The sequence below is a fragment of the Hydrogenophaga intermedia genome (assembly GCF_023715105.1).
GTDB classification, from domain to species: domain Bacteria; phylum Pseudomonadota; class Gammaproteobacteria; order Burkholderiales; family Burkholderiaceae_C; genus Hydrogenophaga; species Hydrogenophaga intermedia_A.
In genome coordinates this window covers 56,688-152,603 of the sequence record NZ_JAMBNO010000014.1, presented here as the reverse complement: position 1 = coordinate 152,603, position 95,916 = coordinate 56,688, and the positions used below count along the sequence as shown (strand labels likewise).

At 68.2% G+C, this 95,916-nt stretch carries 101 protein-coding genes and 1 pseudogene (1 of these 102 cut by a window edge); 54 read left to right on the top strand and 48 right to left on the bottom strand.

The window, feature by feature from the left end:
- Positions 1 to 171 precede the first annotated feature (171 nt).
- The 3 genes and pseudogenes from M3149_RS14855 to M3149_RS14845 form a co-directional block, all read right to left on the bottom strand.
- Positions 172 to 1,164, bottom strand: a pseudogene (locus M3149_RS14855) (porin).
- 57 nt (positions 1,165 to 1,221) lie between these two features.
- Positions 1,222 to 2,357 (bottom strand): IS3 family transposase gene (locus M3149_RS14850; RefSeq protein ID WP_435370750.1). Its coding sequence is split into 2 segments (ribosomal slippage): positions 1,222 to 2,102 and positions 2,102 to 2,357, totalling 1,137 coding nucleotides; the frame shifts between segments, so codons are not numbered across the junction.
- A gap of 338 nt (positions 2,358 to 2,695) precedes the next feature.
- Positions 2,696 to 3,712 (bottom strand): porin, encoded by a 1,017-nt coding sequence (locus tag M3149_RS14845; protein WP_251710324.1) that lies wholly within the window; start codon positions 3,710 to 3,712, stop codon positions 2,696 to 2,698.
- A gap of 302 nt (positions 3,713 to 4,014) precedes the next feature.
- Here M3149_RS14845 and coq7 point away from each other — a divergent pair, with 302 nt between their 5' ends.
- The gene (gene coq7, locus M3149_RS14840; RefSeq protein ID WP_251710323.1) at positions 4,015 to 4,683 is read left to right on the top strand and encodes a 2-polyprenyl-3-methyl-6-methoxy-1,4-benzoquinone monooxygenase; all 669 of its coding nucleotides are present in this window, start codon (positions 4,015 to 4,017) and stop codon (positions 4,681 to 4,683) included.
- Between the two features lie 32 nt (positions 4,684 to 4,715).
- Here coq7 and M3149_RS14835 read toward each other — a convergent pair whose 3' ends face one another.
- Positions 4,716 to 5,165 carry an OsmC family protein gene (locus M3149_RS14835; protein WP_251710322.1) on the bottom strand — a complete coding sequence of 150 codons (450 nt, stop codon included), beginning with the start codon at positions 5,163 to 5,165 and terminating at the stop codon, positions 4,716 to 4,718.
- Between the two features lie 248 nt (positions 5,166 to 5,413).
- Between M3149_RS14835 and ilvA the strand changes: the two genes are divergently transcribed.
- Both ilvA and M3149_RS14825 read left to right on the top strand, forming a co-directional pair.
- Positions 5,414 to 6,979 carry a threonine ammonia-lyase, biosynthetic gene (ilvA, locus tag M3149_RS14830; protein ID WP_251710321.1) on the top strand — a complete coding sequence of 522 codons (1,566 nt, stop codon included), beginning with the start codon at positions 5,414 to 5,416 and terminating at the stop codon, positions 6,977 to 6,979.
- Positions 6,980 to 6,987: 8 nt separating this feature from the next.
- Positions 6,988 to 8,091: a nicotinate-nucleotide--dimethylbenzimidazole phosphoribosyltransferase gene (locus tag M3149_RS14825; RefSeq protein WP_251710320.1), complete on the top strand. Its 1,104-nt coding sequence runs from the start codon at positions 6,988 to 6,990 to the stop codon at positions 8,089 to 8,091.
- Positions 8,092 to 8,154: 63 nt separating this feature from the next.
- On the opposite strand, the gene M3149_RS14820 is transcribed toward M3149_RS14825, so the two are convergent.
- From M3149_RS14820 to M3149_RS14810, 3 genes are read right to left on the bottom strand one after another with little or no spacing between them, the layout of a single operon-like run.
- The gene (locus tag M3149_RS14820) at positions 8,155 to 8,808 is read right to left on the bottom strand and encodes a 3'-5' exonuclease (RefSeq protein WP_251710319.1); all 654 of its coding nucleotides are present in this window, start codon (positions 8,806 to 8,808) and stop codon (positions 8,155 to 8,157) included.
- A complete protein-coding gene (locus M3149_RS14815; protein WP_251710318.1) occupies positions 8,805 to 10,748 on the bottom strand; it encodes a DUF294 nucleotidyltransferase-like domain-containing protein in 1,944 nt (647 codons plus the stop codon). Before M3149_RS14815 ends, M3149_RS14820 begins: the two co-directional genes overlap by 4 nt.
- A gap of 7 nt (positions 10,749 to 10,755) precedes the next feature.
- Complete coding sequence (locus tag M3149_RS14810) at positions 10,756 to 11,265, bottom strand: type II secretion system protein N (protein ID WP_251710317.1); 510 nt, start codon at positions 11,263 to 11,265, stop codon at positions 10,756 to 10,758.
- Positions 11,266 to 11,315: 50 nt separating this feature from the next.
- Here M3149_RS14810 and gspG point away from each other — a divergent pair, with 50 nt between their 5' ends.
- From gspG to M3149_RS14745, 13 genes are all read left to right on the top strand, one after another.
- The gene (gspG, locus tag M3149_RS14805) at positions 11,316 to 11,768 is read left to right on the top strand and encodes a type II secretion system major pseudopilin GspG (RefSeq protein WP_285887139.1); all 453 of its coding nucleotides are present in this window, start codon (positions 11,316 to 11,318) and stop codon (positions 11,766 to 11,768) included.
- Positions 11,769 to 11,819: 51 nt separating this feature from the next.
- Positions 11,820 to 12,284: a prepilin-type N-terminal cleavage/methylation domain-containing protein gene (locus M3149_RS14800; RefSeq protein WP_251710316.1), complete on the top strand. Its 465-nt coding sequence runs from the start codon at positions 11,820 to 11,822 to the stop codon at positions 12,282 to 12,284.
- 8 nt (positions 12,285 to 12,292) lie between these two features.
- Positions 12,293 to 12,661, top strand: a complete 369-nt coding sequence (gene gspI, locus M3149_RS14795) for a type II secretion system minor pseudopilin GspI (RefSeq protein ID WP_251710315.1) — start codon at positions 12,293 to 12,295, stop codon at positions 12,659 to 12,661.
- A gap of 1 nt (position 12,662) precedes the next feature.
- Entirely contained in the window at positions 12,663 to 13,391 is a 729-nt protein-coding gene (locus tag M3149_RS14790; protein WP_251710314.1) for a PulJ/GspJ family protein, read from the top strand.
- A complete protein-coding gene (gene gspK, locus M3149_RS14785) occupies positions 13,388 to 14,404 on the top strand; it encodes a type II secretion system minor pseudopilin GspK (protein ID WP_251710313.1) in 1,017 nt (338 codons plus the stop codon). Before M3149_RS14790 ends, gspK begins: the two co-directional genes overlap by 4 nt.
- A gap of 90 nt (positions 14,405 to 14,494) precedes the next feature.
- Positions 14,495 to 15,778, top strand: a complete 1,284-nt coding sequence (gspL, locus tag M3149_RS14780) for a type II secretion system protein GspL (RefSeq protein ID WP_251710312.1) — start codon at positions 14,495 to 14,497, stop codon at positions 15,776 to 15,778.
- Between the two features lie 2 nt (positions 15,779 to 15,780).
- Positions 15,781 to 16,314, top strand: a complete 534-nt coding sequence (gene gspM, locus M3149_RS14775; protein ID WP_251710311.1) for a type II secretion system protein GspM — start codon at positions 15,781 to 15,783, stop codon at positions 16,312 to 16,314.
- 82 nt (positions 16,315 to 16,396) lie between these two features.
- Positions 16,397 to 17,188, top strand: coding sequence for a type II secretion system protein N (gspN, locus tag M3149_RS14770; RefSeq protein ID WP_251710310.1), 792 nt, complete (start codon positions 16,397 to 16,399; stop codon positions 17,186 to 17,188).
- Between the two features lie 23 nt (positions 17,189 to 17,211).
- On the top strand, positions 17,212 to 19,407 hold the full coding sequence (gene gspD / locus M3149_RS14765) for a type II secretion system secretin GspD (RefSeq protein ID WP_251710309.1): 2,196 nt from the start codon (positions 17,212 to 17,214) through the stop codon (positions 19,405 to 19,407).
- A 13-nt stretch (positions 19,408 to 19,420) separates the two neighbouring features.
- A complete protein-coding gene (gene gspE / locus M3149_RS14760) occupies positions 19,421 to 20,863 on the top strand; it encodes a type II secretion system ATPase GspE (protein WP_251710308.1) in 1,443 nt (480 codons plus the stop codon).
- Between the two features lie 7 nt (positions 20,864 to 20,870).
- Entirely contained in the window at positions 20,871 to 22,100 is a 1,230-nt protein-coding gene (gene gspF / locus M3149_RS14755; protein ID WP_251710307.1) for a type II secretion system inner membrane protein GspF, read from the top strand.
- Between the two features lie 4 nt (positions 22,101 to 22,104).
- Entirely contained in the window at positions 22,105 to 23,016 is a 912-nt protein-coding gene (locus M3149_RS14750) for a 5'-nucleotidase (RefSeq protein ID WP_251710306.1), read from the top strand.
- Positions 23,013 to 24,782: an ABC transporter ATP-binding protein/permease gene (locus M3149_RS14745; RefSeq protein WP_251710305.1), complete on the top strand. Its 1,770-nt coding sequence runs from the start codon at positions 23,013 to 23,015 to the stop codon at positions 24,780 to 24,782. The genes M3149_RS14750 and M3149_RS14745 overlap by 4 nt, the downstream gene beginning before the upstream one ends.
- Before the next feature lie 57 nt (positions 24,783 to 24,839).
- Here M3149_RS14745 and M3149_RS14740 read toward each other — a convergent pair whose 3' ends face one another.
- Positions 24,840 to 25,772 (bottom strand): LysR substrate-binding domain-containing protein, encoded by a 933-nt coding sequence (locus tag M3149_RS14740; RefSeq protein ID WP_251710304.1) that lies wholly within the window; start codon positions 25,770 to 25,772, stop codon positions 24,840 to 24,842.
- 99 nt (positions 25,773 to 25,871) lie between these two features.
- Between M3149_RS14740 and M3149_RS14735 the strand changes: the two genes are divergently transcribed.
- Both M3149_RS14735 and M3149_RS14730 read left to right on the top strand, forming a co-directional pair.
- Positions 25,872 to 26,858, top strand: a complete 987-nt coding sequence (locus tag M3149_RS14735) for a Bug family tripartite tricarboxylate transporter substrate binding protein (protein ID WP_251710303.1) — start codon at positions 25,872 to 25,874, stop codon at positions 26,856 to 26,858.
- Positions 26,855 to 28,327, top strand: coding sequence for an N-acyl-D-amino-acid deacylase family protein (locus M3149_RS14730; protein WP_251710302.1), 1,473 nt, complete (start codon positions 26,855 to 26,857; stop codon positions 28,325 to 28,327). The genes M3149_RS14735 and M3149_RS14730 overlap by 4 nt, the downstream gene beginning before the upstream one ends.
- A gap of 56 nt (positions 28,328 to 28,383) precedes the next feature.
- Here the strand turns inward: M3149_RS14730 and M3149_RS14725 are convergent, their stop codons facing one another.
- From M3149_RS14725 to flgB, 15 genes are all read right to left on the bottom strand, one after another.
- A complete protein-coding gene (locus M3149_RS14725) occupies positions 28,384 to 28,788 on the bottom strand; it encodes a hypothetical protein (protein WP_251710301.1) in 405 nt (134 codons plus the stop codon).
- 8 nt (positions 28,789 to 28,796) lie between these two features.
- Entirely contained in the window at positions 28,797 to 29,537 is a 741-nt protein-coding gene (queC, locus tag M3149_RS14720; protein WP_251710300.1) for a 7-cyano-7-deazaguanine synthase QueC, read from the bottom strand.
- A gap of 43 nt (positions 29,538 to 29,580) precedes the next feature.
- The gene (locus M3149_RS14715) at positions 29,581 to 30,783 is read right to left on the bottom strand and encodes an HDOD domain-containing protein (protein WP_251710299.1); all 1,203 of its coding nucleotides are present in this window, start codon (positions 30,781 to 30,783) and stop codon (positions 29,581 to 29,583) included.
- A 6-nt stretch (positions 30,784 to 30,789) separates the two neighbouring features.
- Positions 30,790 to 32,010, bottom strand: a complete 1,221-nt coding sequence (gene flgL, locus M3149_RS14710) for a flagellar hook-associated protein FlgL (protein WP_251710298.1) — start codon at positions 32,008 to 32,010, stop codon at positions 30,790 to 30,792.
- 2 nt (positions 32,011 to 32,012) lie between these two features.
- Complete coding sequence (flgK, locus tag M3149_RS14705) at positions 32,013 to 33,932, bottom strand: flagellar hook-associated protein FlgK (RefSeq protein ID WP_251710297.1); 1,920 nt, start codon at positions 33,930 to 33,932, stop codon at positions 32,013 to 32,015.
- A gap of 3 nt (positions 33,933 to 33,935) precedes the next feature.
- Positions 33,936 to 34,772, bottom strand: a complete 837-nt coding sequence (flgJ, locus tag M3149_RS14700; RefSeq protein ID WP_251710296.1) for a flagellar assembly peptidoglycan hydrolase FlgJ — start codon at positions 34,770 to 34,772, stop codon at positions 33,936 to 33,938.
- Complete coding sequence (locus M3149_RS14695) at positions 34,772 to 35,911, bottom strand: flagellar basal body P-ring protein FlgI (protein ID WP_435370749.1); 1,140 nt, start codon at positions 35,909 to 35,911, stop codon at positions 34,772 to 34,774. Before M3149_RS14695 ends, flgJ begins: the two co-directional genes overlap by 1 nt.
- A gap of 20 nt (positions 35,912 to 35,931) precedes the next feature.
- Positions 35,932 to 36,615: a flagellar basal body L-ring protein FlgH gene (locus M3149_RS14690; RefSeq protein WP_251710295.1), complete on the bottom strand. Its 684-nt coding sequence runs from the start codon at positions 36,613 to 36,615 to the stop codon at positions 35,932 to 35,934.
- 8 nt (positions 36,616 to 36,623) lie between these two features.
- On the bottom strand, positions 36,624 to 37,406 hold the full coding sequence (gene flgG / locus M3149_RS14685) for a flagellar basal-body rod protein FlgG (protein WP_251710294.1): 783 nt from the start codon (positions 37,404 to 37,406) through the stop codon (positions 36,624 to 36,626).
- 14 nt (positions 37,407 to 37,420) lie between these two features.
- Entirely contained in the window at positions 37,421 to 38,155 is a 735-nt protein-coding gene (gene flgF, locus M3149_RS14680) for a flagellar basal-body rod protein FlgF (protein WP_251710293.1), read from the bottom strand.
- A gap of 158 nt (positions 38,156 to 38,313) precedes the next feature.
- Positions 38,314 to 39,354: a DUF6891 domain-containing protein gene (locus tag M3149_RS14675; protein ID WP_251710292.1), complete on the bottom strand. Its 1,041-nt coding sequence runs from the start codon at positions 39,352 to 39,354 to the stop codon at positions 38,314 to 38,316.
- A 105-nt stretch (positions 39,355 to 39,459) separates the two neighbouring features.
- Positions 39,460 to 40,668 carry a flagellar hook protein FlgE gene (flgE, locus tag M3149_RS14670; RefSeq protein WP_251710291.1) on the bottom strand — a complete coding sequence of 403 codons (1,209 nt, stop codon included), beginning with the start codon at positions 40,666 to 40,668 and terminating at the stop codon, positions 39,460 to 39,462.
- Between the two features lie 30 nt (positions 40,669 to 40,698).
- The gene (locus tag M3149_RS14665) at positions 40,699 to 41,364 is read right to left on the bottom strand and encodes a flagellar hook assembly protein FlgD (RefSeq protein ID WP_251710290.1); all 666 of its coding nucleotides are present in this window, start codon (positions 41,362 to 41,364) and stop codon (positions 40,699 to 40,701) included.
- 35 nt (positions 41,365 to 41,399) lie between these two features.
- Positions 41,400 to 41,804, bottom strand: a complete 405-nt coding sequence (flgC, locus tag M3149_RS14660) for a flagellar basal body rod protein FlgC (RefSeq protein WP_251710289.1) — start codon at positions 41,802 to 41,804, stop codon at positions 41,400 to 41,402.
- A gap of 16 nt (positions 41,805 to 41,820) precedes the next feature.
- A complete protein-coding gene (gene flgB / locus M3149_RS14655; protein WP_251710288.1) occupies positions 41,821 to 42,222 on the bottom strand; it encodes a flagellar basal body rod protein FlgB in 402 nt (133 codons plus the stop codon).
- A gap of 189 nt (positions 42,223 to 42,411) precedes the next feature.
- On the opposite strand from flgB, the gene flgA reads away from it, so the two are divergent.
- The 4 genes from flgA (at position 42,412) to M3149_RS14635 (ending at position 44,829) form a co-directional block, all read left to right on the top strand.
- Positions 42,412 to 43,137, top strand: coding sequence for a flagellar basal body P-ring formation chaperone FlgA (flgA, locus tag M3149_RS14650; RefSeq protein WP_251710287.1), 726 nt, complete (start codon positions 42,412 to 42,414; stop codon positions 43,135 to 43,137).
- Positions 43,138 to 43,248: 111 nt separating this feature from the next.
- Complete coding sequence (gene flgM / locus M3149_RS14645) at positions 43,249 to 43,557, top strand: flagellar biosynthesis anti-sigma factor FlgM (protein ID WP_251710286.1); 309 nt, start codon at positions 43,249 to 43,251, stop codon at positions 43,555 to 43,557.
- Positions 43,558 to 43,568: 11 nt separating this feature from the next.
- Positions 43,569 to 43,916, top strand: a complete 348-nt coding sequence (locus M3149_RS14640; protein WP_251710285.1) for a hypothetical protein — start codon at positions 43,569 to 43,571, stop codon at positions 43,914 to 43,916.
- 220 nt (positions 43,917 to 44,136) lie between these two features.
- Positions 44,137 to 44,829 carry a PEP-CTERM sorting domain-containing protein gene (locus M3149_RS14635; RefSeq protein WP_251710284.1) on the top strand — a complete coding sequence of 231 codons (693 nt, stop codon included), beginning with the start codon at positions 44,137 to 44,139 and terminating at the stop codon, positions 44,827 to 44,829.
- A gap of 67 nt (positions 44,830 to 44,896) precedes the next feature.
- Here M3149_RS14635 and M3149_RS14630 read toward each other — a convergent pair whose 3' ends face one another.
- The 11 genes from M3149_RS14630 to flhD all read right to left on the bottom strand — a co-directional run bounded on the left by M3149_RS14630 (position 44,897) and on the right by flhD (position 55,533).
- Entirely contained in the window at positions 44,897 to 45,613 is a 717-nt protein-coding gene (locus tag M3149_RS14630; RefSeq protein WP_251710283.1) for an RNA polymerase sigma factor FliA, read from the bottom strand.
- 2 nt (positions 45,614 to 45,615) lie between these two features.
- A complete protein-coding gene (locus M3149_RS14625; protein ID WP_251710282.1) occupies positions 45,616 to 46,371 on the bottom strand; it encodes a hypothetical protein in 756 nt (251 codons plus the stop codon).
- Positions 46,364 to 47,824, bottom strand: a complete 1,461-nt coding sequence (gene flhF, locus M3149_RS14620) for a flagellar biosynthesis protein FlhF (protein WP_251710281.1) — start codon at positions 47,822 to 47,824, stop codon at positions 46,364 to 46,366. Before flhF ends, M3149_RS14625 begins: the two co-directional genes overlap by 8 nt.
- A 32-nt stretch (positions 47,825 to 47,856) precedes the next feature.
- Positions 47,857 to 49,932, bottom strand: coding sequence for a flagellar biosynthesis protein FlhA (gene flhA / locus M3149_RS14615; RefSeq protein WP_251710280.1), 2,076 nt, complete (start codon positions 49,930 to 49,932; stop codon positions 47,857 to 47,859).
- Positions 49,929 to 51,086 (bottom strand): EscU/YscU/HrcU family type III secretion system export apparatus switch protein, encoded by a 1,158-nt coding sequence (locus tag M3149_RS14610; RefSeq protein ID WP_251710279.1) that lies wholly within the window; start codon positions 51,084 to 51,086, stop codon positions 49,929 to 49,931. The genes flhA and M3149_RS14610 overlap by 4 nt, the downstream gene beginning before the upstream one ends.
- Before the next feature lie 416 nt (positions 51,087 to 51,502).
- Positions 51,503 to 52,117, bottom strand: coding sequence for a protein phosphatase CheZ (locus M3149_RS14605; protein ID WP_251710278.1), 615 nt, complete (start codon positions 52,115 to 52,117; stop codon positions 51,503 to 51,505).
- A 16-nt stretch (positions 52,118 to 52,133) separates the two neighbouring features.
- Complete coding sequence (cheY, locus tag M3149_RS14600; protein WP_251710277.1) at positions 52,134 to 52,520, bottom strand: chemotaxis response regulator CheY; 387 nt, start codon at positions 52,518 to 52,520, stop codon at positions 52,134 to 52,136.
- A 42-nt stretch (positions 52,521 to 52,562) separates the two neighbouring features.
- Positions 52,563 to 53,591, bottom strand: coding sequence for a flagellar motor protein MotB (motB, locus tag M3149_RS14595; RefSeq protein ID WP_251710276.1), 1,029 nt, complete (start codon positions 53,589 to 53,591; stop codon positions 52,563 to 52,565).
- 17 nt (positions 53,592 to 53,608) lie between these two features.
- Positions 53,609 to 54,472, bottom strand: a complete 864-nt coding sequence (motA, locus tag M3149_RS14590; protein WP_251710275.1) for a flagellar motor stator protein MotA — start codon at positions 54,470 to 54,472, stop codon at positions 53,609 to 53,611.
- Between the two features lie 153 nt (positions 54,473 to 54,625).
- Positions 54,626 to 55,165: a flagellar transcriptional regulator FlhC gene (flhC, locus tag M3149_RS14585; protein ID WP_251710274.1), complete on the bottom strand. Its 540-nt coding sequence runs from the start codon at positions 55,163 to 55,165 to the stop codon at positions 54,626 to 54,628.
- A gap of 26 nt (positions 55,166 to 55,191) precedes the next feature.
- Entirely contained in the window at positions 55,192 to 55,533 is a 342-nt protein-coding gene (flhD, locus tag M3149_RS14580; RefSeq protein WP_251710273.1) for a flagellar transcriptional regulator FlhD, read from the bottom strand.
- A gap of 454 nt (positions 55,534 to 55,987) precedes the next feature.
- On the opposite strand from flhD, the gene M3149_RS14575 reads away from it, so the two are divergent.
- The 3 genes from M3149_RS14575 to M3149_RS14565 all read left to right on the top strand — a co-directional run bounded on the left by M3149_RS14575 (position 55,988) and on the right by M3149_RS14565 (position 59,955).
- Positions 55,988 to 57,151: a flagellin gene (locus M3149_RS14575; RefSeq protein ID WP_251710272.1), complete on the top strand. Its 1,164-nt coding sequence runs from the start codon at positions 55,988 to 55,990 to the stop codon at positions 57,149 to 57,151.
- Between the two features lie 26 nt (positions 57,152 to 57,177).
- A complete protein-coding gene (fliD, locus tag M3149_RS14570) occupies positions 57,178 to 58,590 on the top strand; it encodes a flagellar filament capping protein FliD (protein ID WP_251710271.1) in 1,413 nt (470 codons plus the stop codon).
- A 183-nt stretch (positions 58,591 to 58,773) separates the two neighbouring features.
- Complete coding sequence (locus M3149_RS14565; protein WP_251710270.1) at positions 58,774 to 59,955, top strand: flagellin; 1,182 nt, start codon at positions 58,774 to 58,776, stop codon at positions 59,953 to 59,955.
- 138 nt (positions 59,956 to 60,093) lie between these two features.
- On the opposite strand, the gene M3149_RS14560 is transcribed toward M3149_RS14565, so the two are convergent.
- Positions 60,094 to 60,240 carry a hypothetical protein gene (locus tag M3149_RS14560; protein ID WP_251710269.1) on the bottom strand — a complete coding sequence of 49 codons (147 nt, stop codon included), beginning with the start codon at positions 60,238 to 60,240 and terminating at the stop codon, positions 60,094 to 60,096.
- On the opposite strand from M3149_RS14560, the gene M3149_RS14555 reads away from it, so the two are divergent.
- The 3 genes from M3149_RS14555 to M3149_RS14545 all read left to right on the top strand — a co-directional run bounded on the left by M3149_RS14555 (position 60,224) and on the right by M3149_RS14545 (position 62,289).
- On the top strand, positions 60,224 to 61,372 hold the full coding sequence (locus M3149_RS14555; protein ID WP_251710268.1) for a flagellin: 1,149 nt from the start codon (positions 60,224 to 60,226) through the stop codon (positions 61,370 to 61,372). The two genes, M3149_RS14560 and M3149_RS14555, sit on opposite strands and share 17 nt — an antisense overlap.
- A 204-nt stretch (positions 61,373 to 61,576) precedes the next feature.
- Positions 61,577 to 61,984, top strand: coding sequence for a flagellar export chaperone FliS (fliS, locus tag M3149_RS14550; protein ID WP_251710267.1), 408 nt, complete (start codon positions 61,577 to 61,579; stop codon positions 61,982 to 61,984).
- A gap of 2 nt (positions 61,985 to 61,986) precedes the next feature.
- The gene (locus M3149_RS14545; protein ID WP_251710266.1) at positions 61,987 to 62,289 is read left to right on the top strand and encodes a flagellar protein FliT; all 303 of its coding nucleotides are present in this window, start codon (positions 61,987 to 61,989) and stop codon (positions 62,287 to 62,289) included.
- Positions 62,290 to 62,403: 114 nt separating this feature from the next.
- On the opposite strand, the gene fliE is transcribed toward M3149_RS14545, so the two are convergent.
- Complete coding sequence (gene fliE / locus M3149_RS14540; RefSeq protein WP_251710265.1) at positions 62,404 to 62,724, bottom strand: flagellar hook-basal body complex protein FliE; 321 nt, start codon at positions 62,722 to 62,724, stop codon at positions 62,404 to 62,406.
- A gap of 199 nt (positions 62,725 to 62,923) precedes the next feature.
- On the opposite strand from fliE, the gene fliF reads away from it, so the two are divergent.
- From fliF to fliR, 13 genes are all read left to right on the top strand, one after another.
- Positions 62,924 to 64,606, top strand: coding sequence for a flagellar basal-body MS-ring/collar protein FliF (gene fliF / locus M3149_RS14535; protein ID WP_251710264.1), 1,683 nt, complete (start codon positions 62,924 to 62,926; stop codon positions 64,604 to 64,606).
- 21 nt (positions 64,607 to 64,627) lie between these two features.
- On the top strand, positions 64,628 to 65,626 hold the full coding sequence (fliG, locus tag M3149_RS14530; RefSeq protein WP_251710263.1) for a flagellar motor switch protein FliG: 999 nt from the start codon (positions 64,628 to 64,630) through the stop codon (positions 65,624 to 65,626).
- 7 nt (positions 65,627 to 65,633) lie between these two features.
- Positions 65,634 to 66,338, top strand: a complete 705-nt coding sequence (locus tag M3149_RS14525) for a FliH/SctL family protein (protein ID WP_251710262.1) — start codon at positions 65,634 to 65,636, stop codon at positions 66,336 to 66,338.
- Positions 66,339 to 66,396: 58 nt separating this feature from the next.
- Positions 66,397 to 67,839 (top strand): flagellar protein export ATPase FliI, encoded by a 1,443-nt coding sequence (gene fliI, locus M3149_RS14520; RefSeq protein ID WP_251710328.1) that lies wholly within the window; start codon positions 66,397 to 66,399, stop codon positions 67,837 to 67,839.
- On the top strand, positions 67,836 to 68,309 hold the full coding sequence (gene fliJ / locus M3149_RS14515; protein WP_251710261.1) for a flagellar export protein FliJ: 474 nt from the start codon (positions 67,836 to 67,838) through the stop codon (positions 68,307 to 68,309). The genes fliI and fliJ overlap by 4 nt, the downstream gene beginning before the upstream one ends.
- On the top strand, positions 68,309 to 69,604 hold the full coding sequence (locus M3149_RS14510; protein WP_251710260.1) for a flagellar hook-length control protein FliK: 1,296 nt from the start codon (positions 68,309 to 68,311) through the stop codon (positions 69,602 to 69,604). The genes fliJ and M3149_RS14510 overlap by 1 nt, the downstream gene beginning before the upstream one ends.
- A gap of 144 nt (positions 69,605 to 69,748) precedes the next feature.
- Complete coding sequence (locus tag M3149_RS14505; RefSeq protein ID WP_251710259.1) at positions 69,749 to 70,300, top strand: flagellar basal body-associated FliL family protein; 552 nt, start codon at positions 69,749 to 69,751, stop codon at positions 70,298 to 70,300.
- 27 nt (positions 70,301 to 70,327) lie between these two features.
- Positions 70,328 to 71,332: a flagellar motor switch protein FliM gene (gene fliM / locus M3149_RS14500; RefSeq protein WP_251710258.1), complete on the top strand. Its 1,005-nt coding sequence runs from the start codon at positions 70,328 to 70,330 to the stop codon at positions 71,330 to 71,332.
- A 33-nt stretch (positions 71,333 to 71,365) separates the two neighbouring features.
- Positions 71,366 to 71,785 (top strand): flagellar motor switch protein FliN, encoded by a 420-nt coding sequence (gene fliN / locus M3149_RS14495; protein WP_251710257.1) that lies wholly within the window; start codon positions 71,366 to 71,368, stop codon positions 71,783 to 71,785.
- A gap of 4 nt (positions 71,786 to 71,789) precedes the next feature.
- Positions 71,790 to 72,152, top strand: a complete 363-nt coding sequence (locus M3149_RS14490) for a FliO/MopB family protein (RefSeq protein ID WP_251710256.1) — start codon at positions 71,790 to 71,792, stop codon at positions 72,150 to 72,152.
- Positions 72,139 to 72,933 carry a flagellar type III secretion system pore protein FliP gene (gene fliP / locus M3149_RS14485; RefSeq protein ID WP_251710255.1) on the top strand — a complete coding sequence of 265 codons (795 nt, stop codon included), beginning with the start codon at positions 72,139 to 72,141 and terminating at the stop codon, positions 72,931 to 72,933. The genes M3149_RS14490 and fliP overlap by 14 nt, the downstream gene beginning before the upstream one ends.
- An 8-nt stretch (positions 72,934 to 72,941) precedes the next feature.
- Positions 72,942 to 73,211, top strand: coding sequence for a flagellar biosynthesis protein FliQ (gene fliQ / locus M3149_RS14480; RefSeq protein WP_251710254.1), 270 nt, complete (start codon positions 72,942 to 72,944; stop codon positions 73,209 to 73,211).
- A 22-nt stretch (positions 73,212 to 73,233) separates the two neighbouring features.
- Positions 73,234 to 73,998 (top strand): flagellar biosynthetic protein FliR, encoded by a 765-nt coding sequence (gene fliR / locus M3149_RS14475; RefSeq protein ID WP_251710253.1) that lies wholly within the window; start codon positions 73,234 to 73,236, stop codon positions 73,996 to 73,998.
- A gap of 21 nt (positions 73,999 to 74,019) precedes the next feature.
- On the opposite strand, the gene M3149_RS14470 is transcribed toward fliR, so the two are convergent.
- From M3149_RS14470 to M3149_RS14455, 4 genes are read right to left on the bottom strand one after another with little or no spacing between them, the layout of a single operon-like run.
- Positions 74,020 to 74,463, bottom strand: a complete 444-nt coding sequence (locus M3149_RS14470) for an HIT family protein (protein WP_251710252.1) — start codon at positions 74,461 to 74,463, stop codon at positions 74,020 to 74,022.
- Positions 74,464 to 74,469: 6 nt separating this feature from the next.
- Complete coding sequence (locus M3149_RS14465) at positions 74,470 to 74,907, bottom strand: hypothetical protein (protein ID WP_251710251.1); 438 nt, start codon at positions 74,905 to 74,907, stop codon at positions 74,470 to 74,472.
- Complete coding sequence (locus tag M3149_RS14460; RefSeq protein ID WP_251710250.1) at positions 74,904 to 75,533, bottom strand: response regulator; 630 nt, start codon at positions 75,531 to 75,533, stop codon at positions 74,904 to 74,906. The genes M3149_RS14465 and M3149_RS14460 overlap by 4 nt, the downstream gene beginning before the upstream one ends.
- Entirely contained in the window at positions 75,511 to 76,650 is a 1,140-nt protein-coding gene (locus tag M3149_RS14455; protein WP_251710249.1) for a hybrid sensor histidine kinase/response regulator, read from the bottom strand. The genes M3149_RS14460 and M3149_RS14455 overlap by 23 nt, the downstream gene beginning before the upstream one ends.
- Positions 76,651 to 76,796: 146 nt before the next feature.
- On the opposite strand from M3149_RS14455, the gene M3149_RS14450 reads away from it, so the two are divergent.
- From M3149_RS14450 to M3149_RS14425, 6 genes are read left to right on the top strand one after another with little or no spacing between them, the layout of a single operon-like run.
- A complete protein-coding gene (locus tag M3149_RS14450) occupies positions 76,797 to 77,240 on the top strand; it encodes a hypothetical protein (protein WP_251710248.1) in 444 nt (147 codons plus the stop codon).
- 45 nt (positions 77,241 to 77,285) lie between these two features.
- Complete coding sequence (locus M3149_RS14445) at positions 77,286 to 77,648, top strand: response regulator (protein ID WP_251710247.1); 363 nt, start codon at positions 77,286 to 77,288, stop codon at positions 77,646 to 77,648.
- Positions 77,649 to 77,664: 16 nt separating this feature from the next.
- Positions 77,665 to 79,782 (top strand): chemotaxis protein CheA, encoded by a 2,118-nt coding sequence (locus M3149_RS14440; RefSeq protein WP_251710246.1) that lies wholly within the window; start codon positions 77,665 to 77,667, stop codon positions 79,780 to 79,782.
- Between the two features lie 46 nt (positions 79,783 to 79,828).
- Positions 79,829 to 80,713 carry a CheR family methyltransferase gene (locus tag M3149_RS14435; protein ID WP_251710245.1) on the top strand — a complete coding sequence of 295 codons (885 nt, stop codon included), beginning with the start codon at positions 79,829 to 79,831 and terminating at the stop codon, positions 80,711 to 80,713.
- On the top strand, positions 80,700 to 81,395 hold the full coding sequence (gene cheD, locus M3149_RS14430; protein ID WP_435370748.1) for a chemoreceptor glutamine deamidase CheD: 696 nt from the start codon (positions 80,700 to 80,702) through the stop codon (positions 81,393 to 81,395). The genes M3149_RS14435 and cheD overlap by 14 nt, the downstream gene beginning before the upstream one ends.
- A gap of 21 nt (positions 81,396 to 81,416) precedes the next feature.
- Positions 81,417 to 82,508, top strand: a complete 1,092-nt coding sequence (locus tag M3149_RS14425; RefSeq protein ID WP_251710244.1) for a protein-glutamate methylesterase/protein-glutamine glutaminase — start codon at positions 81,417 to 81,419, stop codon at positions 82,506 to 82,508.
- 21 nt (positions 82,509 to 82,529) lie between these two features.
- Here M3149_RS14425 and M3149_RS14420 read toward each other — a convergent pair whose 3' ends face one another.
- Positions 82,530 to 83,003, bottom strand: a complete 474-nt coding sequence (locus M3149_RS14420) for a hypothetical protein (protein ID WP_251710243.1) — start codon at positions 83,001 to 83,003, stop codon at positions 82,530 to 82,532.
- Positions 83,004 to 83,250: 247 nt separating this feature from the next.
- Between M3149_RS14420 and M3149_RS14415 the strand changes: the two genes are divergently transcribed.
- The 7 genes from M3149_RS14415 (at position 83,251) to M3149_RS14385 (ending at position 89,276) form a co-directional block, all read left to right on the top strand.
- Positions 83,251 to 84,612: a S8 family serine peptidase gene (locus M3149_RS14415; protein WP_251710242.1), complete on the top strand. Its 1,362-nt coding sequence runs from the start codon at positions 83,251 to 83,253 to the stop codon at positions 84,610 to 84,612.
- 39 nt (positions 84,613 to 84,651) lie between these two features.
- A complete protein-coding gene (locus M3149_RS14410; RefSeq protein WP_251710241.1) occupies positions 84,652 to 84,912 on the top strand; it encodes a hypothetical protein in 261 nt (86 codons plus the stop codon).
- Between the two features lie 112 nt (positions 84,913 to 85,024).
- Positions 85,025 to 85,663: a thermostable hemolysin gene (locus M3149_RS14405; RefSeq protein ID WP_251710240.1), complete on the top strand. Its 639-nt coding sequence runs from the start codon at positions 85,025 to 85,027 to the stop codon at positions 85,661 to 85,663.
- Entirely contained in the window at positions 85,660 to 87,102 is a 1,443-nt protein-coding gene (locus M3149_RS14400; protein WP_251710239.1) for an AMP-binding protein, read from the top strand. Before M3149_RS14405 ends, M3149_RS14400 begins: the two co-directional genes overlap by 4 nt.
- Before the next feature lie 25 nt (positions 87,103 to 87,127).
- Positions 87,128 to 87,817 (top strand): TenA family transcriptional regulator, encoded by a 690-nt coding sequence (locus tag M3149_RS14395; RefSeq protein WP_251710238.1) that lies wholly within the window; start codon positions 87,128 to 87,130, stop codon positions 87,815 to 87,817.
- A complete protein-coding gene (locus M3149_RS14390; RefSeq protein ID WP_251710237.1) occupies positions 87,814 to 88,626 on the top strand; it encodes an SDR family oxidoreductase in 813 nt (270 codons plus the stop codon). Before M3149_RS14395 ends, M3149_RS14390 begins: the two co-directional genes overlap by 4 nt.
- Positions 88,623 to 89,276 (top strand): tetratricopeptide repeat protein, encoded by a 654-nt coding sequence (locus M3149_RS14385; protein WP_251710236.1) that lies wholly within the window; start codon positions 88,623 to 88,625, stop codon positions 89,274 to 89,276. The genes M3149_RS14390 and M3149_RS14385 overlap by 4 nt, the downstream gene beginning before the upstream one ends.
- On the opposite strand, the gene M3149_RS14380 is transcribed toward M3149_RS14385, so the two are convergent.
- The 7 genes from M3149_RS14380 to M3149_RS14350 form a co-directional block, all read right to left on the bottom strand.
- Positions 89,263 to 90,606, bottom strand: coding sequence for a sensor histidine kinase N-terminal domain-containing protein (locus M3149_RS14380; RefSeq protein WP_251710235.1), 1,344 nt, complete (start codon positions 90,604 to 90,606; stop codon positions 89,263 to 89,265). The genes M3149_RS14385 and M3149_RS14380 overlap by 14 nt on opposite strands.
- Complete coding sequence (locus M3149_RS14375) at positions 90,603 to 91,283, bottom strand: response regulator transcription factor (protein ID WP_251710234.1); 681 nt, start codon at positions 91,281 to 91,283, stop codon at positions 90,603 to 90,605. Before M3149_RS14375 ends, M3149_RS14380 begins: the two co-directional genes overlap by 4 nt.
- Positions 91,284 to 91,317: 34 nt before the next feature.
- Positions 91,318 to 91,752, bottom strand: coding sequence for a universal stress protein (locus M3149_RS14370; RefSeq protein WP_251710233.1), 435 nt, complete (start codon positions 91,750 to 91,752; stop codon positions 91,318 to 91,320).
- Positions 91,753 to 91,765: 13 nt separating this feature from the next.
- Entirely contained in the window at positions 91,766 to 92,203 is a 438-nt protein-coding gene (locus tag M3149_RS14365) for a response regulator (RefSeq protein WP_251710232.1), read from the bottom strand.
- Complete coding sequence (locus M3149_RS14360) at positions 92,200 to 94,227, bottom strand: sensor histidine kinase (RefSeq protein ID WP_251710231.1); 2,028 nt, start codon at positions 94,225 to 94,227, stop codon at positions 92,200 to 92,202. Before M3149_RS14360 ends, M3149_RS14365 begins: the two co-directional genes overlap by 4 nt.
- Before the next feature lie 81 nt (positions 94,228 to 94,308).
- Entirely contained in the window at positions 94,309 to 95,499 is a 1,191-nt protein-coding gene (locus M3149_RS14355; RefSeq protein WP_251710230.1) for a sensor histidine kinase, read from the bottom strand.
- A protein-coding gene (locus tag M3149_RS14350) for a PAS-domain containing protein (RefSeq protein WP_251710229.1) crosses the window boundary here: on the bottom strand, positions 95,496 to 95,916 show its 3' portion. Its footprint extends 5,909 nt past the window's final position; only the last 421 of its 6,330 coding nucleotides appear in the window; the start codon falls outside the window, past its right edge — the gene reads right to left on this strand; its stop codon occupies positions 95,496 to 95,498. The genes M3149_RS14355 and M3149_RS14350 overlap by 4 nt, the downstream gene beginning before the upstream one ends.

The window sequence follows — 95,916 nt, the reverse complement described above, 5'->3', positions numbered from 1 at the left end:
GTACTTCCAGCCCCGCGCCCAGGTGGTCCCCCAGAAAGAAGAAAGCCCCGCCCTGCAAGAGCAGGACGGGGCTTTGAATCAACCTGGCTGAAGGCCTAGACCGTCAACTCCTTAGTCGAACGGCTAGGGTTTCCCGGGCGGTTTTTTCACGTGGAGCGTTCCGGAGAACGATCAGAAGGCGTGGCGAACGCCAACACCGAACAGACGGGTCTCGGCGGTGCGGGCGCCGGCGGCATCGTCCGTGTTGGCGGTGGTGTAAGCAGCGTACGCGGTGGTGCGCTTGGACAGGGCGTAGGTGGCGCCAACGCCGAAGCCCTTGCGCTCGCCGTCGGGGTTGGTGCTGTAGCCGTTGTTGGGGTTGTGAATCGCGTAGGCGGCCGACACGGTCAGCGCCGGGCTCACCGGGAAGTTCACGCCGATGCTGTACTCGTTGGCCGAGCCGGCAGCCTCTTTCACGCGGCCGTAGGTGAGCAGCAGTTGGGCCACGCCGAAGTCGTACGAACCGTTGATGCGGGTGTACTTGATGTCGGCGGTATCACCTTCGTCCTGGTAGGCCACGCCGGCGTAGATCGGGCCGTTGGCGTACTTGACGTGGAAGGCCGTCACGTTGCTCTTGGTGGCGGTGTTCTCGTCGAGCGAGTACGACACGGCGCCGCTGAAGCCGCCGAAGTCGGGCGAGGTGTACTTGAAGCCGTTGTTCGGGTTGGCAGAGTAGTTGTTGCCAGAATCCATCACGGCGTACTCGACGGCAAAGTCGCTGGCACCGGCCAGTTGGTGCGCCGCGGCTTCGATGTCGTCGTAGGCGGTCCAGACCTTGCCGGCGATGACTTCACCGAAACCACCCGAGAACCCCAGCTAGGACTGGCGATTGAACTGCAGGCCACCGCCGGCGGTGCTTTGACCAACGTCGATGTTCAGCGCGGCTTCCAGGCCGAACACAGCAGACAGGCCACCGCCGAGGTCTTCGGTTCCCTTGAAACCCAGACGGCTGGTCGACAAACCACCGCTTTGCAGCACCGAGTTGGCGCTGGTGCCAGGTGCCACGTTGATCTTTTCACGACCGGCCCAGACGTCGACGATGCCGTAGATCGACACCGACGACTGGGCGCTGGCGACGCCAGCAAACGAGCCAAGAATGGCCAGGGCAATCAGAGACTTCTTCATGGATCTGACCTGCCCCCTGTAGACGTACCAATCAGAAGTGGAAGTCCGGGGCGAAGGTTAATCGATGGTGTTGGGGGTTGATGGGAGTTGAGCTGCATCGCCAGCGCGCTGGCGATGCAGCTCGGCAAAGCGAGCCGGTGGCATGCGCCCCAGGCTGCTGTGTGGCCTGACCTCGTTGTAGTCCGTGCGCCAAGCGGCCGCGGCCAGCCTGGCCTGGTGCAAGGTCTGGAACCAGCACTCGTTCAAGTGCTCGTCGCGGAACTTGCCATTGAAGCTCTCGATGTAGCCGTTCTGCATGGGTCGCCCAGGCTGGATCAGGATGTGGCGGATGCCGTGTGCCTGCGCCCAGGCCATGAACGCCCGGCTGGTGAACTCCGGCCCGTTGTCGGTGCGAACCACCTGCGGATACCCGCGAAACAGGGCAGCGCGGTCCAGCACGCGCGTGACGTACTCACCCGAGATGCCGAAGTCCACCACGATGTCCACGCTCTCGTGGCTGAAGTCATCGGCCACCGTGAGGTACTTCAAGCGCCGCCCGCCCGAGAGGCTGTCGCTCACAAAGTCCATGCTCCACACCTCGTTGACTGTGCGCGCCAGCTGCAGCGGCATGCGCTCGTTGACGGGTCGCTTGCTCTTCTTGCGCCGGCGCACGGCCAGGTTGGCTTGCCGGTACAGGCGGTACACGCGCTTGTGATTGACGCCGGGAAACTGCGGGCGCAGCAGGTCATGGATGCGCCGATAGCCAAAGCGCCGACGCACGTGTGCGATCTCCACGATCTTCTCGTGCAGATCCAGCGTGGCCTGGTCGGCCTGTGGTGGATGGCGGTAGCTGTCGCGGGAGAGCCCCACAAGCCGGCACGCACGGCGTTCGGACAAATGGTGCTCGCTCACCATCCGCGTCACCGCCTCGCGCCGGGCCTGTGGGGCTAGCGCTTTACCCCCAGAACGCTCTTGAGCGCGTGCATGTCCAGGTGCGCTTCTGCCAGCAGCCGCTTGAGCTTGGCGTTCTCGGACTCGAGCTCGCGCAGGCGCTGGGCTTCAGAGACCTGCATGCCGCCGAACTTGGCGCGCCACTTGTAGAAGGTGGCATCGCTGAAGCCACCGTTGCGGCACAGCTCCTTGATCGGCATGCCGGCCTCGGCCTGCCGCAGGAACCCGATGATCTGTTCCTCGCTGAATCTGCTCTTCTTCATGTCCGTCATTCTCCTGGTGGTTGACGGACTTCACTAACTTCAGACTGGTACGGCTGGTGGGGGGCAGGTCAGATCTTCCTTCGAAGTAGTGGGGAAAGCGGAGATTTCAGAAAACTGAAACTGGTGTGATGTTAGGCGAGGCGTAGACGAAGGTCAGGGTTACCCCTTAGTTTTCTGCATCGCCAACCCTCGGAGTGTTGCCCTGCTGCAACGCAACACCCTGGTGACCTCCCAAGCAAGAGTCAGGCCACTATGAATCGAACGCACCCATGAAAAAAGCCACCGCTTTCGCGGTGGCTTTTGGCTTTCAGAGGCCTGCGGGTCAAGCCCGCCGGGCATCAGAAGGCGTGGCGCACGCCCACTTCGATCGAGCGACGCTTGAGTTCAGCGGCGTTGCTGATCAGGCCGGCGTCGGCCTTGAGCGTGGCCAGGTTACCGTACAGAGCGGTGCGCTTGCTCAGGCCGTACTCGTAACCAACGGCGAACTGGCTGCCGTCGGTGCCGACGCCACCAGCTTCAGCTTCGGTGCGGACATACGAAGCCTTGATCAGGCCGGGGCCCATGGGCGCGGTCAGACCGATCAGCAGGTTCGTGGCCTTGGTGTCGCTGACCTTCTCTTTGGAGGTGGTGTACTGGAACATGGGCTTCATGAAGCCGAGGTCGTACGACGCACCGATGTTGCTACGGCTCACATCTTCGGTGGCGGTATTGACGCCTTCAGAGGCCGTGGCGAAAGCCACCGACAGCGGGCCGGCGCCATAGGTCAGGCGCAGACCAGCGTAGTCGCTGGCGCTCGAGTTGGCGGACACTTCCTTGAAGCCGTACATGATCTGGGCTTGGAAGCCGCTCATGTTGGGCGAGAAGTACTGGATCGAGTTGTTCGAGCGAACCAGCGTGGCCATGTCAGCGCCGACGGAGGTAGAACCGTACATCGAGGTCGACGAGCCCACGCCGATGAAGCCGAACGGGTCGTACACGAAGTGGTTAAAGAAGGTCGGGGTGTAGTCACGGCCCAGGCGCACTTCACCGAAGCCACCCATCAGGCTCACGGTGCTGCGGCGCAGGAAGTTCAGGCCACCCGAGGTACCGGTATCAGGGTTCAGGCCACCCTCCAGCCAGAAGCCGGCGCTCATGCCGCCACCCAGATCTTCCACGCCACGGAATCCGAGGCGGCTCGAAGCGGCACCGTCCTGGCTCATCGTGGTGAGCGAGTTGGCCGCATCCTTCACGCCGCCCACCTTCTGGCTCACGTTGCGAACGTTCACGTCCATGATACCGAACAGGGTCACCGACGACTGGGCCAGTGCTGCGCTGGAGGCCGCGACGGCGGCCAGAGCGATCAGGGTCTTTTTCATTGAGGAGTTCTCCAAGGTTGAGTTGACTGGCCGAGGGTCTGGGCCCCCAAGCCGACCTCCGTTGCGGGAAGCTGCAGGCATTGCAACAGAAAGCCACACCCCACGCCACGTTTGCCGAACCCAGGTGGTGCATGGACGCTCGGGTTGTTGCAACAACGCGACGATTTCCGTTAACCCTTGGTACTTAGGTATTCTTTTTGGGGCCGAAATTTGACCATCGAAAGCGCAAGGTGGTGCACAGAAATGGCACCATCGGGGTCCCGGTTGACCCCATCGCCACCCCGTCGCCACCCCGCCCTCATATGCCCGTCACATCCACCGCCGATGCCTTGTTTCATGCCGCCGACGCGGCGCTGCGTACCCTTTTCGTGAAGCCGCACGCCAGCCAGGCCTGCCCGACCGTGCCCGAACATCACGATGACGGTGCATTGAGCGCTGAGGACAAGCACCTTGCCGGTGCATTGATGCGGGTGAACCACGTGGGCGAGGTGTGTGCGCAGGCCCTGTACACCGCGCAGGCGCTGGCTGCCCGCTGGCCCGGGCCGGGCGGGCGCCAGCCCGACGAGGCCCTGGCCCGCCGCCTGGAGCGCGCTGGCCGCGAAGAGACCGATCACCTCGCCTGGACCCGCGCGCGGCTGGACGATCTGGGCGCGCGCCCTTCCCTGCTCAACCCGCTCTGGTACGCGGCCGCCTTTGGCCTGGGCCTGGCGGCAGGGGCACTCGGGCGTGGCCCGAGCCTGGGGTTCGTGGTGGAAACCGAGCACCAGGTCGAGGCGCACCTGGCCTCGCACATGGATCGCCTGCCCCTGCACGACCACGCCTCGCGCGCCATCGTCGCGCAGATGAAGGACGACGAGGCCCGGCATGCGCGTGACGCGGTGCAGGCGGGCGCGGTGGAGTTGCCGGCGCCGGTGCGGGGCGCCATGCGGGCGATGGCCAAGGTCATGACCACGGTGGCGCACCGCATCTGAGCGGGGGCGCGCGGCTGGCGCGCAGCGGTGCCTCAGGCCTCGTGCAACTCGAAGCTGGTGGTGATCTCGGCCGTCTTGGCCAGCATGATGGTCGCCGAGCAGTACTTGTCGTGGCTCATGGCGATGGCCCGCTCCACCGCGGCGGCGGGCACGCCCTTGCCCGTCACGGTGAAATGCATGTGGATCTTCGTGAAGACCTTCGGGTCGGTGGCGGCGCGCTCGCTGGTGAGCTTGACCGAGCAGCCGCGCACGTCGTGTCGGCCGCGCTTCAAGATCAGCACCACGTCGTAGGCGGTGCAGCCACCCGTGCCGGCCAGCACGGTTTCCATGGGGCGTGGTGCCAGGTTGGCGCCACCGTTTTCCGGCTTGGCCTCATCCACGGCGCCGTCCATGGTGAGCACGTGCCCACTGCCGGTTTCGGCTACGAAACCCATGGCCGATCGGGTGCCGCTGGCGCCGGTCCAGGTGACGGTGCATTCCATGGAATCTCCGTGCAGAGACGCGCGACTTGTGGAGGCGGCGCTCTAAAAATGAGGGCAGGATCACCAAGCTTGTTGCGTTGCAGCATGCCGGCGATATACTGCCACCATTGTATTGAAGGTTGTCTCCTCTACCCTCCACGGGTGGATTCCAACCCGGACCGGTTCCGCCGGTCCGGGTTTTTTTTTTTTGCCCTGCCGGCGGGCACCGGGGCACACGGCCGGTTTTTCGCCGTCGATATGATCGGCCGATGACCTCGCCCCAGACGAACCTCACGCCGGCCGACTACCTGAAGAAGATCCTCACGGCGCGGGTGTACGACGTGGCCGTGGAATCCGATCTGGAACCCGCGCGAGCGCTGTCGCGGCGGCTGCACAACACGGTGCTGCTCAAGCGCGAGGACCAGCAGCCCGTCTTCAGCTTCAAGCTGCGCGGCGCGTACAACAAGATCGCGCACCTCAGCCCGGAGCAACTGGCCAAGGGCGTGATCTGCGCGTCGGCAGGCAACCACGCTCAGGGCGTGGCGTTGAGCGCGAAGAAGCTCGGCATCCGCGCCGTCATCGTGATGCCGGTGACCACACCGCAGGTGAAGATCGATGCCGTCAAGGGCTTTGGCGGCGAGGTGGTGTTGCACGGTGACAGCTATTCCGACGCCTACACCCACGCGGTCGCGCTGCAGAAGAAGCAGGGCCTGACCTTCGTGCACCCGTTCGACGACCCGGACGTGATCGCCGGCCAGGGCACCATCGCCATGGAAATCCTGCGCCAGCTGCAGCGCCTGGGCTCGGACCGCCTCGACGCGGTGTTCGTCGCCATCGGCGGCGGCGGGCTCATCTCGGGCGTAGCCAACTACATCAAGGCGGTGCGCCCGGAGGTCAAGGTCATCGGCGTGCAGATGACCGACTCCGACGCCATGATGCGCTCGGTGACCGAGCGCGAGCGCGTGACCCTGCCCGACGTCGGCCTGTTTGCCGACGGCACCGCCGTCAAGCTGGTGGGCGAGGAGACCTTCCGCATCGCGCGCGAGCTGGTCGACGAGTTCATCGCCGTCGACACCGACGCGGTGTGCGCCGCCATCAAGGACATCTTCGTGGACACGCGCAGCATCGTGGAACCCTCGGGCGCGATGGCGGTGGCGGCGATGAAGCAGTACGTGGCCACGCACAAGACCAAGGGACAGACCTACGCCGCCATCCTTTGCGGCGCGAACATGAACTTCGACCGCCTGCGCTTCGTGGCCGAGCGCGCCGAGGTGGGCGAGGAGCGCGAGGCGTTGTTCGCGGTGACCATGCCCGAAGAGCGCGGCAGCTTTCGCCGCTTCTGCGAGGTGATCGGCAACCTGCCGGGCGCGGCGCGCAACGTGACCGAGTTCAACTACCGCATGCACGACAGCGCGCAGGCGCACGTGTTCGTGGGCCTGACGACGTCGGGCAAGGGTGAGTCCGCGAAAATTGCACACCAGCTCATCCGCCACGGCTTCGAGACGCTGGACCTCACCAACGACGAGCTGGCCAAGGAACACCTGCGCCACCTGGTGGGCGGCCAGTCCCCGCTGGTGCACGACGAACGCCTGTTGCGGTTCGTGTTCCCCGAGCGGCCCGGCGCCCTGCTGAAGTTCCTGAGCCTGATGCGCCCGGGCTGGAACATCAGCCTGTTTCACTACCGCAATCAGGGCGCGGACTACGGCCGCATCCTGGTGGGCATGCAGGTACCGGCCAAGGACGACAAGGCGTTTGCGAAGTTTCTCGACGCGCTGGGCTACCCGTTCGTGGAAGAGACCGACAACCCCGCCTACCGGCTGTTCCTGCGCCGCTGAGGCCGAGCATGGCCCGCGACGCCGCGATGACCCCGATGAACGCCCGGCGGCACGCGCCGGTGCCGGGGTTGCGTGTGCCCACCATCGCGCCCACGGCAGACGCCATGCTCGACCACGCACTGGCGCAACGCCTGCAGTCGCCCACGCGCGATGCACTGGCCCTGGGCCGCATGCAGGCGCTGGCGCTGCAGCTTGCGCGCATCCAGAACGGCAGCCCCCTGCCCTTCGACCTGCTGGTGTTCGATGCGCCGCAACTGGTGCTGTTCGCTGGCGACCACGGGCTGGCCGACGAGGGCCTGAGCGACTGGCCTGCCGCCACCACCCACGAACACGTGGAGCAGATGCTGGCCGGTACGGCCCCGGCCAGCCTGCTGGCGCGGCAGCACGGCTTTGACGTCACGGTGGTCGACGCCGGCGTGGCCACGCCGATCACCTTGCCCGCGCGCAGCCGGCCCGCGGCCCAACTGCAGCCGCGCAAGATCGGCTACGGCACGCGCAACTGCCTGCTCGGGCCGGCGATGTCACAGGCCCAGGCGGTGTCGGCCATGCACGCCGGCATGGACGTGGTGCGCCACTTGCCAGGCACGGTGATCGCGCTCGGCGACATCGGCGTCGGCGGCGTGGCCAGTGCGTCGCTGCTGCTGTCGCGCCTGTGCGGCGTGCCGGTGCCCGATGCCTTTCCCCGGGAAGACATGGGCGCGTCCTCGCTGGACGACACCCGGCACTGGCAGCGGCTGGACAAGCTGCAAGCCGCGCTGCAGCGCCACGCGCTGGCCATGTCGCCAGTGCACGCGTTGTGTGCATTCGGCGGCTTCGAGACCGCGATGCTGGTGGGTGCCATGTTGCAGGCGGCCAGCGAACGCCGCGTGGTGTTGATCGACGGCTTCGTGGCCGGCGCGGCCGCGCTGGTGGCGCGCGGCCTGAGCCCCGCGGTCGCCGACTACCTGGTGTTCGCACAACGGTCGGCCGCCGCACCGCACCGCCTGATGCTGATCCACCTGCGCAGCCACCCACTGCTCGATCTCGAGCTCAACCTCAACCAGGGCACCGGCGCGCTGCTCGCCTGGCCGCTCTTGCTGGCCGCGCAGACACTGCTCGACGCCGGCGCCTGAGTTGCCTGAGCCGCTTGAGGCAACTCGGGCGACCGCGCCGTCGGCAACGCCGGCAGCACGCCCTCAGGACTGCGGCAGCCAGCGCCGCTGCGCAGCCAGGCGCTGCACCGCGCGCCAGTCGCGGCATTCGGCCGCCACGCGCGGCCACACCCGTTGCAGCAATTCGCACTCGGCCAGCGTGTCGGCGGCGGCCTGGTGGCGTTGCGGGCAGACAATGCCGAAGTGCGCCATCCATTCGTCCAGCGAACGTGCCCGCACCTGCGGGTGCGTGGCCGCGCACAAGTGCTCGATATCCACCCAGGGGTTGGCCAGGCGCCGGCCCAGGTGCTGCTTGAGGTGACGGCCGATCAGCGCCTCGTCAAAGGCGCTGTGGAACGCCAGCAGCGGCGCCTGCGCCACGTAAGCCTCGAAGGCCTCGAGCGCGGCCACCGGTTCGATGCCATTGCGCTGGCTCTGCACGCCAATGCCATGCAGGAGGATGTTGTCGCGGCTGGAGGCCTCCTGCTGCCGCAGCACCACCTCGAAGCTGTCGCCCAGTCGCACCTGCAGCCGCTGGCGCGGCCAGTCCACCTGCAGGCCGATGGCGGCGATGGCGAGCAGGCGGTCGCGCCGCACATCCAGGCCGCTGGTTTCCACGTCGAGTGCCACCCAGCGCTCGCTGTCCGCGCGCGAGGCCGTGCGCGCACCGCCGAACCAGGCGCGCCAGCCGCCAATCACCGCTCGTAGTCCAGCTTGAGGCGCTGCTGCAGCGCGCGCAACACGCGCAGCGTCTCCTTGAGGATGCGCCGGTCGATGTCGTTGAGGGTGTCCACGGCGATGCGGTTCGGGTTGTCACCCACGGTGGTGCCGTCGAGTTGCGCGTGCAGGCGCAGCAGTTGCAGGTAGTCGAACCCGCCCAGCCAGGCCTCGGCCTCGTGTGCGGGCGCGCCGAGCAACGGGCCCACCGCCTCCAGCCTTTCGCGCGTGTTGGTGCGCGTCACGCCGTGCGCCAGCGCATACAGGCGCGCCACGTCGACAAAGATGGCCGTGCCCTGCAGCTTGATGTCCAGCGTGTCGTGGCCTTCCGCTGCGAGCGTGTCGATGTTGCCCAGCCAGTTGAGCGGCGCGGCGCGCTGCAGGCTGTTGAGCGCGAGCTGGTGCAGGAAGCGCGGCGTGATGCGCGCACGGCGCGTGACGAAGGCACGCAGCTCGTGCGCCAGCGCGTCGTTGCCGGCGAGTGCACGGAAGTCGAAGAAGATGCTGGCATTGAGCAGGTCCTGCGGTGAGCCGTGTTCGATCCACTGGTCGAAGCGCTCGCGCCACTGCTGGGGCGTGAGGTTGCACGCGGGGTTGCCGGCCATCACGTTGCCCTTGCACAGCGGGTAGCCGCAGTCGTCCAGCGCTTCGTTCACCTCGCGCGCGAACGCCAGGTAAGGCGCCGCCTCGCTGCCTTCGGGGCGGATGAGGGCATTGTCCTGGTCGGTCGCGATCGTCTGCTCGCTGCGACCCTCCGAGCCCAGCGCCAGCCAGCAGCACTGGCGCAGGTCGATGCCATGGCGTTGCGCCACCAGCTCCAGCAGGCGCTGCGTCAGCGCATCGTTGAGGTGGCTGATGAGTGCGGTGAGCTGGCGCGCTTTCACCCCCTGCCCGAGCAACGTGCGCGCGAAACGCCGGATGTCGTGTGCCACGACCCGCAGCGCGTCCACGCTGGCGGCGTTGCGGATGCTCGAGCTCACCTGCTTGAGGCTCAGGCGCTGCAGCGCGAACAGGTCGCGCTCGGAAACGATGCCGACCAGACGTCCGTCGCGCGTGACCGGCACGTGCTGGATGCCGTGGGTGGACATGAGCAGCGCCGCGTCCTGCGCCGTTGCGTCGTGCGGCAGGCTGTGCACGGGCGAGACCATCACCTGCGACACCGGCGTCTCCAGCGGAACCTGGGGCAAGGCCACGCGGCCAAGAACGTCCGATCGGGTGAGGATGCCGCGCGGCGAGCCCTGCGCGTCTACCACCAGCATGGAGCCGATGCGCCGCTCCTGCATCGTGCCCAGCACCTCGCGCAAGGGTGCCTCGGGCCCGCAGGTCACGGGCGCCTTGTGGCCCAGCTCACCCAGTGGCGTCTCCAGCGATTGCTCGGCCAGCGCCTGCGACGAATAGGCCACCTGCAGCGCCGAGCGCGAGAGTTCGAGAAAGCGCAGGATGCGCCGGTTGAGAAAATCGCCGAACACCGGGCTTTGCTGCGCCAGCGCGCGCATGTCGTCAGCGGCGATCACCAGCACGAAGGTGTCTTCGGTGGCGTGGTATTCGGTGGTGGGTGCGCGCTGCGCCAGCACCGCGCTGATCGGGAACAGGTCGCCGGCCTCGTACTGGAAGGCGCCACCCGAGACCTCGGACAGGCCGCGCTTGCCCGTGACGGCCCCGCGGCGGATGAAATACAGCTCGCGCACCGGGCCGTGCTCGGGCGCCACCACCACTTCACCCGGCGCGTAGTAGGCCTGGCGCGAGGCCGCCACGAAGGCCGACACATGCGCCGGGTCCATCTCGTTGAACGGCGGATGTCGCTGCAGTTCGGCGCTCAGGTTGGCCAACAGGCTGCCCGAGGGGCGCAGCGCATCCGTTGCGGCGCCTGCCTGGACGGCGGCCGAAGTGCCTGGGGTGGTGGCCTCGCCGCGCTGCGCCATGTGCGGTTCAGGACGCGGGCGCTGGCTCGGGCAGGCTGAGTTCGAAGACCTGCCCGTTGCCCGATGGCGCCAGACGGACCGAGCGCCGCTGCACCGCCTGCAGCACCACCCCGCCTTCGAGCGCGGCACCCACGCGATAGGGCCGGGGAGGCTGGCCGTCGATGGCGATGAGCGCGGCGCCGCCGTCGGCGCGATCGGCCACCACACCGTTGAGCTGGTAGCGCGACGACAGTGGCGGTGCGGCCACGGGGCCGGCAACCACCGCAGCGGCCTGGGGCGTGGCGCCCAGCACCCGGGCCAGGGCAGCCGCCTCGGGCGCCTCCGGCAGGGCGGCGGTGGCGGCCAACGGCGTGAGCGGCGAGCGGCCCAATGCCTGCAACACCCAGTACCCCACGCTCAGCCCCGCAGCGAGCCACAACAACACGGCCAGCACCGCGGGTGCACGCCGCGGCGCGGCGCCACTGGCAGCGCCCTCGCCGAGAAACACCGAGTGACCGAAGCCGCGATCTGTTGCCATGTCGGCGCATTATCATCGACCGACCCCTTTCGGCAGCACCGGAGAAGCGCTTGATCCGACCCTTCCTCACCGCCCGGCGGGCCGCACGGCATGCACCGGGCCGCGGCTTCACCCTGATCGAGCTCATGGTGGTGTTGGTCATCATCGGCGTGCTGGCCGCGCTCATCGTGCCCAATGTGCTCGATCGCACCGACGACGCCCGCATGACCGCCGCGCGCACCGACGTCAACAACCTGATGCAGGCGCTCAAGCTCTACCGGCTCGACAACCAGCGCTATCCGAGCAACGAACAAGGGCTGGCCGCGCTGGTGGCCAGGCCGAGCGCAGCGCCTGCACCGCCGAACTGGCGCCGCTACCTCGACAAGCTGCCCAACGACCCCTGGGGCCGGCCCTACCAGTACCTCAACCCCGGCGTGCACGGCGAGGTCGACGTGCTCTCGCTCGGCGCCGACGGCCAGGCCGGCGGTGAAGGCGCCAACGCCGACATCGGCAGTTGGCAGTGAGCGCGTGTCCACGATCTCGGCCGGCCCGCTGACGGCCCGCCGACACCCCTGATGCAGCGCCATCACCACCGAGGCTTCACCCTGCTGGAGATCATGGTGGTGGTGGCCATCGTGGCCCTGGCCACGGCCAGCGTCACCCTGGCGCTGCGCGACGACAGCGGTACCCGCCTTGAGCGAGAGGCGCTGCGTCTGTCGGCGCTGATCGAATCGGCGCGCGCGCAATCGCGCACCAGCGGCTTGCCCGTGGTGTGGCGCGTGCGGCCCGACGGCTTCGAGTTCATCGGCCTGCCGAGGCCGCGCGAAGGCAGCCGCCCGGCGGGTGTGAGCGACGGCCCCCAGCGCTGGCTGAACCCGGACACCTCGGCGCGGGTGCTGCAGCCGCCCGGCGCCGACAGCCTGATGCTCGGTCCCGAGCCGCTGGTGCCGGCGCAGCGCGTGGTCATTGGCCTGGGCGATCGGCGGCTGGTGCTGGGCACGGACGGCCTGGGCCCGTTCACCGTGGTCACCGAGCCCTGAGCCGCGCCATGCAGCGCCCGCGCGGCTTCACCCTGATCGAAGTGCTCGTCGCGCTGGGCGTGGTGGCGCTCACCCTCACCGCCGGGCTGCAGGCCAGCGGCGCGCTCACGCGCAATGCCGAGCGCCAGACCGAGCAGTGGCTGGCGCAGCTTTGCGCCGAAAACGCGCTGACGGCCCTGCGACTGCAACGCCAGTTGCCCGGCACGGGTGACAGCGAGGTGACCTGCGAGCAGGCCGGGCGCACGCTACGGGTGCGGTTGTCGGTGTCGCCCACGCCGAACCCCAACTTCCGGCGCGTGGATGCCACGGTGCTGCAGGGGGGCGGCGACGATGCCACCCGCCTGCTCACCCTCTCCACCGTGCAGGGTCGCTATTGACATGAGACCGAGCCGAGGCTTCACGCTGGTCGAGCTGCTGGTGGCGCTGGTCATCCTCTCGGCCATCGCCATCCTGAGCTGGCGCGCCATCGACGGGATGGGCCGCACGCAGGACATCACCCGGGCGCGTGCCGATGACCTGCTGCGGCTGCAGTCCGCGCTGGGCCAGTGGAACGCCGACCTTGACGCGCTGATCGACACGCGCGAGGTCACGCCGATCGACTTCAACGGCCAGGTGCTGCGGCTGACCCGGCGCGACCCGATGGAAACCGGGTTGGACAGCCGAGGCATCCGGGTCGTGGCCTGGGCGCTACTGCCGGGCCCCGAGGGCCAGCGTTGGTCGCGCTGGCAGTCCGGGCCGCTGCGACAGCGCGACGAACTGGCCCGCGCCTGGCAGCGCGCCAGCGAGTGGGCGGCCGGCCGGGTCAACCCGCCCACCGCGGACGGTGACGCACTGACCTCGCCCACCGCCGACAGCAGCATCGCGCTGGTGCGCGCCAACGGCTGGCAGCTCTACTACCACCGCGGCGAGACCTGGACCAACCCGCAATCCGCCGCCGATGCGCCCGCTGGCCCACCGGGTACCGGCGCCGCCGGCGGGGAGGGCTTCATCCCCAACGCCAACCTGCCCAACGGCGTGCGCCTGCAACTCACGCTGGGCGAAGGCCTGCCGCTGCAAGGCACGCTGTTTCGCGACTGGGTGCGCCCCACGCTGGAGGCGGCACCATGAACGTGCCCGTGCGCGGCCCGGCGGTCGGTCCGAAGGCCGCGCCACGTCCCCAGCGGGGTGCGGCCCTGCTGCTGGCCATGCTCACCGTCACGCTGGTGGCCGCGCTCGCGGCCAGCGCGGCCTGGCAACAGTGGCGCGCGATCGAGATCGAACGCGCCGAACGCCAACGGGCCCAGGCGGCCTGGATCCTGGCCGGCGCCCTGGACTGGGCACGCCTGATCCTGCGCGAGGACGCGCGCGGCAACCAGACCAGCGGCAACCCCGACCACCTGGGCGAGCCCTGGGCGCTGCCGCTGGAGGAAGCCCGGCTGGCCAGTTTCCTGGCGGCCGACCGCGACAACAGCGCCGAGAGCGTGCTGCAGGCCTTCCTCTCGGGCGAGATGACCGACCTGCAGTCGCGCCTGAACTTCAACAACGTGATCCGCCGCGAAGGCCAGGGCAGCGACCCGCAGGGCATCCAGCTCTCCGAGCCCGATCTGGAGAGCCTGCAACGGCTCTACGAGGGCCTGGGCCTGCCCGTGACGGAACTGCGCGCCGCGGCCAACGAGTTGCTGGCCAGCACGCGGCTTGCGCTCACCGACCCGCAGCCGTCGCGCACCGCCCTGCTGCCGGCCAAGTTCTCGCAGCTGGCCTGGCTCGGCGTCTCGCGCGAGAGCCTGGCGCGGCTGGAGCCCCACCTCACCGTGCTGCCCCAGCGCACCACACTCAACATCAACACCGCCAGCGCCGAGGCCATCGCCGCCACCTCGCCTGCGCTCGATCTGGCACGCGCGCGGCGGCTGATCAGCGCGCGCGAGCGCACCCCGTTCCGCTCCCTGGGCGAGGCCGCGCGCGTGCTCGGCACCAGCGACACACCCCCGCTGAGCGACCAGTTCCACGGCGTGCGCAGCGAGCACTTCGAGGTGCGCGGACGGCTGCGGCTGGACGACACGATCATCGAGGAACGCTCGCTGGTGGTGCGGCGCAACCTGGACGTGCGCATCGTCTGGCGCGAGCGGTTCACGCGCCGTTGAAGCCGCCGCGCAACGCCGCCGGGGCGGTTGAGGGGGTTTTGTCGCCCGGCGTCCCTAGAATGGTCGATTCCATCCTCTGAAAATTCCGCCGTGCTCATTGTCACGCCCGCCGATCGCCTGGCCAGCCCCACCGCCGCCTCCACGCTGCTGCGGTGGGTGCGCAGTGTCGATGGCCAGCGGGTGGACGACCATGGTGAGTGCGCCATCGGCCTGCTGCCGCGCGACGACGAGCTCGTGCTGGCGCTCTCACCGCGCGCGGTGTCCTGGCACCGCATCGCGCTGCCGCGGGTGAGCGGCCCGCGCCTGCGGGCCGCGCTGGACGGTCTGCTGGAAGACCGGGTGCTGTGCGACGTGGGCGAACTGCATCACGCGCTGGAGCCCGGTGGGCGTGCCGGCCAGCCGGTGTGGGTGGCGAGCACCCACAAGGAGCAATTGCGCGCCTGGGTGCGCGCGCTCGAGGTGTCCGGGCGGCCCGTGGCGCGCATCGCCCCGCTGATGTGGCCCATGGTGTCGGCCGCCGCACCGTCGGCTGCGGGCGCCACGCGCAGCTTCACCATGGACGCACCCAGCCTGCTGCACTGGGCCCACATCGACGGCCAGGAGGCCTGGCTGGCCAGTGCCAGCCCGCTGGGCGTGAGCTGCCTGCCGCTCGTGGAGGGCGCGGGCGCGCCGCCGCTGGCAGCGCTGATCCCGGGCGCCAACGAGAGCCCGGAGAACCTGCGCAACCTCGACGTCTGGCTGGCCGACCCGCTCGTGAACGAACTCGCCGAGCGCGTGCTGCAACGCCATTTCGACCCGGTGGCGCCCGAACAGTGGCTGCTGCGCGCGGGCCAGACCGACTGGAACCTTGCGCAGTTCGACCTCAGCCTGTCGTCGAACGCGCGGCGCAGCCAGCGCTTGCGCCGCGCGTGGCGGGAGTTCCGGGGCGCGCCGGCATGGCGGCCCGCCCGCTGGGGCCTGGCGGCCCTGGTCGTGGCTCAGCTGTTCGGTCTGAACGTGGCGGCGTGGCAGGAAAGCAGCGCCCTGCAGGCCAAGCAGGCCGCGGTGCGCGACACGCTCACGCAGACGTTCCCTCAAGTCACGCTGGTGATCGACGCACCGGTGCAGATGCAGCGCGAAGTGGCGCGGCTGCAGCAGGCCAGCGGCCAGCTCTCGTCGGGCGACCTGGAAACCTTGCTCGGGGCGATCGACCGTGCCGCCGGCACGGAGCCCGTCACGCCGACACGCATCGCCTACGACGCCAGCGGCCTGCGCCTGTCGGGCTGGCGTGCCGGTGAAGAGCAGGTGCGCGCACTGCAGCAGTCGCTGCAAGCGGCCGGCTGGCGCGCGCGCTTCGACGGCAACGAACTCATCCTGCAAGCCCCGCAGCCCTGACCATGGCCACCACGTCAACCTCCACTTCCCCGATGCGCGGCGCGGCCGTGGTCTCGGCCTGGCTGGCCGGACTGTCCGCCCGGGAGCGGCGCATGGTGCTGGTGGCGGCCGCGGTGGTCGCCCTGGGCCTGTTGTGGTGGGTGGCCATTGCGCCGGCCTGGCAGACGCTGCGCGCAGCGCCGGCGCGCCATGCCACGCTGGACGCACAACTCGCGCGCATGCAGCAACTGGCGCAGCAAGCCGAGGCCCTGCGTGCGCAGTCGAGCGCCGCCTCCCCGGGCCGCGACGACGCCCTGCGCGCGCTCGAAGCGGCCACCGCCAGCCTGGGCGGCAATGCCCAGGTCAACGTCATCGGTGAGCGCGCAACGCTGGCGCTGCGCCAGACCGATCCAGCTGCGCTGGCCCAATGGCTGCAACAGGTGCGCAGCAACGCGCGGCTGCTGCCCGTGGAATCGCAGCTCACGCGCGACGCCGCGTCCGGCGGCTGGACCGGCACCCTCGTGGTGGCCGGCCCGCCACTGACCGGCGGCAACTGAGGTCAGCCATGGGCCCCCACGCTCATCAGCGCGCGCACTCCCTGCCGGCCTCCCTCGGGTCGGCCCGGCGTGAGGCCACCCCATGAACGCCCCCGCCATCCAGCGCCTTGCCATCGCCGCCGCCGTGCTCGGCGCACTGCTCGCTTTCGCCTTGTTTGCGCCTGCGCGCTGGCTGGCCGACGGCATCGGCAGTGCCAGCGGTGGCCGGGTGCAACTGGTGAACGCGCGCGGCACGGTGTGGAACGGGCAGGCCGACCTGCTGCTCACCGGCGGTGAAGGCAGCCGCAGTGCCAGCGCCCTGCCCGAGGGCCTGGCGTGGCAACTGCGCCCGGCCTGGCAGGGCGGCCCCGCCCTGGCGCTGGCCCTGCGCGCGCCTTGCTGCACGCCACAACCCGTGCAACTGCAGCTGCGCCCGGGACTGAGCGAAACCGCGCTCGACGTGGCGGCCTTCGACAGCCGCTGGCCAGCCAACGTGCTCACCGGCCTGGGCACGCCCTGGAACACGCTGCGGCTGGACGGCAGTCTTGCGCTGCGCAGCCAGGGCCTGGGCATCACCCTGGCCAGCGGCCGCACCCGCCTGCACGGTGGGCTCGACATCGACGCCATCGACCTCGCCTCGCGGCTGGCAAGCATCCGCCCGTTGGGCAGCTATCGCGCCCAATTGCGCGCCGGTGCCGATGGCGACACGGCGCAACTCGAACTCACGACGCTGGGCGGTGCGCTGCTGCTGCAGGGCCGTGGCCAGTGGGTGGGCGGGCAACTGCGCTTCGCGGGCGACGCCCAGGCCGCGCCGGGCAGCGAACTTGCGCTCACCAACCTGCTCAACATCGTGGGCCGTCGCGACGGACCACGTTCGGTGATCACCATCGGTTGACACCCTCGATATAGGATCGCGCCATGTTTGCCCTCACTTCCCTGACCAGCCGCCACAGCGTTCTCGCGCTGGCCTGTGCGCTGGTGCTGAGCCTGCCGGGCACGCCCCCGGCACTGGCGCAAGCGGCCCGCAACGCCGAGCCGGTGACGCTGAACTTCGTCAATGCGGAGATCGAGGCGGTGGCGCGCACCATGGCCACCATCACGGGGCGCAGCGTCGTCGTGGATCCGCGCGTGCGCGGCACCGTCAACCTCTCGACCGACCGGCCGGTGCCCCCCAACGCGGCGCTCAACCAGTTCGCGGCCGCGCTGCGGCTGCAGGGTTTTGCACTGGTGGACACCGGCGGGCTCTACAAGATCGTGCCCGAGGCCGACGCCAAGCTGCAGGGCAACGTGGTCAACGCCGGTTCGCCGCGTGCGCTGCCGGCGTCCAACCAGGTGGTCACGCAGATCTTCAAGCTCAACCACGAGAACGCGAACAACCTGGTGCCGGTGCTGCGCCCGCTGATCCCGCCCAACAACACGATCAACGTCAACCCGGGCAACAACTCGCTCATCATCACCGACTACGCGGAGAACCTGCAGCGTATCGCCCGCATCGTGGCCGCGCTGGACGTGCCCGGCGCGAGCGACATCGAGATCGTGCCGCTGCAGCATGCAGTGGCAGCCGATCTGGTGCCGCTCATCCAGCGCCTGATCGACCCCGGCGCGGCCGGCGGTGCCGCGGGCGGCGCGGGCGACGCGAGTTTTCGCACCACCATCCTGGCCGATGCGCGCAGCAACAGCCTGGTGCTGCGCGCGGCCAACCCGGCACGCCTGGCCCTCGTGAAGTCGCTCGTCGTGCGGCTCGACCAGCCTTCGGCCGCCGCGGTGAGCGGCAACATCCATGTCGTCTACCTGAAGAATGCCGACGCCGTGGCCCTGGCCACGACGCTGCGCGCCGCGCTGGCGGCGGCCGAATCGGGTGGCGGCGGTGGCGGCGCCACGGGTGCGTTCGGCGGCAGCGCCGCAGCCGCACGCAGCCCCGGCATCAATCTGGCAGGCGGTGCCGCCGGCGCCAGCGTGGCCACCACGCCGGTGGCCCCCAGCGCGCAGCCGTCCACCGGCGGGCAGATACAGGCCGATCCGGCCACCAACTCGCTCATCATCACCGCGGCCGAACCGGTGTACCGCCAGCTGCGCGCCGTGATCGACCAGCTCGACTCGCGCCGCGCGCAGGTCTATGTGGAAAGCCTGATCGCCGAGGTCAACGACGACAAGGCGGCCGAATTCGGCATCCAGTGGCAAGGCGCCGCGGGCAACTCGGGCGACCGCGTGATCGGCCTGCTGGGCACCAATTTCGGCACCGGTGGCAGCAACATCTTCAACCTCGCGCAGGGCGAGACCGCGCCCAACCCGGGCCTGAACATCGGGCTGGCCCGGCGCACCAACGGCGTCTACGTGCTCGGCTTTCTCGCGCGCTTCCTGCAGGAGAACGGCGCGGGCAACATCCTGTCCACGCCCAACCTGCTCACGCTCGACAACGAAGAAGCCAAGATCGTCATCGGCCAGAACGTGCCGTTCGTGACCGGCCAGTTCACCAACACCGGCAGCAACAACGGCTCGGTCAATCCGTTCCAGACCATCGAGCGCAAGGACGTGGGCCTCACGCTGCGCGTGAAGCCGCAGATCAGCGAGAACGGCACCATCAAGATGACCATCTACCAGGAGGTCAGCAGCGTGGCGCCGGCGTCGGTGAACTCCAGCACCGGCCTCATCACCAACAAGCGCAGCATCGAAAGCACGGTGCTCGTCGATGACGGCAAGATCGTGGTGCTGGGTGGCTTGCTGCAGGACGAGTTCGCGAGCAACCAGGACAAGGTGCCCGGCCTGGGCGACGTGCCCGTGCTCGGCGGCCTGTTCCGCAGCGAAAGCCGCAGCCGCCGCAAGACCAACCTGATGGTGTTCCTGCGCCCGGTGGTGCTGCGCGACGCGCGCGACACCGCCAACCTCGCGCTGGACCGGTACGAGCAGATGCGCGCCGTGCAACGCGAGATACAACCCACGCAAAGCGGTGTGCTGCAGATCAACCAGAGCCCGGTGCTGGGTGAGCAGCCCCTGCCCTACGACCGCCAGCTGCCGTCGCCGGCACCGCCACTGGGCGCGCCGCAGGGCTCGCCCGGCGCGGTGCCCGCACCGGCGGCGCCCACGCCTGCGCCCACACCCGCCCCCACACGGTGAATCCGGAAACACCGTGAAGTACCCGCTGCCCTACGCCTTCGCACGCGAGCACCAGTGGTTGCTCGAGGAAGACGCTGGTGCGCTCACGCTGATCGGCAGTCGCGCCGCTGCGGCCGATGCCGAAGCCCAGACACGACGCTTGTCCGCACTGTCCGAGATCCTGCGCATCCACCCGGTGGCGGACATGCGCTGGGAAGACGCTGAGGGCCTGCGCCAGCGTATCAGCGCCGCCTATTCGCAGGGCGAATCCAGCGCGGCTGCGGTGGTGAGCGAGGTGCAGAGCGACGCCGACCTCAGCCGCATGATGCAGGAGTTGCCGGCGATCGAGGACCTGCTCGAGACCGCCGACGACGCCCCCATCATCCGCATGCTCAACGCCCTGCTCACGCAGGCCGCACGCGATGGTGCGAGCGACATCCACATCGAGCCCTTCGAGCGGCACTCCAGCGTGCGCTTTCGCGTCGACGGGACGCTGCGCGAGGTGGTGCAGCCCAACCGCGCGCTGCACGCGGCCCTGATCTCGCGCCTGAAGATCATGGCCGAGCTCGACATCTCCGAGAAACGACTGCCGCAGGACGGGCGCATCAGCCTGCGCATTGGCACCCGTGCGGTGGACGTGCGCGTCTCCACGCTGCCCAGCGCACATGGCGAGCGCGCGGTGCTGCGCCTGCTCGACAAGACCGAGAGCAAGCTCAACCTCGAATCGGTGGGCATGCAGGGCGACGTGCTCGCGCGCTTCGAACGCCTGATCACCCAGCCACACGGCATCATCCTGGTCACCGGCCCCACGGGTTCGGGCAAGACGACCACGCTCTACGCCGCGCTGCAGCGGCTGGACGCCGGCACGCAGAACATCATGACGGTCGAGGACCCGATCGAGTACGAGTTGCCCGGCATCGGCCAGACGCAGGTCAATCCGCGCATCGAGCTCACCTTCGCCAAGGCGCTGCGCGCCATCCTGCGCCAGGACCCGGACGTCATCATGATCGGCGAGATCCGCGATCACGAGACCGCGCAGATCGCGATCCAGGCCTCGCTCACCGGACACCTGGTGCTGGCCACGCTGCACACCAACGACGCGCCCAGCGCCATCACGCGCCTGACCGACATGGGCGTGGAGCCCTTCCTGCTGAGCAGCTCGCTGCTGGGTGTGCTCGCGCAGCGCCTGGTGCGCAAGCTCTGCGTGCACTGCCGCAAGCAGGACGCACAAGGCCGCTGGCACCCGGTGGGTTGTGCGCAATGCAACCACAGCGGCTACAAGGGCCGCACCGGTATCTATGAGCTGATGGTGGCCGACGACGCCATCCGAACCCTGGTGCACAACCGCGCGGCCGAAAGCAAGCTGTTCGTGCAAGCCGAGAAGGCGGGCATGCGCACCATGCGTGTCGACGGGCAGCGGCTGATCGACGCGGGCATCACCTCGGTCGAGGAAGTGCTGTCCGTCACGCGCGAATAGTCTCTCCATGCCTGCCTACACCTTCGAAGCGCTGGACGCCGACGGGCAGACGCACAAGGGCCTGATTGACGCCGACACGGCGCGCGCCGCGCGCAGCCAGTTGCGTGCACGCGCGCTGGTGCCATTGGCGGTGGAGCCCGCCAGCGCGGGCGTCAACGACGGCGGTGGCAAGGGACTGAACGTCACGCTCTGGGGTGGCCGGGTGTTCAACACCACCGCTTTGGGCGTGTGGACGCGCCAGCTCGCCGGCCTGGTGGCTGCCGGCATGCCGCTGGAACGTGCGCTCACGGCCCTCACCGACGAGGCCGAGAACGACAAGGTGCGCAACCTGGTGGCCACGCTGCGCGGGGAAGTCAACGCCGGCTCTGCCTTCGCGCGTGCGCTGTCGCAGTTTCCGCGCGAGTTCTCGGCCAGCTACTGCGCCGTGGTGGCCGCGGGCGAACAGAGCGGCCAGCTCGGCACCGTGCTCGAACGCCTGGCCGACGACCTGGAGGCGCGCGAGGCGCTGCGCAACAAGCTCATCGCCGCGGCGCTGTACCCGGCGATCGTGACGCTGGTGGCGATCGCGATCGTGGTGTTTCTCGTGAGCTACGTGGTGCCGCAGGTGGCTGGTGTGTTCGAGGGCAGCAAGCGCGCGCTGCCCACGCTCACATTGGTGATGCTCGCCTTGAGCGGCTTCGTGCGGCAGTGGGGCTGGCTGGTGCTGGTGCTTCTGGTGCTCGGCTTCGTGGGGTTGTGGCTCGCGCGCAAGCGCGAGGGCGTGCGCCTGCGCATGGACGAAGCCGTGCTGCGCCTGCCCGTGATCGGGCGGCTGGCGCGCGGCTTCAACGCGGCGCGCTTCGCCGGTACGCTGGCCATGCTCGCGGGCGCGGGCGTGCCCATACTGCGCGCGCTGCAGACCGCGGCAGAGACCCTCAACAATCGCGCCCTGCGCGAGGACGCGTTGGACACCCTGGTGCGCGTGCGCGAAGGCGCACCGCTGGCTTCAGCCCTGGCGGCCAAGAAACGCTTTCCGCCGCTGCTGAGCATGTTCGCGCGCCTGGGCGAGCAGACCGGCCAATTGCCGCCGATGCTGCAGCGCGCAGCCGACCAGCTCGGCGCCGAAGTGCAGCGCCGCGCCATGTCGCTGGCCACCGTGCTGGAGCCGCTGCTCATCGTCGGCATGGGTCTGGTCGTGATGCTCATCGTGCTGGCGGTGCTGCTGCCGATCATCCAGCTCAACACACTCGTCACCTGAATCCATGGCAGTCACGCTCGACGGCAAACTCGTTGTCGCGATCTCCTCGCGCGCTCTGTTTGATTTCGAGGAAGAGAACCACCTTTTCGAACAAGGCGACGACAAGGCCTACATGCGCCTGCAGCTGGACAGGCTGGACACGCCTGCCGCACCCGGCGTGGCGTTCTCGCTGGTGCACAAGCTGCTCGCCTTCAACGACGCGCACGCCCAGCGCGTGGAGGTGGTGATCCTCTCGCGCAACGACCCGGTCTCGGGCATGCGCGTGTTCCGCTCGGCCCAGCACTATGGCCTGCCAATTCAGCGCGGCAGCTTCACGCGCGGTCAGCCGCCCTGGCGTTACCTGCGCCCGTTGCGCGCCAACCTCTTCCTCTCGGCCCACCTGGCCGACGTGCGCGCCGCGCTGGACGCCGGCGTGCCCGCGGCCCAGGTCTACCCCACCTCGGTGCGCGCGAGCGATGCCCACCCGCACGAGGTGCGCATCGCCTTCGACGGCGATGCGGTGCTTTTCTCCGACGAGGCCGAGCGCGTGTACCAGGCGCAGGGACTCTCGGCGTTCCAGTCGCACGAGGCCAGCAAGGCGTCCACGCCGCTGGAAGGCGGCCCGTTCAAGCCCTTGCTCGAAGCACTGCACCGGCTGCAGAGCGAGGGCACGCCCATGATGCGCGTGCGCACCGCGCTCGTCACCGCCCGCAGCGCGCCGGCGCACGAGCGCGCCATCCGCACGCTCATGAACTGGAACATCGAGGTCGACGAGGCCATGTTCCTCGGTGGCCTGCCCAAGGGCGAGTTCCTGCGTGAGTTCGAGCCCGATTTCTTCTTCGACGACCAGACCGGCCACATCGAATCGGCCGCGCAGCACGTGCCGGCCGGGCACGTGGCCAGCGGCATTGCCAATCAGCCCAAGGGGCATCCATGACCTTCAGCGACAAGTTCAGGGCCTTCCGCGAATTCGCCGGCAAGGCCTGGCGACTCTCGACCCCCTATTTCTCGTCCGACGAGAAATGGAAAGCGCGCGCCCTGCTCGCGGCCATCGTGGCGCTCAACCTGGGCGCGGTCTACATGCTGGTGTTGATCAACGAGTGGAACCGCGTGTTCTACGACGCGCTACAGAACAAGGACGCTGCTGTTTTCTGGCGCGAACTCGGGCGCTTCACCTACCTGGCGTTCGGCTTCATCGTGATTGCGGTCTACCGCTTCTACCTGACGCAGTTGCTCGAGATGCGCTGGCGTTCGTGGATGACGCGACATTACCTGGACCGCTGGCTGAGCAGTCAGCGCTTCTACCAGATGGAACTCGCGCGCTACGCCAAGGGCGAGAGCGCGCCGCCCGACAACCCCGACCAGCGCCTGGCCGAGGACATGAACCTCTTCACCAGCTACACCGTGGGCCTGTCCATGGGCCTGCTCAACGCGGTGGTCACGCTGGTGAGTTTCGTCGGCATCCTGTGGTCGCTCTCGGGCAGCTTCGGTTTCACCTTCCAGGGCACGGCCTACGACATCCCGGGCTTCATGGTGTGGATGGCCGTCATCTACTGCCTGCTGGGCAGCGTGGCCACGCACTACATCGGTCGCCCGCAGATCGCACTGAACTTCCAGCAGCAGCGCTACGAGGCCGACTTTCGCCACCACCTGGTGCGCGTGCGCGAGTACAGCGAGTCGATCGCGCTCGACAAGGGCGAGCCGGTGGAGCGTCACCTGCTTGGCCTTCGTTTTTCCGATGTGCTGGGCAACTACCTCAAGCTCATCAACGCGCAGAAGCGCCTGACCTGGTTCACCGCCGGCTTCGGCCAGGCGGCCGTGGTGTTCCCCTTCATCGTGGCCGCGCCGCGCTTCTTCAGCGGTGCCATTCAGCTCGGTGAGCTGATGCAGATTGCCTCTGCCTTTGGCCGTGTTCAGGACTCGCTCTCCTGGTTCGTCGACAACTACAGCAACCTCGCCGCGTGGCGAGCCACCACCGACCGCATCACCAGCTTCGAAGAGAGCTTCGCCAACCTGGGCACAACCCAGCACGACGGCGAGCAGGCCGGCGGCGACGACGCGCTCGCCATCGACGATCTGCAGCTCGCCCTTCCCGGTGGCGTGCCACTGCTGGCTGCCCACGGCCTGCGGCTGGCACCGGGCGACACCGTGCTTGTCAAAGGTCCATCGGGCAGCGGCAAGTCCACGCTGTTTCGCGGCCTGGCCGGCATCTGGCCCTGGGCGCAGCGTGCGCTGCGGCTGCCTGCCGATTTCGCCACCCGCGCCATGTTCCTGCCGCAGCGGCCCTACTTCCCCAATGGCCGCCTGCGCGATGCACTGGCCTACCCCGAGCCCGCCGACCAACACAGCGATGCCGAGCTGCAACAGGCGCTGCGCGACGCGCTGCTGCCCGACCTGGTGCCGCGACTCGACGAACAAGATGCCTGGGGCCAGAAACTATCGGGCGGCGAGCAGCAACGCCTGGCCATCGCGCGCGCCTTGCTCAAGAAACCGCGCTGGCTGTTCGCCGACGAAGCCACCAGCGCGCTCGATGAAGCCGCGGAAGCCACGTTGTACGAGCGACTGCGCGAGCGCGTGCGCGAGCAGAACGGTGCCCTGGTATCGATCGCGCACCGACCCGCGGTGGCCAATCACCACGCCAGGCAATGGGTGCTGACCCCCGGTGGCGAGGGCGGACCGCGCCACGTGCTGACCCCAAGCTGAGCACCAGACGTCCGGATCATCGCCCGCACCGACGCGAGCGGCATCGGGCGCACCGACTCAATCCGCACAGATGCCACCCTGGGTGCTCACGGCGAGCAGCCAATCGCGGAAACGCCGCAAGGGCACCAGATCGGCCTTCCAGGAGGGATAACGCAGGTGGTAGCCCTTGGACGAGGTCCACGCGCGGTCGGACAGCCGGACCAGTTGACCACGCGCCAGTGCCGTCCCGGTCAGGTAGTCGGGCAACAAGGCCACGCCCAGGCCCGCGATGGCAGCGTTCAGCGCCATCGACATCAGATCGTACCGAGGGCCCTGCTGGGTGCCAGCGTCCATCGTCAGCCCCGCCTGGGCCATCCAGCTCGGCCAGGCCTCCGGTACGGTGGTGTGCTGAATCATCGGCGCGCGGGCCAGCAAGGCCTTGAGCGCGGCGGGGCCGGGCAGTCGTGAACGCGACCACCACTGGCGCGCTGCGTAGGGTTGCAGCGTCAACGCAAGAACGGGCTCGGACGTCACCGCCTGGTGGCCGGCGACGTGCTGCGACGCAGCGCCATATTCGATGGCGGCATCGTGCCCGGCCGTCGTGAGGTCCACCGGGCCGATGTGGGTCGAGAGGTTGAGCGTCACCTCGGGGTGCGCGGCCACGAAGCCGGCAAGCCGCGGCACCAGCCAGTACGTCGCAAAGCTGGACGCCACGCACAGGTTGAGCGTGCCGCCAGCGCCCTGGTGCATCAACAGATTCTGGGTGGCACGCTCGAGCTGGCGCAGCGCCACCGCAACCTCCGACCAATAGGCCCGTCCCGCCTCGGTGAGCCTCAGCCCGCCGCGCGACCGCACGAAGAGCGGCAACCCCAGTTGCGCCTCCAGCCCGAGGATCTGGTGGCTCACCGCGCTCTGCGTGAGATGGACTTCCTGTGCCGCCAACGTGAAGCTGCCGTGGCGTGCACTGGCGTCGAAACAGCGCAGTGCGCTCAAGGATGGAAGCACGCTCATGCATGAGTTCCTTTCATGTCATAACGAGAACGTTTCGTTTGCCCAAGGCATTCTCACCTCATAAATTGCGCCCCGTCATCAACATTCCCGGAGATCAGGATGAGCCACGTGAATGTGAAACCCCTGCTGCGGCGACGCGATCTGCTTGTTTCGGTTCTGTCGCTGCCACTGGCGGCGCGTTCGCAGGGCGCCTGGCCATCCAGACCGATCCGTCTGGTGGTTCCCTCGGCTGCGGGCGGTGCGCCAGACATCATCTGCCGCTTGCTGGCCTCCGAACTGGCACCCCTGCTGGGACAACCGGTGGTCATCGAGAACAAGCCCGGTGCGGGTGGCGGCATCGGCATGAGCGAGGTGTCTCGCGCCGCACCCGACGGGCATACCCTGGGTTACGGCAACGTGGTCACCCTGGCCATCAATCGCTCCCTGCACAGCCGGCTGCCCTACGACCCGGACGCGCTCAGCGGTGTGGCGATGCTGGGCTCGGTGCACAACGCGCTGGTGGTCCGCAACGAGCTGCCCGTGACCTCGGTGAGCGAACTGATCGCCTACGCCCGGGCCCGCCCCGGCCGCCTGACCATGGGTTCGGCCGGCAACGGCACCACCGGGCATCTGGGCGGAGAGCTCTTCAAGTCGCTCTCCGGCACCTTCATGGTCCACGTGCCCTACCGCGGCAGCCCCCAGGCCATCACGGACCTGATGGCCGGGCAGACCGACCTGATGTTCGACAACCTGTCCTCCATCGGCCCGCACATCCAGGCAGGCCGCGTGCGCGCCCTGGGCGTGAGCGGACCGCAGCGCTCGGCGCTCTTTCCCGAATTGCCCACCATCAAGGAGGCGGGCGTGGCCGGGTACGAGACCACGGCGTGGGGCGGCATCGTGGGTCCGGCAGGGCTCGCCGCCAGTGTGGTGAGCCGCTTGAACGCAGCCATCAATGAGGTGCTGGGCATGCCCGCCGTGAGGTCCCGGTACGCCCAGATGGCCTTCGAGACCGTGACATCGCCCCCCGATCGACTCATGGCGATGGCCCGGGATGAAGCGCCACGCTGGGCCGAGGTGATCCGGCGTTCGGGCGCAAAGATCGAATGACCGCGATCGAGCCGCTGACCCTGATCCGCGGAGCCGACGTCATCGATGGCAGCGGGGCGCCGCGCTTCGCGGCCGACGTCACGCTGCGCGGTGAACACATCGCTGGTCTGCATCCGCCCGGGACCATGGAAGCGGATCGCGTGATCGATGCCCACGGCCTGGTGTTGAGCCCGGGCTTCATCGACACCCACAGCCACGACGATCTGCTGGTGCTTCAAGACGTGTGGCCCCATCCCAAGCTGAGCCAGGGCGTGACGACGGTGGTGACGGGCAACTGCGGCATCAGCCTTGCTCCGAGCGACCCGGGTGGCCGCCTGCCGGCACCCCTGGACATCCTGGGCACGGCATCGGATCGCTTTGCCGACTTTGGCCACTACCTGGCGGCGCTCGACGCACGCAGGCCGGTGCTCAATGTGGCGCCACTGATCGGCCATATCAGCCTGCGCGTGCGGCATGTGGCGGCGCTGGATCGCACCGCAACGGCCGAAGAGATCGCGGCGATGCGCGGCGATGTGGAGCGCGCGTTGGCAGCGGGCGCCTTCGGCCTGTCGACGGGCGTCTATTACCCACCCGCGGCCGCCGCCAGCACCGAAGAGCTGGGAGGTGTCTGCGCGGCACTCAGGGGTCAGCAGGCGGTGCTGGCCATGCATCTGCGCGACGAGGGCGACCATGTGGATGTGGCGCTGCGCGAGGCGCTGGCGCTGTCGGGCGCGTGCGGTGCCCGCTTGGTCGTCTCGCACCACAAGGTGGTGGGCGAGCGCAATCATGGTCGTACGCGAGAAACGCTGGCCCTCATTGACGAGGCGAGTGAGCGGCAATCGGTGGGTCTGGACTGCTACCCCTACGAGGCATCGTCCACCATGCTTGAGCCGCAAAAGGCGGCACGCACATCCCGCGTGATGATCACCTGGTCCGGGGCCCACCCAGAGCAGGGCGGACGCTGGCTCTGCGACATCGCGCGCGCGTGGGGCCTCTCGACCCTTGAGGCCGCGCAACGGCTGTCGCCGGGCGGCGCCATCTACTTCGGCATGGACCCATCGGATGTGGACCGCGTGCTGCGCCACCCGCTCGCGATGTTCGGCTCCGACGGGCTACCGCATCAGGCGCATCCGCATCCCCGGTTGTGGGGCACGTTCGCCCGCCTGCTGGGCCATCACGCCCGCGAACGCGGGCTGATGTCGCTCGAAGCCACGGTGCACAAGATGACGGGCTTGCCCGCGCGTCGGTTCGGGCTCGCGGATCGCGGGCTGATCGCGCCGGGCAAGGCGGCCGATCTCGTGCTGTTCGACCCCTTGACGGTGCGCGACAACGCCACGTACGAGCACCCCACGCGAAGCGCCACGGGATTCGAGGCCGTTTTCGTCAATGGGGTACAGGTCCGGCGCGCCAACGGACGAGGGGCAGGCCGCTTCGGCAAACGCCTGCGCCCGAGCCGACTTGCAGCAACGCAGGGTGCGGGCCAGGGCTGAGGGGCAACAGCCCTACCGCGTTCGGTCCCCGCAATGCCCGACGATTGCCGTACCGGTCAGCCCACCGCGCGCGCCACCAGGATCAGCATCCATGGCATCGCCAGCAGCAGCACCAGGGTGAGCACGCGCGCCACGGGTGTGGGTGCTGGCGGCTCCACTGCCTTGCCCGGCGCAAAGCTCAGCCAGGCCAACAGCAGTGGGATCGGCATCACCAGCAGGATGGCCAGGGCGAACACCACCGTGGTGGTGGTGCCTGTCCAACCGAGGTCACGTGCGCGACGCAAGCCGGCCAGCACCACTGCGATCACCATCACGAGCACGGCCAGCAAGGTGACCACCAGCGCGGCGCCCGCCCCGCCGGTGGTGCCGGTGACGATGAAGATGCTGTGGATGAACAGCGCCAGCGCGTTGAGCGCCGGCAGCAGGCCGAAGGCGATGAATTGTGAGCGGGTGTCGCGCATGGGTGTCCTCAGTGGCCGGGTCGAACGGCATTGCTGCCCGGGGCAGCGCGGTAGCCAGCCCAGCCACGCGCGCGCAGCTGGCAGGCGGGGCAATCACCGCAGCCCCATCCCCATGCGTGCCGGTGTTCGCGATCGCCCAGGTAGCAGGTGTGGGTGTGCTCCACGATCAGCGCCTCCAGCCTATCGCCGCCGAGTTCGTGAGCCAGCCGCCAGGTGTCGGCCTTGTCGATCCACATCAGTGGCGTGTCGATCAGGAAGCGCTGATCCATGCCGAGCGATAGCGCGAGCTGCATGGCCTTCATGGTGTCGTCGCGGCAGTCCGGATAGCCGGAAAAATCGGTTTCGCACACGCCGGTGACGAGGACGGTAAGACCACGTCGGTAGGCCAGCGCCGCGGCCAGCGTGAGGAACAGCAGGTTGCGCCCGGGCACGAAGGTGTTGGGCAGGCCGCTGGCCTCCATGCGGAAGGCCATGTCGCGTGTGAGCGAGGTTTCAGAGACGGCGCCCAACACGGCGAGATCGAGCACGTGGTCCTCGCCCAGCTTCGCCGCCCAAGCGGGAAACTGTGCGCGCAGTTCGCGAAGCACCGTCAGCCGGGCTTCGAGTTCAACGCGGTGGCGCTGGCCGTAGTCGAAACCGATGGTCTCGACCTGCTCGAAACGGGCCAACGCGTGTGCGAGGCAGGTGGTGGAGTCCTGCCCGCCCGAGAACAGGACCAGGGCACGGGTGTGGCGGGTAGGGTCAGGCATGGGCACGATGCTAAGGCCTGCCGCGGCCCCCGCGCCCGGCCGCTCAGTGCATCAGCCGCTCTGAGCGCTTGCCGGCGTGGTCGCGGCTGGTGGCCAGCATGCGCAGCAGGGCGCGGTTGGCCTGGTCGAGCGTGATCTCGTGGCGGCGGCACAGGGTTTCCATGCGCTCGATGCGCTCGGGCTCACCCAGGGCCTGCGCCACGTCGAGCAGCGCGAAATACGGGCCGCTGCGCCGCAACATGGCATCCGTCATGCGCGCGGCCAGCGGCAGGTGGTGCAGCAGGTCGGCCAGGGGTTGGTGCAGCAGCAGGTCCAGGCGCGACAGCACGGCGGTGGTGTAGACCTCCGCGCGCAAGGTGTCGTCGGAGCCGCTGGCGAGCAGGTGGTGCGCCAGCCGTGCGCGCATCACCATGCTGTATCGAACGGGTTGCAGGTCGACGTCGGGCTCGAGTTCGGGCAGTTGTTCCACCAACCAGCGACCCAGCTCGCGAAAGCCCAGCATCATGAGCGCGTGTCGCAACGAGCCGATCTCGCGGTGCGCGCCGTAGGCGGCCGAGTTCACCAGCATGAGCACGCGATACACGAGCACCGGATCCTGGCGCACCAGGCGCTCCAGATACTCGATCGAGCATTCTTCATCGTCGATGACGTCGAGCACCTGTCGCACCACGCGCCGGTCGTATTGCAGCGGGGCGTGGCGGTGCGCTTGCAGCACGTCGGCCACCGGCCAGCCGAGGACGGCGGACGCCTCGGCCTTGTCGAGCGCGTGCTGCACACGTGCCTGGGTGTCCAAGCCCTCGATCATCTGGCCGGGCAGGCTGTCGAAGCGGTCGTCGGCCTCAAGGCGCAGCAGGTTGCGGTGGCTCACGCCTGGCGTGGGCAGGCCGCGCAAGGCAGCGAAGTCGCCGCGGCGCACGAGATGGTGGCCGCGCCGTTGCGCCATGGACAGGCGCGAGAGCGTTTCCTGGCCATTGAACAGGGACGCCGGCACTTCCAGCGCCGTGTTGCGGATCGGCGCGCAGGACAGCGCCTGTTGCAGCAAGCGCGGCGTCTGCAATGACAGCAGCAAGGGCGGCGCACCTTCGGGCCAGTCTTCGCCGACGGCCTGCAGCAGGTGGCTGGCGTCCACGCCCTCGGGGTGGATGGCGCGCACGCACAAACGCACGCCCGCCAGTTCGCGGGCGCGGCTCCACAGCGGCACATAGGCCATGGCCACGCTGTCTAGAACGGTGTGGGCGTGCAGCATGCGGCGTCAGATCTGGTTGAAGAGCGAGAGGCGCTGCACCTGGGCGTAGGACTTGATCGCCGCCTCCAGCGCCAGTTGTTGTTTCTGGAAGTCGGAGATGCCCTTGACCATGTCGAGGTCGGTCAGGCGCGATTGCTCGCTCTCGAGATCGACCACGCGATCCTTCATCAGGAATTCCTGGGAGTCGGCCCGGTTGAGCCATTCGCCGGCACGCCCACGTGCCAGCAGCACGCGGTCGTGCGCGGTGTCCATCTCGGCGATCGCACGGCCGAGTTCCTGCGCGCGGTAACCCGCCTCGCCCACACCGTCGTGACGCAACGCGTCGATGGCACCCTGCAGCACGCTGAAAACGTCGGTGGGCGCATTGTTCTGGGTGAGGTTCACCACGTCGCCGTTGGCCGGGTTGCCATTGAGGGTGAAGCTCAGGCCATCGAAGGTCAGCGCGGTGCCGCTCTGGTAGGGCACGTTCGAATGCCCGGGCACGGCTACGCCTGTGGTGGTGTTGGTCACCGTGTACTGCATGGTGCCTGCCACCTGGGCGAAGTCGATGCGGTAGTTGTTGCCGGTGACGGCGCTCGCGTCGATCACCTCGCCGGCGTTGGTGTGCACGCCGCCGGTGTTGGTGGTGGGTACGCTCAGCGTGAAACTGCCGTTGCCAGGCGGCACGCGCATCCAGATGGCGTCGCCATCAAGCGTCTGCGGCAGTGAGCTGTCGCCCGGTGCGGGCTGTCCACGCAGCCCCTGGAAAACCACACCGGTGCCGCTGGGCGTGTAGACGTCCACAAAGGGCACGGATGCGCCGCCCAGACCGCCAAAGAGCGTGCGGCCATTGCTGTCGGTGCGGTTGGCCACGGCGATGAGCTGCTCACGCAGGCCTTCAATCTGGCGCGCGATGTCCGCCCGCTCCGCATCGGAGTAAGCGCCGTTGCCCGCCGAGACCAGCAGCTCCTTGACCTTGGTCATGAGCTCGCCCGATTCGGCGAGGCCGGCTTCGGCCTGCTGCAGGCTGGTGCGCGACGCATCGAGCGCGCGCAGGTCGGCCTCGATGCGGGCCGAGCGGTTGCGCGAGGCTTCGTTGAGCGACGCGGCCACCGGGTCGTCGCTGGCCTTGAGCACGCGCTTGCCGGTGGCCAGGCGCTCCTGCTGGTTGGCCAGGTCGGTCTGACGAACACCGAGCTGCTGGATGGTGCGATCGAACTGGTTGGCGGTGGAGATGCGAAACGTCATGGTCACCTGCCGATGGTCTGGAGAAGGCTGTCGAAGGTGCTCTGCGCGATTTGCAGAAATTTGGCCGACGCCTGATAGGCCTGCTGGAACTGCAGCAGCCGGGCGGCCTCTTCGTCGAGGTTCACACCGGCCACGTTGGCGCGCGCCTGTTCGGCCGACAACGCGACGTTGCGGGTGAACTCGGCCGAGAACTTGGCGTTCTGCACCCGCGCGCCGACGTCGGCAAACAGGCTCACGTAACCGTCGGAGAGCGTCGCGCCCTCGAAGGTGGCCATGGCGCGCAATGCCAGCACGCCGTTGGCATTGCCCGCGTTCTGCGCAATGGTGCTCGACGGGGCGGCACCGATGGAAAAGCTGTCGCCCGCCGTGGGGTTGCCGCGCAGCGTGAGGCTCCAGCCATTGAGCTGGATCGGTTGGCCCGGCGTGAAGTTGTAGCTCGCGGGCGGGCCGGGGTTGTCGGGCGCCGGGTTGCCGGGGCCCAGGCCGGTGGCGCTGAAGGTGCCATCGGCGTTGAAGGTCAGCGTGACGGGATCGGTGAGGTTGGGCGAATCGCTCACCGCATACAACGACTCCACGCCCAGGCCACCGCTGTTGGCGGTGCCCGGCGTTACCAGCACCGGGCTGGCAACCGCCAGGTTTTGCGGCGCGGTGATGGCCACCTGCAGGTTTCGGGCAGCGGCCTCGAACGGCCGGATGCGAAAGCTGTCGCCCACGGCTGCCGGGCCGGCGCCGATGTCGAAGCTGAGGCCGTCCACCACAGCCGGCAGCGTCGGGAAGGTGGTGACGGCGTTGTCGGACAGGCGCACCACCGAGAAGCCGCCGGCCTCCACGCGCAGTTCGTAGTCGGACGCGATCAGCGCCTGCGGATTGCTCACGCTCGCACTCGCCGTTGCGGTTTGGGGAGGGGCGTTGGTGGGCGCGCGCAGGCCGGCGGTCGCGCCCAGGGGCACGAAGAAGTCGCCCCCCATGGCGCCGGCGAGGTCCACGCCCAGGCGGTGCTGTGCGTTGACGATTTCCGAGGCCGCCAGCGCCATGCGACCGACCTGATTCTGAACGGCCTGCAAGTCCTCATTGAGGAAGCGCAACGTGCCCGCGAGCTCGCCGCTGCCCAGGGCGGTGGCGTCCAGCGGGGTGCTCATGGCGCCCTGGCGGAACACCACCTGGATGCGCGAGGTATCGGCCGGGTCGCGCTGCGTCGCGAGTTGGCCGGTCTGTGTGCCCAGCACCAGCGGCTGGCTGCCGGCGATGAATACGTTGGCGGTGCCGCCCTCGCCCGGCACCACGCTGAGTTGCGTGTACTGGCTCAGGTCGGCCAGCAGCTTGTCGCGCTGATCAAACAGGTCGTTCGGGGTGTGGCTGCCGCCCGAGGTCTCGATGATGCGCTTGTTGACGCTCGCGAGTTCGGTGGCCAGTCGGTTGATCGCGTCGACCTGCTCGCCCACCTGCTGCTGCGTGCTGTTGCGCAGCAGGTCGATCTGGCCCGCGGTGTCGCGCAAGCGCGCGGCGAAGGCGTCCGCGCGCGAGATCACGACCACGCGCGCCGTGCTGTTGCTGGGCGACGCGACGAGATCGCTCCAGGCATTGAGCATGTCGTTGAGAGCGACGCCCAGGCCCTGGTCACCCATCGGGAAGACCGATTCGAGTTGCTGCAGACGCTCCAGACGCGCGGCGTTGCCCGCCGCGCTCGATGCGGTGACACGCGCCTCGCGCGTGAGGTGTTCGTTGTAGGCGCGCTCGACGGTGGTGAGCTCGACGCCCTTGCCGAAATAGCCGCCACCGGTGGACTGGTAGCCCGCGCTTTGCAGCTGCACCGTCTGGCGCGAGTAGCCCGCCGTGTTGACGTTGGCGATGTTGTGGCCGATGACCTGCAACGCCGCCAGGTTGGTGTTGAGCGCGCGCGTGGCGATGTTCAGTGAGGACATGGATCAGCCCTGGGCGCGCTGCAAGGACAGCGTCGTGTTGATCGCGCGGCTGAGTTTGGCCGCGTATTGCGGATCGGTGGCGTAGCCGGCACGCTGCAGCCCGTGGCTGAAGCCCTGCACCGAGTGCAGCTGCTCCATCACGCCCTCGTAGCGTGGGCTGTTGCCGATCAGGCGCGCGTAGTCGCGAAACGAATCCTCGTAGGAGTCGTAGGCGCGGAACTTCGCGACCACCTTGCGCGGCACGCCGTCGATGTATTCGGTGGTGGTGACCTCGGCCACCTTGCCGTTCCAGCCGCCCGTGGCCTTGATGCCGAACAGGTTGTGCGCGGGCGAGCCGTCGGCGTGGCGAATCTCGCCGCGGCCCCAGCCGCTTTCGTGCCCGGCCTGGCCGAGCATGAAGGCGGCAGGAATGCCGGAGTCGCGCGCCACGGCCTGGGCGGCGGCGCTGTGTTTTTCCACGAAGTCGGTCTGGCGGCCCGATGCATTGATCCGATCGAGCGTGCTGGGCATGGAGGGTGTGCCCGGCGCACTGACGGCTCCCGTGAGTTGCGCACCGAGCTGGCGCTCGATGGCCGACGCCAGCCCCCCCGGCAGGCCCGCCAGCTGCACCGAGAACTGCTGGTCCAGCAGGTCGGTGCCCAGGTTCTCGCCTTCGCTGTCCATCAAGCCGCTCTTGCTGGTGGCCTCGCGCATGCTCTTGAGCAGCTCGCGCATGAACAGGGCCTCGAACTGCTTCGCGGCCTCCTTGAGCGCGGCCTTGTCGTTGCCCGCGCCCTTGAGCGCGTTGAGCGCCGTCGGGTCGGCGGCCAGACCGCTGGGCATCAAGGGGTTCACCGACATCAGATCACCTCGAGCTCGGCGTTGAGCGCGCCCGAGGCCTTGATGGCCTGCAGGATGGCGAGCAGGTCCTGCGGCGTGGCGCCCAGCGCGTTGAGCGCCTTCACCACGTCGGCCAGTTTCGCGGCCGGGCCCATCTGGATGAGCGAGCCCTTGTCCTGGCTGATCTGGATGTTGGCCTGCTCGCGCACCACCGTCTCGCCGCCCGAGAACGGCGCGGGCTGGCTGATGACGGGCGTGCTGCTGATGCTGACCGACAGGTTGCCGTGCGCCACCGCCACCGCACCCAGCGTGACGGCCTGGTTCATGACGATGGAGCCGGTGCGCGCGTTGATCACCACCTTGGCGGTCGGCACGCTCGATTCGATGCGCACCTCTTCGACGCGCGCGAGAAAGGCCACGCGCGCGCCCGGGTCGGTGGGCGCGTTCAGCCGCACCACGCGGCCGTCGATAGCGCTTGCGGTGCCGGCCCCCAGCGCCTTGTTGATGGCGTCGCTCACGCGGCTGGCGGTCTGGAAGTCGTGGCTGTTCAGGCCGAGGTCCAGGGTGTCGCCCCCATGCAGCGGCGTGGGAACGGCGCGCTCGACCTGGCCACCGCCGGGAATGCGCCCGGCGCTCAGGTGGTTGATCTGCACCTTGCTGCCGCCGGCGGACGCGCCCGCGCCGCCGACCATGAGGTTGCCTTGCGCGAGCGCGTAGATCTCGCCATCGGCGCCGCGCAGCGGGGTGACAATGAGCGTGCCGCCGCGCAGCGACTTGGCGTTGCCGATGGAGGAGACGGTGACGTCGATCGCCTGGCCCGGGCGTGCGAACGCAGGCAGCTCGGCCGTGACCATCACCGCCGCCACGTTCTTGAGCTGCGGGTTGGCGCCCGCGGGCAATGTGAGACCGTGCTGCTGCAGGAAGTTGGCCAGGCTCTGGCTGGTGTAGGGCATCTGCGTGGTCTGGTCGCCCGTGCCGTCCAGCCCCACCACCAGGCCATAGCCGGTGAGCATGTTGCTGCGCACGCCCTGCACCGCTGCGATTTCCTTCACGCGGATGCTTTGTGCCGCGGCGGGCCACAAGGCCAGCATCAGGCAGAAAACCATCAAGTGGCGCGCGGCGCGGCCGATAGACATGGCAGGGCGGAATGCGGGGTTCATGCGGGCAATGGTCGCGCGCTTCAGAACGGCAGAACGCTCAAAAAGAACCGTGCGAGCCAGCCAATTGACATGGCTTCGCCCTGCGCGCCGCGGTTGCGCGACTCGATGCGCGCATTGGCCACCTGCGTCGAGGGCACCACGTTGCCCGGGCGGATGTGGCGCGGGTCGACCGTGCCGCTGAAGCGCAGCACGTCCACGTTGGCATTGACGCCGATCTGCTTCTCACCCACCACCACCAGGTGACCGTTGGGCAGCACCTCCTGCACGGTGGCGGTGATGGCGCCGGTGAAGGTGTTGTTGCTGGACGTGCTGCCATCGCCCGCGAAGTTGTTCTCGCTCTGCGCACCCAGGTTGGCCTTGTTCCAGGGCGCGGAACCGCCGAACAGCGGAATGGCGTTGATGCTGGCCGAGGCGTCGGCGCTGCGCTCGATGGAGGCCGAGGAACGCTGGCTGGCGCTCACGCGCTCGGTGATCTGGATGGTGACGATGTCGCCCGGCAGGCGGGCACGCGGGTCCTCGAAGCCGGGGCGGTAGCTGGCGGCACGAAACAGCGAGCCGCTGGGCACAGCGCCCGGCGCGGGCGTGTCGCTTTGCACGTAACGCACGGGTTGGGCTGGCTGCAGCTCCACCTTGGGCTGGTTCTGCAGGGTTTCGCAGCCACTGGCCAGCACGGCCAGCGCGATGAAGAAGCCGAGGCGCATCATGGCGGCGCTCACAGCTGGCTCAGACGCTGCAGCATCTGGTCGGAGGTCTGGATGGCCTTGGAATTCATCTCGTAGGCGCGCTGGGTCTGGATCATGTCGACCAGCTCCTGCACCACGTTTACGTTGGAGGCTTCGGTGTAGCCCTGCATGAGGTGGCCCATGCCGGTGGCGCCGGGGGCGGACGCGATCGGCGCGCCCGAGGCCACGCTCTCGCGGTACAGGTTCTGACCCAGCGGCTCCAGGCCCGGCGGGTTGATGAAGTTGGCGAGCTCGATCTGGCCCACCTGCTGCGGCGCGGTCTGGCCCGCGAGCTTGGCGCTCACGATGCCGTCTGCCGAGATGGTGATGCTCTCGGTCTCGGCCGGCACGGTAATGCCGGCGGTCAGCGGGTAGCCGCTGTTGGTGACCATGCGGCCCTGGGCGTCGATCTGGAAGCTGCCATCGCGCGTGTAGCCGGTGGTGCCGTCGGGCATCTCGATCTGGAAGAAGCCCGCGCCGTTGATGGTGACGTCCAGCGCGCGGCCCGACTGCTGCGGCGTGCCCTGCGTGAAGCTGCGGCTGGTGGCCACGGTGCGCACACCCAGGCCCACCTGCAGGCCGGTGGGCAGCTCGGCCTGCTCGGTGGCGTTGGCGCCCACCTGACGCAGGTTCTGGTACATCAGGTCCTCGAACACGGCGCGCGAGCGCTTGAAGCCGTTGGTGCTGACGTTGGCCAGGTTGTGCGAGATGACGTCGAGCTGCGTTTGCTGCGCGGTCATGCCGGTGGCGGCGGTCTTGAGCGAGTTGATCATGGTGTTTCCTGGGTTCAGCCGTTGCTGAGCAGCTGGCTGGCGCTGCGGTCGTTGCCTTCGCCGTTCTGCAGCATGCGCATCTGCAGTTCGTACTGGCGGGCCACGGCGATCATGCCGACCATGGCCTCGACGGGATTGACGTTGGAGCCTTCGAGCGCGCCGTCTTGAAGACGTGCGACTTCGCTCGCGGGCAGCGGGTTGTTCTCGGGGCCGCGGAACAGGCCGTCCTCGCTGCGGCGCAGCGGGTTGTCGACATCGGGCACCACCATCTTCAGGCGGCCCGCCACCTGGCCAGGCTCGTTGCCCACGCGCGTGTTCACCGTGCCGTCGGCCCCGATGTCCACCTGCGCATTGGCGGGCACCACGATCGGGCCACCGTCGCCCAGCACGGGCAGGCCGTTGGCGGTCACGAGCGTGCCATCGGCGTTGATATCGAATGCGCCGGCGCGCGTGTAGGCCTCGGTGCCGTCGAGCCCCTGCACCGCAAACCAGGCATCCCCTTGTGCAGCAACGTCGAGTGCGCGGCCAGTGACCTGCACGGAACCGGGCTTGTGATCATGGCCGGCCGTCGCTTCCAGCGCGAACACGCGCGTGCTGGCGCCGTCGCCACGGATCGGCACAGCGCGGAAGGTGGACAGCTCGGCACGAAAACCCGGCGTGGACACGTTGGCCAGGTTGTTGGTCAACACCTGCTGGCGATGCGCCGCGGCGTTGGCGCCGGTCATGGCGGTGTAGATGAAGCGGTCCAAGCACAGATCCTTTCGCTCACCGAAGGCACCAGCAGCGCTGGCCACAACGGCTTGAAAGGATTGTGGAAATTCTTGAGGGTGGGCGAACGCCCGAACAACACGGCTTGGGCCGCGCAATTCGGCGGTTCAAGCAGGGCGGCACCGCCGCCAGGATCGTGTCAGCCCGGCGTGCGTCGCTGCCAGCAAAAGATCGGCAACGCGATGCGCTGTCGCTGCGAGCCGTTCCATTCGGTCTGCAAGCCGTGCTGCCGGAGCGCCTCGCACACCCGGTTCCCGACGGCGACGTAGTCGGCCGGCTCGTCGCTGTGGAAGTGGCCAAAGGCCAACAACAGGCCTTGGCCATACAAGGCGCTGTCCATGTCCTGGCTGTGGAAGAAGCAGGCGCCTGTGTACCTGTCGCCATCGGGGTCCAGGGCAGCAACTTGTTCGTTCACCACCTCGAAGCCCTCGAGCAGCGTGTCGCCCGCCCACTGCACCGCCAGGATGCCTTGGTCGCTCAGGTCCGAAAAAGCGTCCGCGAGGCGATCGTTGTCGGTCTTGTCGGGCCAGCCGGCCTCAGCGGCCCGCTTCCTGGCAAGAACCGTCGCCACAAACGACCTCATCACCTCGATGTCGATGCCATCCTCGTCGTCGGCGCGTTCAAGGACGAAGCGGTTGATCTCCTCGGGCGAGTGGTAGCCGTACCAGATCCAGCGGACGATGTCGGCGCGCAACCCGTTCTCGGCGCTGTCGACATCCTCGCTGTCTTCGTAATCGTCCAGCGGGAAAGGGGCGTGCTCTGCGTACGCCTGACGGCACAGCGCAGCGACGTCGTCCGCCGGCCAGGGCTGTACGAAGTGCTTGCCCCCGTTCTTTCGCACGCCGATCTGGCGCACGCGGGCATCGAAGCAAAGAAAGTAGTTCCGCCCATACGGAAACAGCGTCTTGAACTCGCGATAGTGGGCATCTGCACTCGGGAGCCAGCTTGCATGAAGAAAGACGTCGCGCGAGCTGTCGCGGGCGGCGGCGAAGGCTGCGCAATCGCGAAGCACCCGGTCCACGGCCTCGTTCGAGGGCATGGCGCCCGCGAACCACACGGTGAGGGAAAGGATCGGGTCCGAGTGACTCTGGTACGTTGAAACACGGGCGCCGACAGCGCGCGCGGGCGCATAGTCATCGGACAGATCGTGGAAGGACCAATCGTCGGCGGCAGAGGACATGGCGGCGGGGGTGGCAGCGGTTGCGAGAGGGTCACGATCGTCGTCACCCCAGTGCCCTGGCGCACTACCCCCGATGCAGGATTTCTGCCGACTCGGCGCCGCTCATCAGCGCATGTTGAGCAGCGTGCTCAGCACCTGGTCCTGCGTCTTGATGGTCTGCGCGTTGGCCTGGTAGGCGCGTTGCGCGGTCATCATGTTCACGAGTTCGGCCGTGATGTCGACGTTGGAGTCTTCCAGCGCACCAGCGCGCAACGCGCCGAAGTTGCCGCTGCCGGGCTCGCCGCGCAGCGGGTCGCCCGAGCTGAAGGTGGCCGACCACATGCCGCCGCTCATGGGCTGCAGGCCTTGCGTGTTGCGGAAGTTCACCAGCGAGATCTGACCGGCGGCGCGCGTCTCGCCGTTGGAATACTGACCGGTGACGACACCGTCTTCGTTGATCTTCAGGCCGATGAACTGGCCCGGGCGATAGCCGTCCTGATCCAGCTCGGTGACGCTGAAAGCGGTGCCGTACTGCGTGATGTTGTTGAAGTCGAGGTCGACGTTGAACGTGCCGTTGGCCGACGTCAGCGCGATCTGCGGGATGGTGGACGTGGCCGTGTCGAGGGAGCCGTCGGCCAGGAAGTTCACCGTGAACGGCGTGGACAGCGCGGGGTCGGCGCCGTTGACGCCGTGGTAGACCTCCCAGCTGTTGTTGCCGACCTTGCGGAACGCCAGCGCCACGGGAATCTCCAGGCCTTGCGAATCGAAGGCCACGAGCGAGGTGCCGTAGGTCGACAGCGGCGTGTTCGGTGTCACCGTGTTCCACACCGGCGCGCGCGCGTCGAGGTTGAATTCGGCGGTGATGCCGCTGGTCTGCTGTGCCGGAATCGGGCTCGCCGTGGGCAGCGACAGCGGCACCGGGTTGAAGCTGATGCGGTTGCCGTCCGGATCGGTGGGGTAGCCCATGAGCTGGCCGCCGCCGTTGGTGACGATGTTGCCGTCGTCGTCGAGCTTGAACATGCCGGCGCGGCTGTAGGTGGTGGTGCCATTGGGCATGGTGAGCTCGAAGAAGCCCGCGCCGTTGATGGCGATGTCCAGGTCATTGCCGGTGATGGTGATGTTGCCCTGCGTGAACTGCTGCGACACCGCCGCCACCGCCACGCCGATGCCCTGGTTGGTGCCGCCTGCCGCGTTGACCGAGCTGGCATAGACCTCGGCAAACTCGGCGCGCGAGGACTTCATGCCCACCGTGTTGCCGTTGGCGATGTTGTGGCCGATCACGTCGAGGTTCTTGCTCGCGCTGTTGAGGCCGGAGAGTCCTTGCTGGAATGCCATGGCGGGTTCCTTGTGAGGCGAAGAAAGGGGTTACAGGAAGGTGGTGATCTGGTCGTGCCGCAGGGTGCTGCCGTCCTGCAGTTCCAGGCGCAGCTCGCCGTCCTGGTTGGCCACGGCCGTCACGGAATAGCGCCCGAAGGTGGTGGCATTCACCGGCGTGCCACCGTTGGAGGCACGCACGCGGTAGCCCGCCACGTCGTTGGGGTTGAAATCGCTGCCGTCCCAGTTGAAGGAGTGCTGGCCCGCGGTGAGGCCGCCAAAATCCAGCGTATCGAGCACCTGGCCGTTCTTGCCGACGACATCGACCTGCACATTGGCGGCCGCCGCGGGCAGGCGGAACGCGCCCTTGCCCACGGTGCCGTCGAAGCCGAGCCCGTTGCCCGCCACCAGGGCCTCACGCCCGATCAGCGTGATGCCCTGCATGGTCTGCATGGAGGAGTACTGAGCCGCCATGCCCTTGAGCGTGGCGTTGAGCGACTCGATGCCCGCGACCGTGTTGATCTGCGTCATCTGCGTCGTCATCTGCGCGTTGTCCATCGGGTTCATCGGGTCCTGGTTGTTCAGCTGCGCGACGAGCAGCTTGAGAAACCGGTCCTGCGTGGCCTCGGCGTTGGTGGCCGAGGTGGCGGACTTGGCGGTGGAGCTGCCGGGCGTGTTGCCGAGGCCGGACAGGTCCAGGGGGGAAGAGAACATCATGGTCGGGTTCCTTGTCGCGCGCGTTCAGGGGCCGGTCACTGGCCCATCTGCAGCGTCTTGAGCATCAGGCTCTTGGCGGTGTTCATCACCTCGACGTTGTTCTGGTACGAACGCGAGGCCGAAATCATGTTGACCATCTCCTCCACCGGGTTCACGTTGGAGTGCGTCACGTAGCCTTGCTCGTCGGCGCTGGGGTGCTGGGGCGAGAACACGCGGCGCCCCGGGGCGTCGCTCTCGGTGATGGTCTGCACCTTCACGCCCGCACTGCCCGGGCCACCCATGGCCTCGGTCTGGAAGTGGATGTGCCGCGCCTTGTAGGCCTGACCGTCGGGGCCGGCCACCGCATCGGCGTTGGCCAGGTTGCTGGCCACCACGTTCAGGCGCTGCTGCTGCGCGCTGATGGCGCTGCCGCTGACGTTGAATATCTGGAACATCGACATGGCGGGGTCCTTTCGGTCACTGGCCGGTGATCGCGCTGAGCATGGTCTTCACATGGCCGTTGATGAAACGCAGCGTCGACTCGTAGCGGATCGTGTTGTCCGCGAAGGCGGCACGCTCGCGGTCGAGATCGACCGTGTTGCGATCCTGCGAAGGTTGCGTTTGCACCGCATAGCCGAGCTTCGGTCCGGCACCCGCCTGCACGCCCACGCTGCTGAAGTGGCGTGCGTCGGTGGTGGCCACGGTGCCGTTGGCGCTACCGCTGGCACTCTTGAGTGCGGAGGCGAAATCGAAGTCGCGCGCCACATAGCCGGGCGTGTCCGCGTTGGCGATGTTGCTGGCGATCACCTGCTGGCGCTGCGAACGCAGCATCAGCGACTTGGCGTGGAAGTCCAGCCGGTCAGTCATCTGTTCGAGCATGTGCACCTCGCGGTCGGTATGACGGGCCAGCCTCGGACGGCATCCGGGACTGGGGCGTGCAGGCATTGTCAAAAGACTTGGACGCGGGCAAAGCTTGAAACAGCGGGGTGCAAGACCGGTATTTCGCAGCTTGCCGGTGATGGCACGCTCCTACAGTGCTGAGGTGTGTCCTTGTCCCTGGAGAGCGCCATGAACCGCCCCGCCCTGCGCCTGTTCCTCACCGTGAGCTTCGGCCTCGTGCTGCTGGCCGCGGCCGCCGGTGCGCGCGCCAACCCGAACGCCGGGCTGGAGCAGATGGCGCGCGATTTCCTGCAACCCGCCGTGGAGCAGGCCCTGGCCGAACAGGCCGGCATGCCGTTGCGCGCCGAGGTGGTGATGGGTGAACTCGACAGCCGCCTGCGCCTGGCGCCTTGCAACGGCATCGAGCCCTTTCTTCCACCGAACGGGCGGCTGTGGGGGCGCAGCCGCGTGGGCCTGCGTTGCGTGGACGGCCCCACCCGCTGGAGCGTCTACCTGCCCGTCACGGTCAAGGCCTTCGGGCCGGCCTGGGTGCTCAAGGCGGCGGTACCGGCCGGCGACACACTGACTCAAGAACACGCCGGGCGCGCCGAAGTGGATTGGGCGGCCCACCCCTCGATGGTGTTGGCCCTGCCCGAGCGCTGGATCGGCCAGCAAGCGGCCTATGCCCTCACGCCGGGCCAGGTAATCCGCGAGAACATGGTGCGCGCACCCCAGGCCTTCGAGGCTGGCACGCCCGTGAAAGTGAGCGCCAACGGCAATGGCTTTGCCGTGACGGTGGTGGGCCAGGCCCTGAACGCCGGCCACGTGGGCCAGGCCGCCCGTGTGCGCCTGCCCAGCGGCAAGGTGGTCAGCGGCACCGTGCGCGCGGACCAGACGGTGGAACTGCCGTTGTGACCGTCCGTTGGGCGACAAGCGGCAGAAAAAAGGCCTCAACACCCTAAAGTTCCGGAGATCGAGACCGATACGACAACGACATGGCCCCACAACCGGGGCACGGAGCGTGACATGAAAGTCGATTCCTCTAGCGCGGATTCCTACATTGGCAGCGTCGCCGGTGGCCCCCAGAAGGTGGCTGCCCAGCCGGCCACGCCCGTCGAGGGCGCCGGCAAGCAGGCCCCGGGCACCCCGCAGCCGGGCGTGACGGTCACGCTTTCATCCACCGCCGGCACCGGCGGTGGCGATGTCTTCAATGCCGAGAAAGTGGCCGCGATGAAGCAGGCCATCGCCGACGGCAGCTTCAAGGTCAACCCGGAAGTGATCGCCGACAAGCTGCTGGCCAACGCGGCCGAGATGCTCAACGCCGGCCGCGGCTGAGCCCACCCACCATGAACATGCCCGCCCACGCCTGGATCGCCACTCTGCACGGCCACCTGGACGGGCTCGAACGCGCGCTGCTGCAAAGCGACGCCCCCGCCGTGGAGCGCGCCAGCGCCGCCGTGCAGGGCGCCCTGCAGCACGCCCCGCGCACCCTGGAATTGCGCGGCGCCGACGCCGATGCCCTGCAGTCGGCCGCCCAACGATTCACCCAACTGCGCGCGGCCACGCTGCGCGCCGCCGCGCTCAACGAGCGCGCGCTCGGCAGCCTGCTGCCGGACCACCTGCAAAAGCCCACGTACCAGCCAAGTGGCCTCGCCCGCGCCGGGGGGCCGCGGGGCCGATACGTCGCTGCCTGAGGGCACGCACATCCCCAACGAAGCCGGCTGGTCGCCGGCTTCGTTGCATCTGGCGAGCGGTTGGCCGTAATGAGTGGGGCGATCTGTCGAAATAATTGACATCGCCATCAAAGACTCACGCCCAATGCAAGCAAATTCAATGACTTGCAGCGATGGCATGGTCGTTGCATCACCCTCGGCAATCCGCCATTCGCTCCGAGCTCACACCAAGGAAAAGACCATGTCCATCACGAAGCCCTATACCTTCGCCGTTGCTGGCGCCCTGGTTGCCCTGCTGTCGTTCGGCAGTGCCCACGCCGCCCCGGTGATCAACGCACAGATCGTCGCCAACCCCACCAGCGCCAACGTGCCGTTCACGCTGGAAGACCTGGGTACCAGCCTGTCTGCAGGCTTGGTGAGTAACGCCCCTCTGACCACCTCGACCAATGTTGACGTCAGCTTCACCGGTAATTCGGGCGTGTACTCCGGCGACGTGGGCGGCGTGACCCGCTCGCCGTTGCGCAATGCCGACGGCTCGTACAGCAACATCAACTACTTCAACGCCCGCGCTGGTGGTTCGGTGATCATGGACTTCAACACCACGCTCACCGCCTTCAACCTGCTGTGGGGCTCGGTCGACCCGAACCCGGCCAGCTACAACACCCTGACCTTCACCTTCTCCGGGGGCGGCGGTTCCACCGTCATCACTGGCGCCGACGTGGTGGCCGGTCTGGTGGGCATCATTCCCGGCACCACGAACCTCGCGGTGTCCATCTCCAACCTGACGCCCTTCGACACCCTGACCGTCACCGCCACCAGCGAGGCCTTCGAATTCCTGACGGGCACGCCGGTGCCCGAGCCGGGCATGCTGTCTTTGCTGGGTCTGGGCTTGATCGGCCTGGCCGCCGCGCGCCGCAAGCAACGCAAGGCCTGAGTCTTAGCCACCAAAAAAACCGGCCTAGGCCGGTTTTTTTGTTGTCCTGACGAAACCCTGGTCGCGATCAATGCTCGCGCAGCTTGCTGCGCAGACGCGCGATCGACTGGCTGTGCAGCTGGCAGACGCGCGATTCGGTGACGCCGAGCACGGCGGCGATTTCCTTCAGGTTCATGTCGTGCTCGTAGTACATGCTCATGATGTGCTGTTCGCGTTCGGGCAGGGTGGTGATGGCGCTCACGAGCGCCATGCGCATGCGCTGGTCCTGCAGCAGCGATGACGGATCGGCCTCGCTGTCACCCATGTGGCGGTCGAGGAAGCTGTCCTCGTCGTCGCCACCTCCGCCGATGTCTTCCAGGTAGACAAGCTGGGTGCCGCGTACCTTGGCCAGCAGCGACTGGTAGTCGGCCAGCGTGAGGCCCATCTCGGCCGCAATCTCGCTTTCCTTGGGCGGGCGGTGCAGCTTCTGCTGCAGCCGGTGCACGGCATGCTCGATGTCTTTCTGGCTCTTGCGCGAGCCGCGGCTCATCCAGTCGCCGTCGCGCAACTCGTCGATCATCGCGCCGCGGATGCGCTGGCTGGCGAAGGTCTCGAACTGCACGCCCTGCGAAGGCTCGTAGCGCGCAATGGCTTCGGTGAGGCCGATCATGCCGACCTGGATGAGGTCGTCGATCTCCACACTCGGGGGCAGCTTGGCGATCATGTGGTGCGCCAGGCGGCGCACCAGCGGGCTGTACTTCTTCAGCTGGTCGTCGCGTTCGAGCGTGCCTTTGGCGGTGTACATCGTCAGCTCCAGAGGGGGGAAGCGGCCCCGGCCACGTGGCCACGGGCGGGTGATCGGGTGGGGGCGAAAGGCGGCGTGTCGGTGCGCACCAATGCGCCGTCGGGCACACGGCGGGCCCAGTCGGCCTGCGCCCACACGGGGGCGCGCAGGCCCAGGTGGCGCTGTGCGGTATCAACCACGTTGGCCAGCACCTGGGCGCCAACTTCCATGGGCGCGAGCACCGGGCACAGGCCAGCGGCGTGCAGCCACTTGAGCGAACCGTAGGCGTCGATGCTGGCCTGGGCCTGCTGCAACACCGGCACCAGCACGCGCGCACTCACACCGGCCAGCAAGCCGGCCAGCGCCTGTGCAGGCGCATACAGAAGGATCAGCGCGCCGGCCGCGAACGGCGCGAACAGGCGCGAGAGCGCGGTGTCGGCGCCACCGGCGGCGGCGGTGTCCACCAGCGAGCGCAGCCCCTGCGCGCCAGGCATCACGAGCCAATCGCCCGCGTTGTCGTGCCCCGCCCCGAGGTTGGCCACGCTGCCGTCGGTGAGCGCGTGCAGCAGACCGCCGCTGGCGCCACGCTCGGTCGCGCAGGCATCGATGACGACGACACGCTGGCCGGCGTCGGCCAGCGACATGGCCAGGCGGCACAGCCATTCGAAGCCCTGCGAGGGCTGGGCCGGGCTGGCCAGCGGCATGAGGGCCGGGCTGCCGTCGCGCGCCTGCAGTTCCAGGCGCAGGCCGGCGGCCTGGTCAAAGCCGAACTCAAACATGCAGGCCACCCGCGCCGAGGTTCATGCCGCGGCCGCCGGACTGGGCGAAGTAAAAGCCCATGTCGGCGCTGGCCGGGTCGAAGGCGGACTTGCCGCTGGAGCCCATGCTGAGCTTGACCAGCGAGGCAGCGTCGGGGTGGTGCCAGTCTTCGGGCACGCGCTGGCCATTGGCCACACCGCGCAGCGGCACGTGGTGGCGCACCAGCGCGTCGATGGCTGGGCCAAGCTTGACGGCCTCATCCACCTTGGAGAGCACCACGCCGTGCAGCTTGTCGGCCTTGAAGGCGGCCAACGTCTCGTCGATGGTGTCGCCTTGCGAGCCGGCGTTGAGCACCAGTACCTTCTTGAGCGTGGGCAGCTCGAGCACGTCGAGCATGTCCTGCACGCGTTGGTCGCGCTGGCCCAGGCCGGCGGTGTCGATGATGACCAGTCGCTTGCCGGCCAGCAGGCCGAGCATGTCCTTGAGCGCGGCGCGGTCGTGCGCCAGATGCGCCACCACGCCGAGCATGCGGCCGAAGGCGCGCAGTTGTTCGTAGCCCGAGACGCGGTAGCTGTCGAGCGTGACCAGGCCCACGCTGCCGGCGCCGTACTGCTTGACGCACTGCGCCGCGAGCTTGGCGGCGGTGGTGGTTTTGCCGACACCGGTGGCGCCCACGAGCGCGACCACGCCGCCCTCGTCGGCCAGACCGGCGCCGGGCTGGGCCACGCGCAGGTTGCGCTGGATTGCGTCCATCAGCCAACGCAGCGAATCGCCCGCGCCGGCCTCGGCCGGCAGGCGCTCCAGCAGGGCACGTGCCATGGCCGGCGAGTAGCCCGCGCGGATGAGTTTGTGCATCAGGCTCGACTGGATCGGATTGCCCTTGCTCGAGCCCAGCCAGGCCAGGGTGTTGAAGCGCTCTTCGATCATGTCCTTGAGCGCGCCCAGTTCAACCGCCATGCGCTGGTCGTCCTGCTTGGCAAAACGCACAGGCGGCTCGGAATCCTGGAAGGCGTTCTCCCGCGTGCGGATGGTCTGCGGGCGCGGCGTGGGGATGGTGGCCGGGCGCGGGTCGTTCATGCGCTGCACCGGCACCATGATGGGTTCGTCGCGCACGGGCGCTGCGGCGGCCGTTTCCGCCTCGGCGCCACCCAGCGATTCGCGGCGCTTGCGCAGCATGCGCTCGCGCACGTAGTCCTGGAACGACAGGGTGCTCATCGCCATGGCTTCGGTGTCGTTGGCGACCGAGCTCTGGGTGTTGGCGAACGCTTCCTTGCGCGCGGCCGGGGCCGCCGGCGCAGCGGCGGCGGGCGCCGCCTGGGCGATGCTGGCCAGGCTCTCTTCGGCCGCGGCCATCACCTCGAAGCCCTCGGGCGTCTGGCGCGTCGAGAGGATCACGGCGCTGTCGCCGAACTGGCGGCGCGCCTTGGCCATGGCCTCGCGCGAAGTGGGGGCGATGAAGCGTTGGATGTTCATGTGCTCAGTCCCAGGTGAAAGCATTCAAAAGGTCAGGCCGCAAGTTGCCCAAGGATCGGGCCGATGCGGATGAGGTGGGTCTCGGGGATCTCGCTGTGCGCGAGCACCTGCAGGCGCGGCGCGGTGCGGCGCAGCAGGCGCGCCATGGCGCTGCGGATGGCGTCGGGCACCAGCAGGCAGGCGGGCACGCCCTTCTCTTCCTGCTGGTTGGCAATGTCGGTGGCCGATTTGCTCAGCATCTCCGCCACACCGGGGTCCAGCGCGCCGGCGTTCTGGCCGGTCAGTGCCTGCATCAGCAGACGCTCCAGGCCGGGCTCGATGGCGATGACTTCGAGTTCCTTCACCGGGCCGTAGATCTGCTGCACGATGGCCGGCGCCAGCGCGGTGCGCACGCGGCGCGCCAGCTCGTGGGGCTCGGTGACCTGCGTGGCGTGTTCGGCGATCGATTCGATGATGGTGCGGATGTCGCGCACGTGCACGCCCTCTTCGAGCAGCAACTGGAGCACCTTCTGGAAGGTGGCGACAGAAACCATCTTGGGCACGACTTCCTCGATCAACTTGGGGGCCAGGCGGGTCACGTGTTCGACCAGTTCCTGGGTCTCCGTCCGGCTCAGCAACTTGGCCGCCTGGACTTGCATCAAGTGTGAAAGATGGGTCGCGAGCACAGTCTCGGAATCAACCACGGTGAAACCGCCCATTTGCGCCGTTTCTTTCTGGCGCTCGTCGATCCAGTGCGCGGGCAGGCCGAAAGCGGGGTCGGTGGTGGGCGTGCCGATGAGGGGAACGCCGGTGCCGCCGGGGTCGATCGCCAGCCACATGCCGGGGAACACCTCGCCCTCGCCCACCACCACGCCGCGCAGCGTGATGCGGTAGGCGCTGGGGCGCAGCTCCAGGTTGTCGCGCACGTGCACCGGCGGCGGCAGGAAGCCCACGTCCTGCGCGAACTTCTTGCGCACGCCCTTGATGCGCGTGAGCAGATCGCCCTGGCGGTTCTTGTCCACCAGCGCGATCAGGCGGTAGCCCAGCTCCAGACCCAGCAGATCCACCGGCTGCAGGTCGTCCCAGGTGGCTTCGCCGTCGTTGGCGGGCCCGGCGGGCGCATCGCTGGCGATAGCCTTGGGGGCGAGCTCCTGCTGGCGGCGCCACCAGGCGAGGCCACCCAGCATGGCGGCGAACGCCAGGAAGAACAGGTGCGGCATGCCGGGGATCACACCCAGCAGGAACAGCACCGAGGCCGCCACGCCCAGCACGCGCCAGGAAACGAACATCTGGCGCGCCACCAGAGTGCCAACCTCTTCGTCCTTGCCCACGCGCGAGACCACCATGGCCGCGGCCACCGAGATCAGCAGGCCGGGGATCTGCGCCACCAGCGCGTCGCCCACCGCGAGCAGGATGTAGTTGTCCGCCGCGGCGCCAGCCGACAAGCCGTGCTGCAGCATGCCGATGGCAAAGCCGCCGATGATGTTGATGATCAGGATCAGGATGCCAGCCACCGCGTCGCCGCGCACGAACTTGGAGGCGCCGTCCATGGAGCCGAAGAACTCGGCCTCCTCGCCCACCTCGGCGCGGCGGCGCTTGGCCTCCTTCTCATCGATCAGGCCAGCACCCAGGTCGGCGTCGATCGCCATCTGCTTGCCGGGCATGGCGTCCAGCGTGAAGCGCGCCGACACCTCGGCAATGCGCTCGGCGCCCTTGGTGATCACGACGAAGTTGATCACCACCAGGATCACGAACACGATCAGGCCGACCGCGAAGTTGCCGCCGATGAGGAAGTGGCCGAATGCCTCGATCACCTCGCCGGCCGCACCCGGGCCGGTGTGGCCTTCGAGCAGCACCACACGCGTTGAAGCCACGTTGAGCGACAGGCGCAGCAGCGTGGTGAGCAGCAGCACCGTGGGAAAGACCGAGAAGTCCAGCGGGCGCTTCATGTGCGCGGCCACCATCATCACCACCAGGGCGAGCGCGATGTTGAGCGTGAAGAAGGTGTCCAGCAGCCAAGGCGGCAGCGGCAACACCATCATGGCCAGCACCGTCATCACGAGCATGGGCGCGGCCAGGGCGCCGGCGACGGCACCGTTGCGCTTGAACCATTGCTGCAAGGCGTTCATTCGTCAGACTCCTGATCGGTCTTCTTCTTGAAGTGGGGGTCGAGTTCGGGCGGCACCTGCGGCTGCGGGTCGGCTGGCATCACGCCCTCGCCGCGCAGCGCGGCCTTGAGCTGGTACACCCAGGCCAGCACCTGGGCCACCGCGGTGTAGAGCGCGCCCGGGATCTCCTGGTCGATTTCGGCGTTGGCGTAGAGCGCACGTGCCAGCATGGGCGACTGCAGCACGGGCACGGCATTGGCCTTCGCAACATCTCGGATCTTCAGTGCGATGAGGTCGCTGCCCTTGGCGATCACGCGCGGCGCGGCCATGGTCGCTTCGTCGTAGCGCAGTGCGACGGCATAGTGCGTCGGGTTCATCACCACCAGATCGGCCTTGGGCACGGCCAGGATGCTGTTTCTCTGCGCAAGTTCACGCTGGCGCTGGCGGCGCTTGCCCTTCACGTGCGGATCGCCCTCGGCTTCCTTGTGCTCGCGCTTGACCTCGTCATGCGACATGCGCAGCTTGTGCTTGTGCAAGGCGCGCTGCACCGGCACGTCGATGGCCGCCACCGAGGCCACCACCAACAACAACAGGCCCACGCCGAGCATGAGCCACTGCCCGAGCTGGCCGATGCCGGCTTCCAGCGGGCGCATGAGCAAGGTGGCAAACGGATGGGCATGGCTGGCCACGAACTGCGCCGCCACCAGCAGCAGCACGGCAGTGATGGCCAGCAGCTTGGCCGTCTCGACCAGTTGCTGGCGTGAGAACAGGCGCTTGAGGCCCGCCAGCGGGCTCAGGCTGGAGAGCTTGGGTTCGATGGGCTTGGTGCTGAAGGCGTAGCCGCCCGACGCCACGATGGCGACCACCACGAGCACCAGCACGGCCAGCCCCAGCGGCAATACCAGCAGCAGGCCCTGGCCGGCGCCGTTGGTGAGGCGCTGCAGCATCAACTCTGGGGTGCGCACACCAGCGTTATCGAAACGCAGCTGCGAAGCCATGGCATCGCGCAGACGCGAAAAGCCCAGGGGAGCGAGCATGGCGAGCAGCGCCAGGCCACCGCCCAGCACCGCCAGGTGGGTGAGGTCCTTGGAACGCGCGACCTGGCCATCGTCACGCGCCTTCTTGAGGCGCTGTGGCGTGGCTGGGAGGTTCTTGTCTTGGCTGGACGATTCCATGCATCAGGCTCTGAGGAGTGAGCCTGATTGTGGAAAGCGGGTCGGAAAACTAAAGGGCGATAAGGCGGGGGGAAAGGTCGCTTATTCCCTTGGGGACGGGCGGTTCGTGCGTTTCGTCCCTTTTCACGCAACGACCTCGCACGCTCGCGAGTGTGAGGTACTCCCCTCCGCGGCTGTCCCCCGGGCCGGCTGCGCCGGCCCTCCTCCTTTATGCCGCTACGGGAAGCACCTCACACTCGCGAGCTGAAGTAACGTTGGAGCGCGCCTGCACCGTACGCCACGAGTGACTCGGTGATCGGGGTGTCCGATGTAGCGAAGTAAAGGAGGAGGATCGGGCTGCAAGCCCGATCCGGGGGACATGAGCGGAATCGGATACCCCGGTCGCCGAGTCACGGCGTGTCCGGAGAAAACCGCCGTCAGAACCCGAGAGAAGCCAGCAGGTCGTCCACCTGCTTCTGGTCCGTCACCACGTCGGTACGGCCTTCGGCACTGACCACCGGACCCGCGAGCTCGAAAGCCTTGTCCTGCCCCGGTTGGCCCGAGGGCGCGGATTCGAGGAGCAGCGCGAGCAATTGTTCTTCTATCGTGCCCGCCAGATCCACCACCCGCTTGATCACCTGGCCGGTGAGATCGTGGAAATCCTGCGCCATCATGATTTCGGTCAGGCGGGCGTCGGCCTGCTCCGACAGGCGCACCACGTCGTTCGACCACTCCATCAATTCCGGCATGGCCTTGGCCAGTGCCGGCACCCGCTTGATGGTGTCGGCCAGATCGCGGCCGCGCTGCGTGATCTGCTCCTGATCGCGCTTGCCCTCTTCCACCTGGCTCAGCACCTTCTCGGCCGCCTCGCCGGTGAGGCGCGCGATGTAGGACAGTCGGCTTTGCGCATCGGGCAACTGCTCCACCGTGCCCTGCAGCTTGTCGGCGTAGCCGAGTTCCTTGAGCGCGTCGTGCAGCTGGCGCGTGATGCCACCCAGCTTGCGGAACATGTCCGGGTTGCCCGCGCCCTGCGTGTCGTTCTTGTCGGTCATGGCAGGCCCCTGCGGCTCAGAGGCCGAGCTTCTTGAAGATGTTGGCGAGCTTGTCTTCCAGCGTGGCCTTGGTGAAGGGCTTGACGATGTAGCCTGCGGCACCGTTCTGCGCCGCCAGCACGATGTCTTCCTTGCGGGCCTCGGCCGTGACCATCAGCACCGGCAAGTGCTTGAGCTTCTCGTCGGCCTTGATCGCCGAGAGCAGCTCGAAGCCGTTCATGTTCGGCATGTTGATGTCGGTGACGACAAAGTTGAAGGCGCCGGCCTTGAGCTTGCCCAACGCGATCGCGCCGTCCTCGGCCTCATCGGCGTCGGCATGACCGATCTCCTTGAGCAGGTTGCGCACGATACGGCGCATGGTGGAGAAGTCGTCAACGATCAGGAATTTCATCGGGGTGGACATGGCGGGCTCCACGGAGGGGTGGCGATGGACCAACGCGCCGGGTCAGCGCGAGGCCTCTTCGGTAGGTTTCGTCAGATTGGCGGAAATCTGTAGGGCGGGCACCCGCGCAGGCGGCGGCACTTGCGCAGGCACTGCCTCGGCCGGTGGCGGGTTCGCGGCGGCGGGGGTGTCGGCCAGGCCGGGCACCGGCGCGGCCGGCAGCGCGGGCGGGAACATGCGGTCCTCGTACTCGCGCGTCATGATCACGATGCTGATGCGCCGGTTAGACGGGTCTTGCGGCTTCTCGGGCAACAGCGGCACGCTGGCGGCCAGGCCCTCCACGCGGCGCAGCTTGTCGTCGGGCAGGCCACCGGCCACAAGTTCGCGGCGCGAAGCGTTGGCGCGGTCGGCCGAGAGTTCCCAGTTGCTGTAGCCACGCTCGCCACTGCCGTAGGGTGTGGCGTCGGTGTGGCCAGCCAGCGCGATGCGGTTCTCCACGTCGCCCAGCGCCTGGCCCAGCGTGCGCAGTATCTCCTGCATGTAGGGCTTCACCAGTGCGCTGCCGGTGTCGAACATCGGCCGGTTCTGATCGTCCACGATCAGGATGTGCAGCCCGTCGGGCGTCTTGACCATGCGAATCTGCGATCGGTATTCGCCCAGCTTCGGGTTCGTGTCAATCACCTCGGTGATCTTGCGCTCCAGCGCGTCGATGCGCTCCTGGTCCTTGCGGGCTGCTTCGGCGCGCGCCATCTGGGCGCCGAGTTCCTTGGTGGTGCGCTCGGTATCACCCGAGTCACGCTGGCCGAACGCGGCAGATAGATCGCGTCCGCCGCCGGTGATGATGCTGTTGCTGTTGCCGGTGCCATCCCCACCCAGGAGCGACACCTTGACCGGGTTCTGGAAGTAGCTGGCAATGCCTTCGAGCTCGCCCTTGGCGGTGGAACCCAGCAACCACATCAGCAGGAAGAAGGCCATCATGGCCGTCACGAAATCGGCGTAGGCGATCTTCCACGCGCCACCATGCGCCGCGTGGCCGGCCTTCTTGATCCGCTTGACGATGATGGGTTGAAGCTTTTTTCCGTCGCCGGCCATCGCGATACCTCAGGCCCTCAAGCCTTCTTGCCTTTGACGTGGTTCTCCAGCTCGGAGAACGTCGGACGCACGTCGCTGAACAGCACCTTTCGGCCGAACTCGACCGCGGTGGCCGGTGCGTAGCCCTGCATGCTGGCCAGCAGCGTGGTCTTTATGCACTGGAATTCCTTGCTGCTCTCTTCCACCTTCTGGTCCATGAGGCCACCCAGCGGTTCGAACACGCCATAGGCCAGCAGGATGCCCAGGAAGGTGCCCACCAGGGCCGAGCCGATCATGGCGCCGAGCACCGCAGGCGGCTGGCCCACCGAGCCCATGGTGTTCACCACGCCCAGCACCGCAGCCACGATGCCGAAGGCCGGCAGGCCGCCGGCCAGGCGCGCAATGGCGGCCACCGGGGCATGCGCCTCCTGGTGGTGGGTCTCGATCTCGCTGTCCATCAGCGTCTCGATCTCGTGCGCGTTGAGGTTGCCAGAGACCATCATGCGCAGGTAGTCGGTGATGAACTCGACCACGTGGTGGTCGGCGGAGATCGTGGGGTACTTCTTGAACACCGCCGACTGCTCGGGGTTCTCCACGTCCTGCTCGATGGCCATGAGGCCTTCCTTGCGGGCCTTTTGCAGCAGGTCGTACAGCAGCGCCATGAGCTGCATGTAGCGCTCTTTGGTGAAACGGCTGCCCTTGAAGCAGCCCGCGATGCCTTTGAAGGCGGCCTTGACCACCTTCATCTGGTTGTTGATCAGGAAGGCGCCGAGCGCCGCACCGAGGATGGTGGTCATCTCGAACGGCAGTGCCTTGAGCACCACACCGATGTTGCCGCCGTGGAGGATGAACACCCCGAAGATGCAGAGCATCGAGACCACGAAGCCGATGATGACGAACATGTGCTGGGCCGCAGGATGGGGTTGCCCGGGCGGGACATACCGCGCGGGGGTTTGCAGAACTTATCGGTCGACTCTAGGGGGGGATGAAGGCAGCCAGAAACGGAAAAAGGGCCCTTGAGCGGGCCCTTTTCAAGCTTTGACGGCGTGCGTCGATCAGTGCAGACGCAGGCTGTTGGCGCTGGCGCCCTTGCCGGCGCGCGCCGGGGGCTGGCACAGCCCGCAGACGTAGTGGCGGGCGTTCTCGTAAGGCTCGGTGACGAACTGGCCACCGCAGCAGGAGCACTTGGTCAGCGTGAGCATGCCGTTGTCGACGAACTTCACCAGCCGCCACGCGCGGGTGACGGACAGCAGCGGCTCGATGGCGCTGGCGCTCATCTGCTCGCTGTAGAGGCGAAAGGCCTTGATGACGGCATCGATCTCCTCCAGCGCGCTGGACTTGGAGAGGTACTCGTGGATGTTGAGGAACAGCGAGGCGTGGATGTTCGGCTGCCAGGTCAGGAACCAGTCGGTGGAGAACGGCAGCTGGCCCTTGGAGGGGCTCTTGCCCGCGACTTCCTTGTACAGGCGCAACAGGCGCTCGTAGGAGAGGCTGGTTTCGTACTCGAGCACCTGCAGGCGCGCGCCGAGCTGGATCAGGGCCACCGCGCGTTCGATGTCGCGCGACTCGTTGAGGATGCTTTTGCCAGCGGCCATGTGCGTGCTCCGGTGCAGGGGTGGGATCAGTGGGCTGTGGCGGCAACCGACTCGGCGTACTTGCCGGCCATCAGGATGCTGGCGTGCAACTGGGTCGTGGTGCTGTTCTCGACCTTCTTCACGTTGTGGCTGGTCAGCAGGTTCCACACCAGGTCGTCGTCCACACGGAAGCGGCACAGCAGCATGTTGCTGGAAGCGATCTTGAGCAACTGCGCGGTGGAGAGCATGCCAAGCAGGTCGGCGGCTTCTTCCGTCAGGCCCAGGCGGAACAGGGCTTCGGCGCGGTCCTTGCGGATCAGGTTCTGCGCCAGCATCAGGTAGGTGAGGTTGGCTTCGCGGATCTCGGCCAGAAGTTGTTCGCTGTCCATCATGTGCTCCTTCACGTCCTCGTGGGTGGGGGGTTTCGCTGCCGGCTGGCATTGCTGGACCCGATGTGAGGAATTGTGTCGATCGGTGAAGAAACTTGAATCGGTAAAGCGCTGTGCAACGTGTCGGGAGAACGGGTGTGGCGGTGTCAGTGCAATGCCTACAACCTAGGTTCTCGTTTTCCCGACATCCGGCGTGAGATTCACTCGCCGGTGTTCCTGATCAGCAGGCATGGATTTCTTGCGCAACCGGGACAAAGCCAAGAAATGCCGACGTTCGGTGGCGCTTATCCGACCGCTCCACGTCAGACAAATCTCAAGAATCCCAGGACATCACCGAAATTGACGAAGCGAGCCCTTGATGGCGTTCGACGCCCGGCGTAACGGCCAGCGATCAGTGACGGTGAGACCCGGAATCTTCCGGACCACCTTTCACAGTCCATCACAGGAGTGAGTTATGACCACCATCAACACCAACATGATGTCGATGACCGCCCAGCGCAACCTGGCGACGTCGGCGGGGTCGCTCGCGACCTCCATGCAACGGCTTTCTTCGGGCCTGCGCGTCAACTCCGCCAAGGACGACGCCGCCGGCTTGGCCATTTCCGAGCGCATGAACACGCAGGTGCGCGGCTTGAACGTCGCCGCCCGCAACGCCAACGACGGCATCTCGCTCGCGCAAGTGGCCGAAGGCGCACTGGGCAAGGTGGGCGACATGCTGCAGCGCATGCGTGAACTGGCTGTTCAGTCGGCCAACGCCTCCAACAACGCAGATGACCGCAAGGCCCTGCAGGCCGAGGTCACGCAGCTGCGCCAGGAAATCGAGCGCGTGGCAAAGACCACCGCCTTCAACGGCACCAAATTGCTCGACGGCACGTTTGCGAACGTCACGTTCCAGGTCGGCGCCAATGCGGGGGAAGGCATCTCGATCGAGTCGATCGTCAGCGCCAAAACAGACACGCTGGGCACCCTCAGCAGCACCGAACATTACGAGGCAGCGGTCACCCAGCCTGCCACTCTTGACGCAACCACCGGCGCCGCCATTCCTGCGGGTACCGCCGGCTGGACCGTCAACGGCGTGCCTCTGGGCGGTATCGCAGCCACCACCGACCCGGCCGAGCGATCACGGCAGGTCGTCGATGCGATCAATGCAAAGTCGAGCGAAACCGGGGTCTTCGCGCGCGTGGCCGCCGGGGGTTACGAGGTATTTTCGAGCTCCGCTACCGCCACGTTCGGTGCTGCCTTTACAGCCCCCACCACCGGCGCACCAGGCGCTCTTGCTGCGCCGACTGGCACCGACGTTGAAAAACTGAGCTCGATCAACATCAACAGCTTCGGCGACGCTCAACTGGCATTGCGCGTCATAGACAAGGCGATTGATGCCATCAACAGTTCGCGCGCCGATCTTGGTGCTCTCCAGAGCCGCTTCGAGAACGCGGTGGCCAACATCAACATCACGGGCGAGAACCTCTCCGCCGCACGGGGCCGCATCATCGATGCCGACTTCGCCAAAGAGACCTCCAATCTCTCGCGCGCCCAGATCCTGCAGCAGGCTGGCACCGCCATGGTCGCGCAGGCCAACCAGATTCCGCAGAACGTACTGTCGTTGCTGAATCGCTAAAAAACCTCTGACCACGAAGGACACGAATGGCGACCATCACTTCCCCAGGCATGGCCAGTGGCCTACCCATCAAGGACATGGTCGCGCAGCTCGTGGCTCTTGAGCGGGCGCCGCTCACGGGCCTGCAGACGCAGGTCAACAAGGCACAGAGCAAACTGTCCCTCTACGGCACCATCAAGTCACTCGTCACCTCGCTCGGGGACGCGGGTGCGCGGCTGTCGGAGGCGAACACGTTCAAAGCGGTCAAGGCGACGTCGTCCGTTCCCGATGTGGTGGGCGTGACGGTCGCTGCAGGCACCCCGCCCACGGGCTTTTCGCTGGAGGTGCAGCGCCTGGCGCAGGCACAGAACACGTCGAGCGCTGCCGTGCCCACCGGCAGCGGCATGGGCGCAGGCACGCTGACCATCACCCTGGGCAACTGGGGCAGCGGCAGCTTCGTGGCGGGCAGTCAGACGCCAGTGCAGATCACCGTCGAGGAAGGCAAGGACACCTTGATCGACATCGCCGGGCAGATCAATGGCTCGGATGCAGGCGTCACCGCCACCGTGCTGAAGGATGCCAACGGCGAGCGTCTGCTGCTGCGTTCCAAGGCCACCGGCGCTGAGATGGGTTTTCGGGTCGAGGCCACCGACACCAACGCCGGCGATGGCAAAGACCTCGGGCGCCTCGCATACACCGGGGCGGGATCGCCCAGCACGCTCACGCAGGCCGGCTTGAATGCCCAGTTCACCATCAATGGGGTAGCCATCGAGTCAGCCGCCAACACCGTCAAGGACAGCGTCGACGGCCTGACCTTCGAGCTCAAGAAGGTGACCACAGGCCCCGTGGAAGTCAGCGTGAGCAACGACAAGGACGCCATGAAGAAGGCGGTGCAGGGCTTCGTCGATGCGTACAACGCTGTCATGGACATGCTGGCCACCTCAACCAAATACGACCCGGAGACGAAGGTCGCAGGCTCGCTGCAAGGCGACAGCACGGCAGTCGGGCTGCGTAACGCCATTCGGGGGATGATGCGGTCGAGCACGCCGGGGGGCGAGTTCACACAGTTGGTTGACGTCGGCATCGAGATCAAGTCCGACGGCAAAATGAGCATCAACAGTACCAAGCTGGACACCGCACTGGACAAACCGGCCGAGTTGGGCAAGTTGTTCGGGGCCTCCAACGTCGATCCCACGCTACAGGGCTTCGGCCTCAAGCTGGACGCTTTTGCCGACGGACTCGTCGAGGCCGGCGGGACCCTAAGCAACCGGACCGATTCGCTGCAAGCCAGCATCAAACGCACCAACGCGGAAATGGACAAGGTGGTGGATCGCGCTGCACGTGCCGAAACGCGCTACCTGGCTTACTACAACGCGATGGACGCCAACGTGGCGCGCCTGAACTCGCTCAACGCCTACATCTCGCAGCAAGTCACCATGTGGAACCGCAGCAAAGGCTGACGCAAGCCTTCTGCCGATTACAGCGCGGGCGATGGACATCCATCGCCCGCTTTCATTTCGAGCATCGAACGGCTCAAGTAATCGGCAGCGTCGCCGAAACACCCAGCAACGGGCCACGGATCGCGGTTCGTGATCCGGCAACAGCGCCGGTTGTCCTCAACAGTCCACTCACAGGAGTCCGACATGACCACCATCAACACCAACGTGATGTCGATGACCGCCCAGCGCAACCTGAGCGGCTCGGCCAACGCCCTCGCCACGTCCATGCAGCGCCTGTCCTCGGGCCTGCGTGTGAACTCCGCCAAAGACGATGCCGCCGGCCTGGCCATCTCCGAGCGCATGAACAGCCAGGTGCGCGGCTTGAACGTTGCGGCGCGCAACGCGAACGACGGCATCTCCCTGGCCCAGACCGCCGAAGGCGCGCTGGGCAAAGTCGGCGACATGCTGCAGCGCATGCGAGAGCTCGCCGTTCAGTCGGCCAACGCCTCCAACAACAGCAGCGACCGCGCCGCATTGCAAGCCGAGGTGACCCAACTGCGTGACGAGATCGATCGCGTGGCAAAGACCACCAGCTTCAACGGCACCAAACTGCTGGATGGCACCTTCGCCAACGCCACCTTCCAGGTCGGTGCCAACGCTGGCGAGGGCATCTCGATCGATTCCATCGTCTCGGCCAGATCCACCACACTGGGTTCCGATCTGAACAGTGAGCTCTACGTCGCCACCATCACCGGCGCCACACTTGCGACGATGCCTGCCGATGGCGCAGCGATTGCAGCTGGCGCCCTGACGATCGACGATGCCAATGGAAATGCCGTCGCACTGGGCGCAATTGCTGCAGCCACCACCACCGCTCAGCGGACAACGCAGGTTGTCAATGCAATCAACGCCAAGGCGTCCGAGACTGGCGTATTTGCACGCGAAACGACCGGCGGCAACTTTCAGATTTTCTCCGACCGCGACTTGACGGCCGCAACCGGATTCTCCGGATTCGGCGCCACCACGACCGGTGCGATGGCCGACACTGTTCCGCCCGCTGGCGCCACCCTCGAAGCCCTGAGCACGATCAACATCAACAGTTTCGGCGACGCCCAGATCGCCCTGAAGGTGATTGACAAGTCCATCGACGCCATCAACAGCTCACGCGCCGACCTCGGCGCCCTGCAGAGCCGTTTCGAGAACGCGGTGTCCAACATCAACATCACCGGCGAGAACCTCTCCGCCGCCCGCGGTCGTATCGTGGATGCCGACTTCGCGAAGGAAACGTCCAGCCTCTCGCGCGCGCAGATCCTGCAGCAGGCCGGCACCGCCATGGTCGCTCAAGCCAACCAGGCGACGCAGAACGTCCTGTCGCTGCTGCGCTGACCGATCGGCCCCGCGGCCAACGACCGCAGAACGAACGGCGATGGCCTCAAGGGTCATCGCCGTTTTGTTTTGGGAATTGACGGGTGATTCCGGTGCTGTTTCGCTTTGACAAAGCACCCGAACAGCTTGGCTTGACCCTCAAGAAATCGCCGAGACAGTCGAAACAGACAACAACGAATCTTCAGTGAGGTTCGTGCCCGGCACACGGCCTTCGACATGGACACGCGCCGGATCGTTCAGACGGTTCAACCCTTCAAAGGAAACAGCGATGACCACCATCAACACCAATGTCATGTCGATGACCGCCCAGCGCAACCTGAGCGGCTCGGCCAACTCCCTGGCCACCTCCATGCAGCGCCTGTCTTCGGGCCTGCGTGTGAACTCCGCCAAAGACGATGCCGCCGGCCTGGCTATCTCCGAGCGCATGAACAGCCAGGTGCGCGGCTTGAACGTCGCCGCCCGCAACGCCAACGACGGCATCTCGCTGGCCCAGACCGCCGAAGGCGCACTGGGCAAGGTGGGCGACATGCTGCAGCGCATGCGCGAGCTGGCCGTGCAGTCGGCCAACGCCTCCAACAACGCCGATGACCGCAAGGCTCTTCAAGCCGAGGTGACGCAGCTCAGCGCCGAAATCAACCGCGTGGCCAAAACCACCAGCTTCAACGGCACCAAGCTGCTGGACGGCACGTTTGCCAATGCCACCTTCCAGGTGGGCGCCAACGCCGGCGAAGGCATCGCCATCGATTCCATCGTTTCGGCCAAGACCGACACGCTGGGCAATGCGTCGCTGATCACCAGCGTCGGAACGATCACAACGACCGCCGGGGCCAACGGTGCCATCGCGGCAGGCGCACTGAACGTCAAGGGTGTGGCCCTCGGGCCGATCGCGGCCGCCGCCAGCGCCAGCGAGCGCACCTTCCAAGTGGTAGATGCCATCAATGCCAAGTCGTCGGAGACCGGCATCTTCGCCCGCGCTGTGGTCAACGCCAGCGGCGTGGCAACCGGGTTCGAGGCGTTCTCGGAAGGTGCAATCGCCGTGGCTGATTTCGGCAACTTCACGGCCGCTGCCACGGGTACCGTCGCAGTGGGTGCCGCCGCTACCAGTCAGCTCGACGACATCAACATCAACTCATTCGGGGATGCACAAAAGGCCTTGAAGGTCATCGACAAAGCCATCGACGCGATCAACAGCTCGCGCGCCGACCTCGGTGCCCTGCAAAGCCGCTTCGAGAACGCCGTGGCCAACATCAACATCACCGGCGAGAACCTCTCCGCCGCCCGCGGTCGCATCGTGGATGCCGACTTCGCGAAAGAAACCTCCAACCTCTCGCGCTCGCAGATCCTTCAGCAGGCAGGCACCGCCATGGTGGCGCAGGCCAACCAGAACGGCCAGAACGTGCTGTCGCTCCTGCGCTGAGAAAGACGGCTCCACCCGGGGCAGTTCCACGATCCAAGCGGCGGTGGCTCCAGGGCCACCGCCGTTTTGTTTTGATGCGTGCAACGGCCGCTCCTCCGATCACGCGAATCAGCTGTGAATCCCACCTCTGATCGCTTTTCGGATGCCTACAGTCCGCCGCCGCGTAGCCGATACATCGTGCATAGCCAGCAAGGAACACCCGCCATGTTCACCTCCGTCAACACCCGTTCTGCATCCGTCTACAAGCGCGTCGCCGTGGAAACCGGCGTCCAGGCCGCCGACTCACACCTCTTGGTGGGCATGTTGTTTGACGGCCTGCTCCAGGCGCTGGCCGTCGCGCGTGGCGCCATGGAGCGCGGCGAACTGGCGATCAAGGGCACACAGATCGGCAAGGCCGTGCGCATCATCGAAGAAGGCCTCAAGGCCGGCCTCGACCCCGCCGGCGGCGAGATGACCCAGAACCTGGGCGCCCTGTACGCCTACAGCGTGCGCCGCCTGACCGAAGCCAACCTGCGCAACGACGGCGCCGCGCTGGCCGAGGTGGTGGGCCTGATCGAGCCGGTGGCGCAGGCCTGGCAGGACATCCGCTCGCAAGCTCTGCAGGGAGCCTGAGCATGCAGCACCAGCTCATCGACTACTACAAGGCCATCGAGCGCACCAGCGAGCAGATGCTGGCTGCGGCGCAGGCCGAGGACTGGGACCAGGTGGTGCGCCTGGAGGGTGCCTGCGCGGTGCTGATCGCGCAGCTGCGCTTCAAGTCGCGCGACGCCGATCTGGCCCCCGAGGAACGCAAGGAAAAGGCGCAGATCATGCAGCGCATCCTGCGCACCGATGCCGAGATCCGTTGCCTGGCCGAGCCCTGGCTGAGCGACCTGGCCCAGATCCTCGACCGGCCGAGCCCGGCGCCGACGCACTGAGACCTTCTCCGGCAGCACGAAGCAACAAGAAAGGCCCCGCGGGGCCTTTCTTGTTGATGGTTCAGCGATCAACGCACATGCATCGAAACCGCAGCCGCCGCTGCGGCCACGCGCTCAGACCGACATGTTCATGATGTCCGAATAGGCCTGCACCATGCGGTTGCGCACGTGCAGCGCGCTCTGGAAACCGATCTGCGCTTTCTGCATGGCGATCATGGTTTCTTCCAGGCTGACATTGGGGTTGCCGAGCTGCACCTGGGTCTGCAGCTTGCTGGCCTGGTTCTGGGCGTCGCTCACCTTGCCCAGCGCGGCCTTGAGGTTGTCGGCGAAGGCCGCACCGGTGCCACCGGCCGCGGCGGTGCCGGCGGCGGGACGCTTCAAGGCGCCGGTGCCGGCCAGGCCCTGGCTGCTCAAGGGGGTCAGGCGCATGTCCATGGGGGACTCCTTCATCTCATGACAGGCCCCGATCCTAGGCACCCCCTCGGCAAGCCGGGCGGGAAATAAAGGCGCATAAGCGCGCCTTTTTGCGGGACTGCGCGTCGGGGGCGCCGGGATACTCGTTCGCATTCGGGGGCCATCTGCACCGTTCTCACCCTTAGCGCCCTCTGACGACACACGACGAGCCCACCCGCCCATGAGCACCACCGCCGTTGCCGAACTCGATGTCCAGCCCGCGCGCCCCAACGAGCTGGCCGATGGCTTCGCCCGCATGAGCCCCGCGCAGAAGACGAAGCTGGGCATCGGCGTGCTGGCCCTGCTGGGCGTGGCGCTGGCCTTCTTCTTCATGGGCCGCCAGCCCGACTGGCGCGTGCTCTACGCCAACCTGGGCGACAAGGACGGCGGCGCCATCGTGGCGCAGCTCTCGCAGATGAACGTGCCCTACAAGCACGCCGAGGGCGGTGGCGCCATCATGGTGCCAGCCGACAAGGTGCACGACACCCGCCTGCGCCTGGCGTCCCAAGGCCTGCCCAAGGGCACGGTCACCGGCTTCGAGCTCATGGAGAGCAACCGCTTCGGCATGACGCAGTTTCAGGAACGCCTGACGTTCCAGCGCGGCCTCGAAGGTGAGCTCACGCGTTCGATCCAGTCGCTCGGTTCCGTGCAGGCCGCGCGCGTGCACCTGGCGCTGCCCAATCAGAACGGCTTCTTTCGCGAACAGCAGAAACCCAGCGCCTCGGTGCTGCTCACGCTGTTTCCCGGCCGCACGCTCGACCGCGCCCAGGTGGCCGGCATCGTGCATCTGGTGGCCAGCAGCGTGCCGGAGATGAACCCCAAGGCCGTGAGCGTGGTGGACGACCAGGGCAACCTGCTCTCCAACCCGCCCGACGGCGCCGGCAAGCAGGGCGCCGACGTGCAGAAGCTGCAGTACGTTCAGCAGCTCGAGCAGACCTACACGCGCCGCATCCTGGACATGCTCGAACCGCTGGTGGGCGCGGGCAACGTGAAGGCCCAGGTCAGCGCCGACATCGATTTCTCCGAAGCCGAGATGACCTCGGAGCAGCACCGCCCCAACCAGGGTGGTGAACCCAGCGCGGTGCGCAGCCAGCAGCTCATCGAGGACAGCAATGGCAGCGCCGCACAGCCCGCGGGCGTGCCGGGTGCGGTGAGCAACCAGCCGCCGGCGCAGGGCAGCGCGCCCATCAATGGCCCGGCCGCGCCGGTGGGCGTCAACGGCCAGGGCACGGGCGACAAGACCACCTCGAGCCGTCGCGAGTCGGTGGTGAACTACGAGGTCGACAAGACCGTGCGCGTGGTGCGCGAGGCGACCGGCACCGTCAAGCGCCTGAGCGCGGCCGTGGTGGTGAACCACAAGACCACGCTCGATCGCAACGGCAAGCCGGTGAGCAACCCCATTCCGCCGCAGCAGCTGGAGCAGATGACGGCGCTGGTGCGCGAGACCATCGGTTTCAACCAGACCCGCGGCGATTCGGTGAACCTGGTGAACGCCCCCTTCAACGACGTGAAGCTGCCCGAGGCCGAGCCACTGCCGTTCTGGCAGCAGGCCGACACGCTGGAGCTGGCGCGCAGCATGGCCTTCCCGGCCGGCATGGTGCTGCTCGCGCTCATCGTGTTCCTGGGCCTGGTGCGCCCGGCGCTGCGCCTGATGAAAGCCCCGCCCGGGCCGCGCGAGGTGACGCCGCTCAACGCCATCCTGAACGAAGCGCCCGAGCGCCCCGGCCTGCCGCAACCCACGGCACCCGACGAAGACACGCCCGAGCGCCGGCGCATGACGGATGCCAAGCGCCTCGCCTTGGAGAACCCCGCAGCGGTGGCCAACATCGTCAAGGGCTGGGTCAACGGCGAAGCCGCGGCCTGACCGAACGAAGGAAGCACGACCATGGACGACCAGGGACTGCAGGACGCCGCGATCTTCCTCATGTCGATCGGCGAGGAAGAAGCGGCCGAGGTGTTCAAGCACCTCAGCCCGAAAGAGGTGCAAAAGCTCGGCGAGACCATCGCGCGTACGCGCGCCGTCTCGCACGAGCGGGTGGACCAGGTGATCCAGCGTTTCACCAACACGGCCTCGTCGCAGAGCCTGCTGGTCTCCGACACCGACAACTACGTGCGCAGCGTGCTCAAGCGCGCGCTTGGCGACGACAAGGCCGCGCTGCTGATCGACCGCATCCTGCAAGGCGGTGACGTCTCGGGCATCGAGAGCCTGAAGTGGATGGACCCGCTGTCGATCGCCGAACTGCTGCGCAACGAACACCCACAGATCGTGGCCGCCATCCTGGTGCACCTGGAGGCCGAGCAGACGGCCGCGGTGCTGAAGAACTTCACCGAGCGTCCGCGCAACGAGGTGATGCTGCGCATCGCCACGCTCGAAGGCATCCAGCCGACCGCGCTGAAGGACCTCAACGAGGTGCTCTACAAGGTGCTGGCTGGCGGCGACAAGATCCGCAAGGCCTCGATGGGCGGCGTGAAGACGGCGGCCGAGATCATCAACATGATGGGCACCCAGATCGAGAGCTCGGTGATCGAGGCCATCCGCGACCACGACGCCGACCTGGCCCAGAAGATCATGGACAAGATGTTCATCTTCGAGGACCTGCTCAAGCTCGAAGGCCGGGCGATCCAGCTCGTGCTCAAGGAAGTCGCCACCGACCAGCTCGTCATCGCGCTCAAGGGTGCCAGCAACGAATTGCGCGAACTGGTGTTCAACAACATGTCCACCCGCGCGGCCGAGGCGCTGCGCGAGGACCTCGACGCGCGCGGCCCGATCCGCCTGTCCGAGGTGGAAGCGCAGCAGAAAGACATCCTCAAGGTGGTGCGCCGCCTCTCCGACGAAGGTCAGATCATGATCGGCGGCGGCGGCGAAGACGAAGCCTTTGTGTGATCACGCCATGAGCCAACGACCCAAGAGCGACCCCTACTCGCGCTTCATCCCGCGCGAGGAAATCGACGGCGTGGCGGCCTGGCAGTTCGCTGCCGTGGACGGCAGCGACCAGCGCCCCGTGCTGGCAACGGAACCCGGTGCAGACGCGGCAGCACCCGAAGCGCGGCTGGCCGAGGCGCGCGAGCAGGCCTATGCCGAGGGTTTCCAGCACGGCCACGACGCCGGCGCGCAATCGGTGCGCGACGCGATGGAAGCCACCATGCGCCGCACCGCCGAAGAGACCGCCGTGCGCATGGCGCAACTGCTGCGCAACACGCGCGAGCACCTCAAGCACAACGAGCACGACATCTCGCGCCACATCCTCGAGCTTGCCTGCGACCTGGCGCGCCAGGTGATCCGCCAGGAACTGGTGCAGCACCCGGTGCAATTGCAGGGCGTGGTGAGCGAGGCGATGGCGCAGCTCATCGACGACAACCTGCCTGCCACGGTTCGCATGCACCCGGCCGACCTCGCCCTCATGAAAGGCGCGCTGCTGGAAACGCTGGGCGACCCTGCACCCGATTTCGTGGCCGATCCGAACATCACCCCCGGCGGTTGCGTGGTCGAGTCGCGCACCAACTCGGTGGACGCCACGATCGAGAAGCGCTGGCTGCGCGCGATCGGCAACCTCGGCCTGAGCGAACCCTGGAACCCCGCGGACGCGGACGTCTGAACCGCACAAGATGACCGACAGCACCTTCGACGACACGCCGAGCCGCTGGGGCCACTTCATGGAGGACCTGCGCGCCAGCGCCCGCGCCCCCACGACACTGGAGACGCGCGGCACGCTCACCCGGCTCGCCGGCCTCGTGCTCGAAGCCGTGGGCCTGCGCGTGCCGGTCGGATCGCAGTGCCTCATCGACAACGGCCAGAAGCAACCCGTGCTGGCCGAGGTGGTGGGCTTCTCGAAAGACCGTGCGTTCCTGATGCCCGCGGGCGACGTGCACGGCCTGGCCAGTGGCGCGAGCGTGACGCCGCTGCCGCCCTACCGCAGCGTGCCCCGGCTGGGTCAGGACAACCCGCCGCCCTCGCCCAACGACCGCAGCACGCTCAGCCTGCCCATGGGGCATGGCTTGCTGGGCCGGGTGGTCGATTCGCACGGTCAGCCGCTGGACCACCAGGGCCCGCTGCGCGACGTGAGCGTGGCGCCGCTGGAACGCGCACCCCTCAACGCGATGGACCGCGACCCGGTGCGCGAACCGCTGGACACCGGCGTGCGCGCCATCAACGCCATGCTCACCGTGGGCCGCGGCCAGCGCCTGGGCCTGTTCGCCGGCTCCGGCGTGGGCAAGAGCGTTCTGCTGGGCATGATGGCCCGCTACACCAAGGCCGACGTGATCGTGGTCGGCCTGATCGGCGAGCGCGGCCGCGAGGTGAAGGAATTCATCGAGGACATTCTGGGCCCCGAAGGCCGCCGCCGCAGCGTGGTGGTGGCCGCACCGGCCGACGCACCGCCGCTGGTGCGCATGCAGGGTGCGAGCTACGCCACCGCCATTGCCGAACACTTCCGCGACCAGGGCCTGCACGTGCTGCTGTTGATGGACTCGCTCACGCGCTATGCGATGGCGCAGCGCGAGATCGCACTGGCCATCGGCGAGCCGCCGGCCACCAAGGGCTACCCGCCGTCGTGCTTTGCCAAGCTGCCCCAGTTGGTGGAGCGCAGCGGCAACGGCTTGAACGGCGTGGGCTCCATCACCGCCTTCTACACCGTGCTCAGCGAGGGCGACGACCAGCAGGACCCGATCGCCGACGCGGCGCGCGCCATCCTCGACGGCCACATCGTGCTCTCGCGCGCGCTGGCCGAATCGGGCCACTACCCCGCCATCGACGTGGAGGCATCGGCTTCGCGCGTGATGCACAACGTGGCCGGGCCCACGCACCTCGAACTGGCGCGCAAGTTCCGCGCGAACTACTCGCGCTACCAGAAGAGCCGCGACCTGATCCAGCTGGGCGCCTACGTGGCCGGCAGCGACCCCGAGACCGACCGCGCCATCGTCCTCTACCCCGGCCTGCAGCGCTTCCTGATGCAGGACATGCGCGAGGCCGCCCCCATGAGCGACAGCCTGCGCCAGCTCAAGGCCGCGCTGCAGGAGGACAAGGCGGCTCCCACACCGGGCTCAGGCGCGCGAGGTGCACGTCCCCAGCACAACCCCTACGAAGGCCATAACGGATGACGCGTCCTGCGCAGAACCTCGAACCCGTGATCGAGATCGCCGAGCGCCGCCGTGACGAGGCGCTGGCGGAGTGCGCGCGGCTGCAGACCGAGCAGCGCCAGGCTCAGGAGCAGATGGACCAACTCGTGACCTATGCCGATGAGGCCAACCGACGCTGGGCCGAGCGCGGCGCCGCGGGTGTGGACGTGACGCTGCTCATGCACCACCGCCAGTTCATGGCCAAGCTGGACAACGCCATGGCCTTCCAGCAAGACGTGCTGGCCGACCGCGCGCAGCGCGTGCAACGCGCCACCGCCGCGATGCAGGAAGCCGAGCGCGACCTGGCCAGCCTGCGCAAGTACGCCGCGCGCCAGATCGAGGCCTGGCAGCAGACGTTGCAGCGCCGCGAGCAGAAGCACACCGACGAGATGGCGCAGAACATCCACCGCCGCCGCCTCGAGAACGACAGCAACTTCCAGCCGATGTCCTGATGAGCACCGCCACCCCTGCCTCCCCCACCCCCGCCCACGGACCGCAAGCCCACGCCGCCGGCGCGCGCCCCGCGCACCTGCAAGGCCAGCGCACGCAGGCGCCCGCCGATTTGTTCGCCACGCTGCTGGCCCTGGCCGCCGATGCGACGCCGGCCGACGCCAGTGACCCGCTGGCCGCCACCGACACTGCGGCGCAAGGCACCGCGCAGGACGCCGACGACAAGGACAACCCGCTCGCCGGCCTGATGTTCTGGCAACCCCAGGGTCCGCTGGAACAGGCCCACGCAGCGCAGGCCGGCGGCGACAGTGCCCGCGGCAGCCGGGCAACCAACACCACGCCTGACCGCGCAGCGGCAGATGCCTTGCGCGAGCCATCGGCCCGTGCCGATGAACCGGCCGTTCAGGCCACTGACACCGCCGCGGCCACCGCCGCCACCCCGGCCACGTCGACACGCCCCAGCGGCCCGAGCTGGCAGGTCATGGCCTCGCGCGCCGCACAGACCGCACCCGCCGGCAGCGGCGGTGACGCGCCCGCCACCCGCTGGAGCCGCGCCGCCCCCGAGAGCCCCACCCACGCGCCGGCCTGGGGCCTGCGCAGCACCGTCAACCTGGACCCGCGCTTCCCCGCGGCCGCACAGACCGCGCCAGGTGCGGCACAGGCCACGGCCCCTGCGACCGGCCTGATGACGGCCGGCGCATGGGCAGACGACGTGGCCCCCGCCAACACCGGCGAACGCACCGCCATCGGCGGCGCCGCCCCGGCTGCAGGCCCCGCGGCCAGCGGCTCTGCAGCGCAGGCCGACATGAACAGCGGCCAGGGCGGCAGCGGCGAGGGCAGCGACAGCGCCGGCACCGCACCCGACGGCAACGGCCAGGGAGACGACACACAGAACGCCCACGCCAGCGACGCCGAGGCGGTGGACGTGCAGCACTGGGGCGGCACCCACGGCCTGCGCCACGCCAGCCTGCGCGTGGGCGAAGACGCCGCACGCGCCATCGACATCCAGCTTGCCCTGCGCGGCGACGAGGTGCAACTCGACATCCGCACCGACGACAGTGCCACCCGCGACGCCCTGCGCGAGCAAGCCCAGGCCGCCCTGGGCGAGCGCCTGCAGCAAGGGGGCCTGCAGCTGGGCAACGTGTCGGTGGGCGCTCAACAACAGGAACGCCAGCGCGAGGGCCACACGCCCACGCTGGCGCAAGCCCGCACGGGCGGCGAGAGCGGCGCCGAGACGGCAGCGCCCCAGCAGGCACGCGCGGCCGAACGCGCGGGCGGACTCGACCTGTTCATCTGAGCCGCGGGCGCCCGACGGCGGGCGCGAGCGCGGGAATAAGCAGGTTTTCCCGCGCTTATCGGGCGAACGGCGCCCAGGACCCCCTCCCACAATCCTTCTCAATCCGCACGCCCTGCCCGCGTGCCGCCCCCGAGAAGGAAGCCCATGTCCGCCGCTGCCACCGCCACCGCCGACACCCCTGTCGCCCCGAAGAAGAAGGGCAAGAAGCTGTTGTTCGTGATCGTCGGCGTGCTGGTGCTCGCGATCGCGGGCGCGGCCGGCGCGCTGTTCATCCTGAAGAAGAACACCGCTGAAGACGACTACGAGGGCGAAGAATCGTCCGCGGTGCAACCGGTCGACCCGAAGTCGGCCCCAACCTTCCTGCCGCTGGAGAACATGGTGGTCAACCTGGCCGACCCGGGTGGCAACCGCTACATCCAGATCGGCCTGACCTTGCAATTGCAGGACAGCGCCACGGGCGATGCCGTCAAGGCCTTCATGCCCAGCATCCGCAGCCAGATCCTGGTCTTGCTGTCCAAGCGCACGGGCGAAGAAGTCCTCAGCGCCGAAGGCAAGGACAAGCTGGGCAAGGACATCGTGGCCGCCGTCTCCGACGTGATGGGCTACCCCGTGCCGAAGGACGGCGCCGAGGGCAAGCGCCGCGGCCCGGCCAACCCGGTGCAGGCCGTGCTGTTCTCCAGCTTCATCGTCCAGTGACGCCACACACCCAGGGGTGACCAGGCCATGTCCGATTCGTTTCTGTCACAGGAAGAAGTCGACGCCCTGCTCGAAGGCGTGACGGGCGAAAGCCAGAAGCTCGCCAAGGACGAGACGCCCGAAGGCGGCATCCGCAGCTACAACCTCTCCAGCCAGGAGCGCATCGTTCGTGGGCGCATGCCCACGATGGAGATCGTCAACGAGCGCTTCTCGCGCAACTTGCGCCAGGGCCTGTTCAACTTCATCCGCCGCAGCCCCGAGATTTCGGTGGGGGGTGTGCAGGTGCAGAAGTACAGCGCCTTCCTGCGCGAGCTGGTGGTGCCCACCAACTTCAACATCATGGCCATCCGCCCGTTGCGCGGCAACGGTCTGGTGGTGTGCGAGCCCACGCTGCTGTTCGGCGTGATCGACAGCCTGTTCGGTGGCACCGGCAAGTTCCACACCCGCATCGAAGGGCGCGACTTCTCGCCCACCGAGCAGCGCGTGATCAACCGCCTGGTGGACGTGGTGGCTGAGGAATACAAGAAGGCCTGGCGCGGTGTGTACCCGATCGAGCTGGCCTACCAGCGCTCGGAGATGCAGCCGCAGTTCGCCACCATCGCCACCCCGAGCGAGATCGTCGTCTCCACCAGCTTCACGCTGGAGATCGGCGACCTGAGCGGCTCGCTGCACATCTGCATTCCCTACGCCACGCTGGAGCCGATCCGCGACGTGCTGTATTCGAGCGTGCAGGGCGACGCGATCGAGGTCGACCGCCGCTGGGTGAAGCTGCTCAGCCACGAGATCCAGGCCGCCGAGGTGACCATGGTGGCCGAACTCGCCCAGACCGAAGCCACGGTGGAGCAGCTGCTCGCCATGCAGGTGGGCGATTTCATCGAGCTCGACCGCAACCCCACCATCACCGCCAACGTCGACGGTGTGCCGATCTTCGAATGCCAGTACGGCACGCACAAGGGCAAGTACGCCCTGCGCGTGGACCGCAGCCTGCGCGGCGCTGACATGAACTGGCTGGGCGCCTCGCCCGACCTGTAACGCGCCAACACCGATTTCCCAGGAGAGACTCCCATGTCCACCGATACCCCGAACCAGGACGCCATTGCCGACGAGTGGGCTCAGGCCCTTGAAGAGGCCGGTGCTGGCACCGCCACGGCCGACAGCGCGCCAGCCTTCGACGCCGATCACACGCCGATCAAGAGTGGCGCTGCGGCCAGCGGGTCGATGCAGGACATCCAGATGGTGCTGGACATCCCGGTGCAGCTCTCGGTGGAGCTGGGCCGCACCCGCGTGCCCATCAAGTACATCCTGCAGCTCGCGCAGGGCTCGATCGTGGAACTCGACGCGCTGGCCGGCGAGCCGATGGACGTGCTGGTCAACGGCTACCTCATCGCACAAGGCGAGGTGGTGGTGGTCAACGACAAGTTCGGCATCCGCCTGACCGACATCGTGACGCCCTCCGAGCGCATGAAACGCCTGAGCAGGACCTGAACCCATGTGGCAGAACGCGTGGCCGGCACTGGTGCTGCTGGCGCTGATGGTGGGCATTGCCTGGGCGCTCAAGTGGGCACGCGGGCGCATGCCCGGGCTGCCGGGCGTGCCCGGCCAGCAAGGCCCGGCGCTCAAGCTGCTGGCCAGCCTGCCGCTGGGCCCGCAGCAGCGCGTGGTGACGCTGCAGGTGGGCCAGGGCGAACACGCCACCTGCCTGGTGCTGGGCGTGGCCGCGGGCGCTGTGAGCAAACTGCATGAAATGCCGCTGCCACCCGAAGCGGCAGCGCCTTCGGCGCCCGCCGCCGGCGGTTTCGCGGCCCGGCTGGCCCAGCAACTCGTGAAGGGCCCGAACGATGCGCCGCGCTGAACGTCACGCCGGGTCTGCCGTGCTGCGCGCGCTCGCGCTGTTCCTTGCGCTGGCCCTGCTCTCGCTCGGCGCCTGGGCGCAGAACGCCCCCGTGCCCACGCCGCAAGGCCCCTCGCTGCCGCTGGTGGTGGGCCAGGGAGCGGGTGGGGCGAGCTACTCGGTGCCGATCCAGACCCTGCTGTTCTTCACCGCGCTGTCCTTCCTGCCCGCGGTGCTGCTGCTCATGACGGGCTTCACCCGCATCGTCATCGTGCTGTCCCTGCTGCGCCAGGCGCTGGGCACGCAATCGGCACCGCCCAACCAGGTGATCATCGGCCTGTCGCTGTTCCTCACGCTGTTCGTGATGGGCCCGACGCTGGACCGCGTGTACGCCGACGCCTACGCACCCTACTCGCGCAACGAGATCACGTTTGATCAAGCATTGCAGCGCGGCGAGGCGCCGATGCGTGCTTTCATGCTCAAGCAGACGCGCCAGTCCGACTTCGAGCTGTTTGCGGGCCTGGCCAAGCTGCCCGCCAACGTGACAGCCGAGAACGCGCCGTTTCGCGTGCTGGTGCCGGCCTTCGTGACGAGCGAGCTCAAGACCGCGTTCCAGATCGGCTTCATGATCTTCATTCCGTTCCTGGTGATCGACATGGTGGTCGCCAGCGTGCTGATGTCGCTGGGCATGATGATGCTCTCGCCGGTGCTCGTGGCCCTGCCCTTCAAGCTCATGCTGTTCGTGCTCGCGGACGGCTGGAACATCCTCATCGGTTCACTGGCGGCGTCGTTCGCCCAATAGGGAAACACATGGAACCCCAAGCGGCCCTCACCATCGGTCAGAACGCGCTCTTCCTGCTGCTGGCGGTGGCCGCACCGGTGCTGCTCACGGTGCTCGGCGTGGGCCTGGTGATCAGCCTGTTCCAGGCCATCACGCAAATCTACGAACAGACGCTGGCCTTCGTGCCCAAACTCGTGGCCGCGATCGCGGTGTTCGCCATTGCGGGCCCGTGGATGCTGACCACGCTGGTCGAGTTCATCCGCAGCACCATCCTTTCCATCCCGCAGTACGCCGTCTGACGGCGGCCCGAGGGCCCGGCACGTGATCACCTTCACCGAAGCCCAGCTCATGGCCTGGGTGTCGCCGGTGTTCTGGCCCTTTATCCGCATCCTCGCGGTGTTCAGCGCCGCGCCCATCTTTTCGGCACGCTCGGTGCCGATGCGCACGCGTGTGGCGCTGGCCTTCCTGGTCGCCGTCTGTGCGCAGGCCGTGCTCACCGACCAGCCGGTGGTGGCGCTGACCGATGCGCGCGCCCTGGAGGTGCTGGTGCAGCAGGTACTCATCGGCCTGGCCATCGGCATGGCGGTGCGCATCGTGTTCGCTGCGGTGGAACTGGCGGGCGAACTCGTGGGCCTGCAGATGGGTTTGAATTTCGCGGGCTTCTTCGACCCCACCACCGGCGCGCAATCGAGCACGGTGGGCCGCTTCTTCGGCAACATCACCATGCTGCTGTTCGTGGTGATCGGCGGCCACCTCATGCTGCTGCAGGCGGTGGTGGCCAGCTTCAACACCTTTCCCGTCGGCGGCGGTGCACTCGACGCGGTGAACACCATGCGCCTGCACGAACTGGGCGCGGTGGTGTTCCGCTACGGCCTGTGGATCGCGCTGCCGCTGATCGGCATGCTCATCTTCATCAACGTGGTGCTGGGCATCGTCTCGCGCATTGCGCCACAGATGAACGCGTTTGCCATCGGCTTTCCGGTGACGCTCTCGGCGGGCCTCGTGGGCATCGCCTTCACGCTGCCGATGCTGGACGCGCCCGTGGTTGCGCTGTTCCGTTTGGCCACGGCGCTGTTCACGGGCTGAACACCGGGCGCCTGGGGGCGTTCACGCCGCCATGGCAGCGCGCAGCCGCTCGGCGTACCCCTTCAACACCTCCGCCGCAGGGTCCTTGCGCGGCCAAGACAGTGCGATGCCGTCATCGGCGTGGCGAGGCACCACGTGCAGGTGGAAATGAAAGACGGTCTGGTCGCCTTCACGGCCATTGGCTTGCAGCAGCGTGAGGCCGGGCGGATCGAAGGCCGCGCGCACCGCGTGCGCCACGCGTTGCGCCGTCTGCGCCACGGCCGCGGCTTCCTGCGGCGTGATGTCGAACAGGGTGGCTGCGTGCCGCCGCGTGGCCACCAGCACACGGCCGGGGTTCACCTGACCGATGTCCATGAAGGCGATGGTGAGCTCGTCCTCCCAGACACGGGCGGCGGGAATCTCGCCCGCGACCAGGCTGCAGAAGATGCACTGGCCTGGCGGCGAGGTGTCAACGAACATGGGCATGGCGGCTCATTCCCAGCGCAGGTCGCTCAGTTTCCAGTCACCGTCGACCAGGCGCCACTCGGTGCGCACGGTGTAGGGCTCGGCGCGCTCGGGTATCAGGCCCTGTGCGCCGGTGACCACCACCTTCGATTCAATGAACCCCAGCAGGGGCGCGGAAGGGTCGATGCGCACGGTGGGCGCGAGCGCCACCACCTTGATGTTCTGGTAGCGCAGGAACGTGGCGGTAAGCAGGCGGCGCGCGCTCTGCGGGTCGAGGTTGGCACTGCCGCGAAAGTTCTCGTCGACCAAGTCCATCACGTCGCCGGTATCGCGCGCCTCGATCGCGGTCTGCAGGGCCTGCGCGGTCTCGAGCAGTTGTTGCTCGGGGTCGGTACGGGAGCAGGCGGCAAGCGCGAGGCTGACCATGGCCAGCCAGGCCGCGCGGCGCGTCACGTGCAGCGTCATACCAGCCCGTTGCGGATGGCGTAAACCGTGAGTTCCGCGTTGTTCGACAGGTGCAGCTTCTCCAGCACCCGCGCGCGGTACACGCTCACCGTCTTGGGGCTGAGCATGAGTTCCTCGGCGATGTCGGACAGCTTCTTGCCCGAGGCGATCTTCTGCAGCGTCTGCAACTCGCGCTCGGACAGGCTGGCGTGCAGCTCCTCGGTCTCGGGCGCGGACAGGGTATCCACCAGCATCTGCGCCACCTCGGGCGTCACGTACTTGCGGCCCTGCATCACCACGCGGATGGCGTTGACGAGCTCGGCCGGCTCCCCGGCCTTGTTGACGTAGCCTCGTGCACCGGCGCGCAGGCAACGGATCGCGTACTGGTCCTCGGGATACATCGAGACGACCAGCACCTTGACAGCAGAACCCTCGTCCTTGAGTGCGGCCAGAACCTCCATGCCGCCGCGACCGGGCATGTTCAGGTCGAGCACCAGCACGTCGCAGGTCTGTTTGCGCATGAGTTCGCGCAACTCGGGGTAGCTGCCCGCCTCGCCCACCACCTGAATGTCCACCGCCTCGCTGATGGTGTCGCGGATGCCGCGACGCACTACCGCGTGGTCGTCACACAAAATCACCTTGATCATGCACTTCCTTGGGAACCGGAACCTCGGCCGGGCGCGGCAACGGCACCGAAAGGATCACCGAAGTACCGCGGGGCGAGGAGCTCACGTCAAGCCAGCCACCGACCTTGGCCGCGCGCTCGCGCAAGCCGAGCAGGCCGAATGACTTGGCCTTGCGCAGGGCGCCGACGCTCATGCCGGGGCCGTTGTCGCTCACCTCCAGCGTGAGCACGCCCTCGCTGTCGTTGAGGTCGATCTCCACGTGCGTGGCGCCCTGCGCGTGTTTGCCGATGTTGGTGAGCGCTTCCTGTGCAGTGCGGTAGGCCACGAGCTGGGCGTCGCGCGACACCTCGATGCGATCGGCCGTGCGGCGCACGTTCACGCGTAGCCCGCTGCGGCGCTCGAAGCCGTTGGCCAACCACTGCACGGCGGCCACCAGCCCCTGATCGAGGATGGGCGGGCGCAAGTTCATCATGATGCGCTGGCTGGCGCCCAGCGCGTGCTGCAGCATGTCCATGGCCGCGTTCACATGGCGCTGCATCTCGGGGTCGTTGGCGCGCCGGCCAACCCATGCCAGGTCGAGCTTGACGGCTGCCAATGCACCGCCGATGTCGTCGTGGATCTCGCGCGCGATGTCGGCACGCTCCTGCTCGATGCTGGTCTGCAGGTGCTCGGCGAGTTCGGCCATCCGCTGGCGCGACTCGGCCAGCTCGGCGTCGGCGCGCGCCTTGGCCTTGCGCGTCTCGCTCACCTCCAGTGCGCGCTGAACCACGTGCGACAGGCGATGCATGCTGTCCTTGAGCAGGTAATCGCTCACGCCGCGGTGCATGGCATCGACCGCCGCAGTCTCACCGATGGCACCCGAGAGGATGACGAACGGAATCTCGATCTGCAACTCGCGCGCGACTTCCCAGGCGTCGATGCCGGTGAAGCCTGGCAAGTGGTAATCGGCGAGCACGATGTCGTGCTGACCTTGCTGCAATTCGCGGCGGAAGTCCTCCAGCGAATCGACCAGCGTGATGTCGTTGGGCAACTGGCTGCGCTGCAGCGCGAACTTCACCAAGGCGTGATCGACCCGCGAGTCCTCGAGGTGAAGGATGCGCACCACGCGCTGTTCGTTCGCTGAGGCGGAGCCGGTCATGAAAGCCCTGGGGGAACGGGAGGAAGCCGACGGGGCGTCATCGCAGGCGGCCAAAAGCGCCGTATTTCAGGCCGTTTTCGGTCGATACCCCACGGGACGGGTGTCGAGAATTCTAGTACCCCAATCCGTATACCGCCCCGCACGCCATGGAGCCCATCCCCTCGCAGCCGAATGCGCCCTCGGTCACGTTGTCCGTGGCCCTGGTGGCCGACCTGCAGGACTCGCTGCTCATGGCCATGACCGACCTGCAGCGCCTGGAGGGCCTGCTGGACCACGCCACCGGCAACCTGCTGGAGCGCTTCGGCAACGCCAACCGCGACCTGGCCGCCCTGGAAGGCGCGCGCGGGGAAGAGTTCACACGCATTCGCCACAGCCTGCACCAGGCCGTGACGGAGCTGCAGTTCCACGACATGGCAACCCAGTTGCTCGCCCACACCGGAAAGATGCTCAAGGGCTGCGCCTGGCGCCTGGCCGAGCAGGCCATGGCCCCGGAGGAGGACGAGGAGCCCGCGCCGCTGGATGCCCTGCCCGAACGCCCGAGCCCCGTGACCCAGAGCGAAATGGACGCCGGCTCGATCGAGCTCTTTTAAGAACCCGCGCCCGGTGTCGATAACACCCGAAGAACGGAGCAACCCATGCGATCCATCCTTGCCGTCGACGATTCGGCATCCATGCGAAAAATGGTTTCATTCACGCTCACCGGAGCGGGCTTTCACGTGGTGGAAGCGGTGGATGGCCAGGACGCCTGGGACAAAGCCCAGAACCACAGCATCGACCTGGTGCTGACGGACCAGAACATGCCCAACCTGGATGGCCTGGGGCTGACGCGCAAGCTGCGTGGCCACCCCAAGTTCAATGCCACGCCCATCCTGATCCTGACGACCGAATCCAGCGACGCCATGAAGCAGGCGGGCCGCGCCGCGGGTGCCACCGGCTGGCTGGTCAAGCCCTTCGATCCGGGCCGTCTGATCGAGGTCATCAACAAAGTCATTCGATGAATCCAGGAGCAGACACATGGGCGACATGATGAACGAGGGACAACACCTCGGCAACGACATCGATCTCAGCCAGTTCTATCAAATCTTCTTTGAAGAGGCGGGCGAGAACCTGGACCAGATGGAGCAGATGCTGCTCGCGCTGGATGTCGAAGCCGCCGAGGACGAGGAACTCAACGCCATCTTCCGCTGCGCGCACTCCATCAAGGGCGGCGCGGCAACCTTCGGATTCGCCGACGTGGCCGAACTCACGCACCAGGCCGAGTCGCTGCTGGACAAGCTGCGCCGCCACGAGCTCAAACCCACGACCGCCATGGTGGACGTGCTGCTCGAATCGAGCGACGCCCTGCGCGGCCAGCTTGCGGCCCATCAGGGCGCAGGCAGCAGCCCCGACACCGGCAACCTCGTGGCGCGCATCTACGCACTGGCCCAGGGGCAGGACGCACCCGTGGCCGTGGCCGTGGAGCCGGCTCCCGTACAGGCACCCGCACAGGCACCCGCACAAGCAGCCACACCGGTGGCAGCAGCCCCTGTGGCCGAGCCCGCGCCGGCCAAGCCGGCAGCCAAGGGCGAGCGCGAAATCGATATCCACATCGGCCCCCTGGACAACCCCGCACTGGCCGACGGGATCGCCGAGCTGTTCCGCGACATTCCGGGCCTGGGCTCGGTAAGCGACCTGCCCTGCGACCAGCCGGGCAAGCGCGTGTTCCGCGCCCGCACCGCGGCCAGCGACAACGACCTGCTCGACCTGTTCAGCTTCCACGTCGGTCGCGAGCAGATCCAGATTCACGGCGCCGGTGACATGGTGCACGGCAAGGTGCCCATGCCCCCGCCCACCGAGGGCAAGGACTACGGCTTCTTCGAGGGTTCGCCCGGCCTGCCTGGCGCCGGTGCTGCCGCCCCGCGCAAGGACGCGCGCCCCGCCGCCGAGGCGAAGGCCGCCGCGGCTGCAAACAACAGCGCCGCCGGCATGGAATCGACCACGCTGCGCGTCTCGGTGAGCAAGGTCGACCAGCTCATCAACCTGGTGGGCGAGCTCGTCATCACCCAGGCCATGCTGGCGCAAAAGAGCCGCGAGCTCGACAACAACGCCAACCATCCGCTGCTGGCCGGCCTGGCCGACCTGGACCGCAACACGCGCGACCTGCAGGAAGCCGTGATGTCGATCCGCATGATTCCCATGTCGGTGGTGTTCAACCGCTTCCCGCGCATGCTGCGCGACCTGGCCGCCAAGCTCGGCAAGAAGGTCGAGCTCATCACGCAGGGCGAATCCACCGAGCTGGACAAAGGGTTGGTGGAGAAGATCACCGACCCGCTGACCCACCTGATCCGCAACAGCTGCGACCACGGCATCGAGATGCCGGACGAGCGCCGTGCCAAGGGCAAGAACGAGACCGGCACCATCACGCTGTCGGCCACGCACCAGGGCGGCAGCATCCTCATCGAGGTGCGCGACGACGGCAAGGGCCTCTCCCGCGAGAAGCTGCTGGCCAAGGCGCGCGAGAAAGGCATCGACGCCCCCGATTCGCTGAGCGATCCGGAGGTCTGGAACCTGATCTTTGCGCCCGGCTTTTCCACCGCCGACCAGGTGACCGACGTGTCGGGCCGCGGCGTGGGCATGGACGTGGTGAAGAAGAACATCACCGCGCTCGGCGGCACGGTCGAGATCGAGTCCGCCGAGGGCTATGGCATGCGCGTCTCGGTGCGCCTGCCGCTCACGCTGGCCATCATGGACGGCATGTCGGTGCGCGTGGCCGACGAGGTCTACATCCTCCCGCTGGCCAGCGTCATCGAATCGTTCCAGATCAAGCCGAGCGATATCAACACCATGGCGCAGGGCGCCCGGGTGGTGAAGGTGCGCGACGAGTACATGCCGGTGGTGGAGCTGGAACAGATCTTCCAGGTGCCGCGCTTCGAGCACGGTACATCGACCTCGATCATGGTCGTGATCGAGGCCGACGGCCAGCGCGTCTCGCTGATGGTGGACGAGCTGCTCGGCCAGCAACAGGTCGTGATCAAGAACCTGGAGAGCAACTACCGCAAGGTGCCCAATGTGTCGGGCGCCACCATCCTGGGCGACGGCAAGGTCGCGCTGATTCTCGACACCTCGTCCCTGGTCCGCCGCTCAAGGCATTGACATCGCGGGCCGCAACAACAGCCCGCACCCACGAGGCACGCCCGCGATGCTTACCCCCACCGCCACCCGTCCCCGGCCGACCCCACCCGCGCGCATTGCCGTGCCGGGCGAGGACGGCCCGGTCAGCGAAGGCCGCGAATTCGTCTGGTCCGACGAGGACTTCACGCGCATCAAGGCCCTCATCTACAAGAAGGCCGGCATCAGCCTGCACGACGGCAAACACGCCATGGTCTACAGCCGCGTCTCGCGCCGCCTGCGCGAGACCGGCCATGCCAGCTTCAAGAGCTACCTGGATTGGCTCGAGCACCACGACGGTGCCGAGTGGCAGGAGTTCATCAACGCGCTGACCACCAACCTCACCGCGTTCTTTCGCGAATCGCACCATTTCGACGCGCTGGCGCAACTGTTGCGCGCGAAGCCCAACCACGCCTGGCGCATCTGGTGTTCGGCCGCCTCCACCGGCGAGGAGCCCTACTCCATCGCGATGATCTGCGCCGAGGTGCTGGGCAGCAGCGGCCAGTACGAGATCGTCAACAGCGACATCGACACCAAGGTGCTGGCGACCGCGCAGCGCGGCGTCTACAAGAGCGATGGCAACAAAGGCCTGTCGCCCGAGCGGCTGCAGCGCTTTTTCCTGCGCGGCAAGGGCGCCAACGCCGGCTACATGCGCGTCAAGCCCGAGCTGCAGAAACACATGAGCTTCCTGCCGGTGAACCTGGTGCAGGAGCTGCCGCTGCGCGACACCTTCGACGTGGTGTTCTGCCGAAACGTGATGATCTATTTCGATGCGCCGACACAGCGCGCCGTGCTCGAACGCATCCACCGCGTGATGCGCCCGGGCGGCACGCTGTTCGTCGGTCACGCCGAGAACTTCAGCGACGCACGCAACCTGTTCGTGCTGCGCGGCAAGACGGTCTATGAGCGCCTCTGAGCCGTTGCTTGCGCTCAACCCGCTGTCGCGCATGGCGTTGCCGCGTGTGGTGCCGGCCCCTGGCGTGGTCTCGCGTGTCGAGCAGCTCAAGGCGCGCACGCCCAAGCCGGGCGAGGCCTCGTTCTTCTTCCACGACCCGCACTTTCGTGCCGACGCGGTGAAGGTGCTGCCCGGCGAGTACTACGTGAGCGCCGACGACCTGGTGGTCATGACCGTGCTCGGCTCGTGCATCGCCGCCTGCATCTGGGACCCGCGCGTGCGCGTGGGCGGCATGAACCACTTCATGTTGCCCGAAGGCGGCAGCGACTCGGGCGGGCGCTACGGCTCCTACGCCATGGAACTGCTGATCAACGAACTGATGAAGCAGGGCGCACGCCGCGAGACCATGCAGGCCAAGGTGTTCGGCGGCGGCGCGGTGATGAGCAGCTTCACCACCATGAACGTGGGCGAGCGCAACACCAAGTTCGTGCTCGACTACCTGCAGATCGAACGCATCGCCGTCGTCTCCAAGGACGTGCTGGACGTACACCCGCGCAAGGTGTGCTTCTTTCCGGCCACCGGCAAGGCGATGGTGAAGCGGCTGGCGAGCTCGAACACCGACGCGCTGGAGACCCAGGAACGCAAGGGCAGCGCGGCCACGGTCGTCACGAGTACTGCGGGCGGGTCCATCGACCTGTTCTGAACGACAACAAGGGAGCGCGAGATGCCCAAGATCCGTGTGGTGGTGGTCGACGATTCGGCCCTGGTGCGCAGCCTGCTGGCCGAGATCATCAATCGCCAACCCGACATGCAGTGCGTGGGCGCCGCCGCCGACCCGCTGGCCGCGCGCGAGATGATCCGCGAGCTCGACCCCGACGTGATCACGCTGGACGTCGAGATGCCGCGCATGGACGGGCTGGAGTTCCTCTCGCGCCTGATGCGCCTGCGCCCGATGCCGGTGGTGATGGTCTCCACCCTCACCGAGCAGGGCGCCGAGATCACCTTGCGCGCGCTCGAACTCGGCGCCATCGACTTCGTGGCCAAGCCGCGCATTGGCGTGAGCCAGGGCCTGAGCGAACTCGCGAGCGACATCGTGGACAAGATCCGCGTTGCTGCGGCGGCGCAGGTCAAGCGACTGGCATCGCCCACGCCCGCAGCCGCCGCCGCGCCCGGCGCTGCGGCGGCGCGCCCCGCGGCACCGCTGCCGCGCCTGGCATCGACCGAGAAGATCATCTGCATCGGCGCCTCCACCGGTGGCACCGAGGCGATCCGCGAGGTGCTGGCGCCGATGCCGGCCGACGCGCCCGCGATCGTGATCACGCAGCACATGCCGCCCGGCTTCACCACCAGCTTCGCCACGCGCCTCAACGGCCTGTGCAAGATCCGCGTGGCCGAGGCGCGCGACGGCGAACGCATCCTGCCCGGCCACGCCTACATCGCCCCTGGCGGGCGCCACCTGCGCATCGAGCGCAGCGGCTCGAACTACGTGGCCGTGGTGGACGACACCGAGCCCGTGAACCGGCATCGCCCTTCGGTGGAGGTGCTGTTCAAGTCGTGTGCGCGCGTGATCGGGCCCAACGCCATCGGCATCATGCTCACCGGCATGGGCGCCGACGGCGCCAGCGCGATGCGCGAGATGAAGGACGCCGGCAGCTACAACTACGTGCAGGACGAGGCCAGTTGCGTGGTGTTCGGCATGCCGCGCATGGCCATCCAGCACGGCGCGGCCCACGAGGTGCTGCCGCTCACCCAGATCGCGCCTGCGGTGCTGGCCCGCCTGGCCAATGCGCCGGCCGGCGTTCGCCACCGCATCTGAGGCCGGTGCGCCGGCGGTGCTTCACACCCGGCGGCTGATGCCGGGTGGGCGCTGCGCCGCGTCGCCGGACCCGCTGTAGGCGTCGAGCGCGCGCGCGGTCTGCGCTGCCGTCGTGTGCGATTCGGCCTCACGAGCAAGCGCCTGCTCCACCACCGCGGCACTGGCATCCCAGGCCTTGCGCAAGGCCTGACGCAGCTCCTCCACCGTCTCGCGCCGCGACAGTTCCATCGCGCGCAGGCGCTCGGCCTGCTCACGGACGCGCTCGGCGCGCGCCTGCTCCGTTGCCGCGTCGTCCGGCGGATCCTGCAGGCCCGGGCGCTTGCCCGGGGTGCCGGTGGCCGCGCGCGGTTGTCCGCGGCGCTGCTCCAGGCCGGCCTGCGCATCGCGCGCCGCGGCCGCGGCGGGTGCCACCGCCATCACGGCAGGCACAGGCGCCACCGCCGGCGCCGCGGCAGCGGTCCAGGAAGCGGGTGAGGTCGGGCTGGTCGGAATCATGGGGCACCCCCAGAGGGCAGGGTCCCCGGCGCGTACAGGCCGGGGGTTCTTCCAGCCTATCGGTGGAAAAGGGGGTGACTTGAGGGTCAGTTCCGCCGTTCACCGATGAACGGCGCGTGCGCGAACCGTCTGGCCCGCCCGCATCGGGGTACCCCGGTCCGGTATGGCCACCCGGGGCTGCCCACACTGCCCTGGCGCCAGCGCTGCACCGTGGCCGCGCGGCCATCACGACACCCCAGGAGGCAACATGCTCATTCGCGATCTGTACGACACCCCCGCGCGCCCATCGGCCACGCCCCGTGGCGACACACCACCGCCACCGGACTACCTGCCCGGCGAGTACCTGGTGCGCTTTCGCCCCCAGGCCGTGCAATCCGCCCTGACCGAGACGCAAGCCGGTCCGACGGATCCGACGCCCTTCGCCGTGGCCCGCAATTCCAACGGCTGGGCGCTGCTGCGCCATCTCAAGGACAACCACGGGTTGCGCGCGGCAGAGGCGGTGTATGCAGACGCGCCGCCCGGCATGTCCCTGATGGCGCAGAGCCTCAACCGCATGGCCCGCCTGTTGGCGCAGTCGGTGGTTGATGTGGGACGCCCGCTGGACAAGGGCTACACGGTGCTGCGCTTCGCGTCGGGCGCCGGCACGGCGGCGGCGGTGCAGCGCTTGCTTTCGCGCAGCGACGAGGTGTCGCACGTCGAGCCCGTACCGGCCCGTTGGCTGAGTGCCGTGCGCCGACCCGATGCCCGACTCAACCGCCAGTGGGCGCTGCGTTCCATCGGCCTGTTCGGCGCGCGCCTGCCCAGCGCGCACAAGGTACCCGTTGCCGTGCTGGACAGCGGCATCGACCGCCACCACCCGCTGCTGCCGCCCTCGGTGGTGACGCACTACGACCACGACGGTCTGTCCCCCGATGATCTGGAGGGACACGGCACGCACGTGGCCGGCACCATTGCCGCACTGCACGACAACGGCGTCGGCTGCAGCGGCATTGCCAATTGCCCGCTGCAGGTCTGGAAGGTGATTCACGATCGCCCCGCAGCGGACGGGCGGCGCTACGTGTCGTTTGCAGCCTACCTGCGCGCGCTCGCGGCCGTGGGCACCTCGGGTGCCCGGGTGCTGAACCTCAGCCTCGGCGGCACCGCCCGCAGCCAGACCGAAGCGGCCCTGTTCCGCCGCCTGCATGCCGCCGATGTCTTCGTGGTGGCCGCGATGGGCAACGAGTTCGAGATCGGCAATCCGGTCGAGTACCCGGCGGCCTACGGCGGCGTGCACGGCATCGCCGCGGTGGATGAACTCGATCGCCGGGCACCCTTCTCCAACACGGGGCGCCACGCGTTCCTGAGCGCCCCGGGCGCGAACATCCTCTCCACCGCACCCGGCGCGGGTACGCAAGACCCGGCGTTCGATGTCCTCTCGGGCACCTCCATGGCCACGCCGCACGTGGCGGCGGTGGCCGCGTTGGTGCGCGCAGCGCACCCCGATTGGAGCGTGCAGCAAGTGGCCGCGCACCTGGCAGGCACTGCCCGTGCCGCGGTCGGGCAGCGCCAGGGAAGGCGCAGTCACGCGTTCGGCCACGGCATCGTGGACCTTGCCCGCGCCCTCGCCTGAGGCCAGTGGCATACTGACCGCCGGTCATCGATCTGCCCCATGAGCGTCCTGTTCAAGCTGAAGTCACGCGCGTCCCGGCGCGCCCGGGACGAAGTGGCGCGCACCATCGAAGACCGCTTCCACCGCCACGCACAGCCGGTGTTTCCCGGTTCCACCGAGGCCGGGCTGGCCAACGTCTTTGCACTGCACGTGCCCGCCCGCAGCGCGGCCAAGGCGGTCGAGTTGTTGAACGCCCTGAGCGCCGTGGAATACGCCGAGATCGAGCCCCAGCGCCGGCTGAGCGGCAGCGACACCCGCTGATCTGCCCGCGTGCCGCCCGCGTTCGGGCTGGCGGTGCGCTTAAGGCGCGGTTAATGCCCGCCCTCCAGCATCCGCTTCGTCCCACCCGCCTTCGCGGGTGCGTGGAGAAGCCATGTCCCCGCTTTCGCTGGCGCAGCCCATGCGAGCACCCTGCAGCCCGATCGAGCCGCCCGGCGGCCGACGCCGGCTGTGCGAACACCCCGTGGGCGACCCGCAACGCGGTGAGGTCGAGGCCTTTATCCGCGGCGTGTATCGCGAGCACTTCGGCGCGGCCGTGCGCGGCTTCGCGCCGGTGCTGGTGGCCCTGCGCGACGAGACCGGCACGCTGCTGGCCGCCGCCGGCTACCGCGCGGCCGACACCGGCCCGCTGTTCCTGGAGCGCTACCTGGACAGCCCGATCGAGCAGCGCCTGCAGTCCGCCAGCGGCGCGCCGGTGCCGCGCCGGCGCATTGCCGAGGTGGGCCACCTGGCGGCGGCGCGCGCGGGCGAGGGGCGGCGGCTGATCGCCCTCATGGCCCCGCTGCTGGCGCAGGAGGGCTTCGACTGGATCGTGAGCACCCTGACCCAGGAGCTGCGCCAGTTGTTCGTGCGGCTGGGCGTGGCGCCACTCGCCCTGGGCGTGGCCGACCCCGACAAGCTCGGCGAACAGGCCGCGGACTGGGGCAGCTACTACGACCACCGTCCCCTCGTGCAGGCCGGTCACCTCCGGCACGCCCTGCAAGCGCTGCAGCGCCGCGGGAGCGCCGCATGACGGTGGTGCTGCAGAGCGAATCGGGTGCCTGGGACGCGAGCGGCTGGCAGCGCGAGGTGAACGATGCCGGCGCGCTGGTGCGCCAGGCGCACACCCGGGTGCTGGCCACGCTGCTCGACAACGGCCCCGCCTCCGTGGCGCTCGACGAGGCCGCGCTGGGCGCGCGGGTGGTGCATGTGCCGCTGCCGCCCTTCTTCACCCCCGAACAGCTGGGCCACGCGCTGGATGCCGCCGGCGTGGACACAATCGCGGCACACCCGTTGCTGGCCGAGCGCTGGCCCCAACTGCGCTGGACGCCGCACCGGCTGGCCGGCGAGGCGGTGTGCCTGGCCGAGCGGCCCGGCGCGCCACGCGACCTGCCGGCTGGCACGGTCAAGATCACCTTCACCTCCGGCACCACCGGGCGACCCAAGGGCGTGTGCCTGGGCGCGCCTGCGCTGGAGGCCGTCACCGCGGGGCTGGTGCAGGCGCTGGGCCCGCTGGGCATCACCCGGCACCTGAGCGTGCTGCCTTACGCGGTGCTGCTGGAAAACGTGGCCGGTGCCATGGCGGCACGGCGCCAGGGCGCCACGCTGCTGAGCCTGCCCACGCGGCGGCTCGGGCTCACCGGCTCGTCACAGTTCGACCCCGCGGCGTTCGACCGCGCGTTGCGTGAACATGGCGCGCACAGCGTGATCCTGTTGCCGCAGATGCTGCGCGCCTGGTGCGCCTGGCTGGGGCGCAGCGGCCAGCGCGCCGACCCGGGCCTGCGCTTCGTGGCCGTGGGCGGTGCTGCCGTCGGCGCACCGCTGCTCACGCAGGCCCACGCGCTGGGCATCCCCGCCTACGAGGGCTACGGCCTGTCGGAAGCGTGTTCGGTGCAGACGCTGAACCTGCCCGGCGCAAACCGTCCCGGCAGCGCCGGGCGCGTGCTGCCGCATGGCCAGGTGCGCATCGCGCCCGACGGCGAGATCGAGCTGCGCGGCAGCCTGCACCTGGGTTACCTCGGTGACCCTGTGCCGGTCCCCGACTGGTGGCCCAGCGGCGACATCGGCCGGCTCGACGCCGACGGCTACCTGCACATCGAGGGCCGGCGCAAGAACGTGCTGATCACCGCCTACGGCCGCAACGTGTCGCCCGAATGGGTGGAGACCGCGCTCACCGCGCAACCCGCCGTGGCGCAGGCGGTGGTGCTGGGCGATGGCCAGGCGCAGCTCGACGCGGTGATCTGGCCCGTGCCCGGGACCACTGCAAACCTGGACGACGCCATCGCACAGGCCGTGAACCGCGCCAATGCCACGTTGCCCGACTACGCGCGCATCGGCCGCTGGGTGCTGGGCGATGCCGCGCGCGACCTGGCCGACGGCCTGTTCACCCCCAACGGCCGCCCGGTGCGCGAACGCGTGCTGGCGCGCCACGGCCCGGCGCTGGCGCGCCAGCAGGCGCCCGCCCTCTCCTGAACCCTTACCACTCCAAGGAACCCACATGCCTTTTCACGCCACCCTGCTGCGCGAGACCGATGCCGAACGCCGGCAACTGCTCGACACCCCCATCATCCGCGGCGCACTGGCCGGCCAGGTGTCGGTATCGAGCTACCTGGCCTTCCTGCGCGAGGCTTACCACCATGTGCGCCACACGGTGCCGCTGCTCAAGGCGATGAAGGCCACGCTGCCGGCGCACCACCGCTGGCTCGAACCCGCGCTGGACGAATACATCGAGGAAGAGGCCGGTCACGATGAGTGGATCCTCAACGACATCGCGGCCTGCGGAGGCGACGCCGAAGCAGTGCGCCACGGCCGCCCCTCACCCGCCACCGAAATCATGGTGGCCTACGCCTACGACACGGTGCAGCGCGGCAACCCGCTGGGCTTCTTCGGCATGGTGCACGTACTCGAAGGCACCAGCGTTTCGCTCGCGCTGCTGGCGGCCGATGCAATCCAGAAGCCGCTGGGCCTGCCCGACAACGGCTTCAGCTACCTGCGCTCGCACGGCATGCTCGATCGCGAGCACACCGCGCATTTCGAGCTGCTGATGGACCGCATCACCGCCGCCGAAGACCAGCAGGCCATCGTGCACGCGGCGCGCATGTTCTACGGTCTGTACCGCGGTGTGTTCCTGGGCCTGCCGCTGCCCCAGGTGGCGGCAAGTGCTCCGCGTGCAGAGGTCAGCGCATGACGGCCCATCCCCGGCGCGTGCTGCTCACCGGCGCCAGCGGCGGCATCGGCAGCGCCTTCCTGAAGGCCTTGGCGCGCGAAGGGATGCGCACCATGGGCGTGGCCCGCCGCCCGCCGCAGACAACGGACACGCCGGGCGCGCCATCGCGCCGGCAACCCGTCGTGTGGCAGCAGGCCGACCTCACGCGCAGCGACGACATCGCGCGCGTGGCGAGCACGGCCACCGCCTGGGGCGTGGACACCGTGGTTCACGCCGCGGGCATTCCGTCCTTTGGGGCGGTCGAGGACCTGGCGGCCGACGAGGCGGCCGCGCTGCTGCAGCTCAACCTGTGGTCGCCGATGGTGCTCACGCAGGCGCTGCTGCCACACCTCAAGAGCCTGCCCGAGGCGCGCATCGTGTTTGTCGGCTCGGCACTGGGGCGCATCGGTGTGCCGGGTTCGGCGCTCTACGGTGCCAGCAAGGCCGGCCTGCACCGCTTCGCCGAGGCGCTGCGGCGCGAGCTCTCGGGCACGCGCGTGCGCGTGCAATGGCTGGGACCGCGCGCCACCCGCACCGCCTTCAACAGCCCGGCGAACGAATCCTTCAACCGCGCCACCGGCACCGCGAGCGACCCACCGCAGGTGGTGGCCGACGCGTTGATGGCGCTGCTGCGCAGCGGCGCTGCCGAGCGCCACGTCGGTTTTCCCGAGCGCTTGGCGGTGCGCCTGAACGGCGCCCTCGGCCCCTGGCTCGACGCAGGCTTTCACAAGCACCGCGACGCGCTGCTTCCCACCCACCCCCAAGACCTCACGGCAGGAAACACCCCATGAAACGCCCGACCCGACAACTCGCCCTGGCCGCGCTGCTCGGCCTCAACCTTGCCCTGCCACTGGCGCTGCATGCCGCACCGGTGGACGACGCCGTGACCGAACTGCAGCGCGACTGGGAAACCATCCGCTACCAGGCGCCGGCGCGCGAACGCGAAAAGCGCTTCGAAGCCCTGAGCGCCAAGGCCCACGACGCCAGCACCTCGTTTGCCCAGCGCAGCGAGCCGCTGGTGTGGGAGGGCATCATCCTGAGCTCCTGGGCTGCCGAGCGCGGCGGCCTGGGCGCGCTCTCGCTCGTGAAGCAGGCCAAGGCGCTGTACGAGAAGGCGATCGAGATCGACGGCAAGGCGCTCGACGGTTCGGCCTACGCGAGTCTGGGCGTGCTCTATCACAAGGTGCCTGGCTGGCCGCTGGGCTTCGGCGACAAGGCCAGGGCCGAGGCGCTGATCAAGCAGGCACTGGCCATCAATCCCGACGGCATCGATCCGAACTTCTTCTACGCCGAGCTGCTGGCCGACACCGGCCGCGCCGAGCAGGCCTTGCCGTTCCTGGAGCGCGCACTGGCCGCGCCGCCGCGCCCGGGGCGCGCACTGGCCGACGCCGGGCGACGCGAGGAAGTCAAGGCCTTGATGAGCAAACTCAGCGCGCGCTGAGTTCGGCGATCACGCGCACCACACCCACCGTGTCGGCGTCGGCGCGGTGGCTCAACGCGAGACCGTGCAGTTCGGCAATGCGCTGCGCGATGGACACACCCAGGCCGCTGCCGCTTTCGCTCTGGCCGTCGGGCCGGTGAAAGCGCTCGCCCCAGGTCGCCACCTGCGTGGTATCGAGGCCGGCAGGTGCGGTGTTTTCCACCGCCACGCGGTGACGACCGAAGCGCAGCGTGACGCCACTGCCCTCGGGCGCGTAGCGCACCGCGTTGTCCAGCAGGTTGCGCAACAGCAGTCCCATGAGGTCCGGATCGCCGCGCCACGCGGGCGCTGCGCCGTCCTCGCCATCGGCCCATTCGCAGCCCAGCTCGATGCAACGCCGCTCGGCCAGGGGCAGCACGTCCGACATGGCCTGCTCCACCAGCGCAGGCCAGTCGATCGGTGTCGGGGCCTTCAGCCGCTGCGTCGCGTCCAGACGCGAGAGGCCAAGCAACTGCTCGACCAGGCGTGCCATGCGGGCAAGGCCAGCGTCGAGTGCGCGCGCCGCGCGTTCACGCTCGGGCCTTTCGGGCGCTCCGCGGTACACCGCCCACTGCGCCGTCAGCACCGAAATCGGCGTGCGCAGTTCGTGCGCGGCGTCCGCCGTGAACTGCCGTTCTCGCGTCAGCGTCTCGCCGATGCGGGCAAACAGCCCGTTCATGGCCGCCAGCATCGGCTGCAACTCGCTTGGCGCGCGCTCCAGCGAGACGGTGCGCAAGTCGTCGGCATCACGGCGTTTGAGCTCACCCGCCAACGCCTCCAAAGGCGACAAGGCCGCACGAACACCCCAGGCCAGTCCGCCAAGCAGCAAGGGCAGCACCAGCAGCCAGGGCAGCGCCTGGGCGCCCAGAAAGCTCCACACCAACTCGTCGCGCTCGTGCACCATCTGGCCCACCGCGATCAGGCGATCGCCGTCGGGCGAGGGCGTGTAGTACAGGCGCCAGGCCTCGCCGCCCAACTCCACGTCCACGAAACCCAGCGCGCCTTCACGGCGCGGCAATCGCGGGCCGTCCTCGTCGGGCAACAGGGGCTTGCCTTCACGGTCCCAGATGGCGATGGCGAGGTCGTCGAGGTCGGCCGCGCCACCAGGGACCGCATCACGTTGGGGGGTCGCGACGTTGCCCGACAGCGGCGCGGTCACGGCCTGCACCTGGCGCGCCAGCCGCACGAGTTCGGTGTCGAACATCTCGTTGACTTCCTGGCGCGCGCTGCGGGCCGACCACACCAGGGCCAGGCCCCAGACCAGCGGCGCACAGATCAGCAGATAGATCAGCAGGCGGCGGCGCAGGCTCAAGGCGCGGCTCCGTCGTCGGCCGCGCCCAGCGCGTAGCCCACGCCACGCACGGTGCGGATCACGCCGGGGTGGATCTTGCGCCGCAGGTGGTGCACATGCACCTCGAGGGCGTTGCTCTCGGGCTCGCTGCCGCTCCAGTCGTACAGCTGCTCCTGCAACTGCGCCTTGGACAGCACACGCTGCGGTTGCTTGAGCAACGCTTCGAGCAACGCGGTCTCGCGCGCAGTCAACTCCACCGGCCGTGTGCCCCAGCGCACCTGGCGCGTGGCCGGGTCGAAGCGCAGCGCACCATGGGTCCACTCGGTCTGCGCGCGACCGGTCGAGCGGCGCAGCATGGCGCGCAGGCGCGCCGCGAGCTCGCCGATCTCGATGGGTTTGATGAGGTAGTCGTCAGCCCCGCTGTCCAGACCCTCGATGCGCTGCTGCACGCCGTCGCGCGCGGTGAGCACCAGCACCGGCACATGCACGCCGCTGCCGCGCCAGCGGCGCAGCCATTCCAGTCCGTCGGTGCGCGGCAAGCCCAGGTCGAGCACCAGCGCGTCGTAACTGGCCGTGCGCACCGCGTGGTCGGCGTGTTCGCCGTCGCGGAACCAGTCCACCACATGGCCGAGCTGGCGCAGGCCGGCGCCGAGCGCCTCGCCCAGCTGGGCATCGTCTTCAAGAATAAGCAATCGCATCCTGATAGCGTGATGCAGCGGGCTTAAGGGTGCCTTAATGCGCCGCGCGCACCACCGTCACCGGCACCGGCGCGGCACGCACCAGGTCGAGCGAGACCGAGCCCAGCACGCGCTCGCCGAGGCCGCTGGCGCCCGCGCCCATCACGATGGCGTCCACCGCGTAACGGTCGGCCACGTCGATCAGCGCGTTTGCAACCTCACCGGTCTGCACCACCTCGCTCTCGCATGGGACGCCGGCCGCTGCGAGCAGTTGCTGCGCCGGCTTGAGCAGGTCCCGACCGGCCTGCTCGGCCACGCGCTGCAGCACGGCCGGATCGTGCGCCGTGACGAGTTCGTACAGCGAGGCGCTCTCCTGCACGTTGGCCAGCACGCAACGCAGGCGCAGCCCCGCGCCCACCAGCCGCAGCACGTGATGCACCGCGGCCAGCGATTCGGACGAACCATCGATGGGAATCAGGACCTTGTGCATGCTGTTCTCCCGATCAATAGGGTCTTTCGTTGAAAAGGCACCAGTACAGCTCGATGTGCGCCGCGACTTCGATGAACTTGTTGAAGCTGACCGGTTTCTCGATGTAGGAGTTCACGCCCAGGTCGTAGGCGGTCTTGAGATCCCGGTCGTCGCGCGACGAGGTGAGCACCACCACCGGGATCTGGCGTGCAAGTTCGTGGGCACGGAAAGCGCGCAGCACCTCCAGGCCGCTGGCGCGCGGCAGGTTGATGTCGAGCAGCACCACCGCGGGCATGCGCTCACCGCCCTGCCAGCGTGGCAGCCAGGCCAGGGCCTCCTCGCCATCGCGCGCGACGATGATCTCGTTGGAGAAGTTGCGCTTGCTGAATGCCCGCAGTGTGAGGTCCAGGTCCATGGGGTTGTCCTCGACCAGCAGGATCGGCGGCAACGAAACGCCACGTGCGGTGTTCATGCGGGGAACTCCAGGAAGAAGGTGGCGCCCTCGCCGGGCTTGCTGTCGGCCCAGACGCGCCCGCCCATGCGCTGCACGGCCTTGGCCACCAGGGCCAGCCCGACACCGGTGCCCGGGTAGTCTTCGGTGCGCTGCAGGCGCTGGAAGATGCCGAAGATGCGGTCGTGGTATTTCATGTCGAAGCCCACGCCCCGGTCGCGAACCCACAGCAGGTGGCGGCCACCCTCGCACCGGGCGCCGATCTGCACCTGCGGCGGCTCACCAGGGCGCGAGAACTTCAAGGCATTGCCCACGAGGTTGCGCAACACCACGCTCAGCCCTTCGCGATCGAGGGTGAGCGAGAGCGCACTCACCTGCAGCTCGACGGTGGCGGAGGCACGTTCGATGTCGGTCGCGTACTCCTCGAGCACACGGCGCACGGTCGCTTCCACGTCCACGGGTTGTGGGTCCAGCGTGCGGCGTTCCATGCGTGAGTAGGCCAGCAAATCGTTGATGAGCGCGCTCATCTGACCCACCCCGCGCCGGATGCGCGTGATGAAGCCGCGCGCTTCGGCATCGAGTGTGGGGCCGTACTCCTCTTCAAGCAACTGGCTGTAGCCGTCGATGCCGCGCAGCGGCGCCTTCAGGTCGTGCGAGACCGAGTAGGTGAAGGCCTCGAGTTCGCGGTTGGCATCGCTGAGCTGTTCGGTGCGCTCGTGCACGCGACGCTCGAGCTCGGCGTTGGTGCGCTGCAGCGCCAGCTGGGCCTGTTTGAGCGGCGTGATGTCGAGCAAGGTCCCCGAGTAGCGCCAGAGGCCCTCGGGACCGCGGTGGCGTTCCAGGCTGGCGCGAAACCAGCGTTCTTCCCCGAGCGACGGGTGACGGCGGAACTCGGCGTGGGTGATGGCCTCGCCCGCCTCGGGCGAGCGCATGAAGGCGTCGATGCGCTCGCGGTCCTGCGGGTGCAGGCAGTCGAGGTACTCGGCCAGGGTCGGGGGCGGTCCGAGCGCCCGGTCGCGGCCGATGTTGTGGAACATCTGGTCCGACCACCAGACGGAGCGGTCGGCGGTGTCAAAGCGCCAGCTGCCCAGCCCGGCCAGCCCTTCGGCCTGCTCCAGCAACGCCTTTTGCTCGCGCAGTGCCTCGCTGGCGCGCAACTGTTCGGTGATGTCCTGCACCGTGGCGAAGAGCCGGTGCAGGCTGCCGTCGGCCAGGCGCACGGCGCGCACATCGAGCTCGGCGTGCACGATGCGCCCGTCACCGCGGATGAAGCGCTTGCGCAGCACGTAACGGTCGGTCTGGCCGGCCATCATCGACTCGAGCAGCTGCAGGTTGTGGTCCAGATCGGGCTGCGGCGTGAACTCGGTCCAGGGTCTGCTGAGCAACTGCTCGCGCGAGTAACCCAGGATCTCGCACAGGCGGTCGTTCACCTGCAGCCACTGGCGCCGTTGCGGTGAGGAAATGCCCATGCCGATGAAGGGCAGGTCGTAAAACAGACGCTGCACCTCGGCCTGCTCGCGCACGGCCAGTTCGGCCTGCTTTTGCGCGGTGATGTCGAGCAGGATGCCGCTGATGCTCTCGACTTCGCCGTCGGCGCGGTGGGTCACCGAGGTCCGGTCATCGACCCAGGCGTAGCCGCCATCGGCGCGGCGCAGCCGGTATTCCTGCCGGTACTCGAAGCACCCGGCGGCCCAGTTGGCGGCGATCTCCGCGTTCATGCGCGTCACGTCATCGGGGTGGACCAGGTCGTCCCAGTCGACGCCCCCGTTGAGCAGTTCCTCGGGCGTGTAGCCCCACTGGGCGACGTTGGCGCTGAGGTAGGTCATGGGCCAGCCCGGCCGGTTGGCCCATTCGATCGCCACCGCGGGGGATCGGTCCACCAGCGCATAGAGGTGTTCCAGGCGCTGTTGCTGCTGCTGCAGTCGCTCGGCCATGCGGCCCGGATCGACGACGGACGCCTTGCCCGGCAGGCGTGCAAACCAGCGCTGCCACAGCCGGCGCCAGGGTGAGGCTGCAACCGGCTTCGCGGGTGTGTTCGGGTTCATGCGGGACATGGCTTCCGGTGGCAGCATATCCTGCCCGCCTGTCACAAAACCGCCCCGGGCGCCGAACGCCTTGCAGATTCCTCAAACGTTGGAGGAGGCCGCCAGCGGCAGCGTGACCACAAAGGTCGCTCCGGCGCCCGGTTCGCTCTGTGCCACGATCCCGCCACCGTGGGCTTCGGCAATCTGGCGCGCCAGCGCCAGACCCAGACCGGTGCCCTCGTACTCGCTCTTGAGGTTCAGGCGCTGGAACGGCTGGAACAGGCGGCCCAGGTGTGCCGGGTCGATGCCGATGCCGTTGTCCTGCACGCGCACCGTGGCCCAGCCGTCCGCGGTGCTGGCGCTCACCTTCACCTCAGGCACGCGCTCGCGCGGCACGAACTTGAGCGCGTTGGTCAGCAGGTTCTGGAACAGCAGCGACAGCAGGCTGGCGTGGCCCGTCACCACCGGCAGGGGTTCGATCTGCAGCCGTGCACCGGTGGCCGCCACGCGGGCGGCCAGCGCGTCGCACAGTTCGGCCAGCACGCGATCCAGCGCCACCGCGGTGGGCCGCTCGGGCTCGCCCGCCTGCAGGCGGGCGTAGCGCACCACGTCGTCGAGCAGCGTGCGCATGCGCGCGCCGGCGCGCAGCACCAGCCGCATGTACTGACGCGCGTCGGGCGGCAGCATGGCCCCGTGGTCCTCGTCGATCAGGCTCACGAACTGGGTGATGGTGTTGAGCGGCTCGCGCAGGTCGTGCGAGGCGATGCGCACGAACTGCACCAGGCTGTCGTTGGCCTGGCGCAGCTGGTCGGCGGTCTGTTGCAACCGGTCATGGCTTTCGCGCAGATCCTCCATCGCCACCGCGAGGTTGAAGCGGTCCATGGCCGACATCTGCTTGAGCTGGTCGTTGGCCTGCTTCAGGCGCAACTGCGTGCGCACGCGCGCCTGCACGATGGCGGGGTGAATGGGCTTGGCGATGAAATCGGCCGCGCCTTTTTCCAGGCCGGCCTGCTCGAAATCGGCCTCGGCGTGACTGGTCACCATGATCACCGGCAGCGGCGCCAGCACCGGGTCACCCTTGATGGTGTCCAGTACCTCGAAGCCGGAGAGGCCGGGCATCTGCGCGTCGAGCAGCACGATGTCGGGCAGCGCCTCACGGATGCGGCGCAGCGCGTCGTGGCCATGGGTGGCAAAGCGCAAGCGCCCCAGCGGTCGCAGCGCCTTGGCCAGCGCCTGCACCATGCCGGGGTCGTCGTCGACGATGAGGATGTCGGGCAGGGCCGGGCCGCTCACGGGTTGCTCCCGGGGTTCAACTCGTGGTCGAGCAGTGCCATGGCCGCTTCGAAGTCCAGCGCTTCGATCTGACCGGCAAGCAAGCCGGCCCGCTCGGCGCCGAGGCGGCGCTGCAGGGCTGCGCGCTGGGTGTCGAAATGGCTCAGCGCTTCCAGGTCGTGCTGGCCAAGCAGCGCCAGCAATTGCGACAGCACCGCGTCGTCGGCGGGAGGCACGTCCGTCGCCAGGGTGGGCGCGACGTCGCCCTCGGCCAGCCATGCGCTGGCAGCCAGCGTCAGGCGGCGCAAGGCAGCCTGCAGGTCCTGCCAGGGCTCGGCCAGCAGCCCGGGCGCGGCACCGTCGCGCAAGGCGTTTTCCAGCGCGCCGGCGCGCCGGTGCACCGCGTCGGCGGCCACCAGCCCGGCACCACCACGCAGC

What these genes read in the sequence shown, in the direction of transcription:
- M3149_RS14845 (WP_251710324.1), bottom strand. Translation starts at nt 3,712, where the DNA reads ATGAAAAAGACCCTGATCGCTCTGGCCGCCGTCGCGGCCTCCAGCGCA.
- coq7 (WP_251710323.1), top strand. Translation starts at nt 4,015, where the DNA reads ATGCCCGTCACATCCACCGCCGATGCCTTGTTTCATGCCGCCGACGCG.
- M3149_RS14835 (WP_251710322.1), bottom strand. Translation starts at nt 5,165, where the DNA reads ATGGAATGCACCGTCACCTGGACCGGCGCCAGCGGCACCCGATCGGCC.
- ilvA (WP_251710321.1), top strand. Translation starts at nt 5,414, where the DNA reads ATGACCTCGCCCCAGACGAACCTCACGCCGGCCGACTACCTGAAGAAG.
- M3149_RS14825 (WP_251710320.1), top strand. Translation starts at nt 6,988, where the DNA reads ATGGCCCGCGACGCCGCGATGACCCCGATGAACGCCCGGCGGCACGCG.
- M3149_RS14815 (WP_251710318.1), bottom strand. Translation starts at nt 10,748, where the DNA reads ATGGCGCAGCGCGGCGAGGCCACCACCCCAGGCACTTCGGCCGCCGTC.
- M3149_RS14810 (WP_251710317.1), bottom strand. Translation starts at nt 11,265, where the DNA reads ATGGCAACAGATCGCGGCTTCGGTCACTCGGTGTTTCTCGGCGAGGGC.
- M3149_RS14800 (WP_251710316.1), top strand. Translation starts at nt 11,820, where the DNA reads ATGCAGCGCCATCACCACCGAGGCTTCACCCTGCTGGAGATCATGGTG.
- gspI (WP_251710315.1), top strand. Translation starts at nt 12,293, where the DNA reads ATGCAGCGCCCGCGCGGCTTCACCCTGATCGAAGTGCTCGTCGCGCTG.
- M3149_RS14790 (WP_251710314.1), top strand. Translation starts at nt 12,663, where the DNA reads ATGAGACCGAGCCGAGGCTTCACGCTGGTCGAGCTGCTGGTGGCGCTG.
- gspK (WP_251710313.1), top strand. Translation starts at nt 13,388, where the DNA reads ATGAACGTGCCCGTGCGCGGCCCGGCGGTCGGTCCGAAGGCCGCGCCA.
- gspM (WP_251710311.1), top strand. Translation starts at nt 15,781, where the DNA reads ATGGCCACCACGTCAACCTCCACTTCCCCGATGCGCGGCGCGGCCGTG.
- gspN (WP_251710310.1), top strand. Translation starts at nt 16,397, where the DNA reads ATGAACGCCCCCGCCATCCAGCGCCTTGCCATCGCCGCCGCCGTGCTC.
- gspD (WP_251710309.1), top strand. Translation starts at nt 17,212, where the DNA reads ATGTTTGCCCTCACTTCCCTGACCAGCCGCCACAGCGTTCTCGCGCTG.
- gspF (WP_251710307.1), top strand. Translation starts at nt 20,871, where the DNA reads ATGCCTGCCTACACCTTCGAAGCGCTGGACGCCGACGGGCAGACGCAC.
- M3149_RS14750 (WP_251710306.1), top strand. Translation starts at nt 22,105, where the DNA reads ATGGCAGTCACGCTCGACGGCAAACTCGTTGTCGCGATCTCCTCGCGC.
- M3149_RS14745 (WP_251710305.1), top strand. Translation starts at nt 23,013, where the DNA reads ATGACCTTCAGCGACAAGTTCAGGGCCTTCCGCGAATTCGCCGGCAAG.
- M3149_RS14740 (WP_251710304.1), bottom strand. Translation starts at nt 25,772, where the DNA reads ATGAGCGTGCTTCCATCCTTGAGCGCACTGCGCTGTTTCGACGCCAGT.
- M3149_RS14735 (WP_251710303.1), top strand. Translation starts at nt 25,872, where the DNA reads ATGAGCCACGTGAATGTGAAACCCCTGCTGCGGCGACGCGATCTGCTT.
- M3149_RS14730 (WP_251710302.1), top strand. Translation starts at nt 26,855, where the DNA reads ATGACCGCGATCGAGCCGCTGACCCTGATCCGCGGAGCCGACGTCATC.
- M3149_RS14725 (WP_251710301.1), bottom strand. Translation starts at nt 28,788, where the DNA reads ATGCGCGACACCCGCTCACAATTCATCGCCTTCGGCCTGCTGCCGGCG.
- queC (WP_251710300.1), bottom strand. Translation starts at nt 29,537, where the DNA reads ATGCCTGACCCTACCCGCCACACCCGTGCCCTGGTCCTGTTCTCGGGC.
- M3149_RS14715 (WP_251710299.1), bottom strand. Translation starts at nt 30,783, where the DNA reads ATGCTGCACGCCCACACCGTTCTAGACAGCGTGGCCATGGCCTATGTG.
- flgL (WP_251710298.1), bottom strand. Translation starts at nt 32,010, where the DNA reads ATGACGTTTCGCATCTCCACCGCCAACCAGTTCGATCGCACCATCCAG.
- flgK (WP_251710297.1), bottom strand. Translation starts at nt 33,932, where the DNA reads ATGTCCTCACTGAACATCGCCACGCGCGCGCTCAACACCAACCTGGCG.
- flgJ (WP_251710296.1), bottom strand. Translation starts at nt 34,772, where the DNA reads ATGTCGGTGAACCCCTTGATGCCCAGCGGTCTGGCCGCCGACCCGACG.
- M3149_RS14695 (WP_435370749.1), bottom strand. Translation starts at nt 35,911, where the DNA reads ATGAACCCCGCATTCCGCCCTGCCATGTCTATCGGCCGCGCCGCGCGC.
- M3149_RS14690 (WP_251710295.1), bottom strand. Translation starts at nt 36,615, where the DNA reads ATGATGCGCCTCGGCTTCTTCATCGCGCTGGCCGTGCTGGCCAGTGGC.
- flgG (WP_251710294.1), bottom strand. Translation starts at nt 37,406, where the DNA reads ATGATCAACTCGCTCAAGACCGCCGCCACCGGCATGACCGCGCAGCAA.
- M3149_RS14675 (WP_251710292.1), bottom strand. Translation starts at nt 39,354, where the DNA reads ATGTCCTCTGCCGCCGACGATTGGTCCTTCCACGATCTGTCCGATGAC.
- flgE (WP_251710291.1), bottom strand. Translation starts at nt 40,668, where the DNA reads ATGGCATTCCAGCAAGGACTCTCCGGCCTCAACAGCGCGAGCAAGAAC.
- M3149_RS14665 (WP_251710290.1), bottom strand. Translation starts at nt 41,364, where the DNA reads ATGATGTTCTCTTCCCCCCTGGACCTGTCCGGCCTCGGCAACACGCCC.
- flgC (WP_251710289.1), bottom strand. Translation starts at nt 41,804, where the DNA reads ATGTCGATGTTCCAGATATTCAACGTCAGCGGCAGCGCCATCAGCGCG.
- flgB (WP_251710288.1), bottom strand. Translation starts at nt 42,222, where the DNA reads ATGCTCGAACAGATGACTGACCGGCTGGACTTCCACGCCAAGTCGCTG.
- flgA (WP_251710287.1), top strand. Translation starts at nt 42,412, where the DNA reads ATGAACCGCCCCGCCCTGCGCCTGTTCCTCACCGTGAGCTTCGGCCTC.
- flgM (WP_251710286.1), top strand. Translation starts at nt 43,249, where the DNA reads ATGAAAGTCGATTCCTCTAGCGCGGATTCCTACATTGGCAGCGTCGCC.
- M3149_RS14640 (WP_251710285.1), top strand. Translation starts at nt 43,569, where the DNA reads ATGAACATGCCCGCCCACGCCTGGATCGCCACTCTGCACGGCCACCTG.
- M3149_RS14635 (WP_251710284.1), top strand. Translation starts at nt 44,137, where the DNA reads ATGTCCATCACGAAGCCCTATACCTTCGCCGTTGCTGGCGCCCTGGTT.
- M3149_RS14630 (WP_251710283.1), bottom strand. Translation starts at nt 45,613, where the DNA reads ATGTACACCGCCAAAGGCACGCTCGAACGCGACGACCAGCTGAAGAAG.
- M3149_RS14625 (WP_251710282.1), bottom strand. Translation starts at nt 46,371, where the DNA reads ATGTTTGAGTTCGGCTTTGACCAGGCCGCCGGCCTGCGCCTGGAACTG.
- flhF (WP_251710281.1), bottom strand. Translation starts at nt 47,824, where the DNA reads ATGAACATCCAACGCTTCATCGCCCCCACTTCGCGCGAGGCCATGGCC.
- flhA (WP_251710280.1), bottom strand. Translation starts at nt 49,932, where the DNA reads ATGAACGCCTTGCAGCAATGGTTCAAGCGCAACGGTGCCGTCGCCGGC.
- M3149_RS14610 (WP_251710279.1), bottom strand. Translation starts at nt 51,086, where the DNA reads ATGGAATCGTCCAGCCAAGACAAGAACCTCCCAGCCACGCCACAGCGC.
- M3149_RS14605 (WP_251710278.1), bottom strand. Translation starts at nt 52,117, where the DNA reads ATGACCGACAAGAACGACACGCAGGGCGCGGGCAACCCGGACATGTTC.
- cheY (WP_251710277.1), bottom strand. Translation starts at nt 52,520, where the DNA reads ATGTCCACCCCGATGAAATTCCTGATCGTTGACGACTTCTCCACCATG.
- motB (WP_251710276.1), bottom strand. Translation starts at nt 53,591, where the DNA reads ATGGCCGGCGACGGAAAAAAGCTTCAACCCATCATCGTCAAGCGGATC.
- motA (WP_251710275.1), bottom strand. Translation starts at nt 54,472, where the DNA reads ATGTTCGTCATCATCGGCTTCGTGGTCTCGATGCTCTGCATCTTCGGG.
- flhC (WP_251710274.1), bottom strand. Translation starts at nt 55,165, where the DNA reads ATGGCCGCTGGCAAAAGCATCCTCAACGAGTCGCGCGACATCGAACGC.
- flhD (WP_251710273.1), bottom strand. Translation starts at nt 55,533, where the DNA reads ATGGACAGCGAACAACTTCTGGCCGAGATCCGCGAAGCCAACCTCACC.
- M3149_RS14575 (WP_251710272.1), top strand. Translation starts at nt 55,988, where the DNA reads ATGACCACCATCAACACCAACATGATGTCGATGACCGCCCAGCGCAAC.
- fliD (WP_251710271.1), top strand. Translation starts at nt 57,178, where the DNA reads ATGGCGACCATCACTTCCCCAGGCATGGCCAGTGGCCTACCCATCAAG.
- M3149_RS14565 (WP_251710270.1), top strand. Translation starts at nt 58,774, where the DNA reads ATGACCACCATCAACACCAACGTGATGTCGATGACCGCCCAGCGCAAC.
- M3149_RS14555 (WP_251710268.1), top strand. Translation starts at nt 60,224, where the DNA reads ATGACCACCATCAACACCAATGTCATGTCGATGACCGCCCAGCGCAAC.
- fliS (WP_251710267.1), top strand. Translation starts at nt 61,577, where the DNA reads ATGTTCACCTCCGTCAACACCCGTTCTGCATCCGTCTACAAGCGCGTC.
- M3149_RS14545 (WP_251710266.1), top strand. Translation starts at nt 61,987, where the DNA reads ATGCAGCACCAGCTCATCGACTACTACAAGGCCATCGAGCGCACCAGC.
- fliE (WP_251710265.1), bottom strand. Translation starts at nt 62,724, where the DNA reads ATGGACATGCGCCTGACCCCCTTGAGCAGCCAGGGCCTGGCCGGCACC.
- fliF (WP_251710264.1), top strand. Translation starts at nt 62,924, where the DNA reads ATGAGCACCACCGCCGTTGCCGAACTCGATGTCCAGCCCGCGCGCCCC.
- fliG (WP_251710263.1), top strand. Translation starts at nt 64,628, where the DNA reads ATGGACGACCAGGGACTGCAGGACGCCGCGATCTTCCTCATGTCGATC.
- M3149_RS14525 (WP_251710262.1), top strand. Translation starts at nt 65,634, where the DNA reads ATGAGCCAACGACCCAAGAGCGACCCCTACTCGCGCTTCATCCCGCGC.
- fliI (WP_251710328.1), top strand. Translation starts at nt 66,397, where the DNA reads ATGGAGGACCTGCGCGCCAGCGCCCGCGCCCCCACGACACTGGAGACG.
- fliJ (WP_251710261.1), top strand. Translation starts at nt 67,836, where the DNA reads ATGACGCGTCCTGCGCAGAACCTCGAACCCGTGATCGAGATCGCCGAG.
- M3149_RS14510 (WP_251710260.1), top strand. Translation starts at nt 68,309, where the DNA reads ATGAGCACCGCCACCCCTGCCTCCCCCACCCCCGCCCACGGACCGCAA.
- M3149_RS14505 (WP_251710259.1), top strand. Translation starts at nt 69,749, where the DNA reads ATGTCCGCCGCTGCCACCGCCACCGCCGACACCCCTGTCGCCCCGAAG.
- fliM (WP_251710258.1), top strand. Translation starts at nt 70,328, where the DNA reads ATGTCCGATTCGTTTCTGTCACAGGAAGAAGTCGACGCCCTGCTCGAA.
- fliN (WP_251710257.1), top strand. Translation starts at nt 71,366, where the DNA reads ATGTCCACCGATACCCCGAACCAGGACGCCATTGCCGACGAGTGGGCT.
- M3149_RS14490 (WP_251710256.1), top strand. Translation starts at nt 71,790, where the DNA reads ATGTGGCAGAACGCGTGGCCGGCACTGGTGCTGCTGGCGCTGATGGTG.
- fliP (WP_251710255.1), top strand. Translation starts at nt 72,139, where the DNA reads ATGCGCCGCGCTGAACGTCACGCCGGGTCTGCCGTGCTGCGCGCGCTC.
- fliQ (WP_251710254.1), top strand. Translation starts at nt 72,942, where the DNA reads ATGGAACCCCAAGCGGCCCTCACCATCGGTCAGAACGCGCTCTTCCTG.
- M3149_RS14470 (WP_251710252.1), bottom strand. Translation starts at nt 74,463, where the DNA reads ATGCCCATGTTCGTTGACACCTCGCCGCCAGGCCAGTGCATCTTCTGC.
- M3149_RS14465 (WP_251710251.1), bottom strand. Translation starts at nt 74,907, where the DNA reads ATGACGCTGCACGTGACGCGCCGCGCGGCCTGGCTGGCCATGGTCAGC.
- M3149_RS14460 (WP_251710250.1), bottom strand. Translation starts at nt 75,533, where the DNA reads ATGATCAAGGTGATTTTGTGTGACGACCACGCGGTAGTGCGTCGCGGC.
- M3149_RS14455 (WP_251710249.1), bottom strand. Translation starts at nt 76,650, where the DNA reads ATGACCGGCTCCGCCTCAGCGAACGAACAGCGCGTGGTGCGCATCCTT.
- M3149_RS14450 (WP_251710248.1), top strand. Translation starts at nt 76,797, where the DNA reads ATGGAGCCCATCCCCTCGCAGCCGAATGCGCCCTCGGTCACGTTGTCC.
- M3149_RS14445 (WP_251710247.1), top strand. Translation starts at nt 77,286, where the DNA reads ATGCGATCCATCCTTGCCGTCGACGATTCGGCATCCATGCGAAAAATG.
- M3149_RS14440 (WP_251710246.1), top strand. Translation starts at nt 77,665, where the DNA reads ATGGGCGACATGATGAACGAGGGACAACACCTCGGCAACGACATCGAT.
- M3149_RS14435 (WP_251710245.1), top strand. Translation starts at nt 79,829, where the DNA reads ATGCTTACCCCCACCGCCACCCGTCCCCGGCCGACCCCACCCGCGCGC.
- cheD (WP_435370748.1), top strand. Translation starts at nt 80,700, where the DNA reads ATGAGCGCCTCTGAGCCGTTGCTTGCGCTCAACCCGCTGTCGCGCATG.
- M3149_RS14425 (WP_251710244.1), top strand. Translation starts at nt 81,417, where the DNA reads ATGCCCAAGATCCGTGTGGTGGTGGTCGACGATTCGGCCCTGGTGCGC.
- M3149_RS14420 (WP_251710243.1), bottom strand. Translation starts at nt 83,003, where the DNA reads ATGATTCCGACCAGCCCGACCTCACCCGCTTCCTGGACCGCTGCCGCG.
- M3149_RS14415 (WP_251710242.1), top strand. Translation starts at nt 83,251, where the DNA reads ATGCTCATTCGCGATCTGTACGACACCCCCGCGCGCCCATCGGCCACG.
- M3149_RS14410 (WP_251710241.1), top strand. Translation starts at nt 84,652, where the DNA reads ATGAGCGTCCTGTTCAAGCTGAAGTCACGCGCGTCCCGGCGCGCCCGG.
- M3149_RS14405 (WP_251710240.1), top strand. Translation starts at nt 85,025, where the DNA reads ATGTCCCCGCTTTCGCTGGCGCAGCCCATGCGAGCACCCTGCAGCCCG.
- M3149_RS14400 (WP_251710239.1), top strand. Translation starts at nt 85,660, where the DNA reads ATGACGGTGGTGCTGCAGAGCGAATCGGGTGCCTGGGACGCGAGCGGC.
- M3149_RS14395 (WP_251710238.1), top strand. Translation starts at nt 87,128, where the DNA reads ATGCCTTTTCACGCCACCCTGCTGCGCGAGACCGATGCCGAACGCCGG.
- M3149_RS14390 (WP_251710237.1), top strand. Translation starts at nt 87,814, where the DNA reads ATGACGGCCCATCCCCGGCGCGTGCTGCTCACCGGCGCCAGCGGCGGC.
- M3149_RS14385 (WP_251710236.1), top strand. Translation starts at nt 88,623, where the DNA reads ATGAAACGCCCGACCCGACAACTCGCCCTGGCCGCGCTGCTCGGCCTC.
- M3149_RS14375 (WP_251710234.1), bottom strand. Translation starts at nt 91,283, where the DNA reads ATGCGATTGCTTATTCTTGAAGACGATGCCCAGCTGGGCGAGGCGCTC.
- M3149_RS14370 (WP_251710233.1), bottom strand. Translation starts at nt 91,752, where the DNA reads ATGCACAAGGTCCTGATTCCCATCGATGGTTCGTCCGAATCGCTGGCC.
- M3149_RS14365 (WP_251710232.1), bottom strand. Translation starts at nt 92,203, where the DNA reads ATGAACACCGCACGTGGCGTTTCGTTGCCGCCGATCCTGCTGGTCGAG.
- M3149_RS14360 (WP_251710231.1), bottom strand. Translation starts at nt 94,227, where the DNA reads ATGAACCCGAACACACCCGCGAAGCCGGTTGCAGCCTCACCCTGGCGC.